The sequence below is a fragment of the Pseudomonas sp. S2_C03 genome, from assembly GCF_054668405.1.
Genome location: NZ_CP162766.1, coordinates 5,721,167 through 5,833,392, shown reverse-complemented (window position 1 = coordinate 5,833,392; position 112,226 = coordinate 5,721,167). Strand labels below are relative to the sequence as shown.

Genomic DNA, 112,226 nt, shown 5'->3' with positions numbered 1-112,226 from the left:
AAGAAGACGTGACCATGGGCGCGATCAGCGCCTGGGCAAAGGCCAATCCACAACGCATTCCCGAACTGCTCGGCAGCAACCCCAGCTACGTATTCTTCACTCGCAACCCGGACAGCAACGAGGGCCCTCGCGGCTCGCTGAACGTTCCGCTCACCGCAGGCTACAGCGCAGCCGTTGACCGCAAAGTGATTCCACTGGGTAGCCTGATGTGGTTATCCACCACCAAACCCGACGGCACCTCGCTGGTTCGCCCAGTGGCGGCACAGGACACCGGTGGTGCAATTACCGGCGAGGTCCGGGCAGACCTGTTCTGGGGCACCGGTGAGGCAGCCGGACAACTGGCGGGCGACATGAAACAACAAGGGCAGATCTGGATGCTTTGGCCCAAAGGCGCGGCATTGCCCCAGGTGCCGCAGGTGGCGGACGAGGTCAAGGCCAAGCCTTGAATCTTCGCGGGCTAGCCCCATACGGGTACTGGATCCACCGGACCCGTGTGGGAGCGAGCCTGCTCGCGAGAGGTTCCGCGCAACAGCAAAGATTCAGGCAGACACCACAAAGAAACTGACAATCAAACCCATACCCACAAACCATACCAACGATCGCAGGATCGCCCAGTCCGCCAGGTAGCAAATGATGTAGAGCAAGCGACTGGTGATGAACAGAACCGACAAGACATTGAGCGTTACCAGTTCGGCGTTACCCACCAGGTGCGCAACGACCACAGCCGCCGCAAACGCCGGGGCGATCTCAAAACTGTTCAACTGCGCCGCATGCGCACGCCGGGCGAAACCCTCGAGCGATTCGAGAAAATCCCTGGGATCGTGATTGTCACTCAGCCGGTATCCCCCGCTGACCTTGGCCACCAGCGTGCACAGATACGGCAATAAAAACGCAATCAAGACGCACCACAGCGCTACATTCATAAACGTCATCCCTTGTTGGCTTCCAGGTATGGAGGCAATAATTTGGCGGGTCAGAGCTTCATGACCATCATGCCGATCAATACCAGCCCACAGGCTAAGAGCCGCGGTCGACCGAAAGGTTCTTTCAGGTAGCGCATACCAAACAGCACCACCAGAATCACACTGATCTCGCGCAAGGCCGCAGCTTCGGCAATCGACCCCAACTGCATCGCCCACAGCACCAGAGCGTAGCTGAACAACACGCAAAACCCGACCGCCAGGCCCAATCGCCACTGCTCACGCCAGAACAGCATGAAGGCCGGACGCTTGCGCACCAGTGCCAGTAATGGAAACGGCCAGGCGCTGAGCAGGTTGACCCAGGCCAGGTAGTCCAGCGGGTACGACCAGCGCCGCAAGGCCTGGCCATCGATAAAGGTGTAGCAGCCGATGCACAGGCCAATCAGCGCCACCACAGGCAACATCGACCATGGCAACCGCGCCCCGCCCCCGCCCTGCCACAGCAGACAGAGCATGCCGAAGGGAATCAGCAGGATGCCGAAGATCTGCTGATGGGTCAGCACTTCCCCGGCGAAAATCAGCGTCAGTGCCAGCACCACCAGAGGCGACAGGCCGCGCATCAATGGATAGACCAGCCCCAGGTCGCCGACCCGATAGGCCTGGACGAGCAAATAGCGATAGAGCAATTCGAACGCCGCCGACGCCAGGATCCATGGCCAGATTTGCAGCGGCGGCAACGCCACGAAAGGCAGCATCAGCGCGACGAACAATAGCGCCACGCTGTCCATGCAGGCCACCACCAGCAATCGTTCAGCGCTGAACTTGATCAGCGTATTCCACGCTGCATGTAACAGCGCCGCTACCAACACCAAAGCCGTTGCAAGCACGGCAGACTCCTTTTTGCTCGCCCCCACCCCTTCCCTGTAGGAACAACGAGACGGGAGAATTGATTCGCCATATTTCAGCAGCTGTTTATACTGCAAGCGACCACGCCGCACTCAGTTACGCACAGACCAATTCCAATAATTCCTGCCTCGGTCCGTTTTCTCAAGCTAACGGCCCCGGGCATGCGCCTGCCTGATCGTAGCGTCAAGACTATAGAAAAGAGACCTTGCGCATGCCCCTCGCCTTGCTTGCCCTCGCTGTCGCCGCGTTCGGCATCGGCACTACTGAGTTTGTCATCATGGGCCTGCTGCCCGATGTCGCCCGCGACCTCGCAGTCAGCATTCCCCACGCCGGATTGCTGATTACCGGCTACGCCCTGGGCGTGGTGTTCGGTGCACCGATCCTCGCCGTCGGCACCGCCAACATGCCACGCAAAGCCACTTTGCTGGGTATGACACTGATGTTCATCCTCGGCAACATGCTCTGCGCACTGGCACCCAACTACGCCACGCTGATGGCGGCTCGTGTGGTGACCGCGCTGTGCCATGGCGCATTTTTCGGCATTGGGTCGGTGGTAGCCGCCGGGCTGGTGGCACCGAACAAACGAGCCCAGGCCATCGCCATGATGTTCACCGGCCTGACCCTGGCCAACGTGCTCGGCGTGCCCCTGGGCACCGCACTGGGACAATACGCCGGCTGGCGCTCGACGTTCTGGGCGGTGTCAGTGATCGGTGTGATTGCCGCCATTGCGCAATGGGCCTGGTTGCCGAAGCACATCGCCATGGACAAGGCCAACCTGGCCAGCGAGTTCAAGGTGCTGGGCAAGGCCAACGTACTGCTCGCCCTGGGTATGAGCGTATTGGCCTCGACCAGCCTGTTCAGCGTGTTCACCTACATCGCGCCGATCCTGCAGGACATCACCGGCGTCAGCCCCCACGGGGTGACGATCATGTTGCTGTTGTTCGGCGTCGGCCTGACCGCCGGCAGCATGCTTGGTGGTCGCTTGGCCGACAGTCGCCTGCTGCCTTCGCTGGTGGGCATGGCCCTGGCGGTGGTATTGGTCCTGGCCGCTTTCACCCAGACCAGCCATTCGGTGATCCCGGCAGCGATCACCCTGGTGTTGTGGGGGATTTTTGCCTTCGCCCTGTGCCCGATCCTGCAACTGTTGATCATCGATCAGGCCCATGAGGCGCCGAATCTCGGTTCAACCCTGAACCAGAGCGCCTTCAACCTCGGCAATGCGGCGGGTGCCTGGGTCGGTGGCCTGGTGGTTGCCAGCGGCGCCGACCTGGCTGACCTGCCCTGGACCGGCGCGCTGGTCAGCGGCCTCACGGTGCTGACTGCGTTGTATTTCATTTATCGACAACGTCGCACCGCAGCGGCGTTCGATGTCACCGGTTGAGCGAGCAAACCATCCGACAGCCAGTCAGAAACGCGCTGCTCAACTTCAAGGCAATCTGGACGCAAGCTGTATGACCTGTCCTAAGGCGTCTGCCTCTGCCTGCTAAACCACTGCTGAAAGGCCCAGGCCAGAGCCTTTCAGCGCTTTTTCAGCGACGTCATGAACCGGCATGCGGGCATATGTAGCAACTCATTGCTCCATGCGCTCACCCCCTCTCAACTCGTCTAGAGTGCCGCCTCTACCAGCACACTCAACGGACGAGACACCATGCCCCGCCTCACCCTCTCCCCCGCCATTCCCCCAATTTCTCTGCCGCAAACACCGGTTCAGCGCCCATCGACAGGCACCACGAACACCGACTGGAGTGACTTCATCAAGGGGACGGCACACGTCGGTCAGGGCCGATCTGAAACCCTGGTGCACTCATTGACCGATCGCAACCTGTCGATTCGCCGTTTTGAAAACGGTGTGATCGAAATGGACCTCAAGCGTCCACCCATCGATCGCCTGGTGCTCAGCGGCGGCGGCGCCAAAGGCGTGGCAATCTCCGGAATGGTCAAGGCACTGGAGGAAAGCCAGACCATAGGCACCCTGCGCATCCTCTCGGGATCATCCGCCGGGGCAATTTCCGCGGCGTTTCTGGCCAGCGGCATGACTTACGCGGACTTCGACAAGATGTCGGACGAAACCAACCTCGTGTCACTGCTCGACAGTCAAAGCAAAGTACTGGGACCGATACAGCACGCCAGCTCTACGGTTGGCCGAGGCATCGTGAAGATTCCGGGCAAGGTCGGCAGTATCGGGCGGCTGTTGTGCGACCTGATGCCCCGCCTGCAATCCAAGGCCTCGCCGCTGGAGGCTCTGATTCACGAAAAAATGGTCGAGTCGGTCCTGTCGCGTGCCAATCAGGCGCTCAACGACCGACAGCCACTTTCGCAGGCAAGTCGCACTTGCCTGGAGAACATGAAAACCAACGGCTACGTAACTTTTGGCGACCTGGCGACGCTGAGCAAGGACCTGCCCGAAATCAAGCAATTGCACATCACCGGCACCGCCATGTTCGACGGGCGTCCGCAAATGGTGGTATTCAACGCCAGCCTGACCCCAGACATGGACGTGGCTCGCGCAGCCCATATTTCAGGCTCGCTGCCGGTTGTCTTTGCCAAGCCGTCTGAGCAACAGCTGCCATTTCAGGTGGATGGAGAGCACACGTCGTTTCAGGACGGCGGCATCATGCTCAACACGCCGATCATGGATTTGTACGAACCACAATTCGCGATGAGTGCGATTCCCGATAGTGAACAGTTGATACTCAAGTTCCAGAGTGGGGGCGCCGGCAAGAAGAAAGATCACGGCACACTGCTCTCGGCAGTGGCCGACAAATTTATCGGCGCGCCCTATTCCGCCCGGCACGCACACCAAACCGATGCCATCAAAGGGTTTGCCGACAGTATCGTCACCGTTCGACTGAAGACCGAACGGGGCAACTTCACGGGTACGTTACAAGGCACCGTCAATTTCAACATGGCGACAGAGCTGAAAAATCATTTGCAGGAAGAACTGCACATCGATGTGCAACGGTACCTGGAGCGCCATGAGGACAGCGAAACCTACCGCTTCAGCTCCATAGGCGGAGCACTGCTGGCACTGGACGATTCGATGTTCGCAGCAGCCGCCGACGAACTGCTAGATGATCCGGAATCAGCGGCAGTCATCGAGTTCCGGCAGCACGCTCAACAGGCGCTGGAAAACTTGAAGCAAGCCCTGACCGATGCCACCGCCACAACGAAGGAGGGTTCCCTGGCACTCGACGCACCTACACGCGATGCCATGCGCACACTGGATCAGCTCGGTGACGCCCCCGGGAAAATCGATTGGCTGGCCAGAAAGCTCAACCACGGCAACGATCCGGCGTATATGTTGCTGCTTCAAACCATCAAGCGCCTGGATGCCGGAGCAACCGGGCCGAAGTCGATGGTGTTGAGCGCGGCGATCAAGGAAATGGGCGTGCGCGATATCGTCACCAAAAGCGAGAATTTCATTCGCGAGGTGATCTACCCCTCGCTGTATCGACTCGACCAGCCGAATTCGAACGTCAAGCTGCTGAATGGCGCCATTGCCGATTTGCGTGAAGCCCAGGACAGCCATGGTTTTAATGCCGTGTTGCGCCGGATCGCCGATCAATATGTTTCGCGCACTTTCCCGTCCTCATCGCTGCCGTTCAACTCGACAACGGTCGATCAGGCTCGCGCGTGGCTGATTCCCGGGGTGTAACCGCCCCCCCCGAAAGCGTGAACCAACATCGACGCCTCGCTCCGGCTCATCACCGGTCGTCGTCCTCATCGACCGGAGCGCTCGCGACGCTCTGGTCTTTGGGCGTGCCGGACTCGCTGCGAATCTGCGCGTGACTGATCAACGCGAAGATGAAGCTGCCACCAATGATGTTCCCCGCCAGCGTGGGACCGGCGAACACCAGCCAGAAATCCTTCCAGGGCAGTTCTCCGGCGAACACCAGGTAAGAAACCTCCAGCGACCCGACCACGATGTGGGTGAAGTCGCCCAGTGCCATGAAGTAAGTGATAAGCACGATGATCCACACTTTCGCGCTTTCCATGGACGGGATCATCCAGACCATGGTTGCGATCATCCAGCCGGAAATGATGCCCTTGGAGAACATCTGGCTGGGATCGCCTTCCATGACCTTGCGCCCGATGTCGAGGAAGGCAATGTCGGTCTTGCTGTCAAAAATCGGCAATTCCAGCATCACATACGCCACCAGAAGGGTGCCGCATAGGTTACCTACCAACACCACCGACCACAGCCGCAGCAATCGGGCGAAGTTGCCAAGCGTGGGGTTGCTCATGATCGGCAGCACGGCAGTCAGGGTGTTTTCGGTGAACAGTTGCTGGCGGGCGAGGATCACCGCAAGGAAGCCCGCGCAGTAACCGAAACTGGCGATCACCTTGAAGCCGTCGCCCTCCGGCAGACGTGAGTTCAGCAATCCCATGGCCATCAGCGACAGGCCCATGGTCAAGCCGGCGGCGAGAGCCGACCACCAGAGTGCAGCGATGCTGCGCTCCAGTTCCTGATCGCCTTGGGTGCGAATGATTTCATGCAGCACCGCTGCGCGCGGCGGCTGGTTTTTCTCGACCTCATGCTGTTCCTTGGGCGTGAGATCGGGGGTCGTACCGTTTGTTGGCGTAGTCATGGCCTAAACATCAGTGATGGATGATTTAGCTACGACCTCTGCCACCGTCAATACGTTCTGTACCCCCTGAACCTGAACCTGTGGGAGCGGGCTTGCCCGCGATGGTCGTCAACGATAACGCGGGAAATCTGGCTCCCCGCGGTGCCTGAGCCACCATCGCGACGGTGAGACAATTCGACTTGCTCGATCCTGAAGAATGAGGGGGAAAAGTCACTCGTCCTTGAACTGATCCTTGACGTACTTGATCTCGGTCCGGCCATGGGGCGCGGGCAGGCCGTCTTCGCCGAGGTTGACGAAGACCATCTTCTCCACCGTCAGGATGCTTTTGCGGGTGATCTTGTTGCGCACTTCGCAGGTGAGGGTGATCGACGTACGGCCGAATTCGGTGGCGGTGATGCCCAACTCGATGATGTCGCCCTGACGTGAGGCGCTGACGAAGTTGATTTCGGAAATGTACTTGGTGACCACGCGCTGATTGCCCAGCTGGACGATCGCGTAGATCGCCGCTTCTTCATCGATCCAGCGCAATAGGCTGCCGCCGAACAGCGTGCCGTTGGGGTTGAGGTCTTCGGGTTTGACCCATTTGCGGGTGTGGAAATTCATGGGGGCTCCGGGCATGGGTTGTGGGGGCGATAGGGGTTTGGCCCCCAGCTTCAAGTTTTAAGCGGCAAGCTGCAAGCCACAAGTCAAAAGTCGATCCGCATTTACTTGCCGCTTGTAGCTTGTCGCTTGCCACCAGGCGGATAAAGAAAGCTATAATCACCGCCGATTTCAAAACGGCTCCTACCGTTTTCCCGCCACCTGTCCGAGGGGCGCTGCAGCAGGTTCGACCTGTCAGGCTCGGATGGGGCGTTGTCAGGCTTATGCCCGACGCCAAACGCACAACGGCGCCCATTCGCATACATTACGAATGGAGGCTCTCATGAGCGCTGTAATCACGTCCGCAGATTTTACCGACTACAAAGTCGCCGACATGTCCCTGGCCGCCTGGGGCCGCCGTGAAACCATCATCGCCGAGTCGGAAATGCCTGCCCTGATGGGTCTGCGCCGCAAGTACGCCGAAGAGCAACCGCTCAAAGGCGCTAAAATCCTCGGCTGCATCCACATGACCATTCAGACTGCCGTGCTGATCGAAACCCTGGTTGCCCTGGGTGCCGAAGTGCGCTGGTCGTCCTGCAACATTTTTTCGACCCAGGACCAGGCCGCTGCCTCCATCGCCGCAGCCGGCATCCCTGTTTTTGCCTGGAAAGGCGAAACCGAGCAAGAGTACGAGTGGTGCCTGGAGCAAACCATCCTCAAGGACGGCGCCCCTTGGGATGCCAACATGATCCTCGACGACGGCGGTGACCTGACCGAGCTGCTGCACAAAAAATACCCGCAGGTGCTGGAGCGCGTTCACGGCGTGACCGAAGAAACCACCACCGGCGTACACCGTCTGCTGGACATGCTGGCCAAGGGCGAACTGAAGATCCCGGCCATCAACGTCAATGACTCGGTGACCAAGAGCAAGAACGACAACAAATACGGCTGCCGTCACAGCCTGAACGATGCCATCAAGCGCGGCACCGACCACCTGCTGTCCGGCAAGCAAGCGCTGGTTATCGGTTACGGTGACGTGGGCAAAGGCTCCGCTCAATCCCTGCGTCAGGAAGGCATGATCGTCAAGGTTTCCGAAGTTGACCCGATCTGCGCCATGCAAGCCTGCATGGACGGTTTTGAACTGGTCTCGCCTTTCATCGACGGTATCAACGATGGCACCGAAGCCAGCATCGACAAGGCCCTGCTGGGCAAGATCGACCTGATCGTGACCACCACCGGTAACGTCAATGTTTGCGACTCAAACATGCTCAAGGCCCTGAAGAAGCGCGCTGTTGTCTGCAACATCGGCCACTTCGACAACGAAATCGACACGGCTTTCATGCGCAAGAACTGGGCATGGGAAGAAGTGAAGCCACAGGTACACAAGATCCACCGTACCGGTGCTGGTGCATTCGACGCCCAGAACGACGACTACCTGATCCTGCTGGCCGAAGGCCGCCTGGTGAACCTGGGCAACGCCACCGGTCACCCAAGCCGCATCATGGACGGTTCGTTCGCCAACCAGGTACTGGCGCAGATTTTCCTGTTCGGCCAGAAGTACGCCGACCTGTCGCCAGCCCAGAAAGCCGAGCGCCTGACCGTTGAAGTACTGCCCAAGAAACTCGACGAAGAAGTGGCCCTGGAAATGGTCCGCGGTTTCGGCGGTGTCGTGACTCAACTGACCAAGACCCAGGCCGACTACATCGGCGTGGCCGTCGAAGGTCCGTTCAAGCCGCACGCGTACCGGTACTAAAAGCAGCTACGAGCTTTGAGCTTCAAGCGGCAAGCAAGGTCAAAAGCCGGCCTCGCTGCACGAAGTTCAGCGCTCTGCACCCATTTGCGAATACAGCCTCATGTTGCAAACCCCAGGCACGAGAGACGAGCGCACCTGCGCTTCTCTTACAGCTTGTGGCTTGCAGCTTGAAGCTGGAGGCCCCCTCCATGTCCCAAGACCGTCGCTACAGCTTCGAATTCTTCCCTACGAAGACCGACGCTGGGCATGAAAAGCTGATCGCCACTGCCCGTCAGTTGGCTACCTACAACCCCGATTTCTTCTCCTGCACCTATGGCGCTGGCGGCTCGACCCGTGATCGAACCCTCAACACCGTTTTGCAGCTGGAAAGCGAAGTCAAAATCCCGGCCGCCCCGCACCTTTCGTGCGTCGGCGACAGCAAGGACGACCTGCGCGGCCTGCTGAACGAGTACAAGGCTGCCGGCATCAAGCGCATCGTTGCCCTGCGCGGTGACCTGCCGTCCGGCATGGGTATGACCAGCGGCGAGCTGCGTCACGCCAATGAGCTGGTTGAATTCATCCGTGAAGAAACCGGCAATCATTTCCACATCGAAGTCGCCGCCTACCCGGAAATGCATCCGCAAGCGCGCAACTTCGAAGATGATCTCGCCAACTTCGTGCGCAAGGCCAAGGCCGGCGCCGACAGCGCGATCACCCAGTATTTCTTCAACGCCGACAGCTACTTCTATTTTGTCGACCGTTTGCAGGCGCTGGGCGTGGATATTCCAGTGGTACCGGGGATCATGCCGATCACCAACTACAGCAAGCTCGCGCGCTTCTCCGACGCCTGCGGTGCGGAAATCCCGCGCTGGATCCGCAAGCAGCTGGAAGCCTACGGCGATGACACCCAAAGCATTCAGCGCTTCGGCGAGCAAGTCGTCACCGAGATGTGCGAACGCCTGTTGCAGGGTGGCGCACCAGGGCTGCACTTCTATTCCATGAACCAGGCCGAACCTAGCCTGGCCATCTGGAATAACCTGAAGTTGCCGCGTTAAGCGACAAACCAGGCATCGATCAAAAAATCGCCGTTTTTGACGGTTTCTGCGAGTGCCACACTCCATAGCAGAGACCGCCGAAGACGGCGATTTTTTTGCTTCTCATGCACATTTTTTGTGCAGCAATGCACGGAGCCAGAGCTTCTGGCGAGGGTTTCTGGCGATTTACGGTTTCTCGTCGTAATCTCAAGCCATGCCTTTGATCACCCAACTTCTCTCCCTGGTGCTTTTCACTTGCCTGAGCTTCGCCGCCCGGGGCGAGAAATTGCGCATTGTCACTGAGCCCTGGGCACCTTACGTCTTTGAGGAAGATGGCAAAGCGCTGGGCCTGGATTACGAAACCACGGCCATTGTCTTCAAGCGATTGGGGATCGAAGTCGAGTGGCAATTCCTGCCGTGGAAGCGCTGCCTGTCCATGCTCGAAACCGGGCAGGCCGATGGCGCGCTGGATATTTTTCACAGCGAGGAGCGCGATGCCACCTTGCTCTACCCCAGCGAGCCGCTCTCGCAGGTCCAGTTCGTGATGTTCTACGCCAACGAGCGCCCTCACCCGTTTCGCACCCTGGAAGATCTCAAGGGCCTGACCATCGGCACCTCACCTGGCTACCTGTACAACCCGGAATTCCGGGAGTCGCCTCTGTTCATCCGTGAGCCGGCGCCCACTCATGAGGCCAACTTCGGCAAGCTGCTGCGCGGGAGGATCGACCTGCTGATCACCGACCGCCGCGTGGGCCAGCATTTGCTCGACGAGCTGAACATCCGCGACAAGATCAGCGAAAACCCGACTGTGATCAGCCAGCAGAGCCAGTTCCTGGCGGTTCGGCGCAATGCCGGCATGGACCTGCTGGTCCAACGGTTTGGTGCCGAGCTCAAACGTTTCAAACGCGAGCCGGCCTACGCCGAGCTCAGTGCCCGTTACGGCGCGGCGCCCAAAGTCAGCGAGTCCACGGCTGTCCTGGATAAAACCGTTGAGCAGCAGGAAAGCAGCGCACAGTGATTGCTCTGTTATACTCCGGCGTTCCCGCCAGGCTCACGCCCGGACGCTCGAACCTGTTCAAGGCATCTCGACCCGCTACAGCGCAGCTTTTCAGCCCGCGCGAGTGCTCCAGATGTGCTTCCAGGGCTCAGCAGGACCGGACGGGATTGCGTTGCTCTTGAACGCCATTCGCGCCAGGCAAGACTCCCATTTGGGCCCAGCTCTAACTCACAACAGGATTACTCATGTCCTTTGCTTCCCTCGGTCTCTCCGAGGCTTTGGTCCGCGCTATCGAAGACGCGGGCTATACCGAGCCTACTCCGGTGCAACAGCGGGCCATTCCCGCCGTGTTGCAAGGTCGCGACCTGATGGTTGCGGCTCAGACAGGTACTGGTAAAACCGGCGGTTTCGCCCTTCCGATTCTGGAGCGGTTGTTCCCCAACGGTCACCCGGACAAATCCCAGCGTCACGGCCCGCGCCAACCGCGCGTGCTGGTCCTGACCCCGACCCGCGAACTCGCCGCCCAGGTTCACGACAGCTTCAAGGTCTACGCCCGTGACCTGAAGTTCGTCAGCGCCTGCATCTTCGGCGGCGTCGGCATGAACCCACAGGTTCAGGCCATGGCTCGCGGTGTCGATGTCCTGGTAGCCTGTCCGGGCCGCCTGCTCGACCTCGCAGGTCAAGGCAGCGTCGATTTGTCCCACGTGGAAATCCTCGTGCTGGACGAAGCCGACCGCATGCTCGACATGGGCTTTGTTCATGACGTGAAGAAGGTCCTGGCCCGTCTGCCGGCCAAACGCCAGAACCTGCTGTTCTCGGCGACCTTCTCCAAGGACATCACCGACCTCGCCGGCAAGCTGCTGCACAACCCCGAACGCATCGAAGTGACGCCGCCGAACACCACGGTCGAGCGCATCGAGCAGCGCGTGTTCCGCCTGCCTGCCAACCACAAGCGCTCGTTGCTGGCTCACCTGATTACCGCAGGCGCCTGGGAACAGGTGCTGGTGTTCACCCGTACCAAGCACGGCGCCAACCGTCTGGCCGAGTACCTGGACAAGCACGGCCTGAGCGCTGTGGCGATCCACGGCAACAAGAGCCAGAACGCACGCACCAAGGCCCTGGCCGACTTCAAGGCCGGCAGCGTGCGCATCCTCGTCGCCACCGACATCGCCGCCCGTGGCCTGGACATCGACCAGTTGCCACACGTGGTCAACTTCGAGCTGCCTAACGTCGACGAAGATTACGTACACCGCATCGGCCGTACCGGTCGTGCCGGTCGCTCGGGCGAAGCGATCTCGCTGGTCGCTCCGGACGAAGAGAAGCTGCTCAAAAGCATCGAGCGCATGACCAAGCAGAAAATCGCCGATGGCGACCTGATGGGCTTCGATGCCAGCGCCGTGGAAGCCGAGAAGCCGGAAGTACGCGAACGTCCGGACGTGCGTAACCCGCGCAATGCCCGTGGCCCGCGTGGCGACGGTCCGAACGGCAGCGGCGGTGGCGGCGGTCGTAAAGACAAAGGCAAGGACAAGGGCGGTAAGGAAAAACCTGCCGCCAGCGGTCGTGGCGAGCGCCCGGCGCGTGAGCAGAAACCCCGCGAAGGCACAGCGCGCGAGCAGCAGCGCCCGGCGCCACGCGCGGCCGCTGATCGTGCCCCGGACGAGTTCCTCGATGACGACATCGATAACTTCGGTAACCGTGTCGACTACGTGCCCCAGGCCAAACCGGCCCAGGGTCGCGGTCGTCGCCCGGGTGCTCCGGCCCAAGGCTCGGCTGGCGGTGCCGGCGCACCACGCAACGGTGCCAAGCCTCAAGGTCGTCAAGGCGGCCCACGTGGCGGCGATGCCAGCGGCTCCTCGACCGGCAAGCGCAGCGGCCCTCGCAATGGCGCACCACGTGACGGCCAGGCCCGTCGCGAAGAAGGTCGCAACCGTCGTCCGGCCCGTGACGATCAGCCGCGTTCGGAACCGGCCGTGCAGAACACCCGCAGCCCGGCACCGAAGATCATTCACAAGGAGTCCAAGGCTGATCGCTTCCCGACGCCTGAACAGCTTGATCAATTGCCAGTACGCCCTCGCGGCGAAAAACCAGCGCTGCTGACCCGCAACCGCTGAGTTTTCATCGCAACAAAAAAATGCCCCGGCTCGCAAAAGCCGGGGCATTTTTTATGCTTCACCACAAACCCAAACAGGTGGGAGCACTGTGTGAGGGCGAAAATTACTTCGCTTTCACACCTTCAAACGATACGTACAACTCAACGGTATCAGACGCTGGGCCCAGGTCTTTCTGCTTGCCGAAGTCGGAACGCTTGATGGTGGTCGTGCCTTCGAAACCGGCACGGTAGCCGCCCCATGGATCCTTGCCTTCACCCAGGAAAGTGGCCTTGACCACGACTGGCTTGGTCACGCCCAGGATGGTCAGATCGCCGGTCACATCGGCAGTCTTCTCACCGGTGGACTTGACGCTGGTGGAGACGAAGGTGGCCTTGGCGAACTTGCTGGCGTTCAGGAAGTCAGCGCTGGCGATGTGCTTGTCACGCTCGGCGTGGTTGGTGAACACGCTGGCGGTATTGACGTTGAACTCGATTTTGCTGGCTTCAGGCTTGGCAGCGTCGAAGCTGAACTTGCCGTCGATGTCCTTGAAAGTACCGGTGATGTAGCTGTAGCCCAGGTGGCTGATCTTGAAGTCAACGAAGGCGTGCTGGCCTTCTTTATCAACAACGTAATCAGCGGCCATTACGTTGGCGGACAGTACGGCAGAACCGATTGCCAGAGCGGCCAGAGTCTTTTTCAACATGCTTTCTTTTCCTTTGAGTCGAGGTTGAACTTCAGGCTTTGCGACCGAGCATTCGCGTCAGGGTCGCATCACGATCGATAAAGTGGTGCTTCAATGCTGCCAACGCATGGAGACCGGAAAAAATTACCAGCGCCCATGCCAGATACAGATGAATCACCCCAGCGGTATCTGCCTGGTCCGGTAGTCCGGAGATCAATGCAGGCACTTCAAACAGGCCAAACACCGGGATACCGACACCGTCTGCGGTGGAAATCAGGTAACCGGCAATCATCACAGCGAACAGACCGAAATACAGAAACCCATGGCCGAACTTGGCGCCAATGCGGGTCATCCGGCTGTAGCTTTGCAGCGTCGGTGGCGGTGGACTGACAAAGCGCCACACCACCCGCAGCAGCATCACACCCAACAGCACCAGCCCAATGCTCTTGTGCAGGTCCGGCGCGTCTTTGCGCCAGGTGCTGTAGTAGTCCAGCCCCACCATCCACAGACCGAGTGCAAACAGCCCATAGACCGCCAGCGCTACGCCCCAGTGCATGAAGATGCTGACCCAACCATAGCGTGAAGAAGAGTTACGTAGCTGCATTGCCCAAATCCTGTGAGAACTGCGAACCAAGACTATCGAGTTATCTATCGAATTAAAGCGGAAAATTTCGCTTTGAAATATCGAGAAATACGATCAAGAGTCTGAAATAGACGCGTTAAGGAAAGATTAAAGGCGAAAGTGTGACGGGGTGTTAGGGGGCAGGCTCAATATTTTTGCTGTGCCTGGCAGGGCCTCATCGCGAGCAAGCCCGCTCCTACAGGGGTTCTTGCATCCGCACCGCCACCCTGTAGGAGCGAGCTTGCTCGCGATGGCTATCTCAAGAGCAATAAAAAAAGCGCGGCTCAAGAGCCGCGCTTTTTGGTTCAGCGCAAGGCCTTACTGCGCCTTGGCCTCAGTCGCCGCAGGCTTCTTGGCCGGCTCGGCTTTTTTGGCGGGCGCCTTGGCCGCAGGTTTTTTCGCTTCGGTCTTGGCCGCCGGTTTTTTCACCGGGGCTTTTGCCGGCGCCTTCTTGGCAGGCGCGGCTTTCGCCGGTGCGGCAGGCTTGGCAGGCTCAACCGGAGCAGGCGCTGGAGTCGGCGCAGGTGCCGGGGCGGGTGCGACCGGTGCCGGAGCAGGCTCTGGCGCCTTGACCGGTTCCGGTTTTTTCTCGTCATCCGAGCCGCCGAACAGATTGCTGAAGAAATTGCCCTTCTTCGCCGCCACAGCGCCCGCTGCGGCAGCTGCGGCAGCTGCCGCTACAGGGGCCGCTTTCTGCGGTTCAAACGATTTGCCGGCCGCCAGGTCTTCAACCTGACTGGCGGCACGCTGGCCGGTACGCAAAGCGCCTTCCAGGGTACCGGGGTACAAGGCGTCAGTGTGCTCACCGGCGAACGCTACGCGCTGAATCGGACGCTCCCACAGGCGCCAGAACTTGCTGATCTGCCCCGGGCCGAACGCCAGGTAAGCGCCACCCATCGAAGGATCGACGCTGTAACGACGGATTTCATAACCCGTGAACGAACCCCGAGCCTGTGGATAAAACGCATGCAGACGGATCAGCACCTGGTCGGCCATCTGCTTGTCGCCGAATGCCTGCATCACCCGCGCATTATCACCGGACAGGTTGATCACCACATTGGCGCCACCCTTGAGGGCTGGCTCGACCCACAACATGCCAAGGCCGGTGTTGCTGTAGATCTCGCCGGACATGCGCGCCTTGCTCTCCCACACCGGCGTCTTGAACTTGAGCATGATCTGATCGCGCCAGCCGTAGTTGGTGCCCTTGATCGCGGCCACGTGCTGGGCGTCCAGCGCGGGGGTCATCTGGATCTTCGCCAGCGCACGCAACGGTACCGCCACGACGACGTAGTCCGCCTGATAACCGACGCTGCCGACCTTGACGGTCACGCTGTCCTTGTCCTGGGTAATGGCCGAGACCGGGGAATTGGTCTTGATGACTTTCAACTGCTTGACGAAGGCCTGGGCCAGCACCGGGCTGCCACCGACCAGACGCGAGGCGCGCAGGTCACGGTCAGAGACGCCTCGATAAACGCGGTTCTGCTGTGCGAAATACAGCAGCGACAGGCGCGACGGTTCGTCATATCGCGAACGAATCTGCTGGTTCACCAATTGACGCGCGGTGGCTGGCAGGTTCAGTCGATCCAGCCAGTTGGACACGTTGATCTGGTCCAGCGCATGCAGCGTGTTGTTGGCGGCCGGGTTGAGCGGGTCTTCGATGGAGCGCGCCAGGTCATCCAGGGTCTTCTCGTAGCGTTTGAGCGCTTCGGCGGTCGCCGGCTCCTTGGTGGCCAGGTCGGACGCGCTGTAATACACACCGTCGATCAAGTAACCCGGCGTGCGGACGAACTCGGGAGCTGGCGTGGTGCTCAGCTTGAAAGTCGAAACGTATTTGTTCAATACCGGCTGGGTCTTATCGTTGCCGATCCATTCGCTGGTGGCCATGCCGGAGCGACCGCCCATGCCTGGCTTGGCCTCCAGCAAGGTGACCTGCCAGCCCTTGGCCTGCAGTTCGTAGGCCGCCGTCAGGCCGGAAAGCCCGCCGCCAATCACGATTGCCGTTTTATCCTTGGCCAGCGCAGACACGCTGAACAGCCCCAACATCACTAGCGCACAGGCGCGCAGCCAACCAGCAGACATTCAGCGAACTCCGGAAATACACGTAGGAAAAGGCAGTTTTACGAGTCAGGCGACTCAGAGAGTCGCGAAGAATACGTCAGCCATCAGTAGGCCGCCAGCGACGTCTATCGCCCTCTACAAAGTAGCTCAATCGACACAATGGGTTGTTCCCGCGCGACGCATTGCATAGGCTTGCGCGATTGTACGTCCGCGCCTGCCACGGACCGCCTCGAGGAGACTGAACATGGGCCTGAACAATCAGTGGATGCAACGCGATCTTGCCGTGTTGTGGCACCCCTGTACCCAGATGAAAGACCACGAACAGCTGCCGCTGATCCCGATCAAGCGCGGCGAAGGCGTCTGGCTGGAGGACTTTGAAGGCAAACGCTACCTCGATGCCGTCAGCTCCTGGTGGGTCAATGTGTTCGGCCACGCCAACCCGCGCATCAATCAGCGCATCAAGGATCAGGTCGATCAACTGGAGCACGTCATCCTCGCCGGCTTCAGCCATCAGCCGGTGATCGAGCTGTCCGAGCGCCTGGTCAAGATGACGCCGGAGGGCCTGAATCGGGTGTTCTACGCCGATAACGGTTCGTCCTGCATCGAAGTGGCGCTGAAAATGAGCTTTCACTACTGGCTCAATCGCGGCCAGCCGAACAAGAAACGCTTCGTCACCCTGACCAACAGCTACCACGGCGAAACCATGGCGGCGATGTCGGTGGGCGACGTGCCGCTGTTCACTGAAACCTACAAAGCCCTGCTGATGGACACCCTCAAGGTGCCAAGCCCGGATTGCTACCTGCGTCCCGAGGGCATGAGCTGGGAAGAACACTCGCGCAACATGTTCGCCGCCATGGAGCAGACCCTGGCAGAGCACCACGCCAGCGTCGCAGCCGTGATTGTCGAGCCGTTGATCCAGGGTGCGGGCGGCATGCGCATGTATCACCCTGTGTACCTCAAGCTGCTGCGCGAAGCCTGTGACCGTTACGGTGTCCACCTGATCCATGACGAAATCGCCGTCGGCTTCGGCCGCACCGGCACGATGTTCGCCTGCGAGCAGGCCGGCATCCGCCCGGACTTCCTCTGCCTGTCCAAGGCCCTGACCGGCGGCTACCTGCCACTGGCGGCGTGCCTGACCACCGATGAAGTCTACAGCGCGTTCTACGACGATTACCCGACCCTGCGCGCCTTCCTCCACTCGCACAGTTACACCGGCAACCCGCTGGCCTGTGCGGCGGCATTGGCGACGCTGGATATCTTCGAGCAAGACAACGTCATCGAGAACAACAAGGCGCTGGCCGCGCGCATGGCGTCGTCCACCGCGCACCTGGCCGATCATGCCAACGTGTCCGAGATTCGCCAGACTGGCATGGTCCTGGCCATCGAGATGGTCAAGGACAAGGCGAGCCGCGAACCCTATCCGTGGCAGGAGCGCCGGGGCTTGAAGGTGTTCCAGCATGCTCTGGAGCGTGGCGCTTTGTTGCGGCCATTGGGCAGCGTGGTGTATTTCCTGCCGCCTTATGTGATTACCCCGGAGCAGATCGACTTCCTGGCTGAAGTGGCCAGCGAAGGGATCGACATCGCGACCCGCGACAGCGTCAGCGTGGCAGTGCCGAAAGATTTTCACCCGGGGTTCCGCGATCCGGGCTGACCGCACCACCGATCCACCTCTGATTCACACCTTTGCAGAGACAAGATATGAGACTGTCCCGCTTCTTTATCGACACCCCCATGAGCACCGGCGAGCACGAGTTGCCTGAAGCACAGGCTCACTACATCAGCCGTGTACTGCGCATGGCCGAGGGCGATGCGTTGCAGTTGTTCGATGGCTCGGGCCAGGAATTTCGCGCCACGCTGAGCGAAGTCGGCAAAAAACGCGTGGTCGTGCAGATCGATGAAGGCTTCGCCGGCCAGGTCGAATCGCCATTGCAGATCCATCTTGGCCAGGGTTTGTCCCGGGGTGAGCGGATGGACTGGGCGATTCAAAAAGCCACTGAACTGGGCGTGAACGAAATCACCCCGATCTTCAGCGAACGCTGCGAAGTGCGCCTCAAGGATGAGCGCGCCGACAAGCGCCTGCTGCATTGGCGGCAGGTGGCAATCAGCGCCTGCGAACAATGTGGCCGGTCACGGGTGCCAGTGATTCATCCGCCGGTGTTGCTGGCCGACTGGCTGAAGCAGACCGAGGCAGATTTGAAGCTGGTGCTGCATCCGGTGGCCGAGCCGTTGACCAGCCATACCAAACCGTCGAGCCTGGCATTTCTGATCGGGCCTGAGGGCGGGTTGTCGGATGCGGAGGTCGATCAGGCCAAGGGCGCTGGTTTTCATGCGGCGCGCCTGGGGCCGAGGGTGTTGCGCACTGAGACGGCGCCGGTGGTGGCTTTGTCGGTGGCCCAGCAGCTTTGGGGTGATTTCTAGGGCCCCATCGCGGGCAAGCCCGCACCTACAAAAACAACCCCCCTGTAGGAGCGGGCTTGCCCGCGATGGCCGCGCCGCGGTCTGCGGCGGTACCCAAAACTACTGCACCGGATCACTCACCGGCTTGGCAATGATCGCCTTCAGTTCACTGGTCATCGGAAACTCAAGGTTCAAACCCTTCGGCGGAATCGGCTGCTCGAACCAGCGCTGATAAATACCGTTGATCTCCCCCGAACTGTAGAGCTCGCCCAGCACACCGTTGACCAGCGCGAGGAACTGCGGATCGTCCTTGCGCACCATGCAGCTGTAGATCTCCCGCGATTGTTCCTGTCCGACCACCACCCACTTATGCGGGTCGTGGGCCTTGGCGCGTTCACCGTAGAGCAGCGCGTCGTCCATGTAGAACGCCGCAGCACGCCCCGATTGCAGCATCTGGAATGCTTCGCCGTGATCCTTGGCGCTGATGACGAACATGTCGATCTTGTGGTCGACGTTGTAGCTTTTCAGGAACCGCTCGTTGGTCGTGCCGGCGGTGGTCACCACGTTCTTGCCGCGCAGGTCGTCGAAGCCCTTGATGCCGCTGTCCCTGGCGGTCAGCAACTGCCCTTTGACGTAAATAAAGCCGTAGGAAAACGCCACTTGCTTCTGACGCTCGGCGGTGACGCCGGTGGAACCGCACTCCAGGTCAACGGTGCCGTTCTGCACCAGCGGGATGCGGGTCTGCGAAGTCACCAGGTTGTATTTTACTTTCAGATCCGGCAGCGCCAGCTGTTGCTGGATACGCTCGACGATCTTGTTCGCCAGGTCCACCGAGTAGCCCATGGGCTTGCCGGTGTGATCACCCACATACGAGAACGGCACCGACGCATCGCGATAGCCCAGGGTGATGCTTTGGCTGCTGGCGATCTTGCCCAGGGTGCCAGCCAAAGGCGCTTCGTTGGCCTGAACCTGGTTGGCGAGCAACAGCCCGAGGGTGCAGCCGAGCAACGTGATTTTTTGCATTGTTATTCTCCGTTGTGGGTGTGTTTTACGAGCGAGCGGCGATGACGGTTATTTCCACCAGTACCTGCGGCCGGGCCAGTTCGGCCTGCACGGTGGTGCGGGTGGGTGCCTGGCCCGGCGACAGCCAGTCTGACCACACCTCGTTCATCGCAGCAAAATCCTCGTCGATGTTTTTCAGGTAAATCGTCGCGCTGAGCAGATGATCCTTGTCACTGCCGGCTTCGGCCAGCAGCGCGTCAATTTTGGCCAGGACTTCGCGGGTCTGGCCGCCGGCATCCAGCGCCTCGCCCGGCACTTGGCCGGAGAGAAACACCAGGTCGCCGAAGGTCACGGCGCCGGACAGGCGCGGGTTGCTGTGCAGACGTTCGATGGTCATGAAGCAGTCCTCTTGTCAGATGGATATTTCAAGCCGCACGAGGCGTGAAACCGTGCAGGTCGATGGAGGGTTGGCGCTGGCCGATCAGCTCACTGAGCAAGCGCCCACTGCCACACGCCAGGGTGAAGCCCAGCGCGCCATGGCCAAGGTTGAGCCAGAGGTTGCGATACGCCGTGGCGCCCAGCAACGGCACGCCACTGGGTGTGGCCGGGCGCATGCCAGCCCATTCCACGGCGCGGTCGTAGTCGCCGGCATCCGGGAAAGTGTCGCGGGACTGGCGCTTGATCAGTGCCAGGCGTTTGGGGTCTATGGACGGGTCGAAGCCGACGATGTCGACCATTGCCGCCACTCGCAATTGCGCGCCGATACGGGCGTAGACGATCTTGCGGTCATAGTCGGTGATGCTCACGTCCGGCGCCTGGTGGTTGGCGCCTATCGGTACGGTCAGGCTGTAGCCCTTGAGTGGGTACAGCGGGAATCGCAGGCCGGGCAGGTGCAGCAACGGGCTGCGGTGGCCCGCCGCGATCACCAGTTGATCCACCGGCAGCACCTGCTCACCCAACTCGATGGCGTTGACGCTCCCGTTGGCGTGGCGGATGCCGGTCACGGCCTGTCCCAATCGCCACTCGCAACGCCCGGAGGCGGTCAGCCGCTCGGCCAGCAACTGGCAAAACGCATGGCAATCGCCGACTTCTTCGTCCGGGGTGTAGATCGCCCCTACGAATGGGCCGTTCGCCAGCGCCGGTTCCAGCTGCGAGCACTCGCTGGCCGACAATACCTGCTGCTGTTGCGGATCGGCCAGGCCCTTGCGCGCGTGGTCGAAACTGCCCGAATTGCGGAACGTCACCAGTTTGCCGTTGCGCCGCCACTCGAAACCGGCCAGCCCGTCGTCCTCGCGCCAGTGCTTGAGGGTGCTTTGGCTCAACAGCGCCAGGCGCAACAGGTGCGCGGCGTTTTCCCGGTTGACCGAGCTGCGGCACGCCCCGAGGAACGAAGCCATCCAGCGCCACTGCGCCGCGTCGAACCGTGGGCGCAACTTCAGCGGGGAGTCACCGCGCAGCATCCATCCAATGGCCTGCAAAGGCACGCCAGCATCGGCCAGCGGCGCGACGTATCGGTACGAGAGCTGGCCGCCATTGGCGAAACTGGTCTGGCTGCCCAACGCATCCCGAGCCTCGACCACCGTCACGTCGTAGCCGTCGCGCACCAGCGCGTAGGCCGTTGCCAGGCCAATCACACCGCCGCCGATGATGCACACACGCTGAGCCATGTCTGTCCTTAAAACCGTTGTGAAGACCAGAGCGAGGTTAGAGCCAGGTGACAGACGATGAATAATGAATAAAGATGCCCATCCCATAAACAAAGGTTATGGACTCGCCATGCGCCTTCGTCACATCGAGATTTTCCAGGCCATCCGCCAGACCGGCTCGATCAGCGCCGCCGCACAATTGCTGCACGTCTCGCAACCGGCGGTGACCAAGGTCCTGCAACATGCCGAGCAGCAACTGGGCTTCCCGCTGTTCCTGCGGGTGCGCGGCAAGTTGCAGGTCACACCCGAGGCGCTGGAGCTGGAGCGCGAAGTCGACAAGGTCAGCGAAAGTCTGCAAGGCGTGCGGCGCCTGGCCCAGAGCCTGCGTCGCGAGCCCGGCCACAGCCTGCGGGTCGGCGCCACCCCGGCCCTGGCCCTTTCCTTGCTGCCGCCGGCCATCCACGAGTGGACCGGACGCTATCCGGACATCGCCTGCGAACTGTCCAGTGCCCATAGCCGGGAATTGGTGCAAAACCTGCTGATGCGCGAAGTGGATGTAGCGCTGACGTTGCAGCGCCCTGATCATCCGGGATTGAAGGCCGAAGCGCTGGCCAGCGGCGTTCTGGTCGCACTGGCGCCGAAAGGCCACTGGCCCGACGAAGAACTTGGCCAGCCGCTGCCGTTGATGGCGTTGGCGGGGGCACCGTTGATTGGCTTGTCCAGCGCCGACCCTTTGGCGGCGCGACTCGACAGTTACCTCGAAGCGGTCGAGCCACCACCTCGAGTGCGCGTCGCCGTGCAAACCTACTCATTGGCCCGGGCAATGGTGGAATCCGGTGCGGGGCTGGCGGTGATCGACCCGTTCACAGCCCTGGGTGCCTCTGCTCTCACGACAACCATCCGGCCGCTGGCCCCGCCGCTGCCCATCACCCTGTATGCCGTGACCCGCACGACGGAACCGTTGCCGCATACATTGAACGATTTGTTGCAGATCTTCGGTCGTCGAGCGCAGGAGCAGTTGGATCGGTTGGTTCCGGCACCGACTTGACAGCGCTCCCACAGATTTTGGGTTCACAACACATAGAACCAGATCGCCACGAAATGCAGCAAACTCCCGGCGATCACGAACAGATGCCAGATCCCGTGGGCATGCCGCATTCGATCACTGAGGGCAAAAAAGATAATGCCCACGGTGTACAGAACGCCTCCTGATGCCAGCCAGGCAAAGCCCGCCGTACCCAGGGCCGTGAGCAGCGGGTTGACCGCGATCAGCACAATCCAGCCCATCACCGCGTAGATCACGATCGACAGGATCCGCGCGTCCGAGCGTGGCTTGATTTCCTGCAGGATGCCTATCAGCGCCAGCCCCCAGACAATCCCAAACAGCGTCCACCCCCAAGCCCCCCGCAAGGTCACCAGACAGAACGGCGTGTAGCTGCCGGCAATCAGCAAATAGATCGAAAAGTGATCGACCTTCTGCATGATCGCTTTTTTGCGGCCGCGCACGCTGTGGTAAACGGTCGATGCGCTGTAGAGCGCAATCAGCGTGAACCCGTAAATCGCCACGCTGACGATCTTCCACGGACTGCCGTCCATCCCGGCAATCACCAGCAGCCATAAGGCGCCGACCGTCGCGGCCACCGCCCCAAGCAGATGCGTCCAGGCGTTAAATTTTTCCCCGTGGTACATGGGTGTCTCACCTCCAAAACCAAAAGCACTGCGCAAGGCTCAAGCCTTGAGCCTAAAAGCGCAATATTTCCAAACGACATCGACAGCAATAATTGGGCACAATCAGCGCACTACAAGAGAGTACGGCCCATGCTGATCGACGAAGAGTTGACCCTGAAAAAACTCGAGGTGTTCCTGGCCTTCATGCGCACCGGCAACCTGGCACGGGCCGCCGCCGAGTTGCAGACCAGCAACGTCAGCGTGCATCGCGCCATTCACTCCCTGGAAAACGCCCTGCGCTGCCCGTTGTTCAAGCATGAAGGCCGCAACCTGACGCCGCTGGAGAGCGCCTACGTGCTGGAAGAACGGGCGCAGAAGCTGATACAGGACGTCGTCGAAAGCGTGCGTCTGACCCGCGAGGCCGCCGGTTTCTCCGCCGAGCGTTTCAAACTGGGGTCGCTGTATTCGCTGACGGTAAAGACCGTGCCGCAATTGATCATGGGCCTGAAAATCCGCCGCAGCGAACTGAATATCGACCTGATCCTGGGCTCCAATTTCGACCTCTTATACAAGCTCAAGAACATGGAAGTCGATGCGATCCTGGTGTCGCTGGACGACAGCGTGAACGACCCGGATTGCGAGCACATTGCCCTGTTTTCCGATGATATCTACCTGGCAACGCCCGCCGATTCCAGGTTCGCCCAGCGCACCGAGGTCGACCTGGCCGAGGTGCGTGACGAAACCTTTATCACCCTGACCCAAGGCTTCGCCACGCACCAGGACGGCAATCGCGTGTTCAGCCAGGCCGGGTTCGAGCCGAAGGTGGCGATGCAGGTCAACGACATCTTCACCCTGCTGAGCATGGTCAGCTCGGGCGTGGGTTATGCCTTGCTGCCGGGGAGGATTGCGGCGGTGTACGAGAACCGGGTGAAGCTGATCCCGTTACAGGAAAAGTACCGGTTGCAGCAGCACATTGGCGTGGTGTTTCTCAAGGCCAAGGAGCGCGATCCGAACTTGCTGGCGTTGCTGGCGGAATGTCGGATGTATGCCAATCGGCAAGGTTGAGACCGAGTCGCCTGCATCGCGGGCAAGCCCGCTCCTACACACAATGAGAACCTGTAGGAGCGGGCTTGCCCGCGATGGCGATCCAGGGTCCTAACCCACAATCCCCCGAACAATGAAGTACAACACCGAAGGCCCCATCAGGCAACCAAGCCCGGTGTGAAACGTCGCCGTCAGCGCGCCATAAGGCACCAGGCGTCGGTCGGTCGCCGCCAGCCCGGCGGTCACGCCGCTGACCGTCCCGGCCAGGCCGCCGAACACCATGGCCGAGCGCGGGTTATCAAGGCCCATCCAGCGCGCTGCCATCGGTGTGCCAACCATCACCAGGATCGCCTTGATCAATCCGGTCGCAATCGACAGCGCCATGACATCCGAGCTCGCACCAATGGCTGCGCCCGTCACCGGACCGACAATGTATGTCACCGCACCGGCGCCGATGGTGGTCATGCTCACCGCATCGCGGTAACCAAACGCCCAGGCCATGCAGGCGCCGACAATGAACGGCAGCACCGTGCCCAGCAGCAAGGCAATCACGCCAATCAGCCCGGCCTTTTTCGCTTCGGTCGCCTGCACCTCGAACGCCGTGGCGACGATGGCAAAGTCGCGCAGCATCGCGCCACCCATCAGGCCGATGCCGGAAAACAGCGTCAGGTCCGCGAGGCCTTTCTGCCCGCCGGTCATCGTGCCGCCGACCCAGGCCAGTACCAATCCGATGACGATGGCAATGGCCGAACCGTGAATACGTCCGAACGTCAGGCGCTTCGACAGGACGACCGACACCCACATGATCACGCCCACGAAGGCAAATGCCGTGATCAAACCATTGTGTTCCAGGCCTTTCTCGATGAGATCCCACATATCAGCGACCTCCTACCGGTGTGCCGACCGGAGAGACCTGCTCCGGTTCGTCGGGCAAGGGTTCACCCTTGTGGGTCCGGCTGATCAGGGCGATGGTGCAACCGCACAGCACCACTGAACCAATGGCCGCCAGCACCGCTACCGGGCCGCCGTGCAAGGCGGTCACCACGTTCTGTTGCGCTGCCATCGCGACAACCACGGGAATGTACATGGCACCCCAGAAGCCGACACCCATCTCGCATTCCTTGGTCATGCCTCCGCGCTTGTGCATCCATAACCGGGCGCAGATCAGCAGGATCATCGCGATGCCGACTCCACCCACGTTTGATTTCACACCCAGCAACACGCCAAGCATGTCGCCCATGATCACACCTGCCAGCGTACAGATCGCCAACAGCGCCACACCGTAAATAATCATTGTTGTTGTCCTCAAAGTGCATCGTCGAATGTTGTTTTTGTTGTTCGAAGGCCTGAGTCGGATGTCTAGTTCTGGCGGCTTCCCTCCTCACGCATCAGCGCCTGCAAGGTATCGAGCCGTGCCCCGTCGAAGGCCATGACGGTGCCCTGCTCGAACACCCGGCGCGCCAGCCCGGTCAACACCGCACCGGGCGGCAGTTCGATCTGTAGTCGTACACCGCGCTCGTAGGCGCTTTGTACCGTACCGCGCCAATCCACCACACGGCACATGTTGAACGCCAGGTCGTCACGCAAGGCATCAGTGTTGACGACGGGCCTCGCGCGGCTTCCACTCAGGTAGCCCGAGGTCGGAATTTTCAATGGCACCCTGGCGAAGGCTTCGGCCAGGGCTTGCGCAGGTTCATCCAGCAATGGGCAGTGCGAAGGTACGCTGACTGCCAGGCGCTTGACCACGCAGGTGCAGGCACCCAGGCGTTCCTTGGCCAGCGCTGCCACGGCTCTCATGGCGGCGTCACTGCCGGCAATCACCATCTGGTTATCGGCGTTGATGTTGGCCAGGTAAACCGGTGAATCGGCGCTGTGAACCTGCGCCAGCAACACCTCCACCGTGGCCAGGTCGAGGCCGATGATCGCGGTCATGCCGTAGCCTTGCGGATAGGCCCGTTGCATCAGCTCACCGCGCAGGCTGACCAGGTGCAACGCATCGCTAAAATTCAAGGCGCCGGCCACCACCGCCGCCGGGTAAGCACCGATGGACAACCCGGCGACGTAGTCCGGCGCCATCGCCAACTGACGCGAAGCGGCCACCCCGGCGATCAACAGGCATAGCTGGACAGCCCGTGTTGATTTCAGCGCGTCGGCGGTGTCCAGTAACAAGACGTCTTCGCCCAATACGTCGTTTGCCTCGATGACCGTTTCCCTAGGCAAATGATGGAGCATGCCCGGCTGCTGCGCACCCTGGCCGGGGAACACCAGCAAGCTGCTCATGCGACGTGCTCCAGTGGCTGCCACGGATCAGCGACCAGGCAGGCTCCGCTGGCATTTTTCAGCAACACTCGGCGTTGCGAACCCGCCCATTCACGCAGGGCGACCGCACCGAAGGGGGTTTGCAGTTGCATATCGACCGGGCACATCGCCGAGTCCAGAATCTTCACCCAGGCTTGCGCCTGCCGACGATCCAGTGATTGCGGTGTGCGCATGATCAGGTCGAGATCGCTGCCCTCGTGCAAGGCCTGCACACCACAGGCCAACTCGAACCCGGCGCTACCGCTGACACCCCAGACCCAGCCGCAGTCATCGAGCAGCGGACGCAGGTGATCCAGAGCGCGCAAGGCCGGCAGATCACGGTCAACCGGGACCTGACACAGCGCCTCTGGCTTCACGCAGCGCTGGACCGCATCAACCGCCATGAACGTTGCGTACCGCTGTTCACGCAGACGACCGCGTACACCCACCGCAACCAGGCCCTGCCCACTCAGCGCGCGCCGCACCACCACCGGCTGACCGGCAGCGAGCGCGTCAAGCACCCAGTCCGGCGCGTTTGCGGGCAACCGCTCAGGGGGCATTCCCCAGAGCAGGTCGTGGGCCTCAAAGGTGTTCACCACTGCGCTCTCAGCAATTGGCGCACCTTGCTCGATGCCGCGCGATTGCTTGCACCCAAGCGACTGCTGAGGTCGCGGCCATTGGCGGCGACATCGCTGATCGCCTGAGCCAGGCACTCGGTCACCCGGGTCAGATCAGCGGCGCTCGGTTGCTCAATCTGTTCCACCGACAGGGTTTCCCACAGCAAGCCCAGGCCGGCATAGCTGTCGATGTCATAGGCCATCGGCGGTACGCTGGCGGCGAGCGCTTCGAGTTCTTCAACGCTGCGCAATGTCACCCGCGCTGCCGACGCCTTGCCCATGGCATGCACCATCACCCCCGGATCGCGCAGCGCGATCAGGCGATTGGCCTGGTAACCGTGGGCCAGAAACGCGCCGGACATGGCCTTGCCCACCAGCAGCCCGATTACCGCGTGGCCGGCTAATCGAGCACGGGCATAACTGTCCGCCGCACCGGCCAGGGCCTGGTGAATGCCGAGTGCTTCCTCGCGTCGGCCATAGGCCTGGCTGGGTACGTCGACGATGGCGACCAGGGCACGCTTGTGTGTTTTATCCGCATCGGCAGCAATGACGTCATCCACGGCCTTGGCCAGGCCCCAGCCTTCGAGCAGACCGACCTCGCCGCTGCGCGCCCGAACAAAACGGTTCTCCGGGTCCGCCACGACAGCGATGAACCGCACGGCTTGTTGGCCCAACACGCCATCGGCGGCTTTCAGCGACGCCGGCAAGCCATCGACCGCTTGCGCGCCGGCACTCAGGGCGTTGAACCAGTGCAGCCCTCTCAGGGAATACGAACTCATGAGCGTTCTCCTTGGTACAGCGCGCGAACCGTCGACGGCTCGATTTGCGGCTCGGCGTCCAGGCGGGCCAGCCGTTGCAGGAACAGTTCGGCCTGACGGCTGCGTTGTTGTTCAGGAAGTCCCTGTTGCAGCAGCTCACTGACTTGCTGCTGGATCTGTGCCACGTCGTCGGCGACAAAACGATCCACCAGTCCACTGGCAAACCGCTGCTCGCCGCCGGTGAGGCTCCAAATGAACGGACGGTCACGGGAGTCGTATTCCGCGAGCCCGGCTTCCTGCTCGATCACCTGCGGACCGTTGAGCCCCAGCCGCGCTTCCTGGGTCACCAGCAGATAGCTGCACAACCCGGCGGCAATCGACATGCCGCCAAAGCAGCCGACGCTACCGGCGACCACGCCAACCACCGGTTGGTACTGGCGCAGATCGACGATCGCTGCATGAATATCGGCAATCGCCGCCAGCCCGAGGTTGGCTTCCTGCAGGCGTACGCCGCCGGTTTCCAGCAGCAACACGGCGCGGGTCGGTAGGCCGTTGCGGTTGTCTTCGGCCGCCAGCTCCAGTGCGCCGGCAATCTTCGCCCCACCGACTTCACCGAGACTGCCGCCCTGGAACGCGCCCTCGATAGCCGCCAGCACCACCGGCAAGCCGCCGATGCTGCCCTTGGCAATCACCACGCCGTCATCGGCTTGTGGCACCACGCCCTGTCGCGACAGCCATGGCGACATGACGCGCTGGAACGGGTCGAGCAATTCGCGGAAGGTCCCGGCATCGAGCAAGGCTTTCGCCCGCTGCCGCGCACCCAATTCAACAAAACTGCGTTTTTGCAGGAGTGCGGCGTTATCAGTCATGGCCGATCTCCTCAAAGCCCTGCTCCAGCCGCAAGCGCACCACCCCCGGCGTGGCGCCGAAATCGTGGATGTCGATGCTCATGGCCGGTGGTGTCTGGCCGTCGAACATCCGGGCGAACAGATGCTGCCAGCGCTGCTCGCTGCCGTTGACCGACGTCTGCACGGTGATGCTCAGCTTTCCCGGTTGACCGGGTTCGATCAGCACTTCCAGGTCGCCCGAGCCGACACAGCCGACCAGGGTGCGTCCGCGTGGCGGTTGGCCGGCGGGAAATTCAAAGGATAAGGTTTCCATCAATACGCTCCCGGGTGAATGCCGTCAGTCGAACCGACGCGGTCGATGAACAGGCAGGCCGCGAGCAGGTCCGCAGCACCGCCGGGCGAGGCATTCAAGGCGATCAGTTGTTCGTCCAGTTCATGTAATCGGCGGCGTCCGGCGAGGCTGGCGCTGCCGCCCGCCTCCAGCACCGCCTGGGCGCCCTGTTGCATGGTGTTCAGGCCCACTTCACCAGCCCGGTAAAGCACGCAGGTGTCGGCCAGCCCCGTCATGATCGCCAACAAGGCGTCGAGCCGAGCGTTCTGTTCGCCATGGCCGGCGGCGCGGCTGCGTTGCAGCTGCGGCAAGGCACGCTGCGTCACGGCGGGGAAAGCCAATTGGGCTTCTTCCCGGGCCCCGTGGGCACCGTAACGCTGGGCAACTTGCGCGCCGTGGCTGAAAGGGCGTGGCGCGTAGCGATCGTCGAGCAAGGCCAGGCGTGCGGCGCGCAAAGTCAGTGAGCCGGCTGAACAGGCTTCAGGTTCCAGCGCTGCCGCCGTGACCAGCAAGCCCAAGGCCCAGATGGCGCCGCGATGGGTGTTCACCCCATCGGTGGTAGCGAGCATCGCTTGCTCGCCCTCCCGGCCAATCCGGCCGATGGCTTCGCGCAACGGCAAACCCGTTTCGCCAAGCGCCAAGGCGGCTTCGGCCATCTCCTTGAACGTCGGCCACAGCGACAGCGCTGAAGCGTGCATGAGGCCCAGGTGCAAATCGGTGTGGGCGCCATTGCCGCGACGGTCCACCAGCGCCGGTTTTGGCGACAGGTCGGCTTCGTCGATCAACGCGTCCACCGCCAGGTCCGCCAGCCGCTCGGCCAGGGACAGAGGTTTGGGTTGCAGATTGAAGGCGTGCATTTACCAGCTCCTGAATTTGGCGGGCGGGTTGTAGAGACCACCCGACCACTCGACCAGATCGGCCACGCTTTTTGCCGCCAGCAATTCGCGGGTGGCGTCAGTACGGCGAATGCCGAGGTCTTCGGGCAAGGCGATCAAGCCTTCACGGCGCATGCGTGCGGTGTCTTTCGGGTCGTGCCGCAAGCCGATGGTGGTGACCCCGGCGACGGCGGCGATCATGGCCTGACGCTCTTCAAGAGATCGTGCCTTGTACAGGTAGGCGATGCCTTCCTCGGTGAGCAGGTGGGTAACGTCGTCGCCGTAGATCATGATCGGTGCCAGCGGCATGCCGCTTTTCTTCGCCACTTCCACGGCATCAAGGGTTTCGACGAAGGTCGGTTTGCCACCCTCCTGGAAAGTCTCGACCATTTGCACCACGAGTTTTTTGCCGCGTTCGAGCATCGGCTGGTCGCTATCGCCATGACGCATGTCGAGCCAGGCCGGCGTGCCGTGACGACGTCCGCGTGGGTCGTGGCCCATGTTCGGGGCGCCACCGAAACCGGCCAGGCGACCCCGGGTCACAGTGGAGGAATGACCGTCGCCATCGACTTGCAGGGTGGCGCCGATGAACAAATCCACCGCGTATTGCCCGGCCAACTGGCTAAACATCCGGTTGGAACGCAGCGAGCCATCGCGCCCGGTGAAGAACACGTCGGGCCGTGCGGCGATGTACTGCTCCATGCCCAGTTCGGTGCCGAAGCAATGCACACTTTCGACCCAGCCACTTTCGATGGCAGGGATCAGGGTCGGGTGCGGGTTCAGCGTCCAGTTGCGGCAGATCTTGCCTTTCAGGCCCAAGGATTCGCCATAAGTGGGCAGGATCAATTCAATGGCGGCGGTGTTGAACCCGATGCCATGATTCAGCGACTGCACATTGTGTTTTTCGTAGATGCCACGGATCGCCATCATCGCCATCAACACGTGCACCGGCTTGATGTGCCGAGGGTCACGGGTGAACAACGGCTCGATGTAGAACGGCTTGTCTGCCACCACCACAAAATCGACCCAGGACGCCGGGATGTCGACCCGAGGCAGGTCGCTGACGTCGTCGACCAGTTGGTTGACCTGGACGATGACGATGCCATCGCTGAAGGCCGCCGGTTCGATCAGCGCCGGCGTGTCCTCGGTGCTGGGGCCGGTGTAGATGTTGCCGGCGCGGTCGGCCATGAAACCGGCCGAGAGCACAACGTTGGGAATCAGGTCGACCACCAGGCGGGCGTAGAGCTCGATGTAGGTGTGGATCGCGCCGACTTCCAACAGCCCGTCTTCCAGTAGCTGGCTGATGCGCAGGCTCTGGGTGCCGGCGAAAGAAAAGTCGAGCTTGCGGGCGATGCCGCGTTCGAACAGGTCCAGGTGCTCGGCACGACCCACGCTGGGCATGATCATGTGAAGATCGTGAAGCTTGCCCGGATCGGCCTTGGCCAGGGAGCGCGAAAGAAAATCCGCCTGCTTCTGGTTGTTACCTTCCAGCACCACCCGGTCGCCCGGAAGAATCAGCGCCTCGAGCGCCGCGACGATGTTTTCGGTGGGCAGCACCACACCGTCAGCCAGTCCCTTGACCAACTCAAGACGCCGCTGCTTTTCACTGCGCCGCCGCGTCCATCGCGAGTCGGGGGATATTGTTGTTGTCATGACCACTCCACGGGTTCGCTGTCGTGGAGGTCACCTTAGGAGCGTTGGGTAGGGGGCATCAATCAAGCGCAGCGGCGGATCGTTACGGTCAGGGTAATGGTTGGCTGTGCTGACGCCATCGCGGGCAAGCCCGCTCCCACAGGTCTCGTGAACACCATAAACTTACTGTGGGGGCGAGCCTGCTCGCGATGGGTACTTCAAATGATCATGCATATCAGAGGCAAGTTAGCTGTGCCCGCACTTGCTTCGACAGCTGTTCGGCAATTTGCAGCAACTGCGCCAGTAACGGCTCGTCGTCATCCATGTACCCCTCATATTCCGCCAAATTGCGTCGTTCATGGCACAGTGCTAACAGCCGTACCTCGACCCTGTTCACATCGGCGGTATGCACCAGACACTGAAAAACCAGATAACGTTTATCGGACCGATATCCGCTCAGGCGCAATGCAGTCAATGCAATGGCATGAGCGGCGTTATAGGCCAGGTCGAAGCGACCGGCGAACGATAATGACGCCGTTTGTGCATCCTTGAGACGATCTGCTGCCGAGCGCATTAACCCTTCGCACTCCCTGCGATCTGGTGGTTCGGCTTTTAATCCACCACTACGTAACAGATTCTCCAGATTCTCGTTGCCGCCCATCCGTGGACTCCAACAGGCTCGCGCCCATCAAGTTGATTTTGTCCTGCTGCGCTACACGCACGACGAAGCTATTCTCGGCGGACAGTTTTGTCATCCAGTCGTCAGGGGTGTACAGCGTCGGGTTCAGGGGGCGGCCCAGCTGTTCTTCCAGAGGTAAAAGCCGCTCCATCACGTCACTGTAGTTCAGGCCCTGACCGATCAACATGAGATCAATGTCACTGGATGCGTTTGCCTCGTCCTTGGCAACGGACCCATAGATGAATGCCCAGATGAGCTGACTGGAGAACGGCTGCAGTGCATCACGAACAGGATCGGCAATGCCAAATGTCTTGCGGGTGATGCCCAGCAACTCGGCATAAATTGGACAGTCGGGATTGGCCTGATAGTGAATCTGATTACCCTGCCGGAACATGGTCAGCACACCCGCTCGCTGCAGTCTGTCCAGTTCTCGTACGAGGCTACCTTTTCCCATCTGTGCCCATCGAGCGATCTCATTGGTGTAGAAACTGCGCTCAGGTTTCCCGAATATCAGCCCCAGCACCTTTTGCTGGGTAGCCGTAAACAGAGCATTACTCAGGGAAAGCGTATTCACGGCAACCACCTATCGGTCCCAAAAAAGGAACGATAGGTCCCTTTTTGGGAATCTTCAAGACTCAGCCCAACCCCGCCGCCGCCAACATCTCTTCCACCCCCAACAAATCCGGCACCTTCGCCACCTGGTCAGCCACCTGCACCGCCGCTTTTTCCAACGGGCACAACGGCACATCGACATAGCTCAACTGGCTGTCGAGCTTGTAGGAGCGCGGGATGCCCTGGACCAGCATGGCGATGAATTTCAGTTCCGGGCGGCCGCCCAGGGCGTTGAGGACGACGATACGGGCGCGTTCGCCGATCACGATCTTGTTGCCACAGGCCGACTCGAAACTGATCAGCGGTATCTGCCGGTTACGCCAGGTGACACGACCCAGGTACCACGGTGGCGTGTCGAGATCGAACGCGCCGGCCTGGTAGTCGATCAACTCGGCGATCGCCACGTTCGGCAGGATCAGCGTGCGGTCGGCCAGGGGCAACAAAAGCCCGGTCAGGTTGCTGGTGCGGTGTTCAAGCATGGGTTTTGCTCCACAACGCGATGCTGTCGAGCAACACCGATTCCTGGTAGGGCTTGCCAAGGTAGTCGTTGACGCCAATCGCCATGGCGCGATCCCGGTGTTTCTGTCCGGTACGCGAAGTAATCATGATGATCGGCAGATGCCGCAACCGTTCGTCGGCGCGCACCTGGGTGGCGACTTCAAAACCGTCCATGCGCGGCATCTCGATATCCAGCAGCATCAGGTCGGGCATGTGATCTTCGAGCAACAGCATGGCATCGACACCGTCTTTGGCCGTCAGCACGCTCATGCCGTGTCGTTCGAGCAAGCGGCTGGTCACCTTGCGTACCGTGACCGAATCATCCACCACCAGCACCAGCAACGGCTTGTGCGCCTCGGCCTCGCTGACCTGTCCTGGCGCGCGTTGCGCCACCCGCGCCTGCATGGCGCGAATGGGGGCCAGCAGGTCGAGAATCAGCACCACCCGGCCGTCGCCAAGGATCGTCGCACCCGATAACCCCTGGACCGCCGCAAATTGGGGGCCAAGACTTTTCACCACGATTTCCCGGGTGCCGGCCATGGCGTCGACCTGCACGGCGACGTGACGTTCATTGCATTGCACCAGCAACACCGGCAACGGCTGGCTCTGGCCGAGCAGTTTCGGGCGAGAGCCGGTGTTCAGCAGTTCGCCCAGGTAGCACAACTCATAGCGCTGCCCGGCGTACTGGTAAGTCGGCGGATCGAGTCGGTAATGCTCTTCGAGCTCAACGGGCAGCACACGCACGATGCCGTCGATGGTGTTGAGCGGGATCGCATATTGATCCTCGCCACAGTGCACCATCAGCGCGCGGTTGACTGACACGGTGAACGGCAGGCGAATGCGAAAATGAACGCCCTGCCCCGGCACGGACTCGATGCTCATGTTGCCGCCCAGTTGCCGGACCTCTTCATGGACCACGTCCATGCCCACGCCACGCCCGGATATCTGGGTGATTTTCTCGGCAGTGGAAAACCCTGGCTGCAGGATGAATTGCAGCACGTCGCGATCGCTGAGGTCGCTGTCCGGGGACAGCAAGCCGCGCTTGATCGCCTTGCGCCGCACCGCGTCCAGCGGCACGCCGGCGCCGTCGTCGCGAATGTCGAAAATCATGTCGCCGCCTTCCCGGGACAGGTCAAGGGTAATCCGTCCCTGCGCCGGCTTGCCCGCTGCCACGCGCGCCTCGGCCGACTCAAGGCCATGATCGACGGCGTTGCGCAGCATGTGTTCCAGCGGCGCCGCCATGCGCTCCAGCATGTTGCGGTCCATCTCGCCCTCGGCATTGCCCACGACGAAGGCCACGTCCTTGCCCAACTCACTGGCGACCTGGCGGACGATGCGTTTCAGGCGTGGCAGCATGCGCTCGAAGGGCACCATGCGCGTGCGCATCAGGCCTTCCTGCAATTCGCTGTTGATGCGGCCCTGCTGTTGCAGCAGGTTCTGTGCATCCTGATTGCGCCGGTCGAGGGTTTCCTTGAGGTCGAGCAAATCCGAAGCGGACTCGAACAGCGCCCGCGACAGTTGCTGCAATTGCGAGTGACGATCCATTTCCAGGGGGTCGAATTCTTCGTAGCCCGAACGCTCGGCATCCACTTGCTGGCGGCTGAGAATCCGCCCCTGGGTTTCCGTGTCGAGCCGGCGCAGTTGATCGCGCATGCGCTCAATCGTGGTTTCCATCTCGTTGAGCGTCACGTGCGCATCATTGGCCTGCTGTTCGATGCGGCCATGGAAAATTGAGGTTTCCCCGGCGAGGTTGACCAGATCGTCGAGCAGTTCCGCCGAAACCTTGACCATGTCGGCGCCGGCATCGGCCGGTGGCACGGGCGTCTCGACCTTGGGAGCCACCGGTACAGTGGCCACCGCTTCCTGCGGATGACTGAAGTTGCGGATCGCATCGATCAACCGATCTGCCGGCGGCAGCGGTTGCCCGGCGCGGGTGGCGTCGAGCATTTGTGCCAACCGGTCATGGCTGCCCTGCAACAGGCCGAACAATGCGTCGGTGGGTTTCAACACGCCGGCCGACAAGCCTTCATAGAGGAATTCCAGCTCATGGGCCAGATCGCCGATGGGCGCGATTTCCACCATCCGCGCGCCACCCTTGAGCGTGTGCAGATCGCGCAGCAGGGTTTCCACTTCCTGGCGGTTCGAAGGTTCGGCCTGCCAGCGCACTAACGCTGCACCGGAATTCTCGATGATGTCGAAGCCTTCCTCGAGGAAGATTTCGAGCAATTCCGGATCATGTGCCGACGACTCCTCAACCCGTGTCGGCTCGGCGACTTCGGGCGCGCCGGCCTTGCCCTGGCGAAATTCGCGGATGGCTTCGATCAGCTCTGCCGGATCGCTCAACGGTTTTCGGGTCTGTAACTGCTCAAGCAGTTGCGCGAGCCGGTCATGGCTTTGTTGAAGCAGCAGCGCCAGTGCCTCGGCGTGGTTATAGCGACGATCTACCAGCCCTTCATAGAGGCTTTCCAATTCATGGGCGAGATCGCCAACCGGCTCGACCTCGGCCATCCGCGCACCGCCCTTGAGCGTGTGCAGATCGCGCTGCAATGAGAGCAGCGGTGCGGCGTTTTCCGGATCGTCCAGCCACCGCTGCAAGGCCTGGCCAGCGCTTTCAAGGATGTCCACCGCCTCTTCGAGAAAGATCGTGACGATCTCCTCGTCCACCCCGGCTGGCGGTTCGCTTTGCTCGAGTTGCGCCGTGGCATCACTCAACTCGCGGATGCTCAGACTTCGGCTGCCATCGCTGCGAATCAGGCCCATGGCGGAGGGGTCGAGGCCTTCGTCGAGCAATTCGCGCAAGGCCCGGATCCGTGCAGGCGCCGGGCTGACTTCCTGGCCAGCGGCCAGTTCGTCGAGCATGTTGATCAGCGCTTCATGGGCGCCTTGTGCCTCGTGGAAAAACCGTTCGCTGACGGCCAGACTGCTTTCTTCCACCGCGCCATACAGGTCGAGCAAGGCTTCGCAGAGTTCGTCCACCGGGTGCAGGTCGGCCAGGTGCGCACCTTCTCCAAGGGTGGTGAGTTCATCGAGCAACGCACTGAGTTCCTGGCGTTCGCCGGGATGCTGCTGCCAGCGCTGCAACAGGCTCTCGGCGTCCAGCAGGATATCCATGCCCTGGGCCAGAAAGTTGTTGATCAACTGCGGGTCGCGCCTGGTTCGCTGCGCCGCGCTAGGAGTGGTCAACGCGGTTTCCAGCCGCTCGGCCAATATTGCTCGGGCTCGCTGGACCAGTGAGGCGGCACCGGGAATCGGTGCCAGTGGATCGACCTTCAACTGCCGCAAGCCAACCCGGAACAGGCCCTCGGCCTCCAGCAGCAATTCGACCTCGTCCAGGTCCAGGGCGATCAGGTGCGCCTTGTACTCACGGGCCAACATGTCCAGTGGCACCGCCAGCTCGTAGATAGGCTGCACGCCAGCCATCGACGCGCTGCCCTTGAGCGTGTGCAACGCGCGTTGCAGCTCGTCACTGGCGGGCAACGGCACGTGCTCGGCGGCCTGGTCGAGGTAACGATCAAGGCTGGCCAGGTGGGTCTCGGCTTCCTTGCGGAAGATCTCCAGCAACAACGGGTCCAGCGCTGCAACGTCCTGAACGTCTTCATCGGCCTGCGGCTCGTCGCCTTTGGCGAGGGCGTGAGCGCGGGCGGCCAACTGGTCGACGTCGGCGCGCTGTCGCTGGGCATGAGCGGCGTACTCCTCGATCAGGCCCGGCAACAACTCCAACACATCCCCAAGCAGCTTTTGGACCTCCGGGCCGGGCTGAACGCTGTGCTCCAGCACACGGTTGAGCAGGTTTTCCACGGTCCAGGCCAGCTCTCCCAGCACCAGAGCGCGGACCATCCGTCCACTGCCCTTGAGGGTGTGAAAGGCCCTGCGCAATTCAACCAGGCTCGTGTCATCGGCAGGATCGGCCCGCCAACGCGGCAAATATTCACGCAGGATGTCGAGGACCTCGTCTGTTTCCTCAAGGAACACTTCACGCAATTCCTCGTCCACCGGCGCTTCGCCGGGGGAGGTGGCAGGAGGCTGCCTGGGGAGCTGAGCGCTGGCGGGTTGACCGCCGTCGAAGGGCTGGTCAGTACATCGGCGAGGGTCTGGACGACGTCGGGATCGTCCAGCTCCTGCAAATCCTGCATGACCTGCGCTTCGCTGGGGCTCAGGACATCTTCGAGTACGGGCACATCGTTTTCGCGAGGGAAAAAGCCGAGCGACGCCAGGCTGGTTTCGGCGACGTCAAGCAACTGTTCGCTGGCCGCCTCGGGGTCGTCGCTCAGACGCTCCAGGTAATACTCGATGCTGGTGATGACGTCGGCCAGGCTGTCCAGTTCCTCCCAGTCAGGTTGCCCCGGCTCTACCAGCAAATGCTCGCGGATAAAGTGATTGGCGGTTTCGACCAGGCTCGCCGCCCTGCCCAGCGCGATCAAAGCCAGCGCGCCGCGCACCTGGGTGAGCAACGCAGGCAGCGGTTGCAGGGTCTGGCGATCCCAGTCTGCATCGATGTAGTCGACGATCATGTCCTTGGCCTGTTGCAGACAGATACGCGCTTCCTTGATCACGATCTGGTGGATCTGCGTCAGGTCGATAGTCGGCAGGGTGTCTTCCTGGCTTTGGGGCTCGACGGTGCCCACCATGCCCGCCAGGGTCGCCTCGACGTAGAGCAAGGCCCCGGCGACATCCATGAGAACCGCATCGTCGGGTTCGCGCTGGCCCTGGACCAGGCTCAGTACCATCGCCAGCTGATCGATAATGACCTTGCGTGGCTGGCCGAAACCGAGCACCGCCAGGGTGTCGGCGATCTGTCGTAACGGCGCGAGCAGGCTGTCGAGGTCAGCGGTGTGCTGGCGGTCGCTGCGCACGAACAGGTCGAGGCGTTCCTTGACCCGAACCAACTCTTCGCACAGCGCGGCCAGGACCGAACGCATCGCATCGCGGTCGGGACCGGCCAACCGCACGTGCTCTTCGTCGGCCATTGCGCTGCCTGGCAGCGCGTCGTCCAGTGCATAGCGATCTTTCATGGTCTGCATTTGCCCGGTAGGGTGTTCCGCCTTGGCGATGTAGAACAGCAGGCTCTTGAACAGCTCCTGCGGCGCCGGCTGGTTGATCGCGGACATGCCCTGTTCGAGCATGCGCTTGAGTTCCTTGTCGGCGTCCTTCAACAGGCTGCGCAAGGCCGGGCTGTTGGCAATCACACCGTCGCGCATGCCTTCGACCAGCGCTGACGCCACTTGCCACAACGGGCCAAGAGGCGCATCGCCGCACAGCCCTTCAAGACGGGAAAACACCTTGGCCAAGTAAGCCAGGTGCGTCTCGTCATCCTGTTCGCGCAGCAACCCGACCAGGGCCATTTGCATCATCTGACGCCATTTGCGCAACACATTCGGCAAGTCCGTCGGTTCCAGCAACGTCAGCGCCTCTTCATCGAGGGGCGGCAGGTCTTGCCATTGCGGAGCGAACAAGCTGGTTTCCGAAAGCAGGCTCTCGCCGCGCAGGCTGCGCAGATCGTTGATCAGTGGCAATACCGCCAACGGCAGGTCGCGACGGGCGCCCTGCACTCGGTCCAGGTAGACCGGTAATTGACCGAGGGCCTGCATCAGCAGATGGATCGCCTCGTCCCGATGGCTGACGCGTTTCTGCCGCACAGCGCTGGCCAACTGTTCCATTTCCTCGGCGAGCAGGGCCGCACCGTAGAACTCGACCATCTGCAGGCTGCCGTGAACCTGATGGATGCACGCCAGGCATTCATCCAGGGCGTGCGTCGCCTGTGGGTCATCGAGCAACGTTTCCATCGCCTGATGAGCCACTTTCAACGTTTCGGCAATCTCGCCCTTGACCCACTCGAGGGCCACATAGTCGTGCCGATCAGCCATAACGACTCCGATCACTGTCCATACAAGCGCGCGTCACACTTTATCCACAGTCTGCGCCTTGGCGGCCGGCAAGGTGAAACCCGACACCGAGCGGCGCAACTGGCTGGCCATTTTCGCCAGGTTGCCGATGCTGTCAGCCGTGGCGGTGGAACCGGACGAGGTCTGCGTAGTGATTTGCTGGATCACGTTCATCGTCAGGGAAATCTGGCCGGCCGACGAGGTCTGTTGCTGCGCGGCGTTGGAGATACTCTGGATCAGCGCCGCCAGGGTCTTGGAGACCCCTTCGATTTCTTCCAGTGCCACTCCGGCATCCTGCGCCAGGCGCGCGCCGCGTACCACCTCGGTGGTGGTCTGCTCCATGGAGATGACCGCTTCGTTGGTGTCGGTCTGGATCGCCCGCACCAGGGTTTCGATCTGCCGGGTCGCGGCGGATGAGCGCTCGGCCAGCCGCTGGACTTCATCGGCGACCACCGCAAAACCACGTCCGGCGTCGCCGGCCATCGACGCCTGGATAGCCGCGTTCAGGGCGAGGATGTTGGTCTGATCGGCAATGTCATCGATCAGGCTGACAATATCGCCGATTTCCTGTGACGACTCGCCCAGGCGCTTGATGCGCTTGGCGGTGTCCTGGATCTGCTCGCGAATGTTGTCCATGCCGTGGATGGTGTTGTGCACCACCTCGTTTCCCTTGTTGGCGATTTCCACCGAGCGCTCGGCCACCGCCGAGGATTCGGCAGCATTGGCCGACACCTGATCGATCGATTGCGCCATGTCGTTGATCGCGGTGGAGGCTTCGCTGATCTGCTGGGCCTGATGTTCCGAAGCCTGCGCCAGATGCATCGCGGTGGCCTGGGTTTCCTGCACCGCAGCCGCAACCTGGCCAGCGGTGAGGTTGATCGTGGCCACCAGATCGCGCAATTGGTCCACGGAATAGTTGATCGAGTCGGCGATGGTCCCGGTGAAGTCTTCGGTGACCGAGGCGGTCACGGTGAGGTCGCCGTCGGCCAGGTCTTCGATTTCGTCGAGCAGACGCATGATCGCGTTCTGGTTGCGTTCATTCTTCTCGGCGGTCTCGCGCAGCTGGCGATTGGTCTCACGCACCATCACCAGGCCGATGAGGATGATCGAGGCCAGGGCCAGCAAACCCAGCACGTAGCCGCCGATGGTGTCGGTGTCGCGCCCACCGGCCAGGTTCTCCAGGCGCACGGCCAATTGCGAGGCTTCGTCCAGCAGGGTTTGTGACAGGCTGAAAATATTGGTCGCCGACTCACGAACCTTGAACAGTTCCGGCGAGGTTTCGAGGATCTCATCCACCGACCCCGAGACGAACTCGAACAGCTCGGAAATCTCGAGCAACCGGGCGCGGGCATCGTGGTCCTCGACCTGGCTGATCTTCAGTGCCGGATTACCCTGCAACATGCCGGTGAGCACCTGGCCGAAACGGGTGGCATCGCGGCCAAACGCATCGGCAGCCTGTTGAGAATTCTCGTCGCCGGACAGCACGGTGTTCACCGCGCCGAGGATCCGCTCAGCCAGCAGCGACTGGCGCTGAGCCATCGCCACCTGTGCAGCCGGGGCGCCCCGCTGCAGGAGGATTTCGACAACCTTTTCGTACTCGATCTGCAACTGCGGAACGGTTTCGGCCAGGGTCGCGGCCACCTGATGCAGGGACAGCACGGTCTGTTCACTGGACAGGATCGCATCGGTGTTTTTCAGCAGGCGCTCCCAGTCCATCTGTACCGCGCGCATTTCCGGGCGCACGCTCGACGGCGCCGGCGGCAGGCCGGTGGCCGGGTCGCCTTTCTTCAGGTAGCCCCAGCGCTGGGCGAAATCGTTGCGCGCATCACTCAGCAATTTGAAGGCGGCCGCCTTGCCGGCGGCCGCCTCGGTCGCGTTCTTGGCGATGCGCTGGGACAGCACGCGCAGCTCGCCGGCGTGGCCGATGTACTGTTTGTCGTACGTGGCCTGCGTATTGAGGTAAGCGAAGTTGGCAAACAGCAGCATGATGAAGATGATCAGCGCGATGAACAGCACGATGATCTGCGATCGGCTGCGCGATCCTTCCGGCCTGCCTGGTTTTGCTTTTGTCATCGGTCCTCGCCCATTTGAACCTCGCCTTTTTGACCTAGCTCAAGACTCCGCTGTGGGAGCGGGCTTGCTCGCGAAAGCGGTGTGTCAGGCAACACAAGTTTCGACTGGCACACCGCTTTCGCGAGCAAGCCCGCTCCCACAATGGGTTCTCTGTTGCTGCAACTACACCGCTACATTCATGAAACTTGCAGACCGCGCCAGCGCAAACAGACTGAACACCCGCCAGTCATATTCACGCTTGAAATGCCCGCTGACGAACTCAGCCTTGGCGCCCTGTCGCTCCCCCACCGGCAGCGGCTCGAAACTGTCCTGCTCGAAGTGCTGCAAACCGCACACCTCATCGACCAACAACCCGGCAAATACGTCCGCATGCTCCACCACCAGCACCCGTCGCTGCTTGCGTACGGGTGAGAGTTCATGACCGAAGAATCCACACAGATCCATCATCGGCAGGAGGCGCCCACGCAGGTTGGCCACGCCCTTGACCCAGGGCTTGACCCCTGGCAGCGGGGTGAACCTTGGCTCGTGGAGTATTTCGCTGACTTCGCCCATCGGCGCGACGTACCAGTGCTCCCCCAAGCGAAAGCCGATGCCACTCCAGCCGTCCTGTCGAGTTGGTTGCGACGGCAGGTCCGCCGCCAGCAGGCGGCAGCGCTGGTCGATCTGCAACAACAGTTCGAAGGCGGTCAGCGACTCGGTCATGGCCGGACGATCAACCGGCCAGCACGTTGTTCAGCGTCTTGATCAGGGTGTCTTCATCGACCGGTTTGGTCAGGTAATCCCTGGCGCCCTGGCGCGTGCCCCAGACCTTGTCGGTTTCCTGGTCCTTGGTGGTGATGATGATCACCGGGATGTGCCCGGTTTCCGGGTCCTTGGTCAACTGGCGGGTTGCCTGGAAACCGTTCAGGCCAGGCATGACGATGTCCATCAGCACCGCGTCGGGCTTTTCCTGGCGGGCAAGCGCTACGCCGTCGGCGCCGTTCTCGGCTTTCAACACTTCGTGACCGTGTTTTTCCAGCATGCCGGTCAATTTGTACATTTCAGTCGGCGAATCATCGACGATCAGAATACGTGCCATGGTTTTCCCCATTTTTCTTGTCGACGCCGGGCCCGCTGGCCAAGCGTCACTGCATGTCCTGTTGCGGCAATACGGCGGCGAAGCCCGGAACATGGGCCTGGATCGCGCTCAGCAATTCGTCCTTGCTGAATGGCTTGGTCAAAAACTGATCAGAACCGACAATGCGCCCCTTGGCTTTGTCGAAAAGCCCGTCCTTGGAGGACAGCATGATCACAGGTGTGGACTTGAACGCGTGATTGTTCTTGATCAGGGCGCAGGTCTGATAGCCATCCAGACGCGGCATCATGATGTCCACAAAGATGATGCCTGGATGATTGTCGGCAATCTTGGCCAGGGCATCAAAACCGTCGATGGCCGTAATGACCTCACACCCCACGTTCTTGAGCAGCGTTTCGGCGGTGCGGCGAATCGTCTTCGAATCGTCGATCACCATGACCTTCAAGGCGCTGGAATGCTGATCCATAAATGCTCTACCGTCGCCTTTGCGAATCATTTTGTCCGTTTTCGGACCTTCGGTGGCTCGAAACCCTTGATAAGCAAGGGTCCGTACGACATGGCAGCCTTTTTAGCACAGTCTCCAAACGCAATCTATCGGCCAGCCTGCTCGATGGTTTTTCCTTGACCGGGGACACACTCGGCGCCAATCTGACGCCACTTTTTACGCCGATCTTCTGATCTTCTGTAGGAGCGAGCATGCTCGCGATGGTCGCCAACGATAACGCTGGCAGCCTGACACCCCGCGGTGTTTTCCAGTCCATCGCGAGCATGCTCGCTCCTACAGGTCATCAACAGCCCCCATTTTTTGAGGAATGACCCATGAGCGTTCGCGTCGGGATTGTCATGGACCCTATCGCCAGCATCTCCTATAAGAAGGATAGCTCGCTGGCCATGCTGTTGGCCGCGCAGAAACGCGGCTGGGAACTGTTCTATATGGAACAGCGCGACCTCTATCAGCTCGAGGGCCAGGCGCGGGCGCGCATGCGTCCACTGAAAGTGTTTGCCAACCCGGAAAAATGGTTCGAACTGGAGTCCGAGCAAGACGCCCTGCTCAGCGACCTCGACGTGATCCTGATGCGCAAGGATCCGCCGTTCGACATGGAATTCGTCTATTGCACCTACTTGCTGGAACAGGCCGAGAGCGCCGGCGTGCTGGTGGTCAACAAGCCGCAAAGCCTGCGTGACTGCAATGAAAAGCTGTTCGCCACGCTGTTCCCGCAGTGCACGCCGCCGACCGTGGTGAGCCGCCGCGCCGACGTATTGCGTGAATTCGCCGCCAAACATGGCGATGTGATTCTCAAGCCGCTGGACGGCATGGGTGGCACCTCGATCTTCCGTCACCGCGCAGGCGATCCGAACCTGTCGGTGATCCTGGAGACCCTGACCTCCCTGGGCAACCAGCAGATCATGGGCCAGGCGTACCTGCCGGCGATCAAGGACGGCGACAAACGCATCCTGATGATCGACGGCGAGCCTGTGGACTACTGCCTGGCGCGGATCCCGGCCGCTGGCGAAACCCGTGGGAACCTGGCGGCCGGTGGTCGTGGCGAAGCCCGTCCGCTCAGCGAGAAAGATCGCTGGATTGCCGCGCAAGTCGGCCCGACCCTGCGCGCCAAAGGTTTGCTGTTCGTGGGCCTGGACGTGATCGGCGAGCACCTGACCGAGATCAACGTCACCAGTCCGACCTGCATTCGTGAGATCGATAATGCCTTCGGCACCGACATCGGCGGCATGCTGATGGAGGCCATTGAGAAGAAGCTGCAAGCTGCAAGCTGCGAGCCGCAAGCGTAAAGAGCAGCGACAGCTTGTCGCTTGCACCTTGAAGCTTGCAGCTAAAAACCACCATTGCGTTATCATGCCCGCCCCATGAAAACGCTATGGTGGTTTTTTTTGCCATGACACTTCCGTCCGATCTCCCCGCTGAACTCGCCCATCGTGGCGTGCGCCCGGCCGATCGCCTCGGATTTACCCTGTTTCTGGCGGCGTTGATTCACCTGGCGTTGTTACTGGGCGTCGGCTTCACCATGGTCGAGCCCCAGCAGATCAGCAAGACCCTGGAAATCACCCTCGCCACCTTCAAGAGTGAAAAGAAGCCGCAAAAGGCCGATTTTCTCGCTCAGGAAAACCAGGAAGGCAGCGGCACCCTGGACAAAAAGGCGATCCCCAAGACCACCGAGGTCGCACCGTTCCAGGACAACAAGGTGCAGAAGGTCACCCCGCCGCCGGCAGCCAAGCCACAAGTCCAGGAAACTGCGCCCAAGGCCGCCGTCACCACCGTCGCGCCGAAGCCGAAAAAAGCAGCAGCCAAGACCGAAGAACCCAAACCCGTCACCAAGCCTGCAGTGGCCGCACCGACATTTGACAGTGAACAACTGTCCAGCGACATCGCCAGCCTGGAAGCGGAGCTGGCCCAGGAACAACAGCTCTACGCCAAGCGCCCGCGCATCCACCGCCTGAGCGCCGCCTCGACCATGCGCGACAAGGGCGCCTGGTACAAGGATGAATGGCGCAAGAAGGTCGAGCGTATCGGCAACCTCAATTATCCCGACGAAGCCCGGCGCAAACAGATCTACGGCAACCTGCGACTGATGGTCTCGATCAACCGCGACGGCTCGCTGTATGAAGTGCTGGTGCTCGAATCCTCCGGGCAACCGCTGCTGGACCAGGCCGCCCAGCGCATTGTCAGGCTGGCCGCACCGTTCGCACCGTTCACCGGCGACCTGTCGGACATCGACCGCCTGGAAATCATCCGCACCTGGAAATTCGCCCGTGGGGATCGCCTGTCCAGCAACTGATCGCTGCTCCCCTGCCTCCTACAGTTGAGGGTGAATTCGTTTTACGGTGCATCCCCAGCTTGTCAGTTCGCCCCCCGAACGCCACACTAGCGCTCATGAAAAATGTCAGCCCCAGCTACCTCAAGCATCACTTCCTGATCGCCATGCCACATATGGCCGACCCGAACTTTGCGCACACCTTGACCTATATCGTCGAGCACACGGCCAACGGTGCCATGGGGCTGGTGGTCAACCGCCCGCAAGAGCTGAACCTGGCCGACATTCTCGAACAACTTCGCCCAGACATCGAACCGCCGGCGCTGTGCCAGCATGTACCGATTTTCATCGGTGGCCCGGTGCAGACCGATCGCGGTTTTGTCCTGCACCCCTCGGGGCAGAAATACCAGGCGACCGTCGATCTGGAAGGCGAGCTCTCGCTGTCCACCTCCCAGGACGTGCTGTTTGCCATCGCTGACGGCGTCGGTCCCGCCAGGAGCCTGATCACCCTGGGCTACGCCGGCTGGGAAGCGGGGCAACTGGAATCGGAGCTTGCGCAAAACGCCTGGCTGACCTGCCCGTACGACGCAGACATCCTGTTCAACACCAGCAGCGAACTGCGCCTGGACGCCGCGGCCAAACATCTGGGCATCAACCTCAGCCTGCTCACCAGCCAGGCGGGGCACGCCTGATGGCTTTGCGCCTGATCCTGGGTTTCGACTACGGCACCAAACAGATCGGCGTGGCAGTCGGCCAGGTCGTGACCGGCCAAGCCCGCGAGCTGTGCACGTTGAAGGCACAAAATGGCATTCCCGACTGGAACCAGGTCGAAGCCCTCATCAAAGAGTGGAAGCCCGACGCCGTGGTGGTCGGCCTGCCGCTGAACATGGATGGCACGCCGAGCGACATGTGCGCCCGCGCAGAAAAATTCGCCCGGCGACTCAATGGCCGTTTCAACCTGCCCTTCTATACCCATGACGAACGCCTGACCACGTTCGAGGCCAAGGGCGAACGCCTGGCGCGTGGTGGGCAAAAAGGCAGTTACCGTGACAACCCCGTTGACGCCATTGCCGCCGCCCTGCTGTTGCAGGGTTGGCTCGACGAAAACGGCGAGCTGTTCGACACCTGATGCATTCAACCCGGAAGAGCCGCCTAGCGGCTCTTTTAGTGATAACCCGAACCCATCAAGCTTCAGCGGTCTCGGGCCCAAGAAGGAGCAACCATGAGCCTGCCAAATCCCGCCGAACTGATCAGCCAGATGGCGATCCGTCTCAAGGCACACCTGGAACACCGGGGCATCAGCGAACCGCGCTACATCGGTATCCGTACCGGCGGCGTGTGGGTGGCCCAGGCCCTGCTCAAAGAGCTGGGCAGTGAAGAACCGCTCGGCACGCTCGACGTTTCCTTCTACCGCGACGACTTCAGCCAGAACGGCCTGCACCCGCAAGTGCGTCCTTCGGCGCTGCCCTTCGAAATCGAAGGCCAGGACCTGGTGTTGATCGACGATGTGCTGATGAGTGGCCGCACCATCCGCGCGGCGATGAACGAACTGTTCGACTACGGTCGCCCGGCCAGCGTGACACTGGTCTGCCTGCTGGACCTGGACGCTGGCGAGCTGCCTATCCGCCCGAACGTGCTCGGCGCCACCCTGACGCTTGCCGCCCATGAGAGGGTGAAACTGTCCGGGCCGGAACTTCAGCTCGAGCTGCAAGACCTCGCCCTTTAATCCGCCCTATTGAGAGTCCCCCTCGCGATGACGCCTCTAGACACCAAGCGCCCGCTGCAGCTCAATGATCAGGGCCAGCTGCGCCACTTCCTCTCGCTCGACGGCTTGCGCCGCGAGCTGCTGACGGAAATCCTCGACACTGCCGACTCGTTCCTCGAAGTCGGTGCCCGGGCGGTCAAGAAAGTCCCGCTGCTACGCGGCAAGACCGTGTGCAACGTGTTCTTCGAGAACTCCACCCGCACCCGCACCACCTTCGAACTGGCCGCCCAACGCCTCTCCGCCGACGTGATCACCCTGAACGTGTCCACTTCGTCGGCAAGCAAGGGCGAAACGCTGCTCGATACACTGCGCAACCTTGAAGCCATGGCCGCCGACATGTTCGTCGTGCGCCACGGTGATTCCGGTGCCGCGCACTTCATCGCCGAGCATGTGTGCCCACAGGTGGCGATCATCAATGGCGGCGACGGCCGGCATGCGCACCCGACCCAGGGCATGCTCGACATGCTGACGATCCGCCGGCACAAGGGCAGTTTCGAAAACCTGTCGGTAGCCATCGTTGGCGACATCCTGCACTCGCGGGTGGCGCGCTCGAACATGCTGGCGCTCAAAACCCTCGGTTGCCCCGACATCCGCGTGATCGCACCGAAAACCCTGCTGCCGATCGGCATCGAACAGTACGGCGTGAAGGTCTATACCGACATGGCCGAAGGCCTCAAAGACGTCGATGTGGTCATCATGCTGCGCCTGCAACGCGAACGCATGGCCGGTGGCCTGCTGCCGAGCGAAGGCGAGTTCTACCGCCTGTTCGGCCTGACCACCGCACGCCTGGCCGGCGCCAAGCCGGACTGCATCGTGATGCATCCGGGCCCGATCAACCGCGGGGTGGAAATCGAGTCGGCGGTAGCCGATGGACCGCACTCGGTGATTCTCAACCAGGTGACCTACGGCATCGCCATTCGCATGGCAGTGCTGTCCATGGCCATGAGCGGGCAGACTGCGCAGCGCCAATTCGAACAGGAGAACGCCCAGTGAAGCTCAGCATTCTCGGCGCCCGCGTCATCGATCCAGCCAGCGGCCTGGATCAAGTTACCGATATCCATATCGAAGCCTGCAAGATCGTCGCCCTCGGCGCCGCACCCGCCGGTTTCGTGGCCGTCGAGTCCATCGATGCCAAGGGCCTGGTGGCCGCCCCTGGGCTGGTCGACCTGAACGTCGCCCTGCGTGAACCGGGCTACAGCCGCAAAGGCTCGATTGTCAGCGAAACGCGCGCAGCCGCTGCCGGCGGCGTGACCAGCCTGTGCTGCCCGCCGAAGACAAAACCGGTGCTGGACACCTCCGCCGTGGCCGAATTGATCCTCGACCGCGCCCGCGAGGCCGGCAACACCAAGGTCTTCCCGATTGGCGCCTTGAGCAAGGGCCTGGACGGCGAACAGCTCGCCGAGCTCGTGGCATTGCGCGATGCCGGTTGCGTGGCATTTGGCAACGGCCTGGAGAGTTTCCGCAATACCCGCACCCTGTGCCGGGCGCTGGAATACGCGGCGACTTTCGACCTGACCGTGATTTTCAACTCACAGGACCATGACCTGGCCGAAGGTGGTCTGGCCCATGAAGGTCCGACGGCCAGCTTCCTCGGCTTGCCGGGCATCCCGGAAACCGCCGAAACCGTCGCCCTGGCCCGCGACCTGCTGCTGGTCGAGCAAAGCGGCGTGCGCGCGCACTTCAGCCAACTGACCAGCGCCCGCGGTGTGGCCCTGATTGCCCAGGCCCAGGCCCGCGGCCTGCCGGTGACCGCCGATGTCGCCCTGTATCAGTTGATCCTGACCGACGAGGCTCTGATCGACTTCAGCAGCCTCTATCACGTCCAGCCGCCGCTGCGCACCCGCGCCGACCGCGACGGCCTGCGCGAGGCGGTGAAGTCGGGGGTGGTTTCGGCGATCTCCAGTCATCACCAACCCCACGAGCGCGACGCCAAACTCGCACCTTTCGGCGCGACCGAACCAGGCATCAGCAGCGTCGAACTGCTGCTGCCGCTGGCGATGACACTGGTGGACGATGGTCTGCTGGACCTGCCGACGCTGCTGGCGCGCCTGAGTGCCGGCCCTGCCGAAGCATTGCGCCTGCCGGCCGGCAAACTGACGGTGGGTGGCGCCGCCGACATCGTGCTATTCGACCCGACGGCTTCGACCGTGGCCGGTGAGCGCTGGTTGTCCAAGGGCGAGAACTGCCCGTTCATCGGACACAGCTTGCCGGGCGTGGTGCGTTACACCCTGGTGGATGGGCGGATCAGTCACCAAGCGTAATATACTGCATAGGGGGCACCAGATTGCCCCCTCATGCGGTAAACATCCACGAACATAACTCACTTCAAAGACACCAGGCACTTACCCTCCACCCGAATTGACGCGCGTTTAAATCAGATACGACACGCACATTCCTCGTCAGAAATTTCTGCCAAGCCTATAAGCTTTTATAAAGCTTTGCGTACGAAACATTCTGTAATCGCTCCTAGTTTGATACTCCCTTCCTCCTTATCCGATCCAACCTACAGAACTACAGGACTCTGTCAGCCTGTTTATCAATTAAAATTCAAAAAGCATGGAGAAACGTCAATGGAGGAAAATCGATGAACTGGACGTATCCATTAGTCACCTTCGCAACCGCTGCGGTCGCGATCGCCATGATAATAAAAAACCATGCAGACTCTACATATAACACTAGTCAGGACTCCGCCATCATTCCGATAGCCTCAGTATTTATTGTATTTTTCATACTCATCGGCACCCACTTCACCCAACGACTCCTTAATAAAATATCTCCGACTTCGAAAACTGGAAAAGCTTTTCAAATAGCCTTATTAACTTTCACCCCTGCAGCATCTTTCATCCTGACTGTTGTCAGCGCTATCTATTGGCTCACACCAAACCATATGGCCATTTCATTTTTTTACAGCTTGAATGCAATTTTTTTAATCGCCCACCAGATGGTTAATCTTAAAATCCGCCCACATTAAAAACCCATATAATTTTGAAAGCGACATAAACATACCGGAAACATCGCCGAAACCCACAGTGCATATCTTTTAAATCAGGAAATATACTGCCCCGCGAGCTGAACAATCTTTCACGCTTATCGGAATTAGCCTACAGAGATATTGGATCCGACAGTCAGTTACTCTTTTACTATCAATCAGGCCAAGAAACCCGATTGAGCTCTGCACCACAGGGCAAAGGAGTAACAATGAAATATGAGCTGACATTACCCCCAATCGACACCCGCGGTGAATTCGGTGGACTCACCCTGGATGAAAACTTCAAGTGGGAGAAACCCGCCACCGCGCAGTGGGATGATCCTTCAACGGCCACGATCACCACTGACGGTTTCAGCTATTCGCTCCCGCTGGCCAAGGGTCCGGTCATTTCCTCCGGCGACATGGACAGGTTTCTGGTGTGGCTGGAAATGAAAAGCACCCTCGACGCTTTCAGTTATGAATTGAAACTGGCAAACAGGGCAATCAAGTACGGTGACGCCATCGGCGCCATACAGGAACTGTGGGAAATCACTGAATGCGATGACTACCTGCTCAATAGTTGCCCGACCGTGACCCACGCCTATTTCAAACATAAGCTGGTCAACTTCAGCCTGGCCGATGCCTTCGCAGCGCAGAAATACATGAGCCCGGAGGAGGCCCTGGCGCAGGCTTCGGCAAGCGGTTACAGCACCCGCTACGAGAAAATCACCGGCGAACTCTCAGGGGGCACGTTCAGCCCGGTCAAGGCATTCGCTCATTACTTGTGGGGTAATGGCGAAAGCCTTAGCGTCAACATCAACAACATTGAACTGAATCTCAAGGCTGCGGATATCCCGTCACTGACGGACGCCATCGCCAACAACGCTGAGGCTGGCAGCTACCGTTTTAGTGAACAAGCGTTCGTCTACGACACGTTCGACAGCAGTCGGGTAACCGGTACCTATCTGGGCAAGATCACCTTGAAAGCCGAAGGGAGTTTTATCCGTCATGCAGATGCCAGTTGGGAACTCACTGCGGTTGTGAGCGCCCTCCCGAAAAAATTCGATTCCATCGCCGGCAACAGGGCCCCTGTACTGGAGATCCTGACCACCGCTGGCAGAATGTTTGACGGACACACCTATGAAATTGAAATAACGGGCGAGCATCGCATCAGCCTGTACGGCGAGACCCCGGACTGAAAACGTTGATCTGCCCCCATCCGGCTGTTACAGGGTTTGGCGCCCTGTATCAGCAAGGGTTATTGGAAGGTGCCCCTGTTCTGCGCGTTACGCACCGATACCTGATCATTAAGCGTCCAGAAGTCATACAGCACCCCCAGGAAGAACAACCCACCCGTTACCAGGTACACCAAGCCGCTGATCCACTTCCCCTGGTACATCCGGTGCACGCCGAACACCCCGAGGAATGTCAGCAAAATCCACGCGACGTTGTATTCGATGGGCCCCGAGGTAAAACGCAGGTCCGCTTCACGATCCATGGCCGGGATCAGGAACACGTCGATCAGCCAGCCAATCCCCAGCAGTCCGAACGTGAAAAACCAGATCGTCCCGGTCACCGGCTTGCCGTAATAAAAGCGGTGCGCGCCGGTAAAACCGAAAATCCACAGCAGGTAGCCGACCACCTTGCTATGGGTGTCGTGATGCGAAACGGGCTGTTGATAGGTGTTCATGGATGACCTCAATTCACACGATAGATAAATATTCTTTAAATCTTTGTGACTTTTTTACGAGTCCCCGACGGATGGCAGGTGCAGACTTCTATGGCTTCAAACCCTTATAGCAGCGGACTTCTGTCGGACAATTGCGTCTTTTTGCCGCTCATTTGGTTCCCTTAGAACCTGGCGGAATCGACCAACGGCCTCGGGAAGCCAAAAAAAGCTGTTATAAAGTTTCGCGCTAATCCATACGAGCCTTGCCTAATGCGTCCATTTTTCAAGACATGGCTAACCATTTGCCTATTATTGCCACTGGCCGCCCACGCCACCAATCGTGAGCAACGTCTTCCGAACGTTAATGGTTACACCCCAAAATCCCATGCTTCTGCTCCCGCGAGCAAAAGCAAGAAATCGGTCAAAGCAGCTCCACAGCTCAGCAGCAAAAGCGGCCTGGTCCCACCGATGGGTACCAAGGAAAGCAGCAACGTGCTGAGCCGTGCCGTAAACGTCCTGGGTACGCCTTACCGTTGGGGCGGCAGCAGCCCAAGTAAAGGCTTCGATTGCAGCGGCCTGGTGAAATACGCATTCAACGATGCCACTTTCGACCTGCCACGCACCTCGAACGCCATGGCCAGCGGTCATGGCGAGAAAGTCGATCGCAAGGACCTGAAACCGGGCGACTTGATTTTCTTCAACATCAAGAGCCGTCGAGTCAATCACGTTGCCATCTACCTGGGCAACGACCGCTTCATCCACGCACCGCGTCGTGGCAAGTCTGTGACCATCGATACGCTGAAGAAGCCGTATTGGGAGCAGCACTACGTTGTTGCCAAGCGGGTTCTGCCGAAAGAGAAGAGCGGCCTGCAGGTGGTTCAGCGGTGATCTGATGCATCGCCATCGCGAGCAGGCTCGCACAGAGGATTTGTGTCGATCACGATCCAGCGTGGGAGCGAGCCTGCTCGCGAGATGTACCTTGAAAGCCCCTCATTCCCTCAAAAATTATCCGGCGACCGCGCCTTCTCCCGCGCATGATCGCGAGTGATCAGGCCCTTGGTCACCAGTTCCTTCAAGCACATATCCAGGGTCTGCATGCCCAGGCTCCCGCCCGTCTGGATCGACGAATACATCTGCGCGACCTTGTCCTCGCGAATCAGATTACGGATCGCCGACGTGCCCAGCATGATTTCATGTGCCGCAATGCGCCCACCGCCGACTTTCTTGACCAGCGTTTGCGAGACGACCGCCAGCAGGGACTCTGACAGCATCGAGCGCACCATCGACTTCTCATCCCCCGGAAATACGTCCACCACACGGTCAATGGTTTTTGCCGCCGACGTAGTGTGCAGGGTGCCGAACACCAGGTGACCGGTTTCCGCCGCCGTCAGCGCCAGTCGAATGGTTTCCAGGTCACGCATCTCACCCACCAGGATCACGTCCGGGTCTTCCCGCAGCGCCGAGCGCAAGGCGGTGGCGAAACTGCGGGTATCACGGTGGACTTCGCGCTGATTGATCAGGCATTTGCGCGATTCGTGGACGAATTCGATCGGATCTTCGATGGTCAGGATGTGGTGATGTCGATTGTTGTTGAGGTAATCGATCATAGCCGCCAGGGTCGTGGACTTGCCCGAACCGGTCGGCCCGGTCACCAGCACCAGGCCTCGGGGCGATTCGGTGATCCGGCGAAACACCTCGCCCATGCCCAGGTCGTCCATGCTCAGGACCTTTGATGGAATGGTCCGAAACACCGCCCCCGCCCCCCGGTTCTGATTGAATGCATTGACCCTGAAGCGCGCAACACCGGGCACGTCAAAGGAAAAGTCGGTTTCCAGGTGCTTCTCGAACTCCATGCGCTGGGTGTCATTCATGATGTCGTAGACCAGAGCCTGAACCTCCTTGTGATCCAGGGCCGGCAGGTTGATGCGCCGCACGTCGCCATCAACGCGAATCATCGGCGGCAGCCCGGCAGACAGGTGCAGGTCGGACGCGCCTTGTTTGGCGCTGAACGCCAGCAGCTCAGTGATATCCATAGCACTCCTCAATTCCAGTAGAATGCCGCCAACCTCAGACCGCTGGCGCCTCTTGAATGTCCACGATAGCAGACAACATTGCCCTGGTTAGTTCACGCATCCGGGCTGCCGCCCTCGCCGCCCACCGCGACGAGCACAGCGTGCAGCTGTTGGCAGTGAGCAAGACCAAGCCTGCACACGATCTGCGTGAAGCGTACGCCGCAGGCCTGCGCGATTTTGGTGAGAACTACCTGCAGGAAGCCTTGAGCAAACAGCTCGAATTGGCCGACCTGCCCTTGATCTGGCACTTCATCGGCCCCATTCAGTCGAACAAGACTCGCGCTATTGCCGAACACTTCGCCTGGGTGCACTCCGTGGATCGTCTGAAAATTGCACAACGCCTGTCCGAGCAACGTCCGGCGGATCTGCCGCCCCTGAACATCTGTATCCAGGTCAATGTCAGCGGTGAAGCCAGCAAGTCCGGCTGCACCCCGGCCGACCTTCCCGCACTGGCCCAAGCCATCAGCGAACTGCCGCGCCTCAAGTTGCGCGGGTTGATGGCCATCCCCGAGCCGACGGAAGATCGCGCCGCCCAGGACGCCGCATTTGCTGCCGTGAACAGCCTGCAAGCCAGCCTTCAACTGCCACTCGACACCTTGTCCATGGGCATGAGCCATGACCTCGAGTCGGCCATCGCCCAAGGCGCCACCTGGGTCCGCATCGGTACGGCCCTGTTCGGCGCCCGCGACTATCCACACATGCAAGGCCAGCCCTGAACAATGGCTGACACCTCTTTTTATAAGGACCTGACATGAGCAAGACTCGCATTGCCTTCATCGGTGCCGGCAACATGGCGGCCAGCCTGATCGGCGGCCTGCGCGCCAAGGGTCTGGACGCCGCGCAGATCCGCGCCAGCGATCCAGGCGCTGAAACCCGCGCCAAAGTGAGCGCCGAACACGGCATTGAAACCTTCGCCGACAACGCAGAGGCCATTCAGGGCGCGGACGTGGTCGTGCTGGCCGTCAAGCCGCAAGCCATGAAAGCCGTGTGCGAAGCCCTTCGCCCAAGCCTTGCGCCGACCCAACTGGTGGTGTCCATCGCGGCCGGCATCACCTGCGCCAGCATGAACAATTGGCTGGGCGCACAGCCGATCGTGCGCTGCATGCCCAACACCCCGGCATTGTTGCGCCAGGGCGTGAGCGGCCTGTTCGCCACCCCCCAAGTCACCGGCGAGCAACGCCAGCAGGCGCAAGAGCTGCTGTCGGCCGTGGGCATCGCCCTGTGGCTGGATGAGGAGTTGCAACTCGACGCGGTCACCGCCGTTTCCGGCTCCGGTCCGGCGTATTTCTTCCTGCTGATCGAAGCCATGACCGCCGCCGGGGTGAAACTCGGCCTGCCTGCCGACATCGCCGCCCAACTGACCCTGCAAACCGCACTGGGTGCTGCGCACATGGCGGTGTCCAGTGATGTGGACGCTGCCGAATTGCGCCGCCGTGTAACATCGCCAGCCGGCACCACAGAAGCTGCAATCAAATCGTTCCAGGCGGGTGGCTTCGAAGCCCTGGTCGAAAAAGCATTGGGCGCAGCAAAGCACCGCTCGGCCGAGATGGCCGAACAACTGGGTCAATAAGGAGCCTGACATGATTGGATTGAACACCGCAGCGGTCTACGTGCTGCAAACCCTGGGCAGCCTGTACCTGCTGATCGTGCTGCTGCGTTTTGTGCTGCAACTGGTGCGCGCCAACTTCTACAACCCGCTGTGCCAGTTCGTCGTCAAGGCCACCCAGCCACTGCTCAAACCACTGCGCCGGATCATTCCGAGCCTGTTTGGCCTGGACATGTCCTCGCTGGTGCTGGCGATCCTTGTGCAGATGGCACTGATGGCCCTGACCCTGCTGCTGACCTACGGCACCACCGGTAACCCGCTGCAATTGCTGATATGGTCGCTCATCGGCGTGACCGCGCTATTCCTGAAGATCTTCTTCTTTGCACTGATCATCAGCGTGATCCTGTCGTGGGTCGCCCCGGGTAGCCATAACCCTGGCGCCGAACTGGTCAACCAGATCTGCGAGCCGGCCCTGGCGCCATTTCGCCGCATCCTGCCAAGCATGGGCGGCCTGGACATCTCGCCGATCCTCGCCTTCATGGTGCTCAAGCTGATCGACATGCTGGTGATCAACAACCTGGCGGCCATGACCATGATGCCGGAGATTTTGCGTCTGTTGATCTGATGGATCGCTGATCGCCAGCAAGCTGGCTCCTACAGGGGAATGCATGCTTCCTGTAGGAGCCAGCTTGCTGGCGATGGGTGTATCAGACACCGCAGGCATTCAGGCATCCAGCGTTATCGTTGACGACCATCGCGACGGTTCGACGTTTCGACGTGCTCGCTCCTACAGGGGGCTACCCCTGGGTTTACCTTCGCTTGCCGCTAACCCCATCGGTCTTTAGACTTACGCCTCATTTAACCGAGAGCAGGGTCGATGCCAGCTGCCTTTCCCCCCGATTCTGTTGGTCTGGTGACGCCGCAAGTGGCGCACTTCAGCGAACCCCTGGCCCTGGCCTGTGGCCGTTCGCTGGCCGCCTATGACCTGATTTACGAGACCTACGGCACGCTGAACGCCACGGCGAGCAACGCCGTACTGATCTGTCACGCTCTGTCGGGCCATCATCACGCCGCCGGCTACCACAGCCCCGACGACCGCAAGCCTGGCTGGTGGGACAGTTGCATCGGCCCCGGCAAGCCAATCGACACTAACAAATTCTTCGTGGTCAGCCTGAACAACCTCGGCGGTTGCAACGGCTCCACGGGTCCGAGCAGCCTCAACCCGGAAACCGGCAAGCCATTCGGCGCCGACTTCCCGGTGCTGACCGTGGAAGACTGGGTGCACAGCCAGGCACGCCTGGCCGACTCGCTTGGCGTGGCGCAGTGGGCAGCCGTGATCGGCGGCAGCCTCGGCGGCATGCAGGCCTTGCAGTGGACCATCACTTACCCGGACCGCGTGCGACACTGCCTGGCAATCGCCTCGGCGCCCAAGCTGTCGGCACAGAACATCGCGTTCAACGAAGTGGCACGTCAGGCGATCCTGACCGATCCCGAATTCCACGGCGGCTCGTTCCAGGAGGCCGGTGTGATCCCCAAGCGCGGCCTGATGCTGGCGCGGATGGTCGGTCATATCACCTACCTGTCCGATGACTCCATGGGCGAAAAATTCGGCCGAGGCCTCAAGAGCGAAAAGCTCAACTACGACTTCCACAGCGTCGAGTTCCAGGTCGAAAGCTACTTGCGTTACCAGGGCGAGGAGTTCTCCGGACGTTTCGACGCCAACACCTACCTGTTGATGACCAAGGCGCTGGACTACTTCGACCCGGCCGCCAACTTCAACGATGACCTGGCGAAAACCTTCGCCAATGCCACCGCCAAATTCTGCGTGATGTCGTTCACCACCGACTGGCGCTTCTCCCCAGCCCGGTCGCGGGAACTGGTGGACGCGCTGATGGCGGCCAGGAAAGACGTCTGCTATCTCGAGATCGACGCTCCGCAAGGCCACGACGCCTTCCTGATTCCGATCCCGCGCTATTTACAGGCGTTCGGCAACTACATGAACCGTATTGCGTTGTGAGAAAGCCATGAGAGCTGATCTGGAAATCATCCAGGAATGGATCCCCGCCGGCAGCCGCGTGCTCGACCTGGGCTGCGGTGACGGCGAGCTGCTGACCTGGCTGCGCGACAACAAGCAAGTCACCGGCTACGGCCTGGAAAATGATCCGGACAACATCGCCGAGTGCGTGGCCAAGGGCATCAATGTCATTGAGCAGGACCTGGACAAGGGCCTGGGCAACTTCGCCAGTAACAGCTTCGACATCGTGGTCATGACCCAGGCGCTGCAGGCCGTGCACTACCCGGACAAGATCCTCGACGAAATGCTGAGGGTCGGTCGCCAGTGCATCATCACCTTCCCCAACTTCGGTCACTGGCGCTGCCGCTGGTACCTGGCGAGCAAGGGTCGGATGCCGGTCTCTGAATTCCTGCCGTACACCTGGTACAACACGCCAAACATCCACTTCTGCACCTTCGAAGACTTTGAGGCACTTTGCCGCGAACGTGAAGCGAAGGTCATTGATCGGCTTGCCGTGGATCAACAGCATCGCCATGGGTGGGCCAGTAAGCTATGGCCTAATCTATTAGGAGAAATCGGTATCTATCGTGTCAGCAGCCCAGGGCTTGCTGACCACAAGATCGCGGTCTGAACCGCGCCATTGCAAGGAGAATGGTCATGGGTCGTCTAGCGCTGTTTTTACTCACTGCCTGCCTGAGTGTCACGGCCATGGCCGCTGATGCGATCAAAAGCGATCGCCAGGAAACGTTCGGTGATGTGACGGTGCACTACAACACCTTCAATTCAACGTACCTGACGCCTGACATTGCCAAGTCGGCGGAGCTGATCCGCAGCAAGAACCAGGGCGTCATCAACGTCTCGGTGCTCAAGGACGGCAAGCCGTTGATGGCCAACGTCACCGGTACGGTCAAGGACTTGACCAGCCAGAGCGTGCCCCTGACCTTCAAGCAGATCACAGAGCAGGGCGCGATCTACTACATCGCACAGTATCCGGTGCCGCAGCAGGAAACCCGCACCTTCGAAATCAAGGTGCAGACCGGTGACAAGATCAACACCCTCAACTTCAACCAAGAGCTCTTCCCCGGCGAATGATCAATTTCACGCAACTCGTATTGGCCAGCCATAACGCCGGCAAACTCAAGGAACTGCAGGCCATGCTCGGTCAATCGGTGCAACTGCGCTCGATCGGCGAGTTCAGCAACATCGAGCCTGAAGAAACCGGCCTTTCGTTCGTCGAGAACGCCATTCTCAAGGCCCGCAATGCTGCGCGTATTTCCGGTTTGCCGGCGCTGGCAGACGATTCGGGGCTGGCGGTGGATTTCCTCGGCGGCGCGCCGGGCATTTACTCGGCCCGCTACGCCGATGGCAAGGGCGATGCGGCGAACAACGCCAAGCTGCTCGAAGCGCTCAAGGACGTGCCCGACGCCGAGCGCGGTGCGCAGTTCGTCTGCGTACTGGCGCTGGTGCGCCACGCCGATGATCCGCTGCCGATCCTCTGCGAAGGGCTGTGGCAGGGCCGCATCCTGCACCAGGCCAGCGGCGAACACGGTTTTGGCTACGACCCGCTGTTCTGGGTGCCGGAGCGCGACTGCTCCAGTGCCGAGTTGAGCCCGGCCGACAAGAACCAGATCAGCCACCGCGCCCGTGCAATGGATCTGCTGCGCCAGCGTCTGGGCTTGAAATGACCCCTGAATCATCCGCGTTGCCGCTGATACACGGCGGCGGCGCAGCCTCTCTCCGGGCGCCCCTGCCGGTGCTGCCGCCGCTGGCGTTGTACATCCACATCCCGTGGTGCGTACGCAAATGCCCCTATTGCGACTTCAACTCCCACACCGCCAGCCCCGAGTTGCCGGAACAGGCGTATGTGGACGCATTGCTGGCCGATCTCGACCAGGACATGCATGCCGTGTACGGCCGTGAACTGAGCTCGATTTTCTTCGGTGGCGGCACGCCGAGCCTGTTCAGTGCCCAGGCGCTGGGTCGTCTGCTCAAAGGGGTCGAGCAGCGCATCCCCTTTGCCGCTGACATCGAAATCACCCTGGAAGCCAACCCAGGCACTTTTGAGCAGGACAAGTTCGTGGCTTACCGGGCACTGGGGATCAATCGCCTGTCGATCGGCATCCAGAGCTTCCAGCAGGAAAAGCTCAAGGCGCTGGGACGCATCCACAATGGCGACGAGGCCGTGCGTGCCGCCGGAATGGCCCGTCAGGCCGGGTTCGATAACTTCAACCTCGACCTGATGCACGGCCTGCCCGACCAATCCCTGGATGACGCCCTGGCCGACCTGCGCACCGCCATCGCCCTGAAGCCGACACACCTGTCCTGGTATCAGTTGACGCTGGAGCCCAACACAGTGTTCTGGAACCAGCCACCGACGCTGCCGGAAGACGACACCTTGTGGGATATTCAAGAGGCCGGGCAGGCGCTGCTGGCCGAGCATGGTTACGCGCAATACGAGGTTTCGGCCTACGCGCAGCCTGGCCGTGCGGCAAGGCATAACCTCAATTACTGGAGCTTTGGCGACTTCATCGGCATTGGCGCCGGTGCCCACGGCAAGCTCAGCCATCCGGACGGGCGCATCGTGCGCACCTGGAAAACGCGTCTGCCGAAGGATTACCTTAACCTGGCGAAAAACTTCAAGGCTGGCGAAAAGACGCTGACCGATGATGAAATGCCGTTCGAGTTCCTGATGAATGCCCTGCGGCTGACCGAGGGGGTCGAAGCGTGCCTTTACCCGGAGCGCACTGGTATGCCCCTGGACAGCCTGGCCGAAGCCCGCCGCGACGCCGAACAAAGCGGCCTGATGCAGGTCGAACCGTCACGTCTGGCGGCCACTGAACGCGGACAACTGTTTCTCAACGACTTGCTGCAGAATTTTCTGACCTAAGGAAACCGAATGGATCTGGTACTCGACCTGCTCGCCACCGTGTCTCGCTGGAGCCGCAGCAATCTCTCGGAAATCGCCTTGGCCCAGGTGGGCTGCCTGCTGGTGCTGTTCGGTGCGGATTTCAAAGGCTGGGTCGAGCAACGCCTGGGCAGCATCGCCGGCGCCTTGCGTGTCCCGCTGATGGCATTGCTGTGCATGATCGGCAGCGGCGCAGCACTGATCTACGCCACGCCATGGATCGTTCGCGGCCTGAGCCAGTTCAACAACTACAGCCTGGCGCCGGTGTTGTTGGTGGTGTTGGTGTTGATTGGCGTAGTGGCTGACCGCAAGTAATTTCTGCCCCAACCAGAAACAACTGTGGGAGCGGCGGTGCGACGATTCGACTTGCCCGCGATGAGGCCATAACATCCAACACCTTCGTTGACTGTTCGTACGCCATCGCGGGCAAGTCGAATCGTCGCACCGCCGCTCCCACAGTGTTATCGCGTGTGGCTTAAGACTGTTTTTCGAACTTCAAGTCCCAAACCCCATGCCCAAGCCGTTCACCACGGCGTTCGAACTTGGTGATCGGGCGCTCTGCCGGGCGCGGCACGCACTTGCCATCTTCGGCCAGGTTGCGATAACCCGGTGCGACGTTCATCACTTCCAGCATGTACTCGGCATACGGCTCCCAGTCGGTGGCCATGTGCAGTACACCGCCAACCTTCAATTTGCTGCGCACGAGCTCAGCGAACGACGCCTGGACGATACGGCGTTTGTGGTGACGGCTCTTGTGCCACGGGTCCGGGAAAAACAGCATCAGGCGATCGAGGCTGTTGTCGGCCACGCAACGGTTGAGCACTTCGATCGCATCGCAATCGTAGACCCGCAGGTTGGTCAGGCCCTGGGTCAGCACGCCATTGAGCAACGCACCGACACCCGGACGGTGCACTTCCACACCAATGAAATCCTGTTCAGGCGCAGCGGCTGCCATTTCGAGCAGCGAGTGGCCCATGCCGAAACCGATTTCCAGCGAGCGCGGTGCCGAGCGACCGAAGACCTGGTCGTAGTCCACCGGCGAGTCGGCCAACGGCAGCACGAACAGCGGCGCGCCTTGCTCCAGGCCGCGTTGCTGGCCTTCGGTCATGCGCCCGGCGCGCATCACGAAGCTCTTGATGCGGCGGTGCTGGCGCTCGTCGCCTTCTTCCGTCTGGATTGGCGTTTCGTTTGATTCAGTCATCAATGGCTCTTACTTGATCAGACCATCCAGCGGCGAAGAAGCGCTGGCGTAGAGTTTTTTCGGCATGCGGCCCGCGAGATAGGCCAGGCGACCGGCAACAATGGCGTGCTTCATGGCTTCGGCCATCATGATCGGCTGTTGCGCGTTGGCGATGGCCGAGTTCATCAGCACGGCTTCGCAGCCCAGTTCCATGGCGATAGTGGCGTCGGAAGCGGTACCGACACCGGCGTCTACCAGCACCGGGATCTTGGCTTCTTCGAGGATGATCTGCAGGTTGTACGGGTTGCAGATCCCAAGGCCGGTGCCGATCAGCCCAGCCAGCGGCATGACGGCAATGCAGCCGATTTCGGCCAGTTGCCGTGCGATGATCGGGTCATCGCTGGTGTAGACCATCACGTCGAAGCCTTCCTTGACCAGCACTTCGGCGGCCTTGAGGGTTTCGATCACGTTGGGAAACAGGGTTTTCTGGTCAGCCAGCACTTCCAGCTTTACCAGGTTGTGGCCATCGAGCAGCTCACGGGCCAGTCGGCAGGTGCGCACAGCCTCAATGGCATCGTAGCAACCGGCGGTGTTCGGCAGGATGGTGTAGCGATCCGGCGGCAGGATATCCAGCAGGTTCGGTTCGCCCGGGTTCTGGCCGATGTTGGTCCGGCGCACGGCCACGGTGACGATCTCGGCACCCGAGGCCTCGATGGCCAGGCGGGTTTCTTCCATGTCACGGTATTTGCCGGTGCCGACCAGCAGACGCGACTGGTAAGTACGACCGGCCAGGACGAAAGGCTTGTCGGTGCGAACGATGCTCATGGGAAATCCTCTGTTGGGGTGAGGTTCTTGCACAATAATGCTATGGCCACCTGGGCCGGGCGACTAGCCGCCGCCGATGGCGTGCACCACTTCGACTGAATCACCGTCGTTGAGCGTGGTGTCCGCATGCTGGCTGCGCGGGACGATATCCAGATTGAGCTCGACCGCCACCCGGCGTCCGGTCAGTTCCAGACGGGTCAGCAGGGCCGCAACGGTTTCACCGTCGGGCAGTTCAAGGGATTCGCCGTTCAACTGAATGCGCATGCCAAATGCCGCCATCATTTTTAGGGGCTGGCATTCTAGCCCGATCGTGACCTCAAGGTCAGCAATAAGCGTCAAGCGGTCAGCGGCAAACGCCAGGCGGCGAGGCCCAGGCACAGCCAGCCGATCAGGAAGGCCAGGCCGCCGAAAGGCGTGATGATGCCCAGCTTGCCGATGCCGATAGTGGTCAGCAGGTACAGACTGCCGGAAAACAGCAGGATGCCGACGGTGAACGAGATGCCCGCCCAGGCCACCAGCCGCCCCTGAATTTGCGTGGCTAGCAGTGCGACGCCGAACAGCGCCAGGGCATGCACCAGTTGATAGGTGACGCCGGTATGGAAGATCGCCAGATACTCGGGCGTCAGACGGCTTTTCAAGCCGTGGGCGGCGAACGCACCCAGGCCGACGCCGGTGAAACCGAAGAAAGCAGCCAGCATCAGAAAGCCACGCAGCATGAAGAACTCCAGTCAGACTCGATCAACAGGGTCTGTATAATGGCCCGCTCGACGGGTTCGGCCAAGCCATCTCTATGCTGCGGTTATTTTTACGACGATTCACGAAGGCGCTGCTCTGGTTCGCGGGTGGTAGCGTCGTGCTGGTCCTGATTTTTCGCGTGGTTCCACCACCGGGCACGGCCTTGATGGTGGAACGCAAGATCGAATCCTGGCTCGACGGCGAACCGATCGACCTGCAACGCACCTGGAAACCCTGGGACGAAATCTCCGACGACCTGAAAGTCGCAGTGATCGCTGGTGAAGATCAGAAATTCCCGGAGCACTGGGGATTCGACATCGGTGCGATCCGTGCCGCCCTGGCCCACAACGAGCTGGGCGGCTCGGTGCGCGGCGCCAGTACGCTGAGCCAGCAAGTGTCGAAGAACCTGTTCCTGTGGTCTGGCCGCAGCTGGCTGCGCAAGGGCCTGGAAGCCTGGTTCACCGGATTGATCGAATTGCTCTGGCCCAAGCAGCGGATTCTCGAGGTCTACCTCAACAGCGTGGAATGGGATGACGGCGTGTTTGGCGCCGAAGCGGCAGCCCGACATCACTTTGGCGTCAGCGCGAAGAACCTCAGTCGCCAGCAATCGAGCCTGCTGGCCGCCGTGCTGCCCAACCCACGTGTGTGGAGTGCAAGCCACCCAACCAACTACGTCGCCCGCCGTGCAGGCTGGATTCGTCAGCAGATGAGCCAGTTGGGGGGAGACAGCTATCTGGTGGGGCTCAATGATTCGCGTCGGGCACCCTGGTCCAAATAACGCCGTACACCCCCCTGTAGGAGCGAGCTCGCTCCTACAGGGGGGGAAAAATGACACCTGAAACAAAAACGCCCCGATCAATGATCGGGGCGTTTTTTATTGCCGGGGTGCAGGTTACGCAGCAATCGACAGCTTGAGCTTGTTCATCGCACTCTTCTCGAGCTGACGAATACGCTCGGCCGACACGTTGTACTTCTGCGCCAGATCGTGCAGCGTCGCTTTTTCTTCCGCCAGCCAGCGCTGGTAGAGGATGTCACGGCTACGGTCGTCCAGCACTTCCAGCGCTTCGTGCAGGTTGTGGTTGGAGTTGTCACTCCAATCAGCGTCTTCCAGTTGACGCGCCGGGTCGTACCGGTGGTCTTCCAGGTAGTTGGCCGGCGATTGGAAAGCACTGTCGTCGTCCGCCTCAGCGGCCGGGTCGAAGGCCATGTCCTGGCCGGTCAGGCGACTTTCCATCTCGCGCACTTCCCGCGGCTCTACGCCAAGGCTTTCCGCCACACGGTGGACTTCCTCGTTGTTCAGCCACGCCAGGCGTTTCTTCTGGCTGCGCAGGTTGAAGAACAGCTTGCGCTGGGCCTTGGTGGTCGCGACTTTCACGATGCGCCAGTTGCGCAGGATGAATTCGTGGATTTCCGCCTTGATCCAGTGCACGGCGAACGAAACCAGGCGCACACCCATTTCCGGGTTAAAGCGCTTCACGGCCTTCATCAGGCCGACGTTGCCTTCCTGAATCAGGTCTGCCTGAGCCAGGCCATAGCCGGAATAGCTGCGGGCGATATGTACGACAAAACGCAGGTGGGCGAGCACCATCTGCCGAGCCGCCCCCAGATCCTGCTCATAGTAGAGACTCTCGGCCAGTTCACGCTCCTGCTCTGGCGTCAGCAATGGGATGCTGTTGACAGTGTGCACATAGGCCTCCAGGTTCGCACCCGGGACCAGAGCATATGCAGGTTGCAAAGAATTGGTCATACGTCAAAACCTCCGACTTACAAACTCGTGCAGTTCAGCACTGCGAAAATTGACCGGAAACCGAAAGACAAGTTCCCAAAAACGCTGAAAGGTCAATACGAGCAAAATGATACTACTTAGGCGCAAGCTCCCTCAGGTGGCGTGCGACTGCAATCCATGCACCGATATACCCCAACAGCACCGCGCCAAGCAAGAGCGACAGACCGTCGGCAACCGGCACACCGGCCAGCGCAAAATCGCTGCCGTACAAACCCGCCAACCCGACCACCGCATCGTTCAGCCAGTCCAGGCCAAACGCCAATACGCCCCAGGAAAGTATCCCCGCACCGAAGCCATACAACGCGCCCATATAAAGAAAGGGCCTGCGCACATAACTGTCGGTGCCGCCGACGAGTTTAATCACTTCTATCTCGGTGCGGCGGTTTTCAATATGAAGACGAATGGTATTGCCTATCACCAAAAGTAATGCAGAAACCAGAAGCACGGTCAGACCGAAGACAAAACGGTCACCCAGCTTGAGGATCGCTGCCAGACGCTCGACCCAGACTAGATCAAGTTGCGCCTGTTGTACCTTGGGCAATTCGGAAAGTTGTTGTCGTAATGCTTCAAGCGCGGGCTTGTCCACCTCGTTCGGGGTCACCAGCACCACGCCGGGCAGCGGGTTTTCCGGCAGCTCCTTCAAGGCATCGCCCAACCCGGACTGCTGCTGGAATTCTTCCAGCGCCTGATCGCGGCCGACATACTCGGCATCAGCGACACCCGGCAGACGCTTGATCTGCTCGCGCAACGACTCGCCTTGCGCCGGGCTGGCATCGAGTTCCAGATACAGGGAAATCTGCGCCGCACGCTGCCAGGAGCCGCCGAGACGCTCGACATTACTTAGCAAAAGTGACAGGCCCATGGGCAAGCTCAGGGCCACCGCCATCACCATGCAGGTGAAGAAACTGCCGATCGGCTGCTTGCCCAGACGGCGCAGGCTGTCCAGCAAGCTGGCGCGATGGCTTTCAATCCAGGCGGCGAACAGCGTAGCGAAATCCGGGCCGTCGTCATCGTCGCGTTTTTTCTTTTGCGGTTGCGGATCGGCGGCTTTTGGCGCCACGCGCTCGGAAACCTTGGGGCTACGTGTCGCGCTCATACGCCGGCCTCCCCGTCACCGATCAATCGACCGCGTTGCAGCGTCAACATGCGGTGGCGCATGCGGGCGATCAAAGCCAGGTCGTGGCTGGCGATCAGCACGCTGGTGCCCAGGCGATTGATGTCTTCGAACACACCCATGATTTCCGCCGCCAGACGCGGGTCGAGGTTACCGGTCGGTTCGTCCGCCAGCAGCAACGCCGGGCGGTGAACGATAGCGCGGGCAATGCCAACGCGTTGTTGCTGGCCGGTGGACAAGTCGCCGGGGTACAGATCGGCTTTATCCGACAGCGCCACGCGTTCCAGGGCCGAATCCACGCGCTTGGCGACTTCGACCTTGGAAAGCCCGAGAATCTGCAACGGCAGCGCAACGTTGTTGAACACGGTGCGATCGAACAACAGCTGGTGATTCTGGAACACCACACCAATCTGCCGACGCAAGAACGGAATCTGCGCGTTGCTAATGGTGCCGAGGTCCTGGCCCGCCAGCAGCAGCTTGCCACTGGTTGGGCGCTCCATTGCCAGCAGCAGGCGCAACAGCGTGCTTTTACCGGCGCCGGAATGGCCGGTCACAAACAGGAACTCGCCGCGACGGACCCGAAAGCTCAGTTCATGCAAGCCGACGTGACCGTTCGGGTAGCGCTTACCGACCTGTTCGAAACGAATCATGAACGCTCCCGCTCGGCAAACAATGCCTGGACAAAGGGTTCGGCCTCAAAGGTGCGCAAGTCGTCGATGCCTTCACCGACGCCGATGTAGCGAATCGGCAAACCGAACTGCTTGGCCAGGGCGAAGATCACCCCACCCTTGGCGGTGCCGTCCAGCTTGGTCAACGCCAGGCCAGTCAGTTCGACGGTCTGGTTGAACTGTTTCGCCTGGTTGATGGCGTTTTGGCCGGTCCCGGCGTCGAGCACCAGCAGCACTTCGTGCGGTGCGTCGGCATCAAGTTTGCCAATAACCCGACGAACCTTCTTCAGTTCTTCCATCAGGTTGTCTTTGGTGTGCAGGCGACCGGCGGTATCGGCGATCAGCACATCGATGCCACGGGCCTTGGCGGCCTGGACGGCGTCAAAAATGACCGAGGCGGAGTCAGCCCCCGTGTGCTGGGCGATTACCGGAATCTTGTTGCGCTCCCCCCAGACCTGCAACTGCTCGACGGCGGCGGCACGGAAGGTATCGCCGGCGGCGAGCATGACCTTCTTGCCTTCGAGCTGCAGTTTCTTCGCCAACTTGCCGATGGTGGTGGTCTTGCCAGCGCCGTTGACGCCCACCACCAGAATGACGAAGGGCTTATTCTGCGAGGTGATCTTCAGTGGCTGCTCGACCGGCTTGAGCATGGCTGCCAATTCGGCTTGCAGGGATTTGTAGAGTGCGTCGGCATCCGCCAGCTCCTTGCGCGCAACCTTTTGCGTCAGGCGCTGAATGATCACTGACGTGGCCTCGACGCCCACGTCGGCTGTCAGCAAGCGGGTCTCGATGTCGTCGAGCAACTCGTCATCGATGATCTTCTTGCCGAGAAACAGGCTGGCCATGCCTTCGCCGATGCTGGCGCTGGTCTTGGACAGGCCCTGCTTGAGGCGGGCGAAGAAGCCGGCTTTATTTTCTTCGGTGCGCACAGGCTCGACGGCAGCCTCGACCGGCACGGCGAGCGCCGGTGTTGCAACATCAGGCGCGGGAACGGCCGCAGGGGCCTCAGGCTCCGGAACAACGGCCGCCGCCTCGACCACCACAGGTGGCACTTCAACAGGCTCGGGGGCAAACGGTCCGGGCGCCGGGATCGCAGGCGTCACGTGCGGCGCCAGGTCATCCTCGACCAGCGCGACCGGTTCTTCCGCCACGGGCAATGTCAGCCAAGGCTCATCGGCGGGCGTCAGCGGTTGTTCGGCAACGGTTTCAGGCTCGACGACCGGCTGCAGCACAGGTTCGGCATTCGCCAGCACGATCGGCGCAGGCTCTTGCGCGACCGGCTCAGGCGCTGGTTCAGGAAGTGGCTGTGACTGTTCGACGACGGTTTCCTGCGGCTTTTTGCGCAGCCATCCGAACAGGCCTTTCTTTTCACCAGCCGCGGCTGGGGCTTTCTTGTCGTCGTTGGAACCAAACATGGAGGACGGCTATCTCACGGTAGCGACGCGCCAAAGGGCGCCCCGGCAATTGAACATTCGATGCAGAACAGACTGCGATTGACCCAGCTTGTTCACGCGCAACATTTTGTCGAGGTGCAAAAAGCGCCTCAAACGTCGATTAATACGATGGACTGGAACGGCATCGTCGGCGAAAACGCAGAGTTTAGCTGACAAACTCACAGTTTCCGGCAAAAACCTAAACAACCTGCCGACCGATCAAAGGCCGGATAGGCGTGGCCGCCAGTAAAACGGATCAGTATCCTAGCACCCTCTCGCCCGCTGACGCTAAGAACAAGCGGGCAGCCCAACAGGTTTAAAAACGAATGAATGCTCTAGCCCGCCGCGCTGCAGGCCTGCTGCTCAGCACAGTTTGTCTGCCCTTTACAGCCCTTGCTGCCGACCCGCAACCGACCCATGAGTTCACCCTCGACAACGGCCTGAAAGTCGTCGTGCGCGAAGACCATCGCGCGCCGGTGGTGGTCTCGCAGGTCTGGTACAAAGTCGGTTCCAGCTACGAGACCCCGGGCCAGACCGGTTTGTCCCACGCTCTGGAACACATGATGTTCAAGGGCAGCGAGAAAGTCGGCCCGGGCGAGGCATCGCTGATCCTGCGCGATCTGGGTGCCGAAGAAAACGCCTTCACCAGCGACGACTTCACCGCCTATTACCAGGTCCTGGCCCGCGATCGCCTGGGCGTGGCCTTCGAACTGGAAGCCGACCGCATGGCGAGCCTGCGCTTGCCGGCCGACGAGTTCGCCCGCGAAATCGAAGTCATCAAGGAAGAGCGCCGTCTGCGTACCGATGACAAGCCGATGTCCAAGGCCTACGAGCGCTTCAAGGCCATGGCCTACCCGGCCAGCGGTTACCACACGCCGACCATCGGCTGGATGGCTGACCTGGACCGCATGAAAGTGGAGGAACTGCGCCATTGGTATCAATCCTGGTACGTACCGAACAACGCCACGCTGGTCGTGGTCGGCGACGTCACCCCGGATGAAGTCAAAACCCTGGCCCAGCGTTACTTTGGCCCGATCGCCAGGCGTGACGTGCCACCCGCGAAAATTCCGCTGGAACTGGCCGAACCCGGCGAACGCCAGATCACCCTGCACGTACAGACGCAGTTGCCGAGCCTGATGCTGGGTTTCAACGTGCCGAGCATTGCCACTGCCGAAGACAAACGTTCGGTCAACGCCTTGCGACTGATCTCGGCCCTGCTGGACGGCGGCTACAGCGGACGCATCCCGACCCAACTGGAGCGCGGAGAAGAACTGGTGTCCGGCGGCTCGTCGAATTACGACGCCTACACCCGAGGCGACAGCCTGTTCACCCTGTCGGCAACGCCGAACACGCAGAAAAACAAAACCATCGCCCAGACCGACGCCGGTCTGTGGAAGCTGCTCGATCAGTTGAAAACCACCGCACCGTCCGCCGAAGAGCTTGAACGCGTGCGGGCGCAGGTCATCGCCGGCCTGGTCTACGAGCGCGACTCGATCACAAGCCAGGCCACGGCCATCGGCCAATTGGAAACCGTCGGCCTGTCGTGGAAATTGATGGACACCGAACTGGCCGACCTGGAAAGCGTTACCCCACAAGACATCCAGAACGCCGCCAAGCTGTATTTCACCCGCGAACGTCTCAGCGTCGCCCATGTCCTGCCTCTGGAGACGACTCATGAGTGAGCGTAAGAAATCACCCTTGTTGCTGGTTGCCTTGGTGGCCGTCGCGGCCATCGGCTGCGCAGCGTTTTACTTCACCCAAACCCGCGAGACTGTCGCCAGCGAGGCCCTCGACAACGCCAAGTCCAGCCAAAAGCTGCAGTCGCTAGCCGAACTCGACGGCAAGGCACCAAGCCGTCGCACCCTGAACGTGCAATCGTGGAACACCGCCGAAGGCACCAAGGTGCTGTTTGTCGAAGCCCGCGAACTGCCAATGTTCGACATGCGCCTGATCTTCGCCGCCGGCAGCAGCCAGGACGGCGACGCACCCGGCCTGGCGGTGCTGACCAACGCAATGCTCAACGAAGGCGTGGCGGGCAAGGATGTGAGCGCCATTGCCCAGGGCTTCGAAGGCCTGGGGGCAGACTTCAGTAACGGCGCGTTCAAAGACATGGCATTGGCTTCCGTGCGCAGCCTCAGCGCCCCGGACAAACGCGAACCGGCGCTGAAACTGTTCTGCGAAGTGGTCGGCCAGCCGACCTTCCCTGCCGACTCGTTCGCGCGCATCAAGAACCAGATGCTCGCCGGCTTTGAATATCAAAAGCAGAACCCCGGAAAACTGGCCAGCATCGAGTTGATGAAGCGGCTGTACGGCGACCACCCTTACGCGCACAGCAGCGATGGCACGGCGCAAACCGTGCCAGCCATTACCCTGGCGCAGTTGAAAGCGTTCCACCAAAAAGCCTACGCGGCGGGCAACGTGGTGATTGCGCTGGTGGGCGACCTGTCCCGTGCCGAAGCCGAAGCCATTGCCGCCCAGGTATCCAGCTCGCTGCCAAAAGGTCCGGCGCTGGCGAAGTTGGCGGCCCCGGTCGAGCCCAAGGCCAGCAACGGCCACATCGAGTTTCCGTCCAAGCAAACCAACCTGATGCTCGCGCAGCTGGGCATCGACCGTGACGACCCGGATTACGCCGCCCTGTCCATGGGTAACCAGATCCTTGGCGGCGGTGGTTTCGGAACCCGCCTGATGAGCGAAGTGCGCGAGAAGCGCGGCCTGACGTATGGCGTGTATTCGGGCTTCACCCCGATGCAGGCTCGCGGCCCGTTCATGATCAACCTGCAGACCCGCGCCGAGATGAGCGAAGGCACATTGAAGCTGGTGCAGGAGGTGCTTGCCGACTACCTCAAGACCGGTCCGACCCAGAAGGAGCTCGACGACGCCAAGCGCGAACTGGCGGGCAGTTTCCCGCTGTCCACCGCCAGTAACGCCGATATTGTCGGCCAGCTCGGCGCCATGGGCTTTTATAATCTGCCGCTCAGCTACCTGGAAGACTTCATGCAGCAGTCTCAGAGCCTGACGGTTGAGCAAGTCAAGACCGCACTGAACAAACACCTGAGCACGGATAAGATGGTCATCGTCACCGCTGGCCCGACCGTACCGCAAAAGCCGTTGCCGGCCCCTACTGACAAACCTGCCGAGCAACCGCTCGGGGTTCCGGAGCATTGATGGCTACCCGTCCCAAGAAACCTGCACAAAACGTGCACAACGGCGTGAATCAGTTGCGCATCATCGGCGGCGAATGGCGCAGCCGGAAGCTGAGCTTCCCCGATGCGCCGGGCCTGCGTCCCACTCCGGATCGGGTGCGTGAAACCCTGTTCAACTGGCTTGCGCCTTATGTGCCAGGTGCCAAGGTCCTTGACCCGTTCGCCGGCAGCGGCGCGCTGTTTCTCGAAGCCCTGTCCCGTGGCGCCGCCAGCGGGCAAGCGCTGGATGCCAGCCATGTCGCGGTGTCCAGCCTGAAAGAACACCTGGGTACGCTGCGCTGCACCAACGGCCAGGTTCAGACCGCTGATGCCTTGCGTTACCTGGAAACGCAGCCTGCAATGGCGTACGACCTGGTGTTCCTCGACCCGCCATTCAACCAGAACCTGTTGCCGGCCGTGTGCACCCTGCTGGAAGAGCGCCAATGGCTGGCGGCCGACGCCTGGATCTACACCGAAAGCGAAAGCGCACCCTCGACGCTGGGTTTGCCGGGCAACTGGCGCCTGCACCGAGAGCAAAAATCCGGGCGCGTTTACTACTCGTTGTGGCAACGTATGGCAGAGATTGTCGGTTAATCGACCGGCCTGAAAGGTGCGCACAGGTTGCGCACCGCTGCATCGAGAACAATCGTGAACCCTGCGTCAGAACGTTTCATCCCCGCCTTCGGCCTCGGCAATCCACACTTGCAGACCTTGTGGGGGCCGCTTTGGCGCAAAACCACCCACATTGAACGTGAACGCGAGCGCTTGTGGCTGGATGATGGCGACTTTCTCGACCTGGACTGGCACGGCCCTCATAACGCCGACACGCCACTGGTGCTGCTACTGCACGGACTGACGGGCTCCTCCAACTCGCCCTACGTGGCCGGCATGCAAAAGGCACTGGGTGACCAAGGCTGGGCCAGCGTTGCGCTGAACTGGCGGGGGTGCTCGGGCGAACCGAATTTGTTGCCGCGCAGTTACCATTCCGGCGCCAGCGAAGACCTGGCCGAAGCCATCCAGCACCTGCGGGCCAAGCGCCCACTGGCGCCTTTGTATGCTGTCGGTTATTCCCTGGGTGGCAATGTCCTGCTCAAACATCTCGGCGAGACCGGCAGCGACAGTGGCGTACTCGGCGCGGTGGCGGTGTCGGTGCCGTTCAGACTGGATCAGTGTGCCGACCGGATAGGCCAGGGGTTTTCCCGGGTCTATCAAGCGCACTTCTTGCGCGAGATGGTCGCCTACGTTAAAAACAAACAGCGGCAATTCCAGCATGACGGGCGCGAGGATGGCCTGGCGAAACTGGCGGCCCTGGGCTCACTCGAAAACATGCGCACCTTTTGGGATTTCGATGGCCGCATCACCGCGCCGTTGCACGGCTACACCGATGCCCAGGATTATTACCGTCGCGCCTCCAGTCGCTACTTCCTCGGCGAGATTCGCACGCCGACCCTGATCATCCAGGCCGCCGACGATCCGTTCGTCTTCCCCCACAGCCTGCCGCAGGCTGACGAACTGTCCGCCTGCACTCAATTCGAGCTGCAAGCCAAGGGCGGGCATGTCGGCTTCGTCGATGGCTCATTCCGCCAACCGGGTTATTACCTGGAGCGGCGTATCCCGCAGTGGCTGTCCGCTGTGGGCCCTGAGTAAGGCGATGGACAGCAGCGCAGAATCGATCCGCTTCTGGCAAACCGCGCCGCTGCCCGGGGTCGAGTTGCTGTCTGCGCGCTACATCGAGCATCGTTTCGCCCCGCATGTGCATGATGGATTCGTGATCGGCATGATCATGGCCGGCGCCCAGCGGTATCGATATCGCGGCGCCGAACACCTGGCCGGCAGTGGCACACTGGTCTTGATCAACCCGGATGAAGTCCACACCGGCCACAAGGGCACGGAAGACGGCTGGCTATACCGAGCGTTTTATCCCGACACCGGAAAAATTCTCTCGCTGTTGAGCGAGCTGGAGTTGCCGACTCACGCCTTGCCCGCGTTTGGCGCCACGCTGTATCGCGATCCGGATCTGGTCACAGGATTCTGCCAACTGCATCGCCTGCTGGAGAGCCCGACGACAGCCCTGCAACAGCAAACCGCATGGCGGGAACTGATGCTCTCGCTGCTGCAACGTCACGCCGCCGTGCCGGACGCTGGTAAACCCGGCAAGGAACACCGGGCCGTGACGCGGGCCAAGGAGCTGCTGCATGAGCGGTTGGCGGCGCCTCCGTCCTTGGAGGAGCTCGCGCAAGCGGTGAACCTGTCACCCTTCCACTTCGCCCGGGTGTTCCGCCACGCCACCGGCATCCCGCCGCACACCTGGCTGATGCAGCAGCGCATCGCCCGGGCGCGGATATTGTTGCAGGGCGGGTGCCTGCCGTTGGAAGTGGCCACGCAACTGGGATTTGCCGACCAGAGCCATTTAAGCCGGCAGTTCAAGCAGGTTTATGGGGTGGGGCCTGGGGCGTACCGCAGGGCCCGGCAGTTGCCGGGATTCTGATCGCAAAGTTGACCACTGTAGGAGCGGGCTTGCCCGCGATTGCGGAGTGTCAAACAACCTATTGATTGACTGACACAACGCCATCGCGGGCAAGCCCGCTCCTACAGGGATCGGTGGCGGGCCTACTCGCCGGTCGCGATACCCCGCGCCGGATCATTGATCCACTCACTCCATGACCCGGCATACAGCGCACCCAATGGATATCCTGCCAGGCACAGGGCAAACAGGTTATGACACGCCGTCACGCCGGAGCCGCAATACGCCACCAGATCGGAAGGCGAGCGGTTGCCCAGTTTCGCCGCAAATCGCTGCTTGAGCTGATCGACCGGGAGGAAACGCCCGTCGCTGCCCAGGTTGTCGGTGAACGCCGCACATTGCGCGCCGGGAATGTGGCCGGCAATCGGGTCGATGGGTTCAACTTCACCCTTGAAGCGCGGCAAGGCGCGGGCATCGAGCAGAGTCATCTCAGGCTGCCCCAGGCGCTGCTGAAGCTGTTCAGCGTTGAGCAGCAGCGACGTGTCCGGCGTGCCGGAGAAGCTGCCGCGCTGGATATCCGGCGCGTCCAGGCTCAGAGGCAAGCCCGCCGCATGCCAGGCTTTGAGCCCGCCATCGAGAATGAACACGCCATCACGTTTGCCGAGCCAGGCCAGCAACCACCAGGCCCGCGCCGCGAAAGCCCCCGGACCGTCGTCATAAAGCACCACTTCGCTGTCGGCATTGATGCCCCAGGCCTGTAGACGAGCGATCAACGCGTCAGGGTCCGGCAAGGGGTGCCGGCCGGTCACACCCTTGGTCACAGCCCCGCTCAAGTCGCGCTCGAGGTCGGCAAAGCTCGACCCGGCAATGTGCCCTTCGGCGTAGCTGCGCTGGCCGTAGTCCGGGTCTTCGAGGGCGAAACGACAATCCAGGATCACCAGCCCCGGCTGCTCCTTCTTCAGGTCCAACGCTTGCGGGCTGATCAATTGCGCAATGGGCATAACGGGGCTCCAGTCAGGGTCGTTATCGAATCCTACCCCAGTTCCCTAACCCACTTCCTCCAGCGCCTGAGCGAGCGGTACATAAAACTCTTCGAACAGCGCATTGACCTCGGCCCGGGACTGATCCGTGACAAACCCCGCCTCCAGCACCAGCACCTGATAAACCCCGCGCTTGATGGCCTGTTCGCTCAAGTGATTGGAGTTTTCCCGCGTGGTGCACAGGAAACGTACCCAGGAAGTGAGGATGATCCAGGCGTTGATGGTCAGAGATTCGATTTGCACCCGATCCATCTTCAGGATGCCGGCCTCCACGAAGCCTTTGTAGATCGCTGAACCCTGAATCACGCAGCGCTGGGAAAAACGTCGGTAGCGCGCGGCCAGCTCCGGATCGCTGTCGAGCAGGTGCTCCAGATCGCGATGCAAAAAGCGGTAGCGCCACATGGCCGCGAGCAATTCCTTGAGATAGTAGCGCTTGTCCTCGACCGTGGCGGCGCGCCCCTGGGGCGGGCGTAGAAAGCTGTCCACCAGGCTTTCGTACTCACTGAACAACACGGCGATGATCGCCTGCTTGTTGGGGAAGTGGTAGTACAGGTTGCCCGGGGAAATTTCCATATGGGCCGCAATGTGGTTGGTGCTGATGCTGCGCTCGCCCTGCTGGTTGAACAGCTCCAGGCTGTTCTGCACGATGCGCTCGCTGGTTTTTATTCGTGGGGCCATGACTTGAGCTTTAATCCAGAGTGCGTTGACGGGCATCTTACGACCTATCCGCGAGTGGATAAAACAGAGCCGTGTCGGGATGTGATTTGACTGAATAGAGTATAGACTCTAAAAATCTCCTCACCACACTAAAACAAGAGAGAACACCATGACGGCTGACATTGCCTACCTGCAAAACCTGCAGCAGCCTCTGGAAGAACTTCAAAACCTGTTCAACGCCCAGCGCGCTGCCTATGCCGCCAACCCGATGCCGCCCGCAGCGCAGCGCCAGCAATGGCTCAAAGCGCTGCGCGAACTGCTGAGCGCCGAGCGTCAGGCCCTGATCGAGGCGATCAGCCAGGACTTCAGCCACCGCAGCGCCGATGAGACCCTGCTCGCCGAACTGATGCCCAGCCTGCACGGCATTCACTACGCCAGCCGTCACCTCAACGGCTGGATGAAACCTTCGCGGCGCAAGGTCGGCGTGGCTTTCCAGCCTGCAGCGGCCAAGGTTGTTTACCAACCACTGGGCGTGGTCGGCGTGATTGTGCCGTGGAATTACCCGCTGTACCTGGCCATCGGACCTTTGGTCGGGGCACTGGCGGCGGGCAATCGCGTCATGCTCAAGCTGAGCGAGTCCACTCCCGCCACCGGCCTGCTGCTCAAGGAATTGCTGGGGCGGATCTTTCCCGAAGACCTGGTGGGCGTGGTGCTCGGTGAAGCCGATATTGGCGTGGCGTTCTCACGCCTGCGCTTCGACCACCTGCTGTTTACCGGCGCCACCAGCATCGGCAAGCATGTGATGCGCGCCGCCGCCGAGCACCTGACACCGGTCACCCTGGAGTTGGGCGGCAAGTCCCCCGCCATCGTTTCGCGAGACGTACCACTCAAAGACGCAGCCGAACGCATCGCCTTTGGCAAGACACTCAATGCCGGACAAACCTGTGTGGCCCCGGACTATGTGCTGGTGCCGGAAGACCGCGTTGGCGCCTTCGTCGAGGCCTATCGCCACGCCGTTCGTGGGTTTTATCCGACGCTGACGGACAACCCGGACTACACCGCCATTATCAACGACCGGCAACTGGCCCGGCTCAGCGGCTACATCGACGATGCCACCAGCAAAGGTGCGTTGCTGATTCCGATGTTCGATCAAGGGCAGGGTCGCCGCATGAATCACAGCCTGTTGCTCAACGTCAGCGACGACATGGTGGTGATGCAGGACGAGATCTTCGGCCCGTTGCTACCGATCGTCCCATACACCGATCTGGACGAAGCATTTGCCTACATCAACCAGCGGCCGCGCCCGCTGGCGCTGTACTACTTCGGCTACGACAAGCGCGAACAAAACCGCGTATTGCATGAAACCCACTCCGGCGGCGTATGCCTGAACGACACGTTGCTGCACGTCGCCCAGGACGACATGCCATTCGGTGGCATCGGCGCCTCGGGCATGGGCCATTACCACGGCCACGAAGGCTTCCTGACGTTCAGCAAAGCCAAGGGCGTGCTGATCAAACAGCGCTTCAATGCGGCGAAGCTGGTTTACCCGCCGTATGGCAAATCCATTCAGAAATTGATCCAGAAGCTGTTCATTCGCTAACGATCCGCTGCTCGGGTAATAACAACAATGAACCCAGGCCTGTCCGCAAACCCCGCGCTGTCACGGCGCGGCCTGCTGCAATTGAGTCTCGGCGCGACGGCCTTCCTCGCCACAGCCGGGGTGGGCGCAAGCCTGAGTGGATGTTCGTCGGGTATCGCGGCCGACGGTTTTTCGGTGCTGCGCAGCGCCGACCTGCTGTTTTTGCGAGCGCTGGTGCCGGTGATGCTCGACGGCGCCGTGGTTGCCGAAAAAATGCCTAATGCCGTCGAAGGCACGCTCAAAACCCTGGATAACAGCCTCGATCACCTGTCGCCAGAAATGCTCAAGCTGACCCGGCAACTGTTCGATGTGCTGGCCATGGCGGTGACCCGCGGGCCATTGACCGGCATCTGGGGCAGTTGGGAAAACGCCAGCCCGGATGAGATGAGGCACTTCCTCGACCGTTGGGAACACAGCTCGCTGAGCCTGTTGCGCATGGGGCACAGCTCGTTGCAGCAGATGGTGCTGATGGCCTGGTATGGCCGGCGCGAATCCTGGGCGCATTGCGGGTATCCGGGGCCGCCGGTGGTCTGAAGGAACGAGTCGACCCCATCGCGGGCAAGCCCGCTCCTACAGGGTTAGCGCAGAACCTGTAGGAGCGGGCTTGCCCGCGATGGGGCCCTGAAGAACAACACACAAAATAAAAGAACAAGAGAGCCCCAAATGCCCGTACCCGACCCGTTCCGCGAAGGCATGGCCCGTGGCTGGAAAACCCGCAACGCCTCGCAACTCACCGAGGACCTGACGCTGGAAGCCGACGTGGCGATCATCGGCAGCGGCGCGGGCGGTGGCACCACGGCCGAGATTCTCAGCGCGGCCGGTTACAAGGTGTTGTTGATCGAAGAAGGCCCACTCAAGACCAGCAGCGACTTCAAACTGCTCGAAGATCAGGCCTACACCCAGCTCTATCAAGAAGGCATCGGCCGCATGAGCAAGGACGGCGCCATCACCATCCTGCAAGGCCGCGCCGTGGGTGGCTCCACCCTGATTAATTGGGCGTCGAGTTTCCGCACGCCGGACCCGACTCTCGAGCACTGGGCCCGCGAGCACAACGTCAAAGGCCACAGCCCGGTCGAGATGGCGCCGTGGTTCCAAGCCATGGAGCAACGCCTGGGCGTATCGCCGTGGCTGGTTCCGCCCAACGCCAACAACGACGTGATCCGCCAGGGTTGCGAGAGGCTCGGTTACGCTTGGCACGTCATCCCGCGCAACGTACGCGGCTGCTGGAACCTGGGTTATTGCGGCATGGGCTGCGCGGTCAACGCCAAGCAATCGATGCTGGTGACAACGATTCCGGCGACCCTGGAAAAAGGTGGCGAACTGCTCTATCTCGCTCGCGCCGAAAAACTGCAGATCAACGGCGAACAGGTCACGGGCCTGGAATGCGTGGCAATGGACGAGCGCTGTGTGGCCCCCACAGGCAAAATCATTACGGTCAGGGCACGGCATTACGTAATGGCGGGCGGCGGCATCAACAGCCCTGCGCTGTTGTTGCGATCGGGCGCGCCAGACCCACACAAACGCCTGGGCAAACGCACCTTTCTGCATCTGGTGAACATGTCCGCCGCGCTGTTTGATGAAGTGATCAACCCGTTTTACGGTGCCCCGCAGTCAATTTACTCCGACCATTTCCAGTGGCGGGACGGCACTGGCGGAAAAATGGGCTACAAACTCGAAGTACCGCCGCTGCACCCGGCGCTGGCAGCCACGCTGCTCGGTGGTTTTGGCCAGGACAATGCGCAACGCATGGCCCAGCTGCCCCACACGCACGCCATGCTGGCGCTGCTCAGGGACGGCTTTCATCCGGACAGCCCCGGCGGAACCGTCGAATTGCGTGGCGACAACACGCCGGTGCTCGACTACCAGGTCTCGCCCTACGCCTGGGATGGCGTGCGCCGGGCCTTTCACAGCATGGCCGAGATCCAGTTCGCCGGCGGCGCCAAGGCCGTGATGCCGATGCATGCCGACGCTCGGTATGTGAAAACCCTCGCCGAAGCCCGCCACCTGATCGACAGCTTGAGCCTTGAGTTGTACCGCACTCGCCTGGGCAGCGCTCATGTGATGGGTGGTTGTGCCATGGGTGAAGAGCCAAAAAACGCCGTCACCGACAGCCTCGGCCGGCACCATCAGTTGCGCAACCTGTCGGTCCACGATGGTTCGCTGTTCCCCACCAGTATTGGCGCAAACCCGCAATTGTCGGTCTATGGACTGACCGCGCAACTGGCGACTTCCCTCGCCGAACGTTTAAAAACACCTTGAAAAGAGCGAATATTCCCATGGTCTATAGTGCTTTCTTACCGATCATGCGGCTTGGCCGACCGGGACGGCTGCGATACCATCCGACTCCCCAACGGACTCCCGCCAGGACGACGCGATGAACCGAGTGTTGTACCCAGGTACCTTCGACCCTATTACCAAGGGCCATGGCGATCTGGTCGAACGCGCCTCGCGCCTGTTCGATCATGTGATCATCGCCGTCGCCGCCAGCCCGAAGAAAAACCCGTTGTTTCCCCTGGAACAGCGTGTGGAGCTGGCCCGCGAGGTCACTAAACATCTGCCCAACGTTGAAGTCGTCGGGTTTTCGACGCTGCTGGCGCATTTCGCCAAGGAGAAGAATGCCAATGTGTTCCTCCGAGGCCTGCGAGCGGTGTCAGACTTTGAATACGAATTCCAACTGGCCAACATGAACCGTCAGCTGGCGCCGGATGTAGAGAGCCTGTTTCTCACCCCGTCCGAGCGTTATTCGTTCATTTCCTCGACCCTGGTCCGTGAAATTGCGGCCCTGGGCGGCGATATCACCAAGTTCGTCCACCCTGCCGTGGCGGACGCCCTGACCGAACGCTTCAAGAAGTAAGCCCGCACTTGCCGGAGTCAGGCTGGCTCCGGCAGCGCCAATGCGGCACAATTACGCCCATTGGTTTATAGCGCCAGGGTTGTCCGCCCCGGCTGGAGTTAGCATGTCCCTGATCATCACCGACGATTGCATCAACTGCGACGTCTGCGAACCCGAGTGCCCGAACGCCGCCATTTCACAAGGCGAAGAGATCTACGTGATCGACCCGAACCTGTGCACCCAGTGTGTCGGCCACTACGACGAACCTCAGTGCCAACAGGTGTGCCCGGTGGATTGCATTCCGCTGGACGAAGCCCATCCGGAGACTGAAGAGCAGTTGATGGAGAAGTACCGCAAGATTACCGGGAAGGCTTGAGTACGCCATCGCCGGCAATCGAGCGTCGACCGGCTGCTCCTACAGGATCACCAATGCCCCCTGTAGGAGCAGCCGGTCGACGCTCGATTGCTCGCGATAGGGCCATCAGCCCCACCAAAGATACTTGCGACTCACTCCCGCTGCTCAAACCCCTCCCCAATGCACCCCAGGCACCGCACGAACGCCGCCTTGCCCGGGTCGACCACCAGCGCCTGTCCCGCATCGCCGACGTTGCCGCCCAACGCAGTGAATGGCAACGACACCACGAACGCCCCCGCACCGATCACGGTAGCCGCAATCAGCAACGGCCGGGCAATCAGCAGGTCGCCAAGCATGGCGTACGCAGGGGGATTCTGGATGGTATAGCGCGGGTCGCCGCTGCCGGTGCTGGACGCCAACGCCGGTATACCGACGCTCAACATCACGCCAACGGCAAGGGTTCGAAACAGGTTCATGGCACGGTCCTTCGACTTGGCAGTGAGAACACTGACTATAGACCGTAGGATTTATCAGCTCTGACAGCGCGGACAAAACACGCTGGCGCGCTGCCCGAGCTTGACGTCTCGCAGCTCTGTTCCACAGACCTTGCATGCCTCGCCACCACGGCCATATACGAACAATTCCTGTTGGAAATACCCGGGCTGGCCATCGCCGCCAATGAAGTCGCGCAAGGTGGTGCCGCCTCGTTCGATGGCCATGGCCAGGATACGTTTGATCTCGATGGCCAGCTTCAGGTAGCGCGCCCGGGAAATCCCCCCGGCCGCACGGCGCGGGTCGATGCCGGCCGCAAACAACGCCTCGGTGGCGTAGATATTGCCGACACCGACCACCACCGCGTTGTCCATGATGAACGGTTTGACTGCCATCGAGCGTCCACGGGACTGCTGGAACAGGCGCTCGCCGTCGAACAGATCGGTCAGCGGCTCCGGCCCCAGGCGAATCAGCAATTCGTGGTTGAGCGGATCGAGGCTCCAGAGCATCGCACCAAAGCGGCGCGGGTCGGTGTAGCGCAGGGCCAGGCCTGACTCCAGCTCGATATCCACATGTTCATGTTTGGCGGCCGGCATGCCTACCTCCACCAGGCGCAAGTTGCCCGACATGCCCAGGTGACTGATCAGCGTACCCACTTCGGCGTTGATCAACAGGTATTTGGCGCGCCGCTCGACCAGCACGATACGCTGGCCCGACAACCGTACATCGAGGTCTTCGGGGATGGGCCAGCGCAGGCGTCGGTCACGCACGATCACCCGGCTGACGCGTTGGCCTTCCAGGTGGGGCGCAATCCCGCGGCGAGTGGTTTCGACTTCCGGCAGTTCAGGCATGATGCTCTCGAATCAGGTGCGCTCGAATCGCAAGCTCAAAGCACTCAATGGTGAGTGCCGAGATCGCGAATCGTTTGTTTGAGGGTTTCGAAGTCATAATCCGAAAGCCCCACGTAGTCGAGCACCAACGGCGCGATGCAGTTCCATTCATGGTCTTCGGCCTGGTTACCCAGCACGCGGTAGGACGCACAGATGTGCTCGGCCATCTTCAGGATCGCCAGCAGGTTTTTCAGCTGGCTGTTGCGCGCCGACTCGTCGCGAAAGATTGCCAGCGCATTGTGATGATTGGCGATGGCGGTGCTGACGTGCTCCGGCAGGCGCCAGGATTTCGCCGTGTAATAACCGACGACCGCATGGTTGGTATTGAATACCCGGTTCTCGGTATCCACCACCCGGCAATCAGCACTCGCGCTGGCGTAGGCTTCTTCCAGGACCGTCATGTAATTGGGGAAGCGCTGCAGCATCAGCGGTATGCCGCAGTCGTGAAAAAGACCCAGCGCGTAGGCCTCATCACCCGCCTCGACGCCGATGCGCTTGGCCAGGGTCAGGCAGGTCATGGCCACGTCCTGCGCGGTGTCCCAGAAACGGTTGAGGGTGACGATGGTGTCGTCGTTCATTTCGCCCTTGATCGACTGCGCGTTGATCAGGTTGATGATCGAGCGGCTGCCCAGCAGATTCACCGCACGCTGGATCGAGGCGATCTTGTTGCTCAAGCCGTAATACGGCGAGTTGACTATTTTCAACAGGGAACCGGAGAGGCCCGGGTCCTGGGAAATCAGCTTGGCGATCACCTCGAGGTCCGGGTCGGGCATGTACTGCTCCATCTGCAGATCCACCATGATCTGCGGCTGGGCTGGCACGCTGATGCCTTGCAGGGACTGTTGGATCTGTTCGGAAGTCAGTTCTTGGGACATTAGTACACACTCTTGGAGAGACGCCGATTCTAGCTTCTAAATCCTGGATCCGACATATCAAATCTCAAGCCAACGGCTTCACCACATGTCCAGCGCCGAACCCGGCCGGGCCTCAACACGTTATACTCCCGCTCTTTTTTCCGGAGCGACGACATGTCCCTGCCTAGCCTGCGCCTCAAAGCCAATGCCGACCGTCGCCTGCGAAACGGCCACCTGTGGGTCTACAGCAACGAAATCGACGTAGCCGCCACGCCGCTGCACGGCTTCAAGGCCGGTGACCAGGCGATTCTCGAAGCCGCTGGTGGCAAGCCGCTGGGCATCGTCGCCATGAGCCCGAACAACCTGATCTGTGCCCGCGTATTGTCCCGCGACATCAAGCTGCCGCTCGATAAATCGCTGCTGGTGCATCGCCTCAACGTGGCCCTGTCCCTGCGCGATCGCCTGTTCGACAAGCCGTTCTACCGCTTGGTCTACGGGGATTCCGACCTGCTGCCGGGCCTGGTGGTCGACCGTTTTGGCGACATCCTGGTGGTGCAGATCGCTTCGGCGACCATGGAAGCGCATAAAGATGACGTGATCGCCGCGCTCACCCAAGTGCTCAAGCCTAGTGGCATTCTGTTCAAGAATGACTCGGCAGCCCGCGACGCCGAAGGTCTGGAGCGTTACGTGGATACCGTGTTCGGCGTGGTGCCGGAGTGGGTGGCGCTGGAAGAGAACGGCGTGAAATTCGAAGCGCCTGTGATCCAGGGTCAGAAAACCGGCTGGTTCTACGACCACCGCATGAACCGCGCACGCCTGGCTCCCTATGCCAAAGGCAAGCGCGTCCTGGACCTGTACAGCTACATCGGCGGCTGGGGCGTGCAAGCAGCGGCGTTCGGGGCCAGTGAAGTGTTTTGCGTCGACGCCTCCGCCTTCGCCCTCGACGGCGTCGAGCGCAACGCCGCGCTGAACGGCTTCGCTGACAAGATGACGTGCCTCGAAGGCGACGTCTTCGAAGCCCTGAAGGAACTCAAGGCCAGCGAAGAACGCTTCGACGTGATCGTCGCCGACCCACCGGCGTTCATCAAGCGCAAGAAAGACATGAAAAACGGCGAAGGCGCCTACCGTCGCCTGAACGAGCAAGCCATGCGTCTGCTGACCAAGGACGGCATCCTCGTCAGCGCCTCCTGCTCGATGCACCTGCCCGAAGACGACCTGCAAAACATCCTGCTCACCAGCGCCCGCCACCTGGACCGCAACATCCAGATGCTCGAACGCGGCGGCCAGGGCCCGGACCACCCGGTCCACCCGGCAATCGCCGAGACGCGCTACATCAAGAGCATTACTTGCCGGTTGCTGCCTAATAGCTGACACCCGCTAACCCCTGCCCCTGTAGGAGCGAGCATGCTCGCGATGGACGTCAACGATGACGCTGGCCACCGGACACCCCGCGGTGCCCGGTCCACCATCGCGAGCATGCTCGCTCCTACAGGGATGGCGGGGTTACACATCCTGATGTGCTTTTGTGCCATCGGTTCGGTTTGGGGCGGCTACCGTTTTCTCTTTCAACCATGGAAGAGGACAACGGAATGTCCAGTTCGCCAAATGGGAACCGACTGCGTTATGGGCGGCATTCAGAACACGGCCGGATTTATCTGCTGACCGCTGTGACCCACGAACGAAGGCCATTCTTCGCGGATTGGCGTGTGGGTCGTCTGCTTGTGCGTGAGTTCAGAAGGGCTCAGGAAACCGGCAAAGCCACCTCCATCGCTTGGGTGGTGATGCCGGATCACTTTCATTGGCTGGTTGAGTTGCACAGTGGGGATTTGCCCAAGCTGGTGCAGGCGACCAAGGCCAGAAGTGCCCGAACCATCAACCTGCAACGCGGTCAACCACTGCCCGTGTGGCAAAAAGGCTATTTTGACCGGGCACTGCGCTGGGAGGAGGATCTGAAAGCTGCCGCTCGTTACGTGATCGCCAATCCATTACGTGCGGGGCTGGTCGATAAAATTGGCGATTACCCATTGTGGGATGCCATCTGGCTCTGATTTTAACCCTGTAGGAGCGAGCACGCTCGCGATGGTCTTCAACGATGACGCGGGGTGTCAGATGCCCAACGTTTTCGTTAACGTCCATCGCGACGGTTCGACACCTCGACATGCTCGCTCCTACAGGTCCACCGCCCACCTCCACACGTCTCGACAACACGCCCACCCATTCCCTCCAGCCGCCAGCCGTGTAGAATCGCGAACATTCATCGCCATTCATCCCCCGGCGGGTTTATGAGCTCAAGCTGAAGCGCGCGGCGATCCCGCAAAGTTATCGGCAGCGTCCGGACACACGGCCATTTCCAGGTGTTCCAGGCGTCAACAGAGGCTCACTTCCCTTTTGATACCTGATTAGCCGCCCGGAGTGCTTCATGCCTGATTACCGCTCGAAAACATCTACCCATGGCCGCAACATGGCCGGCGCTCGTGCCTTGTGGCGCGCCACGGGGATGAAGGATGACGACTTCAAGAAGCCGATCATCGCCATTGCCAACTCGTTCACCCAGTTCGTACCGGGCCACGTCCACCTCAAGGACCTGGGCCAACTGGTCGCCCGTGAGATCGAACGTGCCGGCGGTGTCGCCAAGGAATTCAACACCATCGCCGTGGATGATGGTATCGCCATGGGCCACGACGGCATGCTGTATTCGCTGCCGAGCCGCGAGATCATCGCCGACTCCGTGGAGTACATGGTCAACGCCCACTGCGCCGACGCCATCGTCTGCATCTCCAACTGCGACAAGATCACCCCTGGCATGCTGATGGCCGCCTTGCGCCTGAACATCCCGGTGATCTTCGTGTCCGGCGGCCCGATGGAAGCCGGCAAGACCAAACTGGCCAGCCATGGCCTGGACCTGGTCGACGCCATGGTCATCGCCGCCGACTCCAGCGCTTCTGACGAGAAGGTTGCCGAGTACGAGCGCAGCGCCTGCCCGACCTGCGGTTCGTGCTCCGGCATGTTCACCGCCAACTCGATGAACTGCCTGACCGAAGCCCTGGGCCTGGCCCTGCCGGGCAACGGTTCGACCCTGGCCACCCACAGCGACCGCGAGCAGCTGTTCCTGCAGGCAGGCCGCACCATCGTCGAGCTGTGCAAACGCTACTACGGCGAGAACGATGAGTCGGTGCTGCCGCGCAACATCGCCAACTTCAAGGCGTTCGAAAACGCCATGATGCTCGACATCGCCATGGGCGGTTCGACCAACACCATCCTGCACCTGCTGGCCGCTGCCCAGGAAGCCGAGATCGCCTTCGACCTGCGCGACATCGATCGCCTGTCGCGTGTGGTGCCGCAGCTGTGCAAGGTGGCGCCGAACATCCAGAAGTACCACATGGAAGACGTGCACCGTGCCGGCGGCATCTTCAGCATTCTCGGCTCCCTGGCCCGTGGCGGTCTACTGCACACCGACCTGCCCACCGTGCACAGCCGCAGCATGGAAGAAGCCATCGCCAAGTGGGACATCACCCAAACCGATGACGAAGCTGTGCATCACTTCTTCAAGGCCGGCCCGGCAGGCATCCCGACACAGACCGCGTTCAGCCAGTCGACCCGTTGGGAAACCCTGGACGACGACCGTGAAAACGGCTGCATCCGCAGTTTCGAACACGCCTACTCGAAAGAAGGCGGCCTGGCCGTGCTCTATGGCAACATCGCCCTGGACGGCTGCGTGGTGAAAACCGCCGGTGTCGACGAATCGATCCACGTGTTCGAAGGCAACGCCAAGATCTTCGAAAGCCAGGACAGCGCCGTGCGCGGCATCCTCGCCGATGAAGTGAAGGAAGGCGACATCGTCATCATTCGCTACGAAGGTCCTAAAGGCGGCCCGGGCATGCAGGAAATGCTCTACCCGACCTCCTACCTGAAATCCAAGGGCCTGGGCAAAGCCTGCGCCCTGCTCACCGATGGCCGTTTCTCCGGCGGCACCTCGGGCCTGTCCATCGGTCACGCTTCGCCGGAAGCGGCTGCCGGCGGTGCGATTGGCCTGGTTCAGGACGGCGACAAGGTACTGATCGACATTCCAAACCGCTCGATCAACCTGTTGATCAGCGATGAAGAACTGGCCGCGCGCCGGGTCGAGCAGGACAAGAAAGGCTGGAAACCAGTCGAAGTGCGCCCGCGTAAAGTGACCACCGCGCTGAAGGCTTACGCCCTGCTGGCCACCAGTGCCGACAAGGGTGCGGTGCGCAACAAGGCGATGCTTGACGGGCTGTAGGCGCTGCGCAAGCTGCAAGCTGCAAGCTGCAAGTTCGAGCTTGTAGCTTGTAGCTTGTAGCTTGCAGCTTGCAGCTGCTTCTCTTACTGAATCTCCTCAGGCTTGACGATCACCCAGTTCTTGTCCGCCGTCACCGGCAGTCCTTCCTTGGCTTGGGCCGCAGCGTGTTTGGCCATCATGCCGTTGAGCTGGGTCATGTATTTGTCCTTGCGGTTGATCCACAGGTGGATGCCGCCCTTGGCCACGTCGACATCGTGGAACAGCATGTAGCCATCGCTGGTTGGAGTGTCACCACCGACCAGAACCGGTTTTTTCCACTCGTCGATGTAGGTGAGGATCGCCGCGTGTTTACCGGCCATCCAGGTCGCCGGGGTCCAGAGGTACGGGGTCAGCTCCAGGTCGAGGTTGGCCTTTTCGTCATACTTGCCGGCGGTCACCTGTTTGCGCGCAGTGGTCAGCTCGCCGGTCTTGCGATCCTTGAGCAGCAGCGACACGCCGATCACATTCTGTGGCTTGACGTTGTAGCCGTACTTCGGATCGGAGGCGACCATGCGCACCAGCTCTTCGGAGGCGGCGGTCATCACGTAGACCTCGATGCCGTTCTCCATCAGCTTGTTGTACAGCTCTTGCTGGCCGGTGAAGATTTTCGGCGGGTTGACGTCGAGTTTCTTGACCACGTCGCCTTCGTAATAAGTGGCCGGAACCGGTTTGCCGGACGCCATCAGCTCGTCGACATAGCCCTTGAGCTCCTGCAGCGTGAAGCCGGAAAACACCTGGGCGACCCAGGGGTAGCACACCATGTCGTCGAGTTCGCAGAGGCGATAGTAGTAGCTGAACAGGCTTTCCTTGTGGTCGGCCGTGTCCTTGAACGGGATCAGTTTGAGGGAGGGGTCGAGTTTTTCGCGGGTAATCAGGCCCTTGTTTTCCATGAAGGGCAGCAACGACTCTTCGAGGTCATACCGGTAGCTGGTGTTGTCCATGTCGAACACCGCGTAGTTACCCTTGTTGGCATTCGCCGCGATCATCGCGTCCAGTGCCTTGGCCTGTTCGGCGGGCCAGTGTTTCAGATCCGTGGCGAGTGCCTGGCCGGCAAGGCCCAAACTCAGACTCAAGCCCAATGCGGCGAGAAATTTCGGTGCTAGCTTCATCGACATCGCTCCCTGTGTGGAAAATATCGACGCTAACAAATAAGTGTGACAGCCCTCGTCTGTCAGCGACCGTACGCGTCCCTTCCGCGTCAGCTGCATCACCGACAGCGACATCCGCTTATTCCAAAAACGACAGTGATCAGTCTTTTTCGGTATTAATTCATTGCAAATCAAGCTGTTAGGCTTTCCGGTTTGCGGCTGCCCGGAAGGCGGCTGGCACAAGTCACTTCGGAGTGTTTATGAATCTGCCGCTGATTCTCAATCTGTTGGTGTTCCTCGCCCTGCTCCTGGGCCTGGCGCAAACCCGTCACACGACATGGAGCCTGGCGAAAAAGGTCCTCCTCGCGCTGGCGCTCGGCGTGGCGTACGGCATCGTATTGCATACCGTTTATGGCGCCGGCAACCCGGTACTGAAAGCCTCGATCGGTTGGTTCGACCTGGTGGGCAACGGCTACGTGCAGTTGCTGCAAATGATCGTCATCCCGCTGGTGTTCGCCTCGATCCTCAGCGCCGTGGCCCGTCTGCACAACGCCTCTTCGCTGGGCAAGATCAGCTTCCTGACCATAGGCACCCTACTGTTCACCACCGCCATCGCGGCGCTGATCGGCATCGGCCTGACCAACCTGTTCGGCCTCACCGCCGAAGGCCTGGTGGCCGGCACCCAGGAAATGGCTCGCCTGCAAACCATTCAAAACGACTACGCCGGCAAGGTCGCCGACCTGAATGTGCCGCAACTGCTGCTGTCGTTCATCCCGCAGAACCCGTTCGCGGACCTCGCCCGGGCCAAGCCGACGTCGATCATCAGCGTGGTGATCTTCGCTGCGTTCCTGGGTGTCGCCGCGCTGCAACTGCTCAAGGATGACGCCGAAAAAGGTCAGAAAGTGATCAACGCCATCGACACCCTGCAAGCCTGGGTGATGCGCCTGGTGCGTCTGGTGATGAAGCTGACGCCTTACGGCGTGCTGGCGCTCATGACCAAAGTGGTGGCTGGCTCCAATCTGCAAGACATCATCAAGCTCGGCAGTTTTGTGGTGGTGTCGTATCTGGGCCTGGGCCTGATGTTTGTGGTCCATGGCGTGCTGGTGTCGGCGGCGGGGATCAACCCGCTGCGTTTCTTCCGCAAGATCTGGCCGGTGCTGACGTTCGCGTTCACCAGCCGCTCCAGCGCGGCAACCATCCCGCTGAGCATCGAAGCGCAGACCAGCCGCCTGGGCATCCCGCAGTCGGTAGCCAGCTTCGCCGCCTCGTTCGGCGCGACCATCGGCCAGAACGGCTGCGCCGGCCTGTACCCGGCAATGCTTGCCGTCATGGTGGCGCCGACCGTGGGCATCAACCCGCTGGACCCATTGTGGATTGCCACGCTGGTGGCCATCGTCACCCTGAGTTCTGCCGGTGTGGCGGGCGTGGGGGGCGGCGCGACGTTCGCTGCATTGATCGTGTTGCCGGCCATGGGCTTGCCGGTGTCACTGGTGGCGCTGCTGATTTCAGTCGAGCCGCTGATCGATATGGGGCGTACGGCGTTGAACGTGAGTGGTTCGATCACGGCCGGTGCGATTACCAGCCAGATGATGCAGCAGACGGACAAGGCGCTGCTTGAGGCAGATGAACATTCGGCGTTGGCGCACGCCTGACACAAAAATCTCGCGAGCAGGCTCGCTCCCACAGTTGACTGCATTATGACTGTGGGAGCGAGCCTGCTCGCGAGCTCTTAGGCCTTCTCCCAAACCTCGAAGTTGTAGGCCGGTTTGTCATCCACCGCCGGGTTTTCAACATTGGAAACCAGCTTCCACTCCTTCGCATCAAACTCCGGAAACCAGGCATCCCCTTCCGGGCTCAGTGCCACTCGGGTCAGGTACAAACGATCCGCCTGAGCCAGGCCTTGCGCGTACAACTGCGCCCCGCCAATCAGCATCAGCTCATCGACGCCCTGCTCTTTCGCCCACGCTTCGGCGCGCACGACCGCCGCTTCCAGCGACGGGTACACCTCGGCGCCTTCCAGCACCAGGCCGGCTTGGCGGCTGACCACGATGTTCAAGCGCCCCGGCAGCGGACGGCCGAGGGAATCCCAGGTCTTGCGGCCCATGATGATCGGCTTGCCCAGGGTGGTGGCCTTGAAATATTTGAAATCCCCCGGCAAGTGCCAGGGCATGCTGTTGTCGACGCCGATCACGCGGTTTTCACCGAGGGCTGCAATCAGGCTGAGGGGGAGTGATTTAGTCATGCCGGCGAGGATACCAGAGCCTCCCGTACCCCGATAAGCGCCACAGCGGTTATGCTCACAGCTCAATGGAGCGACGGGATGGCGCGTGACTGAACTGAACAACCTCTGGCTGACCGAAACCATCCGCCTGCGTGAAGAGCACGCCGGCCCCCTGGACGATGGGGAAGCCAACCGAGTCGCCCGCAGTGCCGGCGGCGACCTGCCGACGCGGATTGTCCGCCGCGCCCTGTGGCTGGCCGAGCGCGACGGTCTGGCGGACGCGCTGCGCCACTGGCTGCAAGGCGCGCGCCTGGCGGTGCTGGTACTTGCCGTACTCGCGGTGATCAGCGGCGCCGGACTGGCCTTTGCTGCGCTGGGCGACGGGCAAACACCGGTGAATGTGTTCTGGGCCCTGGGCAGTTTGCTGGGGCTCAACCTGATTCTGCTGCTGGGCTGGGCCCTGGGCCTGGTGTTCGCCGGCGAACACGGCGCCACGTTGGGGCGACTGTGGTTGTGGCTCAGCGAAAAACTCGCCCGCGATGCCAAGGCTGCGCAACTGGCGCCCGCCCTGCTGTTGTTGCTGCAACGGCGGAAACTCAATCGCTGGGCGCTCGGTGTGCTGGTCAACGGTTTGTGGTGGCTGGCGATGCTCAGCGCACTGGTCATTCTGCTGACGCTGATGGCGACCCGGCGCTACGGCTTCGTCTGGGAAACCACTCTGCTGGGCGCCGACACCTTCGTCGCCATGACCCAGGCGCTGGGCGCCCTGCCCGCGCTGATCGGCTTCAACGTACCCACAGTGGAGATGATTCGCGCCAGTGGCGATGCCGCACTGAACATCGAAAGTGCCCGTCAGGCCTGGGCCACCTGGCTGGTCGGCGTGCTGGTGGTCTACGGCGTGCTGCCGCGCCTGCTGCTGGCACTGTTGTGCCTGTGGCGCTGGAAACGCGGGCGCGCCAGCCTGACGCTCGACCTGAACCTGCCGGGCTACGCGCAACTGCGCGAACGCCTCATGCCCACGAGCGAACGACTGGGCATCAACGACGCCGCCCCCGAGCAACTGCATCGCGTGGAGAGTACCGTCAGCGAACTGCAAAGCGATGGCGCACTGCTGGTCGCCATCGAGCTCGACGACCAGCGGCCCTGGCCGCCTCTCCTGCCGAAAACCGTGAGTGACGCGGGCATCCTCGACAGTCGTGAATCGCGACACAAACTCCTGGAACAGCTCAGCCGCTTCCCGCCGGCGCGCCTGGCCATCGCCTGCGACCCGCGCCGCTCACCGGATCGCGGCAGCCTGGCGCTGATCGCCGAACTGGCACGTAACGCCAGCGCCACGCGGGTCTGGTTGCTGCAAGCCCCGCCTGGTGAAGCACTGGATGCCGAGCGCCTGAGTGACTGGCATGTGGCACTGGCTCAGCTGGAGCTGCCGTACGCCGACTGTGCGCCGCTGAATTGGCTGGAGACTGGTCATGACTAACGCCTGGAAACCGCCCTTGAAGCTTGCCGTGGTCGGCCACACCAATGTCGGTAAGACCTCGTTGCTGCGCACCCTCACCCGGGATGTCGGTTTTGGCGAAGTGTCCCATCGCCCCAGTACCACACGCCACGTGGAGGGCGCACGACTGTCGGTGGACGGCGAGCCGTTGCTCGACCTGTTCGACACGCCCGGCCTGGAAGACGCCATCGCCCTGCTCGATTACCTCGAACGCCTGGAGCGACCGGGCGAACGCCTCGACGGCCCGGCTCGCCTGGCGCGTTTTCTCGACGGCAGCGAAGCACGCCAGCGCTTTGAGCAGGAAGCCAAAGTCCTGCGCCAACTGCTCACTTGCGATGCCGGTCTCTATGTCATCGACGCCCGCGAACCGGTGTTGGCCAAATACCGCGACGAGCTGGAAGTGCTGGCCAGTTGCGGTAAACCGCTGTTGCCGGTGCTGAACTTCGTCAGCAGCGCCGACCACCGCGAGCCGGATTGGCGCGAAGCACTGGCGCGTCTTGGCCTGCACGCCCTGGTCAGGTTCGACAGCGTGGCACCGCCGGAAGATGGAGAACGGCGGCTTTATGAGAGTCTGGCGTTGCTGTTGGAACACGCCCGTGAGCCATTGGAGCGCCTGATCGCCGATCAACAGGCCCAGCGTCTGGCTCGGCAGGAAAGTGCGGCGCGTTTGATCGCCGAATTGTTAATCGACTGCGCGGCCTGCCGACGCAGCGTGGCCAGCGATGCGCAGCAGGAACAGCAAGCGATCGGCGAACTGCGCAAGGCAGTGCGGCAACGGGAACAACGCTGCGTCGAAGCCCTTCTCCAGCTCTATGCGTTCCGTCCACAGGACGCTGCGGCCAGTGATCTGCCGTTGCTGGACGGGCGCTGGGGCGACGATCTGTTCAACCCCGAAACCCTCAAGCAACTCGGGGTGCGAGTCGGCGGTGGCATCGCCGCCGGCGCGGCGGCCGGGGCTGGCGTGGATCTGCTGGTAGGCGGCATTACCTTGGGCGCCGCCGCCCTGGCCGGCGCTATTGCCGGCGGCGCCCTGCAAACCGCGCGCAGTTATGGCAGTCGCTTGCTGGGCAAGATCAAGGGCAAACGTGAGCTGACCGTGGATGACAGCGTGCTGCGCCTGTTGGCCTTGCGCCAACGGCAACTGCTGCAAGCACTCAACGCCCGAGGGCATGCCGCGCTGGACAGCATTCAGGTGGCCACGCCGCAGGACAAGACCTGGCGCGAGGGCAAGCTGCCCGAGGCGCTGAACAAGGCGCGGGCACACCCGCAGTGGTCTTCGTTGAATCCGCAGGCGAGGTTGAGTCAGGCGGAGCGGCAGGAGGCAGTTGAGGGGTTGGCTGGGCAGCTTTAGTTTTGCGGTGTGAGTGCCGGCCTCATCGCGGGCAAGCCCGCTCCTACCCCCCTGTAGGAGCGAGCTTGCTCGCGATGAAGGCGACTCGGTCTACGACCTGGCCAAAACCCTGGCCGCCATCCCCTTCAAAATCCCAAGATCCATCACCGGCACCCATAGCTGCTTGGCCATCTCATCCCACTGACGCATGCGCAAACTCACCGCACAGAGCGGGTCCTGCTCGAAAGCGTCCGCTTCCTCAGCACTCATCACCCCACCCTGGTACTCCAGGGTTCGCCGGCTCGCTTCGCTCAGGCGCTCGTAGTACCCAGGTTCTTTCAGGGTCAGATAACGCTTGGCCTGCACGTGGTACTCCACCAGCCGCGCCAGGCGCTCGCTGAAACCGGCACGCCGCAGATAATCAGCCCCCAGGCGTTCATGGCTGACCACACCAAAACCGCCCATGTTTGGCGCACTCCCGGCGCAAATGTGGCCGATGTCATGAAAGAACGCCGCCAGTACCACTTCATCGTCGAAACCTTCGGCAATCGCCAGTTCGGCAGCCTGGGACATGTGTTCGATCTGCGACACGGGCTCCCCGATGTAATCGTGGTCGCCGAAACGCTCGTACAACCCGAACACCTCGGCGATCAATTGGGCTTGCCGGTCCATCAACACTCTCCCAACAAGGTGGCAACATTGCGTTCGGCCATCGCCGGCCCGACGCTCATGCCGACGCCGGTGTGCATCAGCGCAACGCTCAAACCCTCGGCCGGGCGCAGGAACGAGAACGGCCCCGGTCCGCGCGAACCGTAGACACCTTGCCAGCGCTCAACCACCTGCACCTTGCAGCGCAGCGTCTGCTCGGCCAATTCGATCATCCAGTCGTCCACTTGCTCGGCATTGAACGGCGAGGCGTCGCTGCCGTAGTGGTGTGAATCACCGATGATCAGTTCGCCATAAGGTGTCGGGCTGATCAGCAAGTGAATGCCGTTTTCATGCAGATGCGGCTCGTCCCGCAGAATCTGCGCCTGTATCGCGCGAGCTTCTGGCAGGTCGGCAAAAGCGCCGTAGTGCACGCAGCTCAAACCGGTGAGTACTGCATGCTGCAGGTTGAGATTGACCTGCGGGCGGGCGCGCAGCATTTGCAGGCGGCAGGTCTGCGGCTCGAGCCGGGCGATCGGCTCGGCCAGCAGCGTCTGATAATCGTGGCCGGAGCAGACGATGATCTGGTCCGCGCTAAAGCTGCCCGCGGTGCTGTGCAGGCGGCCCGGCTCGACATCGCGCACCAGGGTTGAGAAGTGAAATTCAACATTCAGTTCGCGACGCAGGTACTCGATCAACGCCGGCAGGGCTTCGCGCGAATACAGTTGCTGGTCATCCAGGCCGTGCAACGCAGCGCGATGATGGCTGAAATGCCCACCGTACAGATCGCGCAGGGCAGCGCCGCGCAGCAGCTCGACGCGGTAATCGTGTTCCAAGGCACGACCGGCGCAGAAGGCTTCAAGCAAGTGCTCTTCGGCTTCGGTGCGGGCGAACAGGTACGAGCCGTTTCGCTTGAGTTGCAGGCCGGCGAGCTGCGCCCACTGGCCCCAGACGTCGCGGCTGGCCTTGGCCAGTTCGAGCATCATTCCCGGTGGCTGGCCCGTAACCAGCGCCTGGCCGAAGTTGCGCACCGAGGCGCCGAGCGGCGTGGCGCTGCGTTCGAAAACACGAACCTTGAGGCCACGCCGGGCGGCGGCGTAGGCGTGGGACAGGCCGAGGATGCCGGCGCCGACGATCAGCAGGTCGTTGTGGTGTGTCATTGGTTTTTGTCTCTGAATTCAAGACCGCTATCGCTGGCAAGCCAGCTCCTACAGGGGTTTTTGGCGTGCACATAACCACTGTAGGAGCGGGCTTGCCCGCGAAGAGGCCCTGTCAGTCGATGAAAATTTACTTACCGCCATCGCGAGCAGGCTCGCTCCCACAGTGGCTATGTGTACGCCACAAATCCTTGTGGGAGCGAGCCTGCTCGCGATGCGGTTTTACTTGGCGGCTACTTTCTCGGACTTGCCGTCATAGCGCTTGCGCCACTCGGTCAGGATCTCGTCGCGGTTCTTCGAGGCCCAGGTAAAGTCGTTCTTGATCAGGCGCTGCTCGTAATCGGCTGGCAGTTCGGTTTGCGGCTTGGCGATGCCTGGCTGGGCGAGCACGGCGAAGTTCTCTTTATAGAGTTCCATCGCCTCAGGGCTGGCCGAGAAGTCTGCGAGCTTCTTCGCCGCCTCTTCATGTGGCGTGCCCTTGATCACCGCAGTCGCCTCGATCTCCCAGCCCAGGCCTTCCTTCGGCAGGATGATGTCCAGCGGTGCACCCTGGCGTTTGAGTTGGACGGCCGGGTATTCAAAGGAAATGCCTATCGGGAATTCACCGGCGGCCGCCAGCTTGCACGGCTTGGAGCCGGAATGAACGTACTGGCCGATGTTCTGGTGCAGGTCGTCCATGTACTGCCAGCCCTGCTTCTCGCCGAAAGTCTGCAACCAGGCGCTGACGTCGAGGAAACCGGTGCCGGACGATGCCGGGTTCGGCATGACGATTTTGCCCTTGTACTCCGGCTTGGTCAGGTCTTGCCAGCTCACCGGTTTGGTCAGGCCCTGCTTCTCGGCTTCGACGGTGTTGAAGCAGATGGTCGCGGCCCAGACGTCCATGCCGACCCAGGCCGGAGGGTTGGCGGCGTCGCGGTAGTTGCCGCCGATCTTGCCCAGATCCTTCGGCGCGTAGCTTTGCAGCATGCCCTGTTGGTCGAGGATCGCCAGGCTGGATGCGGCCAGGCCCCACACGGCATCCGCTTGCGGACGGGCTTTTTCGGCCAGCAGCTTGGCGGTGATGATGCCGGTGGAATCGCGCACCCACTTGATCTCCACGTCCGGGTTGGCCTTTTCGAAGGCTTGCTTGTAGGTCTTCAGTTGTTCGGCTTCGAGGGCGGTGTACACCGTCAACTCGGTGGTCGCCGCCAAAGCGTTCAGGCTGAAAGCGGTAAGGACAGCAGCGGCCAGGGCCATGGGCTTGAACATGATCTTTTCCTGTTTTGAGTTGAGGACGGTTAGGGCGAGTCAATGACCGGGCGCGGTCTGCCGCCAGGCCTGGGAACGGCGCAGCAAGCCGCGCGAAGCACCGGCCAGCAGCAGCGACACGCTGGCCGAGGTGAACAGAATCAGGGTCGACATCGCCGCCGCGCCGCCGACGTTGCCGGCGTCATCCATGTTCAGCACTGCCACCGCCGCAAGGATGGTGTCGGGGCTGTAGAGGAAGATCGCCGCCGAAACGGTGGTCATGGCTGAGACGAACAGGTAGCGCACGATGTCCAGAATCGCCGGCAGACAGATCGGCACAGTGACCCGCAGGTAATGCCGGTACAGCGGCGCCTTGAGCGACAGCGCGGCGGCTTCGAACTCGGCGTCGAGCTGGCGTAGCGCGGTGGTGGCGGTCATTTGCGCGGTGGTCAAATAATGAGCAATGGTGCAGATCACCAGCAGGGCCATCGTTGCGTAGAGCACATGCAACGGGTTGCCGGGAATGTTGAAAAAGAAAACATAACCCAGGCCGAGCACCAGCCCCGGCACCGCCATCGGCACGAAGCTGAGCAGGCGCAGGGCCAGGTTCAGGCCGCGTTGGCCTTTGGTTTTTTCCATCAGGTAGGCGCCAGTGAAGATCAGCACACTGCCGATCAACGCTGAATACAGGGCCATCTTCACGCTGTTGCCGTAGGCGAGCCAGCCTCCGCCCGCCGTGTCGTTGAACTGGTAATGGTTGAGCGACAGCGACAGGTTGTACGGCCAGAACTTCACCAGGGATGAGAACACCGCCATGCCGAACACCAGCAACAGCGCTGCGCAGATCAACACCACGATGGCCAGGTAACAACCATCCCGACCTTTCGAAGGCGCCGGTTTGAATACCTGCGCCCGACCGCTCATGGAATCACCGTGACGGCGACGCAACCAGGCATCGACGCCAAAGCTGAACAGCGCCGGCAACAGCAGGACCATACCGATCAACGCGCCGCGACCGAACTGCTGCTGCCCGACCACCGCCTTGTAGGCCTCCAGCGCCAGCACCTGATAGTCACCACCGACCACCACGGGCACGCCGAAGTCGGTGATGGTCAGGGTAAACACCAGACAGAACGCGGCGAACACGGCCTGACGCGTGGCCGGCCAAGTGATGCTGCGAAACGCTTTGGCGGGGCTGGCGCCCATGCTTGAGGCAGCATCGAACAGACGCGCATCAGCCAGCGACAGCGCCGACAGCAAAATCATCAAGGCGTGTGGGAAGGTGTAGATGACCTCGCCCAACACGATGCCCCAGAAACCGTAGATGTTGTCCGAGAGCAAACCGCGCAACATGCCCTGATTGCCGAACAGGTAGACCAGCGCGATACCCGGCAGCATCGAAGGCGCCATCAATGGCAGCAACGAGATGCCACGCCAAAGGCCTTTGCCGGGAATCATCGTGCGTTGCAGGGCGTAGGCAAAAAGGTAGGCCAGCGGTACGACGATGACCGCGACGCTCAGGGAGACCTTCAGGCTGTTGCCCAGCAGCCAGTGGAAATTGGCGCTGCCCAGCAACTCGCTGGCCGCTGCCAGGCCCCCGCCCTGCCCGGCCTGCGAACTGAAACCGCGCCAGAAGATCGCCAGCAGCGGCATCAACACTGCCAGGGTCAGCAGCACCAGCAACAAGACCTTGCCACCGACTACAAACAGCCGGTCGCCGATCTCGGCACGGGAAGCTTGCCGAACCCGCTTGCGCGGCATCGGCAGCGCGATGTTGGCACTCATCAGGCAAACACCTGCAGACTGCGGGGTGGCAGCGCGACCATGATCTGCTGGGCACCCAGGCGCGGCATGGCTTCTGGCGCCAGTTCCGCCAGGAGCGCATGGCCGGGCAGTTGATCCAGCTCGAAGCTCATGCGGCATCGGTTGCCGAGAAAGGTGATCTCGCGAACGCGAGCGGGAAACAGGTTTTCTTCGTGCACCACCGGGTTGATGCTGATTGCTTCCGGACGGCAGAACAGGCGGCCGGAGGCGGTTTTCGCGCTGCCATCCTGCAAACGCATGTTCAAACCGCCGACCCGGGCGTGACTGTCGCTGCTGCGATGGAATGGCAGCCAGTTGCCCTGGCCAACGAATTCCGCGACGAAGGGCGTGGCGGGGCGATCGTAGATTTCCTGCGGTGTGGCGTATTGCTCGACCTTGCCGTTGTTCATCACGGCGATGCGGTCGGCCATCAACATGGCCTCGTCCTGGTTGTGCGTGACCATCAGGGTGGTGATGCCGAGGCTGCGCTGCAATTGGCGCAGCTCGGTGCACAAGTGCTCACGAACACGCGCATCGAGCGCCGACATCGGCTCATCCAGCAGCAACAATGAAGGTGACGGCGCCAGGGCACGGGCCAGAGCCACCCGCTGCTGCTGGCCGCCGGACAACTGGCCGGGGTACTTTTTTTCACTGCCGATCAGGCCCACCAGCTCCAGCATCTGGCCGACACGCTGGCGCGTTTCCTCCCGGCTACTGCCGGCGAGGCCGTAGGCAATGTTCGCTTCCACGGTGAGATTGGGAAACAGCGCGTAGGACTGAAACAGGATGCCGTAATCCCGGGCCTGGGGCGGCAGGTCCGAAACATTGCGATCACCGAGGAACAACTCGCCGTCGTCCTGCGTCTCCAGGCCGGCGATACAGCGCAGCAGAGTGGTCTTGCCGCAACCCGACGGGCCCAGCAAACACACCAGCTCACCGGCTGCCACGTCCAGCGAGACGTTATCCAACGCGGTAAAAGCGCCGAAGCGTTTCTGCACGCCCCGCACTTTCATCGGTGCGCCGGGAGTGGTCAGGGCAGTTGTGATCGAGTGGTTCATGGACAGGCCTCATCTGGCAGATGAGAGCCATCCTAGAGTTGTAATGAGACCGTCATGTGGCAGTGAGGCAAAAACAGCTGATAGTGATATTCGCGGATTTGGGTTGACTGTTCTGGCCCCATCGCGGGCAAGCCCGCTCCCACAGGGGCCGTTCAAACACCACAAACCCAATGTGTGGGAGCGGGCTTGCTCGCGAAGAGGCCGGCACAGGCGCCGAAGATCTCAAACCGGCGCCATCTCCTGCGCCACCCCCAGAAAAGCCGCTGGCAACCGCGCGCCCTTGCGCTCCTTGAGGCAATACAGGTACTCGGGAATCTGCGGTGCATTCTCAAGAGTCAGCACCCGCAACTGCGGATCATGAGGCACTTCCTGGCGCGCAATGATGCTGATGCCGATATTGCGCAACACGGCCTCACGGATCGATTCGCGGCTGCCGATCTCCAGCAGCGGACCGAAATCCACGCCGGCACCGGCCAGCAACTCTTCGGTCAGGCGACGGGTCGTCGAGCCCGCCTCGCGCATCAGCAACGTATGCCCGGCCAGCGCACTGAGCGGCACATGATCGTGCACCGCCAACGGATGACTGCGATGCACCGCCAGCACCAGCGGATCGCTACCGAGCACCCGGCGAATCAGCCGCGCATCCTCGAGCAACTGGGAAGACGCGGCGACATCCACCCGGTACTCCTCAAGCGCTTCGAGCACCTGTTGGGAGTTGCCGATTTCCACCGAGACCTCGACCTGGGGCAGGCGCTCGCGAAAGGTTTTCACCAGGTCGAGGATGTAATACGGCGCCGTCGCCGCAATGCGCAAGGTGCCCTGGACCTGGCCACTGTTGCGCAGGAAAAATTCGATGTCGGCTTCCTGCTGCAACAGCGCCTTGACCATCGGCAACAGCCGCGCGCCGTCATCGCTGACGCTGAGGCGGCGCCCGCCCCGGTAGAACAGCTCCACCGAGTACTGGCTTTCCAGGTGACGAATCTGAGTCGTTACCGTGGGCTGGCTCAGCCCGAGCTTTTTCGCTGCCAGGGTGATGCTGCCCAGGCGGGCAACCATGTAAAACGCCTTCAGCTCGGCACTCAGCACAGCCGCCCCTCATCCATTACTTGCGCAACAGGCGCAAACCGTTGAACACCACCAACAGGCTCACGCCCATGTCGGCGAACACCGCCATCCACATGGTGGCGAACCCGAAGAAGGTTACCGCAAGAAAGATCGCCTTGATCACCAGTGCAAGGGCAATGTTCTGTTTGAGGACGCTCGACGTGTTCCGCGAAAGACGGATGAACGCCGGGATCTTGCGTAAATCGTCGTCCATCAACGCGACATCGGCGGTTTCGATCGCGGTATCGGTGCCGGCGGCCGCCATCGCGAAACCGATCTGTGCACGCGCCAGCGCCGGGGCGTCGTTGATGCCGTCGCCCACCATGCCGACCTGATGGCCCTTGGCATACAGCGCCTCGATGGCTTGCAACTTGTCGGTCGGCAGCAGATCGCCCTTGGCCTCATCGATGCCCACCTGCGCGGCTATCGCCTGGGCAGTGTGGACGTTGTCGCCGGTCAGCATCAGGGTTTTGATGCCCAGCTCATGCAGTTGCTCGATCGCTTCGCGGCTCGAGTCCTTCACCGTATCGGCCACGGCAAACAGTGCCAGTGGGCCGGAGGCGTCAAGCAACAGCACCACGGATTTGCCCTGTTTCTCCAGCGCGAACAGCTTTTCCTCCAGCGCGGGCGAGCACAGGTTCAACTCTTCCACGAGGCGATGGTTGCCCAAGTGGTAGACCTGACCATTGATTTCGCCGCGCACGCCACGCCCGGCCAGCGCTTCGAAGTTATCCACAACCTGGGGCGCCAGGCCTTTATCCACCGCCGCATGGGCGATCGCCAGCGATACCGGGTGGTCCGAGCGTCCGGCCAGCGCCGCCGCAATCGTCGGCGCCGAGGCTTCAGCCGTAGGGTCGAGTGCCAGGTAATCGGTCTGCACCGGTTTACCGTGGGTGAGGGTGCCGGTCTTGTCCAGCGCCAGGTAGTCGAGCTTGTGTCCGCCTTCCAGGTAGACGCCACCCTTGATGAGAATGCCTTTACGCGCCGCCGCCGCGAGGCCGCTGACGATGGTCACCGGCGTGGAAATCACCAGCGCACAAGGACAGGCAACCACCAGCAATACCAACGCCCGATAAATCCAGTCGAACCACGCCGCGCCCATGAACAGCGGCGGAATCACTGCCACAGCCAGCGCCAGGACAAACACCGCCGGGGTGTAGATCTTCGAGAACTGGTCGACGAAGCGCTGGGTGGGCGCGCGCGCGCCTTGAGCCTGCTCGACGGCGTGGATGATGCGCGCCAGGGTCGATTGGCTGGCCAAGGCGGTGACCGCATACTCCAGTGAACCGGCCTGATTGATGGTGCCGGCGAACACCTTGTCACCCACCGTCTTCTCCACCGGCAGGCTTTCGCCGGTGATCGGCGCCTGATCGATGGTCGAACTGCCGGACACCACCTCTCCGTCCAGGCCGATACGCTCGCCCGGCCGCACGCGCACCCGAGCGCCCAGTGCGAGGGTCTTGACGTCCTCCTCCAGCCAACTGCCGTCGGCCTGCAATACCGTCGCCCGGTCCGGAGCCATCTGCATCAAGCCGCTGATGGCATTGCGAGCCCGGTCCAGGGACCGGGCCTCGATCAACTCAGCGACGGTGAACAGGAACATCACCATGGCCGCTTCCGGCCATTGGCCGATCAGAATCGCGCCAGTCACCGCGATACTCATCAGCGCGTTGATGTTCAGGTTGAGGTTTTTCAGGGCGATCCAGCCCTTCTTGTAGGTGCCCAGGCCGCCACTGAAGATCGAGATCAGCGCAATGATCGCCACCACCCAATCCGGCGCCGCACTGGTGAAATGCACCACTTCGGCACCGAGCGCAGTCACGCCGGACAGTGCCAGCGGCCACCAGGGTTTTTTCTCAGCGCTTGGCGCCGGCGTTTCGACGCCCTGCTCCAACGGCTCGGCGTGCATGCCCAGGGACTTGATCGCCTCGACGATAGGCGCAGTGCCCGGCAGGTCGTGGGTCACGCCCAACACGCGGTTGATCAGGTTGAAATCCAGTTGCTGCACGCCCGCCAGCTTGCCGAGCTTGTTCTGGATCAGCGTCTGCTCGGTCGGGCAGTCCATGGCCTCGATGCGAAAGCTGCTGAGCTTGGCGTTGGCACTGGGGGCTTCGGTCAGTTGCACTCGCGCCGGTGCTGCCGCCTTTGGCGAGCAGCAGGAGTCGCCAGGGCCACCATGGTTATGTTTATGCACAGGCTGCAGCTTGTGACCGTGCCCATCGTCGTGGGTATGGGTGTGCCGGGAATCGCTCATTGTTCGCGTCCTTGAAAGTGCCTGTTGCCAAGTAAAGACCCTGTAGCCACTATAGGGTCAAGCACCTTTTTGGAGACACCGTCATGAAGATCGGCGAACTGGCAAAACTCACCGACTGCGCCGTGGAAACCATCCGCTACTACGAGCGCGAAAGCCTGCTGCCGGAGCCGGCCCGCAGCGACGGCAACTACCGCGTCTATACCCAGGCCCACGCCGAACGCCTGACCTTCATCCGCAACTGCCGCACCCTGGACATGACCCTTGAGGAAATCCGCGCCCTGCTGGCCTTTCGCGACAGCCCGCAGGATCAGTGTGAAAGCGTGAATGCGCTGGTGGACGAACACATTCATCACGTGAAGGCACGAATCGACGGCCTGCTGGCACTACAGGCACAACTCATCGACCTGCGCCGCCGTTGTGGCGAAGGGCCGGAGGTCGATCAATGCGGGATTTTACAACGCCTGGAAGTCAGTGGCGGCGTGGTGGCGACGGAGGTGGAGCATTCACATGTAGGCCGTAGTCACGGCCACTAATGTGAAGCAACTCTCCCCCTCTGTAGGAGCGAGCTTGCTCGCGATGGGATATCAGTCGACACCGATGTGTCTGAACCCATCGCGAGCAAGCTCGCTCCTACAGGTTACACCGCCATCGGCGCCGTCATCGGTGCGTGGTGCTGATAACCTTCGAGCGAGAAATCACTCGGCTCGACCTGTTCCAGCCACTCGGGCTGATAAACGCCCGTCTTGGCGAACTCCGGCACACGGTCGCTGATCACCAGTTTCGGCATCGGGAACGGCTCACGCTTGAGCTGTTCGTTGAGCATGTCCAGGTGGTTTTCATAGACGTGGGCGTCGCCGATGAAATACGTGAACCAGCGCGGCGTATAACCGGTCAGGCGACCGATCAGGCTGAGCAGCGCGGCGCCTTCGGTGAGGTTGAACGGCGTGCCCAGGCCCAGGTCGTTGGAACGGATGTAGAGGGTCAGGGAAATCTCTTTCGTCTCGACATTCGGGTGGAACTGGTACAGCAGGTGGCACGGCGGCAGGGCCATTTCATCCAGTTGCGCGACGTTCCAGCCGTGGAACAGGATACGGCGGCTACCCGGGTCCTTGATGATGGTATCGACGCACTGGCGGACCTGATCAATGGCCTTGTACAGCACCACATAAGCCTGGCCGTTTTCTTCGCCTTCGGCGATCTGGCGATAACCCTGGTTCAGCGTCTGCTCGATGGCGGCCGGGTTGCTCAAGGGGATTTGCTTGTACGCCGGCCATTTGCGCCATTGCACGCCGTAGATCTCGCCGAGGTCATCTTCACCTTGGCGGAACGGGTTGGCCAGCCACTGGGCATTTTCGTTGGCGTTCTGGTCCCAGACCTTGCAACCCAGGTCGCGGAATTGCGCGGCGTTGTTCACGCCACGCAGGAAACCGCACATTTCGCCGATGGCGGATTTGAAAGCCATCTTGCGCGTGGTGATCGCCGGAAAACCTTCCTGCAGGTCATACCGCAGCATCGCGCCGGGGAAGCTGATGGTGTTCACGCCGGTGCGGTTGGCCTGCTTGGTGCCGTTCTTGATGACGTGGGCGACCAGTTCGAGATATTGCTTCATGAGTTACCTGTGTCCTTGAACCCGGGGCGCAATCCCCGGGGTTCGAATTTAGGCGGCAGCCGCTGGCGGCGCCGGTGCGCGATTGTAGGCCAGCCAGATCAGGAAGAGGCCACCGACGATCATCGGCACACACAGCACCTGACCCATGGTCAGCCAGTTCCAGGCCAGATAGCCCAGTTGCGCATCCGGTACGCGGACGAATTCGACGATGAAACGGAAGATGCCATAGAACAGTGCGAACATCCCCGACACAGCCATGGTTGGCCGCGGTTTGCGCGAGAACAGCCACAGGATCAGGAACAGCGCGACGCCTTCCAGGGCGAATTGATAGAGCTGCGACGGATGGCGCGGCAATTGAGCCGGATCGCTGAACGGCGGGAAGACCATGGCCCATGGCACGTCGGTCGCCTTGCCCCACAATTCAGCGTTGATGAAGTTACCGATACGCCCGGCACCCAGGCCGATCGGCACCATCGGCGCAACGAAGTCCATCAGTTGGAAGAACGACTTGTTGTTCTTCTTGCCGAACCACAACGCCGCCAGCATCACACCGATGAAACCACCGTGGAACGACATGCCGCCCTTCCACACCTCGAAGATCAGCATCGGGTTGGCCAGGTATGCGCTCAGGTCATAGAACAGCACGTAACCCAGTCGACCGCCGACAATGACGCCCATCGACATCCAGAACACCATGTCGGAAAGTTTTTCCTTGGTCCAGGTCGGGTCGAAGCGGTTGAGCCGGCGCGATGCCAGCAGCCACGCACCGCCGATGCCAATCAGGTACATCAACCCGTACCAGTGGATTTTCAGCGGACCGATGGCCAGGGCCACCGGGTCGATCTGCGGGTAAGGCAGCATTGCGACTCCTCATTAGCGTTAAAACTTTCAAAATTCCCGGCGGACGCTGTCATGCCAGGATTAAGCCAGGATTGTGCGGTGCGTCAGAGCAGGAAACTCAAACCGACGCAGAACAGCAAAGCGGCGAACAGCCTTTTGAGCAAGCGCGGCGACAGCTTGTGGGCCAACCTTGCACCCAATCGAGCAAAGATCATGCTGGTCAGGGCAATGCCCAGCAGCGCCGGCAGGTAAACAAAACCGAGACTATGGGCCGGCAACAACGGATCGTGCCACCCCAGAATCATGAAACTTAATGCACTTGCCAGAGCTATCGGCAAGCCGCAGGCAGATGAAGTGGCCACGGCCTGCTGCATCGGCACACTGCGCCAGGTCAGGAACGGTACGGTCAACGAACCACCGCCAATTCCGAATATCGCCGAGGCCCAGCCGATCACCGTACCGGCGAGGGTCAGACCGACTTTGCCGGGCACCGTTCGGCTGGCTTTGGGCTTGAAGTCCAACGCCAGTTGCACCGCGATCACCAGGGCGAACACGCCGATGATCTTTTGCAGGTTGGGACCGGAGATCGCCTCCGCAGTCAGCGCACCAAAACCGGCACCCAGCAGAATGCCAACGGTCATCCACGCAAAGATCGGCCAGCGCACGGCGCCCCGACGATGATGCTCGCGCACCGCGTTGACCGAGGTAAAAATGATCGTCGCCAGCGAGGTACCGACCGCCAGGTGCGTCAGGATGGAAGCATCGAAGCCCTGCAAGGTGAAACTGAACACCAGCACCGGCACGATGATGATCCCGCCACCCACGCCAAACAGACCGGCCAGCACACCTGCGCAGGCGCCAAGCGCCAGATAGAGCAGAAATTCCATGGGCGATCCCTGTACACCATTAAACCTGCGCGGCATGGTAACGGATGCATGGCACTTGGCTCCACTGTGCAAGCCGATGGAACGATGAGCGATGTCTGCGTAGAGTGGGCAAAAAACACACAAGGACCACCTTATGTGCCTGATTGTCTTTGCCTGGCGCCCGGGTCACGCCCAGCCGCTGATCGTTGCGGCCAACCGTGACGAATTCTACGCCCGGCCCAGCCTGCCGCTGGCGCAATGGGAAGAAAACCCACAGGTTTATGCCGGTCGCGATCTGGAGGCTGGCGGCACCTGGCTCGGTGTCGGCGCCAACAGGCGTTTTGCAGCATTGACCAATATTCGTGACCCTCATCAACCTGCGGCACGCAAATCCCGTGGCGAGTTGGTGGCGCGCTTTCTCGCAGGCGATATGCCCATTGATGACTATCTGGACGACGTTGTCGGACGTTCGCTGGAATATGCCGGGTTCAACCTGCTGGTCGGCAATGCCAACGAACTGTGGCATTACCACGCCCGGGACGCTGAGGCGGTTTTATTGCCGCCGGGCGTCTACGGATTGTCCAATGCCGGGTTGGACACTCCTTGGCCCAAATTGCTCAAGGCGCGGGCGGGGCTGGAGACGTTGCTGGACGATCCCCAACCCGAGAAGCTTCTGGCCTTGCTGAGCGACGCGCAGACCGCGCCGTTCGCCGAATTGCCGGACACCGGGGTGGGGTTGGCGACCGAGTCGCTGCTGTCGAGTGTTTTCATTGCCAGCCAGAGCTATGGGACCCGGGCGAGTACGGCGTTGATCGTGCAGGCGGATGGGGCGCGGCATCTGGTTGAGCGCAGCTTTGGGCCGTATGGCGGGCATCTTGGGGAGGTTGAGGTCAGGATCTAGGCTTTGTGGTGTTTGGGCTGCCGCCTTCGCGGGCAAGCCCGCTCCCACAGGTTTTTTTGGTGTACACACAATTTGTGTTTCACACCGAACACTGTGGAAGCGGGCTTGCTCCGGGCGGCGCTCCGACGATGGGCGCACCGCCGATCTAGACCGCCTTCGCCGCCGCCGGATTGACCATCTTCGCCAATCCAAGGTTCTTCAGCGCCAGTTGCAACGAGCTGTGGATAACCTGCGGGTTGTCGATGGTCATCAGCTCTGCCAGCAGCTCCTTGGCCTTGTCCAGGTTGATCTGGCGCAGCATCCACTTCACCTTTGGCAGGTTGGTGGCGTTCATCGACAGACTGTCAAAGCCCATCGCGGTCAACAGCACCGCTGCCGCCGGATCGCCGGCCATCTCGCCGCAAATACTCACCGGCTTGCCTTCGGCATGGGCATCGCGCACCACGGTTTGCAGGGCTTGCAAGACCGCCGGGTGCAGGTAGTCGTAGAGGTCGGCCACCCGCGGGTTGTTGCGGTCCACGGCGAGCAGGTACTGGGTCAGGTCGTTGGAGCCGACCGACAGGAAGTCCACCTGCCGCGCCAGCTCCCTGGTCTGATACACCGCTGCCGGAATCTCGATCATCACACCAATCGGCGGCATCGGCACATCGGTGCCTTCGTCGCGCACCTCGCCCCAGGCCCGGTGAATCAGGTGCAACGCTTCTTCGAGTTCGTGGATGCCCGAGATCATCGGCAGCAGGATGCGCAGGTTGTTCAGGCCTTCGCTGGCCTTGAGCATCGCCCGGGTCTGCACCAGGAAAATTTCCGGGTGGTCGAGGGTGACGCGGATGCCGCGCCAGCCCAGGAACGGGTTGTCTTCCTTGATCGGGAAGTACGACAGCGCCTTGTCGCCACCGATGTCCAGCGTACGCATGGTCACGGGTTGCGGGTGGAACGCGGCGAGCTGCTCGCGGTAGATTGCCAGTTGTTCCTTTTCGCTGGGGAAGCGCTGGTTGATCATGAACGGCACTTCGGTGCGGTACAGGCCCACTCCCTCGGCGCCACGCTTCTGCGCACGCGCCACGTCGGCCAGCAGGCCGGTGTTGACCCACAGCGGCATGCGGTGACCATCGACGGTCACACAAGGCAGGTCGCGCAGGGAATCAAGCCCCAGCGCCAGCTGTTTCTCTTCCTCCACCACTTCAGCGAACTGCTTGCGCAGTACATCGCTCGGGTTGGTAAAGACTTCACCGCGCACGCCATCGAGGATCATCTCGATGCCGTCGACCTTGGCATACGGCAAATCGACCAGGCCCATCACGGTCGGGATGCCCATGGCCCGCGCCAGGATCGCGACGTGAGAGTTGCCCGAACCGAGGACTGAGACCAGGCCAACCAGCGTGCCCTCCGGCACTTCCCCGAGCATGGCCGGGGTCAGTTCCTCGGCGACCAGAATGGTTTTTTCCGGATAGACCAGGTTCTGCTGGCGCTCTTCCTGCAAATAGGCGAGCAGGCGGCGCCCCAGGTCCTTGACGTCCGAGGCCCGCTCACGCAGGTAGGCGTCGTCCATCAATTCGAAACGGTTGACGTGATCGGTGACCACCTGACGCAAAGCGCCCTGGGCCCACTGTCCGGTCTTTATTACGGTGGTGACTTCATTGCCCAGCGCCGCGTCGTCCAGCATCATCAGGTAGACGTCGAACAGGGCCCGCTCTTCGGGCCGCAACTGGGTGGCCAGCTTGGCGGACAACGCGCGCATGTCGGCGCGCACACCCTCGATGGCGGTCTTGAACAGCTTGAGTTCCGCGTCGATGTCGACGATGGTTTTGTCTGGCACTACGTCAAGGTCGGCCGGTGGCAGCATGACCACCGCCGTACCGACGGCCGCGCCCGGTGAACCCGGCACACCGACGAACTTGGCTTCCTGAATGCCCTTGCCCTGACGGCCAAGGCCACGGATCGAGCCGGTGGCCTCGGCATGGGCGATAACCCCGGCGAGCTGCGCGCTCATGGTCACCAGGAAGGCTTCTTCACCTTCATCGAACTGGCGACGTTCCTTTTGCTGGATGACCAGCACGCCGACGACGCGGCGGTGGTGAATGATCGGCGCCCCGAGGAATGAGGCGTAGCGCTCTTCACCGGTCTCGGCGAAGTAGCGGTAGCGCGGGTGATCCGCGGCGTTTTCGAGGTTCAGGGGTTCTTCACGCGTGCCGACCAGGCCGACCAGACCTTCGTTGGGTGCCATGCTGACCTTGCCGATCGAGCGCTTGTTCAAGCCCTCGGTCGCCATCAGCACAAAGCGGTTGGTCTCGGGATCAAGCAGGTAGACCGAGCAGACCTGGCTGCCCATGGCCTCTTTGACGCGCAACACAATAATCCCCAACGCCGCCTTGAGATCCTTGGCGGAGTTAACTTCCTGGACGATCTTGCGCAGCGTATTGAGCATGGCTCGGGGTCGAACTCCGTCGTCAGTCGCGCGCTAAAAGGCGCGGGGCAAGCTCTTTGAGAGCGCGTCGATACACCTCGCGCTTGAATGTCACCACCTGGCCCAACGGATACCAATAGCTGACCCAGCGCCAACCATCGAATTCCGGTTTACCGGTCAAATCCATCCGCACCCGCTGCTCGTTGGAGATCAGGCGCAGGAGAAACCATTTCTGTTTCTGGCCGATGCACAGCGGTTGGCTGTGGGTACGGACCAGGCGTTGCGGCAAACGATAGCGCAACCAGCCGCGGGTACAGGCAAGAATTTCAACGTCCTCGCGCTCCAGGCCCACTTCTTCGTTCAGCTCGCGGTACAAGGCGTCTTCCGGCGTCTCCTGAGGGTTGATTCCCCCTTGCGGAAACTGCCAGGCATCTTGATTGATACGGCGAGCCCATAGCACCTGTCCGGCATCATTCGTGAGAATGATCCCGACATTGGGGCGGAAACCATCGGGGTCGATCACGGCAACAACCTCGCAAACGCATGTCGCCGCATTGTTCCACAAAGGTCGTGAAGGCAGCAACGCGCCGACCGACCTTATGTGCACTCTGGTGAAAAGTCCGTATTCTGGGCGCCTTTCTACAGACTTTTCAGCGAGTAACCGCAATGCGCCTGGCTTTATTCGACTTGGACAACACCCTCCTGGGCGGCGACAGTGACCACGCCTGGGGCGATTACCTGTGTGAACGCGGCTTTCTCGACGCCGTGGCCTACAAGACCCGCAATGATGCGTTCTATCAGGATTATCTCGCCGGCCAGCTGGATAACGCCGCCTACCTGAATTTTTGCCTGGAAGTGCTCGGTCGCACCGAAATGGCCACGCTGGACGAATGGCACCTGGATTACATGCGCGACTGCATCGAGCCTATCGTGCTGCCCAAGGCCATGGCCCTTTTAGCCAAGCACCGTGAAGCGGGCGACAAGCTGGTGATCATCACCGCCACCAACCGTTTTGTCACCGGGCCGATTGCCGCACGACTGGGCGTCGAAACCCTGATCGCCACCGAGTGCGAAATGGTCGATGGCCGCTACACCGGGCGCAGCACCGACATCCCATGCTTTCGTGAAGGCAAAGTGACACGCCTGACCCGCTGGCTGGAAGAAACCGGGCATTCGCTGGAAGACAGCTATTTCTATAGCGATTCGATGAATGACCTGCCGCTGCTGGAGCAGGTGACGAACCCGGTGGCAGTGGACCCGGACCCGAACTTGCGCGCCGAGGCCGAGAAACGAGGCTGGCCGGTCATCAGTCTGCGCGACTGATGACCGTCTTCTGCAGGAGCGAGCATGCTCGCGATGGTCGCCAACGATAAAGTTGGCAGCCTGACACCCCGCGGTGTCCGGTCCCCCATCGCGAGCAAGCTCGCTCCTACAGGGAAGGTGCACGCTTCAGACTGGTTTAGCCCCCATCAACCCCGCAATGGCGATAAAGCAGACAAAACTGAACAACGCCAGGGCGAAACTGAACCTGCCCACGCCTCCCGGGGTCTTGCGCAGCTTGTTCAGGCGCACCAGCAACCAGAACCACGCCAGTGCCGCCACGGTGTAGAGCACGCTGGAGGCCAGAAGCCAGGTCTGGCCCAGTGGCCAGCCCACCCGGTGCACCATCGCCCACCCCGTGAAAGGCAAGCTCAACAGCGCCAGCCCCATCACCAGCCAGACAAACACCCGCGGCCGTTGCAACGTGCGGCTGGCCGCCGTGGTGTCCCCTTGGTGCCGCGTGCGCCAGACCCAAATCGCCAGGCCCAGCGCGCAGAGCAACAACAGCGCGGTGGCCACGACATGCGCCATCTTCAGGGCGGTTAATGTTTCCATGGTTCGATTTCCTTATGCCTTGCCCATCAGCGTAGCCGTTCAGCCAAGAAACAGCTGATAGGCCGGGTTGTCGCTTTCATCCCAGTACGGGTAGCCGATTTCCTCAAGCGCCGCCGGCACCAGATGACGCTCTTCGTGGGGCACTTGCAGGCCGGCGACCACACGGCCGTCCGCCGCGCCATGGTTGCGGTAATGGAACATCGAGATGTTCCAGCGCCCGCCAAGCTTGCTGAGGAAGTTGAACAACGCACCCGGTCGCTCTGGGAACTCAAAACGCAGCACCACTTCGTCCACAACCTGGGCCGCGCGACCACCGACCATGTGACGGATGTGCAGTTTGGCCAGTTCGTTGTCGGTCAGGTCCAGCACCGGGAACCCCTGTTCGGTCAAACTGGCGAGCAGCTTGCTGCGCGGATCGTTTTCCGGGTGCGTCTGTACGCCAACGAAAATGTGGGCTTCGCTGCCGGTGTTGTAGCGATAATTGAATTCGGTGATCTGGCGCTTGCCGATGGCTTCGCAGAATGCCTTGAAGCTGCCCGGTTTTTCCGGAATGGTCACGGCAATGATGGCTTCGCGGCCCTCACCCAGCTCGGCGCGCTCGGCGACGTGGCGAAGACGGTCGAAGTTGACGTTGGCGCCGGAATCGATGGCTACAAAAGTGTGCCCGGTGACACCGCGCTGCTCCACGTACTTCTTGATGCCGGCGACGCCCAGAGCGCCGGCAGGTTCGGTGATCGAGCGGGTATCGTCGTAGATATCCTTGATCGCCGCGCAAATTTCGTCGGTGCTGACGGTGATCACCTCATCGACGTAATCCTTGCAGATATCGAAGGTGTGCTGACCGATCTGGGCCACCGCCACGCCATCGGCAAAGATGCCCACGGCCGGCAGTACGACACGCTCACCCGCTGCCATGGCCGCTTGCAGACAGTTGGAGTCGTCGGGCTCGACGCCGATGATTTTGATCTCAGGACGAAGGTACTTGGCATACGCCGCAATGCCGGCGATCAGGCCACCACCGCCCACCGGCACGAAGATCGCATCCAGGCGGCCCGGTTGCTGGCGCAAAATCTCCATCGCCACCGTGCCCTGCCCCGCGATGGTGTGAGGGTCATCGTAGGGGTGGATGTAGACGTAGCCTTTTTCATCGACCAGCTTCAGCGAGAAGGCCAGGGCTTCCGGGAACGAATCCCCGTGCAGCACCACTTTGCCGCCCCGCGAACGCACGCCCTCGACCTTGATTTCCGGAGTGGTCTTGGGCATGACGATGGTGGCTTTCACACCCAGTACTTTTGCCGCCAGGGCCAGGCCTTGTGCGTGGTTGCCCGCCGAAGCCGTCACCACGCCACGGGCGCGCTCTTCGTCGCTCAGTTGCGTGAGCTTGTTATAGGCCCCACGAATCTTGAACGAGAACACCGGCTGCAAGTCTTCACGCTTGAGCAAAATACTGTTGCCCAGCCGCTCGGAGAGCTGGCGGGCAGTCTGCAATGGGGTTTCTACGGCAACGTCATAAACGCGCGAGGTGAGGATCTTCTTGACGTACTGTTCGAGCATCGGAAAGCATCACTGGGCGGCTTGGGCGGAACCGGGGAGTCTAACCCGCATTTCGGCCATGCGACCACACGAATGAAGAGGTTTTAACCCATCATGGCGCTATAATGCGGGCCTTTCCGTCTACCCTTGCCCGCTTTCGGAGCCCGCATGACCCAGGATCAACTCAAACAGGCCGTGGCCCAGGCTGCCGTCGACTTCATCCTCCCGAAACTCGATGACAAGAGCGTCGTCGGGGTCGGCACCGGCTCCACCGCCAATTGCTTCATCGACGCCCTGGCCCAGCACAAGGGCGCCTTCGACGGCGCGGTCGCCAGCTCCGAAGCCACCGCTGCACGCCTCAAGGGCCACGGCATTCCAGTGTACGAACTGAACACCGTCAGCGACCTGGAGTTCTACGTCGACGGCGCCGACGAAAGCGACGAGCACCTGAACCTGATCAAGGGCGGCGGCGCGGCCCTGACGCGCGAGAAGATCGTCGCCGCCGTGGCCAAGAC

109 protein-coding genes, 1 pseudogene and 1 riboswitch (2 of these 111 running past the window's edge) are annotated in these 112,226 nt (G+C 61.3%); of the genes and pseudogenes, 51 read left to right on the top strand and 59 right to left on the bottom strand.

Annotation, left to right across the window (positions count from 1 at the left end):
- Positions 1-446, top strand: partial view of a murein transglycosylase A gene (gene mltA, locus AB4N64_RS26875; protein WP_460120115.1) — the 3' portion only. The gene continues 739 nt to the left of window position 1, outside the view; only the last 446 of its 1,185 coding nucleotides appear in the window; the start codon falls outside the window, past its left edge; it ends in the stop codon at positions 444-446.
- Positions 447-539: 93 nt separating this feature from the next.
- On the opposite strand, the gene AB4N64_RS26870 is transcribed toward mltA, so the two are convergent.
- Together AB4N64_RS26870 and AB4N64_RS26865 are read right to left on the bottom strand one after the other, a co-directional pair.
- The gene (locus AB4N64_RS26870; protein ID WP_460120113.1) at positions 540-923 is read right to left on the bottom strand and encodes an MAPEG family protein; all 384 of its coding nucleotides are present in this window, start codon (positions 921-923) and stop codon (positions 540-542) included.
- Between the two features lie 50 nt (positions 924-973).
- A complete protein-coding gene (locus AB4N64_RS26865) occupies positions 974-1,807 on the bottom strand; it encodes an EamA family transporter (protein WP_460120111.1) in 834 nt (277 codons plus the stop codon).
- 230 nt (positions 1,808-2,037) lie between these two features.
- Between AB4N64_RS26865 and AB4N64_RS26860 the strand changes: the two genes are divergently transcribed.
- Together AB4N64_RS26860 and AB4N64_RS26855 are read left to right on the top strand one after the other, a co-directional pair.
- Positions 2,038-3,207, top strand: coding sequence for an MFS transporter (locus tag AB4N64_RS26860; protein WP_460120109.1), 1,170 nt, complete (start codon positions 2,038-2,040; stop codon positions 3,205-3,207).
- Between the two features lie 267 nt (positions 3,208-3,474).
- The gene (locus AB4N64_RS26855; protein WP_460120107.1) at positions 3,475-5,481 is read left to right on the top strand and encodes a patatin-like phospholipase family protein; all 2,007 of its coding nucleotides are present in this window, start codon (positions 3,475-3,477) and stop codon (positions 5,479-5,481) included.
- 49 nt (positions 5,482-5,530) lie between these two features.
- On the opposite strand, the gene AB4N64_RS26850 is transcribed toward AB4N64_RS26855, so the two are convergent.
- On the bottom strand, positions 5,531-6,415 hold the full coding sequence (locus tag AB4N64_RS26850) for a formate/nitrite transporter family protein (RefSeq protein ID WP_460120105.1): 885 nt from the start codon (positions 6,413-6,415) through the stop codon (positions 5,531-5,533).
- Positions 6,416-6,625: 210 nt separating this feature from the next.
- The gene (locus AB4N64_RS26845) at positions 6,626-7,018 is read right to left on the bottom strand and encodes an acyl-CoA thioesterase (RefSeq protein WP_008033312.1); all 393 of its coding nucleotides are present in this window, start codon (positions 7,016-7,018) and stop codon (positions 6,626-6,628) included.
- A gap of 198 nt (positions 7,019-7,216) precedes the next feature.
- Positions 7,217-7,315: riboswitch (S-adenosyl-L-homocysteine riboswitch) on the top strand.
- Between the two features lie 22 nt (positions 7,316-7,337).
- On the opposite strand from AB4N64_RS26845, the gene ahcY reads away from it, so the two are divergent.
- The 4 genes from ahcY to AB4N64_RS26825 all read left to right on the top strand — a co-directional run bounded on the left by ahcY (position 7,338) and on the right by AB4N64_RS26825 (position 12,868).
- Positions 7,338-8,747, top strand: coding sequence for an adenosylhomocysteinase (gene ahcY / locus AB4N64_RS26840; protein WP_460120104.1), 1,410 nt, complete (start codon positions 7,338-7,340; stop codon positions 8,745-8,747).
- 188 nt (positions 8,748-8,935) lie between these two features.
- The gene (gene metF, locus AB4N64_RS26835) at positions 8,936-9,781 is read left to right on the top strand and encodes a methylenetetrahydrofolate reductase [NAD(P)H] (RefSeq protein ID WP_460120102.1); all 846 of its coding nucleotides are present in this window, start codon (positions 8,936-8,938) and stop codon (positions 9,779-9,781) included.
- 193 nt (positions 9,782-9,974) lie between these two features.
- Positions 9,975-10,778, top strand: a complete 804-nt coding sequence (locus AB4N64_RS26830; RefSeq protein ID WP_460120100.1) for a substrate-binding periplasmic protein — start codon at positions 9,975-9,977, stop codon at positions 10,776-10,778.
- Between the two features lie 224 nt (positions 10,779-11,002).
- Entirely contained in the window at positions 11,003-12,868 is a 1,866-nt protein-coding gene (locus AB4N64_RS26825) for a DEAD/DEAH box helicase (RefSeq protein WP_460120098.1), read from the top strand.
- Positions 12,869-12,971: 103 nt separating this feature from the next.
- Here AB4N64_RS26825 and AB4N64_RS26820 read toward each other — a convergent pair whose 3' ends face one another.
- From AB4N64_RS26820 to AB4N64_RS26810, 3 genes are all read right to left on the bottom strand, one after another.
- The gene (locus AB4N64_RS26820; protein ID WP_368555815.1) at positions 12,972-13,550 is read right to left on the bottom strand and encodes a YceI family protein; all 579 of its coding nucleotides are present in this window, start codon (positions 13,548-13,550) and stop codon (positions 12,972-12,974) included.
- Positions 13,551-13,581: 31 nt separating this feature from the next.
- Positions 13,582-14,133 carry a cytochrome b gene (locus AB4N64_RS26815; protein ID WP_460120096.1) on the bottom strand — a complete coding sequence of 184 codons (552 nt, stop codon included), beginning with the start codon at positions 14,131-14,133 and terminating at the stop codon, positions 13,582-13,584.
- Positions 14,134-14,469: 336 nt separating this feature from the next.
- Positions 14,470-16,230, bottom strand: a complete 1,761-nt coding sequence (locus AB4N64_RS26810) for a flavin monoamine oxidase family protein (RefSeq protein WP_460120094.1) — start codon at positions 16,228-16,230, stop codon at positions 14,470-14,472.
- Between the two features lie 223 nt (positions 16,231-16,453).
- Between AB4N64_RS26810 and AB4N64_RS26805 the strand changes: the two genes are divergently transcribed.
- Complete coding sequence (locus AB4N64_RS26805; protein ID WP_460120092.1) at positions 16,454-17,860, top strand: adenosylmethionine--8-amino-7-oxononanoate transaminase; 1,407 nt, start codon at positions 16,454-16,456, stop codon at positions 17,858-17,860.
- A 47-nt stretch (positions 17,861-17,907) separates the two neighbouring features.
- Positions 17,908-18,627: a 16S rRNA (uracil(1498)-N(3))-methyltransferase gene (locus tag AB4N64_RS26800; RefSeq protein WP_460120091.1), complete on the top strand. Its 720-nt coding sequence runs from the start codon at positions 17,908-17,910 to the stop codon at positions 18,625-18,627.
- A 99-nt stretch (positions 18,628-18,726) separates the two neighbouring features.
- On the opposite strand, the gene AB4N64_RS26795 is transcribed toward AB4N64_RS26800, so the two are convergent.
- The 3 genes from AB4N64_RS26795 to AB4N64_RS26785 are packed head-to-tail and all read right to left on the bottom strand — an operon-like array spanning position 18,727 to position 21,275.
- Positions 18,727-19,629 carry a transporter substrate-binding domain-containing protein gene (locus AB4N64_RS26795; RefSeq protein ID WP_460120089.1) on the bottom strand — a complete coding sequence of 301 codons (903 nt, stop codon included), beginning with the start codon at positions 19,627-19,629 and terminating at the stop codon, positions 18,727-18,729.
- A gap of 25 nt (positions 19,630-19,654) precedes the next feature.
- The gene (locus AB4N64_RS26790) at positions 19,655-20,005 is read right to left on the bottom strand and encodes a RidA family protein (protein ID WP_460120088.1); all 351 of its coding nucleotides are present in this window, start codon (positions 20,003-20,005) and stop codon (positions 19,655-19,657) included.
- 28 nt (positions 20,006-20,033) lie between these two features.
- Positions 20,034-21,275, bottom strand: coding sequence for a D-amino acid dehydrogenase (locus AB4N64_RS26785; RefSeq protein WP_460120086.1), 1,242 nt, complete (start codon positions 21,273-21,275; stop codon positions 20,034-20,036).
- Between the two features lie 109 nt (positions 21,276-21,384).
- On the opposite strand from AB4N64_RS26785, the gene AB4N64_RS26780 reads away from it, so the two are divergent.
- On the top strand, positions 21,385-22,302 hold the full coding sequence (locus AB4N64_RS26780) for a LysR family transcriptional regulator (RefSeq protein ID WP_460120084.1): 918 nt from the start codon (positions 21,385-21,387) through the stop codon (positions 22,300-22,302).
- A gap of 23 nt (positions 22,303-22,325) precedes the next feature.
- On the opposite strand, the gene trhA is transcribed toward AB4N64_RS26780, so the two are convergent.
- Entirely contained in the window at positions 22,326-22,943 is a 618-nt protein-coding gene (gene trhA, locus AB4N64_RS26775; RefSeq protein ID WP_460120082.1) for a PAQR family membrane homeostasis protein TrhA, read from the bottom strand.
- 129 nt (positions 22,944-23,072) lie between these two features.
- On the opposite strand from trhA, the gene AB4N64_RS26770 reads away from it, so the two are divergent.
- A complete protein-coding gene (locus tag AB4N64_RS26770; RefSeq protein WP_460120080.1) occupies positions 23,073-23,987 on the top strand; it encodes a LysR family transcriptional regulator in 915 nt (304 codons plus the stop codon).
- A gap of 90 nt (positions 23,988-24,077) precedes the next feature.
- On the opposite strand, the gene madM is transcribed toward AB4N64_RS26770, so the two are convergent.
- The 17 genes and pseudogenes from madM to pilG all read right to left on the bottom strand — a co-directional run bounded on the left by madM (position 24,078) and on the right by pilG (position 42,610).
- Positions 24,078-24,842: a malonate transporter subunit MadM gene (gene madM, locus AB4N64_RS26765; RefSeq protein ID WP_460120078.1), complete on the bottom strand. Its 765-nt coding sequence runs from the start codon at positions 24,840-24,842 to the stop codon at positions 24,078-24,080.
- A gap of 1 nt (position 24,843) precedes the next feature.
- Positions 24,844-25,260 carry a malonate transporter subunit MadL gene (gene madL, locus AB4N64_RS26760; protein ID WP_460120076.1) on the bottom strand — a complete coding sequence of 139 codons (417 nt, stop codon included), beginning with the start codon at positions 25,258-25,260 and terminating at the stop codon, positions 24,844-24,846.
- 65 nt (positions 25,261-25,325) lie between these two features.
- The gene (gene mdcH, locus AB4N64_RS26755) at positions 25,326-26,246 is read right to left on the bottom strand and encodes a malonate decarboxylase subunit epsilon (protein WP_460120074.1); all 921 of its coding nucleotides are present in this window, start codon (positions 26,244-26,246) and stop codon (positions 25,326-25,328) included.
- Positions 26,243-26,863: a malonate decarboxylase holo-ACP synthase gene (locus AB4N64_RS26750; protein ID WP_460120072.1), complete on the bottom strand. Its 621-nt coding sequence runs from the start codon at positions 26,861-26,863 to the stop codon at positions 26,243-26,245. Before AB4N64_RS26750 ends, mdcH begins: the two co-directional genes overlap by 4 nt.
- Positions 26,857-27,660: a biotin-independent malonate decarboxylase subunit gamma gene (gene mdcE / locus AB4N64_RS26745; protein WP_460120071.1), complete on the bottom strand. Its 804-nt coding sequence runs from the start codon at positions 27,658-27,660 to the stop codon at positions 26,857-26,859. Before mdcE ends, AB4N64_RS26750 begins: the two co-directional genes overlap by 7 nt.
- A complete protein-coding gene (locus tag AB4N64_RS26740) occupies positions 27,657-28,508 on the bottom strand; it encodes a biotin-independent malonate decarboxylase subunit beta (RefSeq protein ID WP_460120069.1) in 852 nt (283 codons plus the stop codon). The genes mdcE and AB4N64_RS26740 overlap by 4 nt, the downstream gene beginning before the upstream one ends.
- On the bottom strand, positions 28,501-28,800 hold the full coding sequence (locus AB4N64_RS26735) for a malonate decarboxylase subunit delta (RefSeq protein ID WP_460120068.1): 300 nt from the start codon (positions 28,798-28,800) through the stop codon (positions 28,501-28,503). The genes AB4N64_RS26740 and AB4N64_RS26735 overlap by 8 nt, the downstream gene beginning before the upstream one ends.
- On the bottom strand, positions 28,800-29,675 hold the full coding sequence (locus tag AB4N64_RS26730; RefSeq protein ID WP_460120066.1) for a triphosphoribosyl-dephospho-CoA synthase: 876 nt from the start codon (positions 29,673-29,675) through the stop codon (positions 28,800-28,802). Before AB4N64_RS26730 ends, AB4N64_RS26735 begins: the two co-directional genes overlap by 1 nt.
- Complete coding sequence (mdcA, locus tag AB4N64_RS26725) at positions 29,676-31,346, bottom strand: malonate decarboxylase subunit alpha (RefSeq protein ID WP_460120064.1); 1,671 nt, start codon at positions 31,344-31,346, stop codon at positions 29,676-29,678.
- Between the two features lie 214 nt (positions 31,347-31,560).
- Complete coding sequence (locus AB4N64_RS26720; RefSeq protein ID WP_460120062.1) at positions 31,561-31,986, bottom strand: hypothetical protein; 426 nt, start codon at positions 31,984-31,986, stop codon at positions 31,561-31,563.
- Complete coding sequence (locus AB4N64_RS26715; RefSeq protein ID WP_460120060.1) at positions 31,949-32,578, bottom strand: transcriptional regulator; 630 nt, start codon at positions 32,576-32,578, stop codon at positions 31,949-31,951. Before AB4N64_RS26715 ends, AB4N64_RS26720 begins: the two co-directional genes overlap by 38 nt.
- Before the next feature lie 61 nt (positions 32,579-32,639).
- Positions 32,640-33,095 carry a chemotaxis protein CheW gene (locus AB4N64_RS26710; protein WP_460120058.1) on the bottom strand — a complete coding sequence of 152 codons (456 nt, stop codon included), beginning with the start codon at positions 33,093-33,095 and terminating at the stop codon, positions 32,640-32,642.
- Positions 33,088-38,978: pseudogene (locus AB4N64_RS26705) on the bottom strand (Hpt domain-containing protein). The gene AB4N64_RS26710 and the pseudogene AB4N64_RS26705 overlap by 8 nt, the downstream one beginning before the upstream one ends.
- A 33-nt stretch (positions 38,979-39,011) precedes the next feature.
- On the bottom strand, positions 39,012-41,069 hold the full coding sequence (locus AB4N64_RS26700; protein WP_460120056.1) for a methyl-accepting chemotaxis protein: 2,058 nt from the start codon (positions 41,067-41,069) through the stop codon (positions 39,012-39,014).
- Positions 41,070-41,231: 162 nt separating this feature from the next.
- Positions 41,232-41,771 (bottom strand): chemotaxis protein CheW, encoded by a 540-nt coding sequence (locus AB4N64_RS26695; protein WP_460120054.1) that lies wholly within the window; start codon positions 41,769-41,771, stop codon positions 41,232-41,234.
- A 10-nt stretch (positions 41,772-41,781) separates the two neighbouring features.
- Positions 41,782-42,147 carry a twitching motility response regulator PilH gene (gene pilH, locus AB4N64_RS26690; RefSeq protein ID WP_007987790.1) on the bottom strand — a complete coding sequence of 122 codons (366 nt, stop codon included), beginning with the start codon at positions 42,145-42,147 and terminating at the stop codon, positions 41,782-41,784.
- Positions 42,148-42,193: 46 nt separating this feature from the next.
- Positions 42,194-42,610, bottom strand: coding sequence for a twitching motility response regulator PilG (pilG, locus tag AB4N64_RS26685; RefSeq protein ID WP_460120052.1), 417 nt, complete (start codon positions 42,608-42,610; stop codon positions 42,194-42,196).
- A gap of 353 nt (positions 42,611-42,963) precedes the next feature.
- Between pilG and gshB the strand changes: the two genes are divergently transcribed.
- The 9 genes from gshB to AB4N64_RS26640 all read left to right on the top strand — a co-directional run bounded on the left by gshB (position 42,964) and on the right by AB4N64_RS26640 (position 50,847).
- A complete protein-coding gene (gene gshB, locus AB4N64_RS26680; RefSeq protein WP_460120050.1) occupies positions 42,964-43,935 on the top strand; it encodes a glutathione synthase in 972 nt (323 codons plus the stop codon).
- 104 nt (positions 43,936-44,039) lie between these two features.
- Positions 44,040-44,939 (top strand): TonB family protein, encoded by a 900-nt coding sequence (locus AB4N64_RS26675; protein WP_460120048.1) that lies wholly within the window; start codon positions 44,040-44,042, stop codon positions 44,937-44,939.
- 95 nt (positions 44,940-45,034) lie between these two features.
- Positions 45,035-45,607 (top strand): YqgE/AlgH family protein, encoded by a 573-nt coding sequence (locus tag AB4N64_RS26670; protein WP_460120046.1) that lies wholly within the window; start codon positions 45,035-45,037, stop codon positions 45,605-45,607.
- Complete coding sequence (gene ruvX / locus AB4N64_RS26665; protein ID WP_371050549.1) at positions 45,607-46,044, top strand: Holliday junction resolvase RuvX; 438 nt, start codon at positions 45,607-45,609, stop codon at positions 46,042-46,044. Before AB4N64_RS26670 ends, ruvX begins: the two co-directional genes overlap by 1 nt.
- A gap of 93 nt (positions 46,045-46,137) precedes the next feature.
- Positions 46,138-46,641, top strand: a complete 504-nt coding sequence (gene pyrR, locus AB4N64_RS26660; RefSeq protein WP_460120044.1) for a bifunctional pyr operon transcriptional regulator/uracil phosphoribosyltransferase PyrR — start codon at positions 46,138-46,140, stop codon at positions 46,639-46,641.
- Positions 46,642-46,668: 27 nt separating this feature from the next.
- Positions 46,669-47,673, top strand: coding sequence for an aspartate carbamoyltransferase catalytic subunit (locus AB4N64_RS26655; protein WP_460120042.1), 1,005 nt, complete (start codon positions 46,669-46,671; stop codon positions 47,671-47,673).
- Positions 47,670-48,941: a dihydroorotase gene (locus tag AB4N64_RS26650; protein ID WP_460120040.1), complete on the top strand. Its 1,272-nt coding sequence runs from the start codon at positions 47,670-47,672 to the stop codon at positions 48,939-48,941. The genes AB4N64_RS26655 and AB4N64_RS26650 overlap by 4 nt, the downstream gene beginning before the upstream one ends.
- A 323-nt stretch (positions 48,942-49,264) precedes the next feature.
- Positions 49,265-49,651, top strand: coding sequence for a hypothetical protein (locus tag AB4N64_RS26645; protein WP_460120038.1), 387 nt, complete (start codon positions 49,265-49,267; stop codon positions 49,649-49,651).
- A 227-nt stretch (positions 49,652-49,878) separates the two neighbouring features.
- Entirely contained in the window at positions 49,879-50,847 is a 969-nt protein-coding gene (locus AB4N64_RS26640) for a lipid II-degrading bacteriocin (protein ID WP_460120036.1), read from the top strand.
- A gap of 59 nt (positions 50,848-50,906) precedes the next feature.
- Here the strand turns inward: AB4N64_RS26640 and AB4N64_RS26635 are convergent, their stop codons facing one another.
- The gene (locus tag AB4N64_RS26635; RefSeq protein ID WP_460120034.1) at positions 50,907-51,338 is read right to left on the bottom strand and encodes an NINE protein; all 432 of its coding nucleotides are present in this window, start codon (positions 51,336-51,338) and stop codon (positions 50,907-50,909) included.
- Between the two features lie 249 nt (positions 51,339-51,587).
- On the opposite strand from AB4N64_RS26635, the gene AB4N64_RS26630 reads away from it, so the two are divergent.
- On the top strand, positions 51,588-52,205 hold the full coding sequence (locus tag AB4N64_RS26630) for a C40 family peptidase (protein WP_460120032.1): 618 nt from the start codon (positions 51,588-51,590) through the stop codon (positions 52,203-52,205).
- Between the two features lie 110 nt (positions 52,206-52,315).
- Here the strand turns inward: AB4N64_RS26630 and AB4N64_RS26625 are convergent, their stop codons facing one another.
- The gene (locus tag AB4N64_RS26625; RefSeq protein WP_460120030.1) at positions 52,316-53,350 is read right to left on the bottom strand and encodes a type IV pilus twitching motility protein PilT; all 1,035 of its coding nucleotides are present in this window, start codon (positions 53,348-53,350) and stop codon (positions 52,316-52,318) included.
- A 56-nt stretch (positions 53,351-53,406) separates the two neighbouring features.
- On the opposite strand from AB4N64_RS26625, the gene AB4N64_RS26620 reads away from it, so the two are divergent.
- The 9 genes from AB4N64_RS26620 to AB4N64_RS26580 all read left to right on the top strand — a co-directional run bounded on the left by AB4N64_RS26620 (position 53,407) and on the right by AB4N64_RS26580 (position 60,169).
- Positions 53,407-54,105 (top strand): YggS family pyridoxal phosphate-dependent enzyme, encoded by a 699-nt coding sequence (locus AB4N64_RS26620; RefSeq protein ID WP_460120028.1) that lies wholly within the window; start codon positions 53,407-53,409, stop codon positions 54,103-54,105.
- 35 nt (positions 54,106-54,140) lie between these two features.
- On the top strand, positions 54,141-54,959 hold the full coding sequence (gene proC, locus AB4N64_RS26615) for a pyrroline-5-carboxylate reductase (RefSeq protein WP_460120026.1): 819 nt from the start codon (positions 54,141-54,143) through the stop codon (positions 54,957-54,959).
- A 10-nt stretch (positions 54,960-54,969) separates the two neighbouring features.
- Positions 54,970-55,560 carry a YggT family protein gene (locus AB4N64_RS26610; RefSeq protein WP_460120024.1) on the top strand — a complete coding sequence of 197 codons (591 nt, stop codon included), beginning with the start codon at positions 54,970-54,972 and terminating at the stop codon, positions 55,558-55,560.
- A gap of 252 nt (positions 55,561-55,812) precedes the next feature.
- Positions 55,813-56,952 (top strand): homoserine O-succinyltransferase MetX, encoded by a 1,140-nt coding sequence (gene metX / locus AB4N64_RS26605; protein ID WP_460120022.1) that lies wholly within the window; start codon positions 55,813-55,815, stop codon positions 56,950-56,952.
- 7 nt (positions 56,953-56,959) lie between these two features.
- Positions 56,960-57,580 carry a methionine biosynthesis protein MetW gene (gene metW, locus AB4N64_RS26600; protein WP_460120021.1) on the top strand — a complete coding sequence of 207 codons (621 nt, stop codon included), beginning with the start codon at positions 56,960-56,962 and terminating at the stop codon, positions 57,578-57,580.
- Between the two features lie 26 nt (positions 57,581-57,606).
- Positions 57,607-58,041 (top strand): DUF4426 domain-containing protein, encoded by a 435-nt coding sequence (locus AB4N64_RS26595; protein WP_460120019.1) that lies wholly within the window; start codon positions 57,607-57,609, stop codon positions 58,039-58,041.
- On the top strand, positions 58,038-58,634 hold the full coding sequence (rdgB, locus tag AB4N64_RS26590) for an RdgB/HAM1 family non-canonical purine NTP pyrophosphatase (protein WP_460120017.1): 597 nt from the start codon (positions 58,038-58,040) through the stop codon (positions 58,632-58,634). Before AB4N64_RS26595 ends, rdgB begins: the two co-directional genes overlap by 4 nt.
- Complete coding sequence (hemW, locus tag AB4N64_RS26585; RefSeq protein ID WP_460120015.1) at positions 58,631-59,836, top strand: radical SAM family heme chaperone HemW; 1,206 nt, start codon at positions 58,631-58,633, stop codon at positions 59,834-59,836. The genes rdgB and hemW overlap by 4 nt, the downstream gene beginning before the upstream one ends.
- 9 nt (positions 59,837-59,845) lie before the next feature.
- The gene (locus tag AB4N64_RS26580; RefSeq protein ID WP_460120013.1) at positions 59,846-60,169 is read left to right on the top strand and encodes a DUF3392 domain-containing protein; all 324 of its coding nucleotides are present in this window, start codon (positions 59,846-59,848) and stop codon (positions 60,167-60,169) included.
- 160 nt (positions 60,170-60,329) lie between these two features.
- Here AB4N64_RS26580 and trmB read toward each other — a convergent pair whose 3' ends face one another.
- From trmB to AB4N64_RS26560, 4 genes are all read right to left on the bottom strand, one after another.
- Positions 60,330-61,055 (bottom strand): tRNA (guanosine(46)-N7)-methyltransferase TrmB, encoded by a 726-nt coding sequence (trmB, locus tag AB4N64_RS26575; RefSeq protein ID WP_460120011.1) that lies wholly within the window; start codon positions 61,053-61,055, stop codon positions 60,330-60,332.
- A 9-nt stretch (positions 61,056-61,064) separates the two neighbouring features.
- Entirely contained in the window at positions 61,065-61,859 is a 795-nt protein-coding gene (locus tag AB4N64_RS26570) for a thiazole synthase (protein ID WP_460120009.1), read from the bottom strand.
- Between the two features lie 63 nt (positions 61,860-61,922).
- Positions 61,923-62,123 (bottom strand): sulfur carrier protein ThiS, encoded by a 201-nt coding sequence (gene thiS, locus AB4N64_RS26565; protein WP_008026157.1) that lies wholly within the window; start codon positions 62,121-62,123, stop codon positions 61,923-61,925.
- 71 nt (positions 62,124-62,194) lie between these two features.
- The gene (locus AB4N64_RS26560; protein ID WP_460120007.1) at positions 62,195-62,575 is read right to left on the bottom strand and encodes a DUF423 domain-containing protein; all 381 of its coding nucleotides are present in this window, start codon (positions 62,573-62,575) and stop codon (positions 62,195-62,197) included.
- Positions 62,576-62,649: 74 nt separating this feature from the next.
- On the opposite strand from AB4N64_RS26560, the gene mtgA reads away from it, so the two are divergent.
- The gene (mtgA, locus tag AB4N64_RS26555) at positions 62,650-63,372 is read left to right on the top strand and encodes a monofunctional biosynthetic peptidoglycan transglycosylase (RefSeq protein ID WP_460120005.1); all 723 of its coding nucleotides are present in this window, start codon (positions 62,650-62,652) and stop codon (positions 63,370-63,372) included.
- A gap of 114 nt (positions 63,373-63,486) precedes the next feature.
- Here mtgA and rpoH read toward each other — a convergent pair whose 3' ends face one another.
- The 4 genes from rpoH to ftsY all read right to left on the bottom strand — a co-directional run bounded on the left by rpoH (position 63,487) and on the right by ftsY (position 67,577).
- Complete coding sequence (gene rpoH, locus AB4N64_RS26550) at positions 63,487-64,341, bottom strand: RNA polymerase sigma factor RpoH (protein WP_368555870.1); 855 nt, start codon at positions 64,339-64,341, stop codon at positions 63,487-63,489.
- 112 nt (positions 64,342-64,453) lie between these two features.
- A complete protein-coding gene (gene ftsX / locus AB4N64_RS26545) occupies positions 64,454-65,476 on the bottom strand; it encodes a permease-like cell division protein FtsX (RefSeq protein WP_460120003.1) in 1,023 nt (340 codons plus the stop codon).
- A complete protein-coding gene (gene ftsE, locus AB4N64_RS26540) occupies positions 65,473-66,144 on the bottom strand; it encodes a cell division ATP-binding protein FtsE (protein ID WP_460120001.1) in 672 nt (223 codons plus the stop codon). The genes ftsX and ftsE overlap by 4 nt, the downstream gene beginning before the upstream one ends.
- The gene (gene ftsY / locus AB4N64_RS26535; protein WP_460119999.1) at positions 66,141-67,577 is read right to left on the bottom strand and encodes a signal recognition particle-docking protein FtsY; all 1,437 of its coding nucleotides are present in this window, start codon (positions 67,575-67,577) and stop codon (positions 66,141-66,143) included. Before ftsY ends, ftsE begins: the two co-directional genes overlap by 4 nt.
- 344 nt (positions 67,578-67,921) lie before the next feature.
- Here ftsY and AB4N64_RS26530 point away from each other — a divergent pair, with 344 nt between their 5' ends.
- Genes AB4N64_RS26530 through AB4N64_RS26510 form a run of 5 tightly spaced genes read left to right on the top strand, consistent with a single transcriptional unit; the run spans position 67,922 to position 73,265 of the window.
- Positions 67,922-69,277: a M16 family metallopeptidase gene (locus AB4N64_RS26530; RefSeq protein WP_460119996.1), complete on the top strand. Its 1,356-nt coding sequence runs from the start codon at positions 67,922-67,924 to the stop codon at positions 69,275-69,277.
- On the top strand, positions 69,270-70,760 hold the full coding sequence (locus tag AB4N64_RS26525; RefSeq protein WP_460119995.1) for a M16 family metallopeptidase: 1,491 nt from the start codon (positions 69,270-69,272) through the stop codon (positions 70,758-70,760). The genes AB4N64_RS26530 and AB4N64_RS26525 overlap by 8 nt, the downstream gene beginning before the upstream one ends.
- Positions 70,760-71,371, top strand: coding sequence for a 16S rRNA (guanine(966)-N(2))-methyltransferase RsmD (rsmD, locus tag AB4N64_RS26520; RefSeq protein WP_460119993.1), 612 nt, complete (start codon positions 70,760-70,762; stop codon positions 71,369-71,371). The genes AB4N64_RS26525 and rsmD overlap by 1 nt, the downstream gene beginning before the upstream one ends.
- A gap of 54 nt (positions 71,372-71,425) precedes the next feature.
- Positions 71,426-72,424 carry a hydrolase gene (locus AB4N64_RS26515; protein WP_460119991.1) on the top strand — a complete coding sequence of 333 codons (999 nt, stop codon included), beginning with the start codon at positions 71,426-71,428 and terminating at the stop codon, positions 72,422-72,424.
- Positions 72,425-72,428: 4 nt separating this feature from the next.
- Positions 72,429-73,265 carry an AraC family transcriptional regulator gene (locus tag AB4N64_RS26510; RefSeq protein WP_460119989.1) on the top strand — a complete coding sequence of 279 codons (837 nt, stop codon included), beginning with the start codon at positions 72,429-72,431 and terminating at the stop codon, positions 73,263-73,265.
- A gap of 122 nt (positions 73,266-73,387) precedes the next feature.
- On the opposite strand, the gene AB4N64_RS26505 is transcribed toward AB4N64_RS26510, so the two are convergent.
- Both AB4N64_RS26505 and AB4N64_RS26500 read right to left on the bottom strand, forming a co-directional pair.
- A complete protein-coding gene (locus AB4N64_RS26505; protein WP_460119988.1) occupies positions 73,388-74,242 on the bottom strand; it encodes a sulfurtransferase in 855 nt (284 codons plus the stop codon).
- Positions 74,243-74,287: 45 nt separating this feature from the next.
- Positions 74,288-74,959 carry a TetR/AcrR family transcriptional regulator gene (locus tag AB4N64_RS26500; protein ID WP_460119986.1) on the bottom strand — a complete coding sequence of 224 codons (672 nt, stop codon included), beginning with the start codon at positions 74,957-74,959 and terminating at the stop codon, positions 74,288-74,290.
- A 148-nt stretch (positions 74,960-75,107) separates the two neighbouring features.
- On the opposite strand from AB4N64_RS26500, the gene AB4N64_RS26495 reads away from it, so the two are divergent.
- The 5 genes from AB4N64_RS26495 (at position 75,108) to AB4N64_RS26475 (ending at position 79,786) form a co-directional block, all read left to right on the top strand.
- Positions 75,108-76,538 (top strand): coniferyl aldehyde dehydrogenase, encoded by a 1,431-nt coding sequence (locus tag AB4N64_RS26495; RefSeq protein ID WP_460119984.1) that lies wholly within the window; start codon positions 75,108-75,110, stop codon positions 76,536-76,538.
- 27 nt (positions 76,539-76,565) lie between these two features.
- Complete coding sequence (locus AB4N64_RS26490; protein WP_460119982.1) at positions 76,566-77,111, top strand: twin-arginine translocation pathway signal protein; 546 nt, start codon at positions 76,566-76,568, stop codon at positions 77,109-77,111.
- Between the two features lie 129 nt (positions 77,112-77,240).
- Positions 77,241-78,836 carry a GMC family oxidoreductase gene (locus AB4N64_RS26485; RefSeq protein ID WP_460119979.1) on the top strand — a complete coding sequence of 532 codons (1,596 nt, stop codon included), beginning with the start codon at positions 77,241-77,243 and terminating at the stop codon, positions 78,834-78,836.
- Between the two features lie 115 nt (positions 78,837-78,951).
- On the top strand, positions 78,952-79,431 hold the full coding sequence (gene coaD / locus AB4N64_RS26480; RefSeq protein WP_045059801.1) for a pantetheine-phosphate adenylyltransferase: 480 nt from the start codon (positions 78,952-78,954) through the stop codon (positions 79,429-79,431).
- Between the two features lie 103 nt (positions 79,432-79,534).
- Positions 79,535-79,786, top strand: coding sequence for a YfhL family 4Fe-4S dicluster ferredoxin (locus AB4N64_RS26475; protein WP_003195146.1), 252 nt, complete (start codon positions 79,535-79,537; stop codon positions 79,784-79,786).
- Between the two features lie 131 nt (positions 79,787-79,917).
- Here the strand turns inward: AB4N64_RS26475 and AB4N64_RS26470 are convergent, their stop codons facing one another.
- The 3 genes from AB4N64_RS26470 to AB4N64_RS26460 are packed head-to-tail and all read right to left on the bottom strand — an operon-like array spanning position 79,918 to position 81,968.
- Positions 79,918-80,241, bottom strand: coding sequence for a multidrug transporter (locus AB4N64_RS26470; RefSeq protein ID WP_460119977.1), 324 nt, complete (start codon positions 80,239-80,241; stop codon positions 79,918-79,920).
- Between the two features lie 54 nt (positions 80,242-80,295).
- Positions 80,296-81,108 (bottom strand): bifunctional DNA-formamidopyrimidine glycosylase/DNA-(apurinic or apyrimidinic site) lyase, encoded by an 813-nt coding sequence (gene mutM, locus AB4N64_RS26465; protein ID WP_460119975.1) that lies wholly within the window; start codon positions 81,106-81,108, stop codon positions 80,296-80,298.
- 44 nt (positions 81,109-81,152) lie between these two features.
- Positions 81,153-81,968, bottom strand: a complete 816-nt coding sequence (locus AB4N64_RS26460; RefSeq protein ID WP_460126872.1) for an HDOD domain-containing protein — start codon at positions 81,966-81,968, stop codon at positions 81,153-81,155.
- Positions 81,969-82,175: 207 nt separating this feature from the next.
- Here AB4N64_RS26460 and AB4N64_RS26455 point away from each other — a divergent pair, with 207 nt between their 5' ends.
- The 3 genes from AB4N64_RS26455 to ilvD all read left to right on the top strand — a co-directional run bounded on the left by AB4N64_RS26455 (position 82,176) and on the right by ilvD (position 86,262).
- Entirely contained in the window at positions 82,176-83,372 is a 1,197-nt protein-coding gene (locus AB4N64_RS26455) for a class I SAM-dependent rRNA methyltransferase (protein WP_460119974.1), read from the top strand.
- Positions 83,373-83,590: 218 nt separating this feature from the next.
- Complete coding sequence (locus tag AB4N64_RS26450; RefSeq protein ID WP_460119972.1) at positions 83,591-84,049, top strand: REP-associated tyrosine transposase; 459 nt, start codon at positions 83,591-83,593, stop codon at positions 84,047-84,049.
- A gap of 371 nt (positions 84,050-84,420) precedes the next feature.
- Positions 84,421-86,262: a dihydroxy-acid dehydratase gene (ilvD, locus tag AB4N64_RS26445; RefSeq protein WP_460119970.1), complete on the top strand. Its 1,842-nt coding sequence runs from the start codon at positions 84,421-84,423 to the stop codon at positions 86,260-86,262.
- An 83-nt stretch (positions 86,263-86,345) separates the two neighbouring features.
- Here ilvD and AB4N64_RS26440 read toward each other — a convergent pair whose 3' ends face one another.
- Positions 86,346-87,410, bottom strand: a complete 1,065-nt coding sequence (locus AB4N64_RS26440; RefSeq protein WP_460119968.1) for an HAD family hydrolase — start codon at positions 87,408-87,410, stop codon at positions 86,346-86,348.
- A 239-nt stretch (positions 87,411-87,649) separates the two neighbouring features.
- On the opposite strand from AB4N64_RS26440, the gene AB4N64_RS26435 reads away from it, so the two are divergent.
- Positions 87,650-89,041 carry an L-cystine transporter gene (locus AB4N64_RS26435; protein ID WP_460119966.1) on the top strand — a complete coding sequence of 464 codons (1,392 nt, stop codon included), beginning with the start codon at positions 87,650-87,652 and terminating at the stop codon, positions 89,039-89,041.
- Between the two features lie 77 nt (positions 89,042-89,118).
- Here AB4N64_RS26435 and AB4N64_RS26430 read toward each other — a convergent pair whose 3' ends face one another.
- Positions 89,119-89,631 carry a dihydrofolate reductase gene (locus tag AB4N64_RS26430; RefSeq protein WP_460119965.1) on the bottom strand — a complete coding sequence of 171 codons (513 nt, stop codon included), beginning with the start codon at positions 89,629-89,631 and terminating at the stop codon, positions 89,119-89,121.
- An 85-nt stretch (positions 89,632-89,716) separates the two neighbouring features.
- On the opposite strand from AB4N64_RS26430, the gene AB4N64_RS26425 reads away from it, so the two are divergent.
- Positions 89,717-91,087 carry a DUF2868 domain-containing protein gene (locus AB4N64_RS26425; protein ID WP_460119963.1) on the top strand — a complete coding sequence of 457 codons (1,371 nt, stop codon included), beginning with the start codon at positions 89,717-89,719 and terminating at the stop codon, positions 91,085-91,087.
- On the top strand, positions 91,080-92,456 hold the full coding sequence (locus AB4N64_RS26420; RefSeq protein WP_460119961.1) for a GTPase/DUF3482 domain-containing protein: 1,377 nt from the start codon (positions 91,080-91,082) through the stop codon (positions 92,454-92,456). The genes AB4N64_RS26425 and AB4N64_RS26420 overlap by 8 nt, the downstream gene beginning before the upstream one ends.
- 90 nt (positions 92,457-92,546) lie before the next feature.
- On the opposite strand, the gene AB4N64_RS26415 is transcribed toward AB4N64_RS26420, so the two are convergent.
- The 7 genes from AB4N64_RS26415 to AB4N64_RS26385 all read right to left on the bottom strand — a co-directional run bounded on the left by AB4N64_RS26415 (position 92,547) and on the right by AB4N64_RS26385 (position 101,683).
- Positions 92,547-93,107 (bottom strand): phosphonate degradation HD-domain oxygenase, encoded by a 561-nt coding sequence (locus AB4N64_RS26415; protein WP_460119959.1) that lies wholly within the window; start codon positions 93,105-93,107, stop codon positions 92,547-92,549.
- Positions 93,107-94,240: a TIGR03364 family FAD-dependent oxidoreductase gene (locus tag AB4N64_RS26410; protein ID WP_460119957.1), complete on the bottom strand. Its 1,134-nt coding sequence runs from the start codon at positions 94,238-94,240 to the stop codon at positions 93,107-93,109. Before AB4N64_RS26410 ends, AB4N64_RS26415 begins: the two co-directional genes overlap by 1 nt.
- Before the next feature lie 219 nt (positions 94,241-94,459).
- Positions 94,460-95,485: a putative 2-aminoethylphosphonate ABC transporter substrate-binding protein gene (locus AB4N64_RS26405; RefSeq protein ID WP_460119955.1), complete on the bottom strand. Its 1,026-nt coding sequence runs from the start codon at positions 95,483-95,485 to the stop codon at positions 94,460-94,462.
- A gap of 39 nt (positions 95,486-95,524) precedes the next feature.
- The gene (locus AB4N64_RS26400) at positions 95,525-97,249 is read right to left on the bottom strand and encodes a putative 2-aminoethylphosphonate ABC transporter permease subunit (RefSeq protein ID WP_460119953.1); all 1,725 of its coding nucleotides are present in this window, start codon (positions 97,247-97,249) and stop codon (positions 95,525-95,527) included.
- Positions 97,249-98,325: a putative 2-aminoethylphosphonate ABC transporter ATP-binding protein gene (locus AB4N64_RS26395; protein ID WP_460119951.1), complete on the bottom strand. Its 1,077-nt coding sequence runs from the start codon at positions 98,323-98,325 to the stop codon at positions 97,249-97,251. Before AB4N64_RS26395 ends, AB4N64_RS26400 begins: the two co-directional genes overlap by 1 nt.
- 222 nt (positions 98,326-98,547) lie before the next feature.
- Positions 98,548-99,411: a LysR family transcriptional regulator gene (locus AB4N64_RS26390; protein ID WP_460119949.1), complete on the bottom strand. Its 864-nt coding sequence runs from the start codon at positions 99,409-99,411 to the stop codon at positions 98,548-98,550.
- A 16-nt stretch (positions 99,412-99,427) separates the two neighbouring features.
- Positions 99,428-101,683, bottom strand: a complete 2,256-nt coding sequence (locus AB4N64_RS26385; RefSeq protein WP_460119947.1) for a heavy metal translocating P-type ATPase — start codon at positions 101,681-101,683, stop codon at positions 99,428-99,430.
- Positions 101,684-101,766: 83 nt separating this feature from the next.
- On the opposite strand from AB4N64_RS26385, the gene cadR reads away from it, so the two are divergent.
- Complete coding sequence (cadR, locus tag AB4N64_RS26380) at positions 101,767-102,216, top strand: Cd(II)/Pb(II)-responsive transcriptional regulator (protein WP_460119945.1); 450 nt, start codon at positions 101,767-101,769, stop codon at positions 102,214-102,216.
- 104 nt (positions 102,217-102,320) lie between these two features.
- On the opposite strand, the gene AB4N64_RS26375 is transcribed toward cadR, so the two are convergent.
- The 3 genes from AB4N64_RS26375 to AB4N64_RS26365 all read right to left on the bottom strand — a co-directional run bounded on the left by AB4N64_RS26375 (position 102,321) and on the right by AB4N64_RS26365 (position 105,019).
- Positions 102,321-103,292, bottom strand: a complete 972-nt coding sequence (locus AB4N64_RS26375; RefSeq protein ID WP_460119943.1) for a thymidylate synthase — start codon at positions 103,290-103,292, stop codon at positions 102,321-102,323.
- 48 nt (positions 103,293-103,340) lie between these two features.
- Entirely contained in the window at positions 103,341-104,153 is an 813-nt protein-coding gene (gene lgt, locus AB4N64_RS26370; RefSeq protein ID WP_460119942.1) for a prolipoprotein diacylglyceryl transferase, read from the bottom strand.
- An 83-nt stretch (positions 104,154-104,236) separates the two neighbouring features.
- Positions 104,237-105,019: a sulfite exporter TauE/SafE family protein gene (locus AB4N64_RS26365; protein WP_460119940.1), complete on the bottom strand. Its 783-nt coding sequence runs from the start codon at positions 105,017-105,019 to the stop codon at positions 104,237-104,239.
- Between the two features lie 133 nt (positions 105,020-105,152).
- Between AB4N64_RS26365 and AB4N64_RS26360 the strand changes: the two genes are divergently transcribed.
- On the top strand, positions 105,153-105,899 hold the full coding sequence (locus tag AB4N64_RS26360; protein WP_460119938.1) for an NRDE family protein: 747 nt from the start codon (positions 105,153-105,155) through the stop codon (positions 105,897-105,899).
- 145 nt (positions 105,900-106,044) lie between these two features.
- Here the strand turns inward: AB4N64_RS26360 and ptsP are convergent, their stop codons facing one another.
- Positions 106,045-108,324: a phosphoenolpyruvate--protein phosphotransferase gene (gene ptsP / locus AB4N64_RS26355; RefSeq protein WP_460119936.1), complete on the bottom strand. Its 2,280-nt coding sequence runs from the start codon at positions 108,322-108,324 to the stop codon at positions 106,045-106,047.
- A 22-nt stretch (positions 108,325-108,346) separates the two neighbouring features.
- The gene (locus AB4N64_RS26350; RefSeq protein ID WP_007897732.1) at positions 108,347-108,826 is read right to left on the bottom strand and encodes an RNA pyrophosphohydrolase; all 480 of its coding nucleotides are present in this window, start codon (positions 108,824-108,826) and stop codon (positions 108,347-108,349) included.
- Between the two features lie 143 nt (positions 108,827-108,969).
- On the opposite strand from AB4N64_RS26350, the gene AB4N64_RS26345 reads away from it, so the two are divergent.
- The gene (locus tag AB4N64_RS26345; protein WP_460119934.1) at positions 108,970-109,626 is read left to right on the top strand and encodes a histidinol-phosphatase; all 657 of its coding nucleotides are present in this window, start codon (positions 108,970-108,972) and stop codon (positions 109,624-109,626) included.
- 126 nt (positions 109,627-109,752) lie between these two features.
- On the opposite strand, the gene AB4N64_RS26340 is transcribed toward AB4N64_RS26345, so the two are convergent.
- Together AB4N64_RS26340 and ilvA are read right to left on the bottom strand one after the other, a co-directional pair.
- Complete coding sequence (locus tag AB4N64_RS26340; RefSeq protein ID WP_460119932.1) at positions 109,753-110,178, bottom strand: DUF2269 family protein; 426 nt, start codon at positions 110,176-110,178, stop codon at positions 109,753-109,755.
- A gap of 39 nt (positions 110,179-110,217) precedes the next feature.
- Entirely contained in the window at positions 110,218-111,732 is a 1,515-nt protein-coding gene (ilvA, locus tag AB4N64_RS26335) for a threonine ammonia-lyase, biosynthetic (protein WP_460119930.1), read from the bottom strand.
- 147 nt (positions 111,733-111,879) lie between these two features.
- Between ilvA and rpiA the strand changes: the two genes are divergently transcribed.
- Positions 111,880-112,226, top strand: the 5' portion of a protein-coding gene (gene rpiA / locus AB4N64_RS26330) for a ribose-5-phosphate isomerase RpiA (RefSeq protein ID WP_460119928.1). 328 nt of this gene lie beyond the right edge of the window; 347 of the gene's 675 nt are visible here — the first part of the coding sequence; the start codon lies at positions 111,880-111,882; the stop codon falls past the right edge of the window.

Coding starts and splice junctions, on each gene's coding strand:
- hemW (WP_460120015.1), top strand. CDS start 58,631: ATGACCCCTGAATCATCCGCGTTGCCGCTGATACACGGCGGCGGCGCA.
- ftsE (WP_460120001.1), bottom strand. CDS start 66,144: ATGATTCGTTTCGAACAGGTCGGTAAGCGCTACCCGAACGGTCACGTC.
- AB4N64_RS26475 (WP_003195146.1), top strand. CDS start 79,535: ATGTCCCTGATCATCACCGACGATTGCATCAACTGCGACGTCTGCGAA.
- AB4N64_RS26580 (WP_460120013.1), top strand. CDS start 59,846: ATGGATCTGGTACTCGACCTGCTCGCCACCGTGTCTCGCTGGAGCCGC.
- AB4N64_RS26870 (WP_460120113.1), bottom strand. CDS start 923: ATGAATGTAGCGCTGTGGTGCGTCTTGATTGCGTTTTTATTGCCGTAT.
- AB4N64_RS26490 (WP_460119982.1), top strand. CDS start 76,566: ATGAACCCAGGCCTGTCCGCAAACCCCGCGCTGTCACGGCGCGGCCTG.
- mutM (WP_460119975.1), bottom strand. CDS start 81,108: ATGCCTGAACTGCCGGAAGTCGAAACCACTCGCCGCGGGATTGCGCCC.
- AB4N64_RS26400 (WP_460119953.1), bottom strand. CDS start 97,249: ATGAGTGCCAACATCGCGCTGCCGATGCCGCGCAAGCGGGTTCGGCAA.
- rpoH (WP_368555870.1), bottom strand. CDS start 64,341: ATGACCAATTCTTTGCAACCTGCATATGCTCTGGTCCCGGGTGCGAAC.
- AB4N64_RS26645 (WP_460120038.1), top strand. CDS start 49,265: ATGAACTGGACGTATCCATTAGTCACCTTCGCAACCGCTGCGGTCGCG.
- AB4N64_RS26670 (WP_460120046.1), top strand. CDS start 45,035: ATGAAAAATGTCAGCCCCAGCTACCTCAAGCATCACTTCCTGATCGCC.
- AB4N64_RS26500 (WP_460119986.1), bottom strand. CDS start 74,959: ATGGCCCCACGAATAAAAACCAGCGAGCGCATCGTGCAGAACAGCCTG.
- thiS (WP_008026157.1), bottom strand. CDS start 62,123: ATGCGCATTCAGTTGAACGGCGAATCCCTTGAACTGCCCGACGGTGAA.
- AB4N64_RS26365 (WP_460119940.1), bottom strand. CDS start 105,019: ATGGAATTTCTGCTCTATCTGGCGCTTGGCGCCTGCGCAGGTGTGCTG.
- AB4N64_RS26815 (WP_460120096.1), bottom strand. CDS start 14,133: ATGCAGCTACGTAACTCTTCTTCACGCTATGGTTGGGTCAGCATCTTC.
- AB4N64_RS26785 (WP_460120086.1), bottom strand. CDS start 21,275: ATGGCTCAGCGTGTGTGCATCATCGGCGGCGGTGTGATTGGCCTGGCA.
- AB4N64_RS26655 (WP_460120042.1), top strand. CDS start 46,669: ATGACGCCTCTAGACACCAAGCGCCCGCTGCAGCTCAATGATCAGGGC.
- AB4N64_RS26610 (WP_460120024.1), top strand. CDS start 54,970: ATGATTGGATTGAACACCGCAGCGGTCTACGTGCTGCAAACCCTGGGC.
- AB4N64_RS26830 (WP_460120100.1), top strand. CDS start 9,975: ATGCCTTTGATCACCCAACTTCTCTCCCTGGTGCTTTTCACTTGCCTG.
- AB4N64_RS26470 (WP_460119977.1), bottom strand. CDS start 80,241: ATGAACCTGTTTCGAACCCTTGCCGTTGGCGTGATGTTGAGCGTCGGT.
- AB4N64_RS26850 (WP_460120105.1), bottom strand. CDS start 6,415: ATGACTACGCCAACAAACGGTACGACCCCCGATCTCACGCCCAAGGAA.
- AB4N64_RS26340 (WP_460119932.1), bottom strand. CDS start 110,178: ATGGAAACATTAACCGCCCTGAAGATGGCGCATGTCGTGGCCACCGCG.
- AB4N64_RS26720 (WP_460120062.1), bottom strand. CDS start 31,986: ATGGGCGGCAACGAGAATCTGGAGAATCTGTTACGTAGTGGTGGATTA.
- AB4N64_RS26735 (WP_460120068.1), bottom strand. CDS start 28,800: ATGGAAACCTTATCCTTTGAATTTCCCGCCGGCCAACCGCCACGCGGA.
- cadR (WP_460119945.1), top strand. CDS start 101,767: ATGAAGATCGGCGAACTGGCAAAACTCACCGACTGCGCCGTGGAAACC.
- ftsX (WP_460120003.1), bottom strand. CDS start 65,476: ATGAGCGCGACACGTAGCCCCAAGGTTTCCGAGCGCGTGGCGCCAAAA.
- AB4N64_RS26710 (WP_460120058.1), bottom strand. CDS start 33,095: ATGCTTGAACACCGCACCAGCAACCTGACCGGGCTTTTGTTGCCCCTG.
- metX (WP_460120022.1), top strand. CDS start 55,813: ATGCCAGCTGCCTTTCCCCCCGATTCTGTTGGTCTGGTGACGCCGCAA.
- rsmD (WP_460119993.1), top strand. CDS start 70,760: ATGGCTACCCGTCCCAAGAAACCTGCACAAAACGTGCACAACGGCGTG.
- pilH (WP_007987790.1), bottom strand. CDS start 42,147: ATGGCACGTATTCTGATCGTCGATGATTCGCCGACTGAAATGTACAAA.
- AB4N64_RS26800 (WP_460120091.1), top strand. CDS start 17,908: ATGAGACTGTCCCGCTTCTTTATCGACACCCCCATGAGCACCGGCGAG.
- madM (WP_460120078.1), bottom strand. CDS start 24,842: ATGTGGGATCTCATCGAGAAAGGCCTGGAACACAATGGTTTGATCACG.
- metW (WP_460120021.1), top strand. CDS start 56,960: ATGAGAGCTGATCTGGAAATCATCCAGGAATGGATCCCCGCCGGCAGC.
- AB4N64_RS26780 (WP_460120084.1), top strand. CDS start 21,385: ATGCGCCTTCGTCACATCGAGATTTTCCAGGCCATCCGCCAGACCGGC.
- AB4N64_RS26635 (WP_460120034.1), bottom strand. CDS start 51,338: ATGAACACCTATCAACAGCCCGTTTCGCATCACGACACCCATAGCAAG.
- ruvX (WP_371050549.1), top strand. CDS start 45,607: ATGGCTTTGCGCCTGATCCTGGGTTTCGACTACGGCACCAAACAGATC.
- AB4N64_RS26620 (WP_460120028.1), top strand. CDS start 53,407: ATGTCCACGATAGCAGACAACATTGCCCTGGTTAGTTCACGCATCCGG.
- mtgA (WP_460120005.1), top strand. CDS start 62,650: ATGCTGCGGTTATTTTTACGACGATTCACGAAGGCGCTGCTCTGGTTC.
- AB4N64_RS26385 (WP_460119947.1), bottom strand. CDS start 101,683: ATGAGCGATTCCCGGCACACCCATACCCACGACGATGGGCACGGTCAC.
- proC (WP_460120026.1), top strand. CDS start 54,141: ATGAGCAAGACTCGCATTGCCTTCATCGGTGCCGGCAACATGGCGGCC.
- AB4N64_RS26570 (WP_460120009.1), bottom strand. CDS start 61,859: ATGAGCATCGTTCGCACCGACAAGCCTTTCGTCCTGGCCGGTCGTACT.
- metF (WP_460120102.1), top strand. CDS start 8,936: ATGTCCCAAGACCGTCGCTACAGCTTCGAATTCTTCCCTACGAAGACC.
- rdgB (WP_460120017.1), top strand. CDS start 58,038: ATGATCAATTTCACGCAACTCGTATTGGCCAGCCATAACGCCGGCAAA.
- mdcE (WP_460120071.1), bottom strand. CDS start 27,660: ATGAGTTCGTATTCCCTGAGAGGGCTGCACTGGTTCAACGCCCTGAGT.
- AB4N64_RS26495 (WP_460119984.1), top strand. CDS start 75,108: ATGACGGCTGACATTGCCTACCTGCAAAACCTGCAGCAGCCTCTGGAA.
- ahcY (WP_460120104.1), top strand. CDS start 7,338: ATGAGCGCTGTAATCACGTCCGCAGATTTTACCGACTACAAAGTCGCC.
- mdcH (WP_460120074.1), bottom strand. CDS start 26,246: ATGAGCAGCTTGCTGGTGTTCCCCGGCCAGGGTGCGCAGCAGCCGGGC.
- AB4N64_RS26700 (WP_460120056.1), bottom strand. CDS start 41,069: ATGACAAAAGCAAAACCAGGCAGGCCGGAAGGATCGCGCAGCCGATCG.
- AB4N64_RS26730 (WP_460120066.1), bottom strand. CDS start 29,675: ATGCACGCCTTCAATCTGCAACCCAAACCTCTGTCCCTGGCCGAGCGG.
- AB4N64_RS26405 (WP_460119955.1), bottom strand. CDS start 95,485: ATGTTCAAGCCCATGGCCCTGGCCGCTGCTGTCCTTACCGCTTTCAGC.
- AB4N64_RS26345 (WP_460119934.1), top strand. CDS start 108,970: ATGCGCCTGGCTTTATTCGACTTGGACAACACCCTCCTGGGCGGCGAC.
- mdcA (WP_460120064.1), bottom strand. CDS start 31,346: ATGACAACAACAATATCCCCCGACTCGCGATGGACGCGGCGGCGCAGT.
- ftsY (WP_460119999.1), bottom strand. CDS start 67,577: ATGTTTGGTTCCAACGACGACAAGAAAGCCCCAGCCGCGGCTGGTGAA.
- AB4N64_RS26395 (WP_460119951.1), bottom strand. CDS start 98,325: ATGAACCACTCGATCACAACTGCCCTGACCACTCCCGGCGCACCGATG.
- AB4N64_RS26825 (WP_460120098.1), top strand. CDS start 11,003: ATGTCCTTTGCTTCCCTCGGTCTCTCCGAGGCTTTGGTCCGCGCTATC.
- AB4N64_RS26630 (WP_460120032.1), top strand. CDS start 51,588: ATGCGTCCATTTTTCAAGACATGGCTAACCATTTGCCTATTATTGCCA.
- gshB (WP_460120050.1), top strand. CDS start 42,964: ATGAGCGTTCGCGTCGGGATTGTCATGGACCCTATCGCCAGCATCTCC.
- pilG (WP_460120052.1), bottom strand. CDS start 42,610: ATGGATCAGCATTCCAGCGCCTTGAAGGTCATGGTGATCGACGATTCG.
- AB4N64_RS26640 (WP_460120036.1), top strand. CDS start 49,879: ATGAAATATGAGCTGACATTACCCCCAATCGACACCCGCGGTGAATTC.
- AB4N64_RS26415 (WP_460119959.1), bottom strand. CDS start 93,107: ATGGACCGGCAAGCCCAATTGATCGCCGAGGTGTTCGGGTTGTACGAG.
- AB4N64_RS26505 (WP_460119988.1), bottom strand. CDS start 74,242: ATGCCCATTGCGCAATTGATCAGCCCGCAAGCGTTGGACCTGAAGAAG.
- AB4N64_RS26845 (WP_008033312.1), bottom strand. CDS start 7,018: ATGAATTTCCACACCCGCAAATGGGTCAAACCCGAAGACCTCAACCCC.
- AB4N64_RS26525 (WP_460119995.1), top strand. CDS start 69,270: ATGAGTGAGCGTAAGAAATCACCCTTGTTGCTGGTTGCCTTGGTGGCC.
- trmB (WP_460120011.1), bottom strand. CDS start 61,055: ATGACTGAATCAAACGAAACGCCAATCCAGACGGAAGAAGGCGACGAG.
- trhA (WP_460120082.1), bottom strand. CDS start 22,943: ATGTACCACGGGGAAAAATTTAACGCCTGGACGCATCTGCTTGGGGCG.
- AB4N64_RS26695 (WP_460120054.1), bottom strand. CDS start 41,771: ATGACCGAGTCGCTGACCGCCTTCGAACTGTTGTTGCAGATCGACCAG.
- AB4N64_RS26420 (WP_460119961.1), top strand. CDS start 91,080: ATGACTAACGCCTGGAAACCGCCCTTGAAGCTTGCCGTGGTCGGCCAC.
- ilvD (WP_460119970.1), top strand. CDS start 84,421: ATGCCTGATTACCGCTCGAAAACATCTACCCATGGCCGCAACATGGCC.
- AB4N64_RS26810 (WP_460120094.1), bottom strand. CDS start 16,230: ATGTCTGCTGGTTGGCTGCGCGCCTGTGCGCTAGTGATGTTGGGGCTG.
- AB4N64_RS26675 (WP_460120048.1), top strand. CDS start 44,040: ATGACACTTCCGTCCGATCTCCCCGCTGAACTCGCCCATCGTGGCGTG.
- ptsP (WP_460119936.1), bottom strand. CDS start 108,324: ATGCTCAATACGCTGCGCAAGATCGTCCAGGAAGTTAACTCCGCCAAG.
- AB4N64_RS26740 (WP_460120069.1), bottom strand. CDS start 28,508: ATGACTGATAACGCCGCACTCCTGCAAAAACGCAGTTTTGTTGAATTG.
- AB4N64_RS26855 (WP_460120107.1), top strand. CDS start 3,475: ATGCCCCGCCTCACCCTCTCCCCCGCCATTCCCCCAATTTCTCTGCCG.
- AB4N64_RS26375 (WP_460119943.1), bottom strand. CDS start 103,292: ATGAAGCAATATCTCGAACTGGTCGCCCACGTCATCAAGAACGGCACC.
- AB4N64_RS26530 (WP_460119996.1), top strand. CDS start 67,922: ATGAATGCTCTAGCCCGCCGCGCTGCAGGCCTGCTGCTCAGCACAGTT.
- AB4N64_RS26790 (WP_460120088.1), bottom strand. CDS start 20,005: ATGACCATCGAACGTCTGCACAGCAACCCGCGCCTGTCCGGCGCCGTG.
- AB4N64_RS26560 (WP_460120007.1), bottom strand. CDS start 62,575: ATGCTGCGTGGCTTTCTGATGCTGGCTGCTTTCTTCGGTTTCACCGGC.
- AB4N64_RS26435 (WP_460119966.1), top strand. CDS start 87,650: ATGAATCTGCCGCTGATTCTCAATCTGTTGGTGTTCCTCGCCCTGCTC.
- AB4N64_RS26820 (WP_368555815.1), bottom strand. CDS start 13,550: ATGTTGAAAAAGACTCTGGCCGCTCTGGCAATCGGTTCTGCCGTACTG.
- AB4N64_RS26805 (WP_460120092.1), top strand. CDS start 16,454: ATGGGCCTGAACAATCAGTGGATGCAACGCGATCTTGCCGTGTTGTGG.
- AB4N64_RS26625 (WP_460120030.1), bottom strand. CDS start 53,350: ATGGATATCACTGAGCTGCTGGCGTTCAGCGCCAAACAAGGCGCGTCC.
- AB4N64_RS26510 (WP_460119989.1), top strand. CDS start 72,429: ATGGACAGCAGCGCAGAATCGATCCGCTTCTGGCAAACCGCGCCGCTG.
- AB4N64_RS26860 (WP_460120109.1), top strand. CDS start 2,038: ATGCCCCTCGCCTTGCTTGCCCTCGCTGTCGCCGCGTTCGGCATCGGC.
- AB4N64_RS26430 (WP_460119965.1), bottom strand. CDS start 89,631: ATGACTAAATCACTCCCCCTCAGCCTGATTGCAGCCCTCGGTGAAAAC.
- ilvA (WP_460119930.1), bottom strand. CDS start 111,732: ATGCTCGAACAGTACGTCAAGAAGATCCTCACCTCGCGCGTTTATGAC.
- AB4N64_RS26360 (WP_460119938.1), top strand. CDS start 105,153: ATGTGCCTGATTGTCTTTGCCTGGCGCCCGGGTCACGCCCAGCCGCTG.
- AB4N64_RS26450 (WP_460119972.1), top strand. CDS start 83,591: ATGTCCAGTTCGCCAAATGGGAACCGACTGCGTTATGGGCGGCATTCA.
- AB4N64_RS26795 (WP_460120089.1), bottom strand. CDS start 19,629: ATGCAAAAAATCACGTTGCTCGGCTGCACCCTCGGGCTGTTGCTCGCC.
- madL (WP_460120076.1), bottom strand. CDS start 25,260: ATGATTATTTACGGTGTGGCGCTGTTGGCGATCTGTACGCTGGCAGGT.
- AB4N64_RS26455 (WP_460119974.1), top strand. CDS start 82,176: ATGTCCCTGCCTAGCCTGCGCCTCAAAGCCAATGCCGACCGTCGCCTG.
- pyrR (WP_460120044.1), top strand. CDS start 46,138: ATGAGCCTGCCAAATCCCGCCGAACTGATCAGCCAGATGGCGATCCGT.
- AB4N64_RS26770 (WP_460120080.1), top strand. CDS start 23,073: ATGCTGATCGACGAAGAGTTGACCCTGAAAAAACTCGAGGTGTTCCTG.
- AB4N64_RS26595 (WP_460120019.1), top strand. CDS start 57,607: ATGGGTCGTCTAGCGCTGTTTTTACTCACTGCCTGCCTGAGTGTCACG.
- lgt (WP_460119942.1), bottom strand. CDS start 104,153: ATGCTGCCTTACCCGCAGATCGACCCGGTGGCCCTGGCCATCGGTCCG.
- AB4N64_RS26410 (WP_460119957.1), bottom strand. CDS start 94,240: ATGACACACCACAACGACCTGCTGATCGTCGGCGCCGGCATCCTCGGC.
- AB4N64_RS26440 (WP_460119968.1), bottom strand. CDS start 87,410: ATGAAGCTAGCACCGAAATTTCTCGCCGCATTGGGCTTGAGTCTGAGT.
- AB4N64_RS26485 (WP_460119979.1), top strand. CDS start 77,241: ATGCCCGTACCCGACCCGTTCCGCGAAGGCATGGCCCGTGGCTGGAAA.
- coaD (WP_045059801.1), top strand. CDS start 78,952: ATGAACCGAGTGTTGTACCCAGGTACCTTCGACCCTATTACCAAGGGC.